This window comes from Streptomyces globisporus C-1027 (assembly GCF_000261345.2).
Taxonomy (GTDB): domain Bacteria; phylum Actinomycetota; class Actinomycetes; order Streptomycetales; family Streptomycetaceae; genus Streptomyces; species Streptomyces pakalii.
Genome location: NZ_CP013738.1, coordinates 1594579 through 1706133 on the forward strand (window position 1 = coordinate 1594579; position 111555 = coordinate 1706133).

The 111555-nt window shown below is 72.3% G+C and carries 109 protein-coding genes, 1 pseudogene and 1 riboswitch (1 of these 111 only partly in view); of the genes and pseudogenes, 48 read left to right on the plus strand and 62 right to left on the minus strand.

The window, feature by feature from the left end; translation table 11 throughout:
* Both WQO_RS06950 and WQO_RS06955 read right to left on the minus strand, forming a co-directional pair.
* Nucleotides 1-606, minus strand: the 5' portion of a protein-coding gene (locus WQO_RS06950) for a solute symporter family protein (protein WP_010061413.1). 1038 nt of this gene lie to the left of the window's left edge; only the first 606 of its 1644 coding nucleotides appear in the window; its start codon is at nucleotides 604-606; the stop codon falls past the left edge of the window.
* A complete protein-coding gene (locus WQO_RS06955; protein WP_010061412.1) occupies nucleotides 603-968 on the minus strand; it encodes a DUF485 domain-containing protein in 366 nt (121 codons plus the stop codon). The genes WQO_RS06950 and WQO_RS06955 overlap by 4 nt, the downstream gene beginning before the upstream one ends.
* A gap of 347 nt (nucleotides 969-1315) precedes the next feature.
* On the opposite strand from WQO_RS06955, the gene WQO_RS06960 reads away from it, so the two are divergent.
* Nucleotides 1316-2854, plus strand: a complete 1539-nt coding sequence (locus tag WQO_RS06960; RefSeq protein ID WP_010061411.1) for a S8 family peptidase — start codon at nucleotides 1316-1318, stop codon at nucleotides 2852-2854.
* 69 nt (nucleotides 2855-2923) lie between these two features.
* Here WQO_RS06960 and WQO_RS06965 read toward each other — a convergent pair whose 3' ends face one another.
* Entirely contained in the window at nucleotides 2924-3610 is a 687-nt protein-coding gene (locus tag WQO_RS06965) for a lysoplasmalogenase (protein ID WP_010061410.1), read from the minus strand.
* A complete protein-coding gene (locus tag WQO_RS06970) occupies nucleotides 3607-4533 on the minus strand; it encodes a sterol desaturase family protein (RefSeq protein WP_010061409.1) in 927 nt (308 codons plus the stop codon). Before WQO_RS06970 ends, WQO_RS06965 begins: the two co-directional genes overlap by 4 nt.
* 287 nt (nucleotides 4534-4820) lie before the next feature.
* Here WQO_RS06970 and WQO_RS06975 point away from each other — a divergent pair, with 287 nt between their 5' ends.
* From WQO_RS06975 to WQO_RS07000, 6 genes are all read left to right on the plus strand, one after another.
* Complete coding sequence (locus WQO_RS06975; protein ID WP_010061408.1) at nucleotides 4821-7415, plus strand: MXAN_6230/SCO0854 family RING domain-containing protein; 2595 nt, start codon at nucleotides 4821-4823, stop codon at nucleotides 7413-7415.
* 105 nt (nucleotides 7416-7520) lie between these two features.
* The gene (locus WQO_RS06980; RefSeq protein WP_058953897.1) at nucleotides 7521-8552 is read left to right on the plus strand and encodes a DEDDh family exonuclease; all 1032 of its coding nucleotides are present in this window, start codon (nucleotides 7521-7523) and stop codon (nucleotides 8550-8552) included.
* 63 nt (nucleotides 8553-8615) lie between these two features.
* Complete coding sequence (locus tag WQO_RS06985) at nucleotides 8616-8849, plus strand: hypothetical protein (protein WP_007459448.1); 234 nt, start codon at nucleotides 8616-8618, stop codon at nucleotides 8847-8849.
* Between the two features lie 78 nt (nucleotides 8850-8927).
* Nucleotides 8928-9731, plus strand: coding sequence for an SURF1 family cytochrome oxidase biogenesis protein (locus WQO_RS06990; protein ID WP_010061406.1), 804 nt, complete (start codon nucleotides 8928-8930; stop codon nucleotides 9729-9731).
* 70 nt (nucleotides 9732-9801) lie between these two features.
* Nucleotides 9802-11595, plus strand: coding sequence for a glycoside hydrolase family 15 protein (locus WQO_RS06995; RefSeq protein WP_010061405.1), 1794 nt, complete (start codon nucleotides 9802-9804; stop codon nucleotides 11593-11595).
* Between the two features lie 4 nt (nucleotides 11596-11599).
* Nucleotides 11600-12355, plus strand: coding sequence for an SDR family oxidoreductase (locus WQO_RS07000; protein WP_010061404.1), 756 nt, complete (start codon nucleotides 11600-11602; stop codon nucleotides 12353-12355).
* 36 nt (nucleotides 12356-12391) lie between these two features.
* On the opposite strand, the gene amaP is transcribed toward WQO_RS07000, so the two are convergent.
* Genes amaP through WQO_RS07025 form a run of 5 tightly spaced genes read right to left on the minus strand, consistent with a single transcriptional unit; the run spans nucleotide 12392 to nucleotide 14706 of the window.
* Nucleotides 12392-12970 carry an alkaline shock response membrane anchor protein AmaP gene (gene amaP / locus WQO_RS07005; RefSeq protein WP_058953898.1) on the minus strand — a complete coding sequence of 193 codons (579 nt, stop codon included), beginning with the start codon at nucleotides 12968-12970 and terminating at the stop codon, nucleotides 12392-12394.
* 5 nt (nucleotides 12971-12975) lie between these two features.
* Nucleotides 12976-13656 (minus strand): DUF6286 domain-containing protein, encoded by a 681-nt coding sequence (locus WQO_RS07010; RefSeq protein WP_010061402.1) that lies wholly within the window; start codon nucleotides 13654-13656, stop codon nucleotides 12976-12978.
* Nucleotides 13653-14003 carry an Asp23/Gls24 family envelope stress response protein gene (locus WQO_RS07015; RefSeq protein ID WP_010061400.1) on the minus strand — a complete coding sequence of 117 codons (351 nt, stop codon included), beginning with the start codon at nucleotides 14001-14003 and terminating at the stop codon, nucleotides 13653-13655. The genes WQO_RS07010 and WQO_RS07015 overlap by 4 nt, the downstream gene beginning before the upstream one ends.
* Nucleotides 14000-14191, minus strand: coding sequence for a hypothetical protein (locus WQO_RS07020; protein WP_006123598.1), 192 nt, complete (start codon nucleotides 14189-14191; stop codon nucleotides 14000-14002). The genes WQO_RS07015 and WQO_RS07020 overlap by 4 nt, the downstream gene beginning before the upstream one ends.
* A 44-nt stretch (nucleotides 14192-14235) precedes the next feature.
* On the minus strand, nucleotides 14236-14706 hold the full coding sequence (locus WQO_RS07025; protein ID WP_010061399.1) for an Asp23/Gls24 family envelope stress response protein: 471 nt from the start codon (nucleotides 14704-14706) through the stop codon (nucleotides 14236-14238).
* Between the two features lie 93 nt (nucleotides 14707-14799).
* On the opposite strand from WQO_RS07025, the gene WQO_RS36535 reads away from it, so the two are divergent.
* Nucleotides 14800-15615: a hypothetical protein gene (locus WQO_RS36535; protein ID WP_010061398.1), complete on the plus strand. Its 816-nt coding sequence runs from the start codon at nucleotides 14800-14802 to the stop codon at nucleotides 15613-15615.
* A 65-nt stretch (nucleotides 15616-15680) separates the two neighbouring features.
* Here the strand turns inward: WQO_RS36535 and WQO_RS07035 are convergent, their stop codons facing one another.
* The 3 genes from WQO_RS07035 to WQO_RS07045 all read right to left on the minus strand — a co-directional run bounded on the left by WQO_RS07035 (nucleotide 15681) and on the right by WQO_RS07045 (nucleotide 18779).
* Entirely contained in the window at nucleotides 15681-16472 is a 792-nt protein-coding gene (locus tag WQO_RS07035) for an enoyl-CoA hydratase/isomerase family protein (RefSeq protein WP_010061397.1), read from the minus strand.
* Between the two features lie 144 nt (nucleotides 16473-16616).
* On the minus strand, nucleotides 16617-16838 hold the full coding sequence (locus WQO_RS07040; protein ID WP_006123601.1) for a helix-turn-helix domain-containing protein: 222 nt from the start codon (nucleotides 16836-16838) through the stop codon (nucleotides 16617-16619).
* 342 nt (nucleotides 16839-17180) lie between these two features.
* Entirely contained in the window at nucleotides 17181-18779 is a 1599-nt protein-coding gene (locus WQO_RS07045; RefSeq protein ID WP_010061395.1) for an ABC-F family ATP-binding cassette domain-containing protein, read from the minus strand.
* 202 nt (nucleotides 18780-18981) lie between these two features.
* Between WQO_RS07045 and ypfJ the strand changes: the two genes are divergently transcribed.
* Both ypfJ and WQO_RS07055 read left to right on the plus strand, forming a co-directional pair.
* Nucleotides 18982-19872 carry a KPN_02809 family neutral zinc metallopeptidase gene (gene ypfJ / locus WQO_RS07050; RefSeq protein WP_010061394.1) on the plus strand — a complete coding sequence of 297 codons (891 nt, stop codon included), beginning with the start codon at nucleotides 18982-18984 and terminating at the stop codon, nucleotides 19870-19872.
* A gap of 122 nt (nucleotides 19873-19994) precedes the next feature.
* Nucleotides 19995-20408 carry a VOC family protein gene (locus WQO_RS07055; RefSeq protein WP_010061393.1) on the plus strand — a complete coding sequence of 138 codons (414 nt, stop codon included), beginning with the start codon at nucleotides 19995-19997 and terminating at the stop codon, nucleotides 20406-20408.
* A gap of 36 nt (nucleotides 20409-20444) precedes the next feature.
* Here the strand turns inward: WQO_RS07055 and WQO_RS07060 are convergent, their stop codons facing one another.
* From WQO_RS07060 to WQO_RS07070, 3 genes are all read right to left on the minus strand, one after another.
* Nucleotides 20445-21788, minus strand: a complete 1344-nt coding sequence (locus WQO_RS07060) for a hypothetical protein (RefSeq protein ID WP_010061392.1) — start codon at nucleotides 21786-21788, stop codon at nucleotides 20445-20447.
* Between the two features lie 184 nt (nucleotides 21789-21972).
* The gene (locus WQO_RS07065) at nucleotides 21973-23100 is read right to left on the minus strand and encodes an alpha/beta hydrolase (RefSeq protein ID WP_010061391.1); all 1128 of its coding nucleotides are present in this window, start codon (nucleotides 23098-23100) and stop codon (nucleotides 21973-21975) included.
* 110 nt (nucleotides 23101-23210) lie between these two features.
* Complete coding sequence (locus tag WQO_RS07070; RefSeq protein ID WP_010061390.1) at nucleotides 23211-23870, minus strand: class II aldolase/adducin family protein; 660 nt, start codon at nucleotides 23868-23870, stop codon at nucleotides 23211-23213.
* Between the two features lie 277 nt (nucleotides 23871-24147).
* Between WQO_RS07070 and WQO_RS07075 the strand changes: the two genes are divergently transcribed.
* The 7 genes from WQO_RS07075 (at nucleotide 24148) to WQO_RS07105 (ending at nucleotide 32806) form a co-directional block, all read left to right on the plus strand.
* Nucleotides 24148-25413: an inorganic phosphate transporter gene (locus WQO_RS07075; protein ID WP_010061389.1), complete on the plus strand. Its 1266-nt coding sequence runs from the start codon at nucleotides 24148-24150 to the stop codon at nucleotides 25411-25413.
* Between the two features lie 12 nt (nucleotides 25414-25425).
* Nucleotides 25426-25656 carry a hypothetical protein gene (locus WQO_RS07080; protein WP_010061387.1) on the plus strand — a complete coding sequence of 77 codons (231 nt, stop codon included), beginning with the start codon at nucleotides 25426-25428 and terminating at the stop codon, nucleotides 25654-25656.
* A 134-nt stretch (nucleotides 25657-25790) separates the two neighbouring features.
* Nucleotides 25791-25968, plus strand: a riboswitch (cobalamin riboswitch).
* A gap of 117 nt (nucleotides 25969-26085) precedes the next feature.
* Complete coding sequence (locus WQO_RS07085; protein ID WP_058953899.1) at nucleotides 26086-27066, plus strand: cobalamin biosynthesis protein; 981 nt, start codon at nucleotides 26086-26088, stop codon at nucleotides 27064-27066.
* A 43-nt stretch (nucleotides 27067-27109) separates the two neighbouring features.
* Nucleotides 27110-28807, plus strand: a complete 1698-nt coding sequence (locus WQO_RS07090) for a cobyric acid synthase (RefSeq protein ID WP_032748622.1) — start codon at nucleotides 27110-27112, stop codon at nucleotides 28805-28807.
* Entirely contained in the window at nucleotides 28804-30852 is a 2049-nt protein-coding gene (locus WQO_RS07095; RefSeq protein WP_010061384.1) for a putative cobaltochelatase, read from the plus strand. The genes WQO_RS07090 and WQO_RS07095 overlap by 4 nt, the downstream gene beginning before the upstream one ends.
* Nucleotides 30852-31451, plus strand: a complete 600-nt coding sequence (gene cobO / locus WQO_RS07100) for a cob(I)yrinic acid a,c-diamide adenosyltransferase (protein ID WP_010061383.1) — start codon at nucleotides 30852-30854, stop codon at nucleotides 31449-31451. The genes WQO_RS07095 and cobO overlap by 1 nt, the downstream gene beginning before the upstream one ends.
* A complete protein-coding gene (locus WQO_RS07105) occupies nucleotides 31445-32806 on the plus strand; it encodes a cobyrinate a,c-diamide synthase (RefSeq protein WP_058953900.1) in 1362 nt (453 codons plus the stop codon). The genes cobO and WQO_RS07105 overlap by 7 nt, the downstream gene beginning before the upstream one ends.
* Nucleotides 32807-32913: 107 nt before the next feature.
* Here the strand turns inward: WQO_RS07105 and WQO_RS07110 are convergent, their stop codons facing one another.
* On the minus strand, nucleotides 32914-33648 hold the full coding sequence (locus WQO_RS07110) for a ZIP family metal transporter (protein ID WP_006123616.1): 735 nt from the start codon (nucleotides 33646-33648) through the stop codon (nucleotides 32914-32916).
* A 167-nt stretch (nucleotides 33649-33815) separates the two neighbouring features.
* On the opposite strand from WQO_RS07110, the gene cobC reads away from it, so the two are divergent.
* The gene (cobC, locus tag WQO_RS07115; RefSeq protein ID WP_010061378.1) at nucleotides 33816-35429 is read left to right on the plus strand and encodes an Rv2231c family pyridoxal phosphate-dependent protein CobC; all 1614 of its coding nucleotides are present in this window, start codon (nucleotides 33816-33818) and stop codon (nucleotides 35427-35429) included.
* An 85-nt stretch (nucleotides 35430-35514) separates the two neighbouring features.
* On the opposite strand, the gene WQO_RS07120 is transcribed toward cobC, so the two are convergent.
* Both WQO_RS07120 and WQO_RS07125 read right to left on the minus strand, forming a co-directional pair.
* Nucleotides 35515-36468, minus strand: coding sequence for an SCO1860 family LAETG-anchored protein (locus tag WQO_RS07120; protein ID WP_010061376.1), 954 nt, complete (start codon nucleotides 36466-36468; stop codon nucleotides 35515-35517).
* 302 nt (nucleotides 36469-36770) lie between these two features.
* Nucleotides 36771-37847, minus strand: coding sequence for an amidohydrolase family protein (locus WQO_RS07125; RefSeq protein ID WP_029182350.1), 1077 nt, complete (start codon nucleotides 37845-37847; stop codon nucleotides 36771-36773).
* Between the two features lie 160 nt (nucleotides 37848-38007).
* On the opposite strand from WQO_RS07125, the gene WQO_RS07130 reads away from it, so the two are divergent.
* The 6 genes from WQO_RS07130 to WQO_RS07155 all read left to right on the plus strand — a co-directional run bounded on the left by WQO_RS07130 (nucleotide 38008) and on the right by WQO_RS07155 (nucleotide 43969).
* Nucleotides 38008-39114 (plus strand): pyridoxal-phosphate-dependent aminotransferase family protein, encoded by a 1107-nt coding sequence (locus WQO_RS07130; protein ID WP_058953901.1) that lies wholly within the window; start codon nucleotides 38008-38010, stop codon nucleotides 39112-39114.
* A gap of 310 nt (nucleotides 39115-39424) precedes the next feature.
* Nucleotides 39425-39955, plus strand: coding sequence for a diaminobutyrate acetyltransferase (gene ectA, locus WQO_RS07135; RefSeq protein ID WP_029182349.1), 531 nt, complete (start codon nucleotides 39425-39427; stop codon nucleotides 39953-39955).
* A gap of 195 nt (nucleotides 39956-40150) precedes the next feature.
* Nucleotides 40151-41413 (plus strand): diaminobutyrate--2-oxoglutarate transaminase, encoded by a 1263-nt coding sequence (gene ectB / locus WQO_RS07140; RefSeq protein ID WP_010061371.1) that lies wholly within the window; start codon nucleotides 40151-40153, stop codon nucleotides 41411-41413.
* A 90-nt stretch (nucleotides 41414-41503) separates the two neighbouring features.
* Entirely contained in the window at nucleotides 41504-41902 is a 399-nt protein-coding gene (locus tag WQO_RS07145; RefSeq protein WP_010061370.1) for an ectoine synthase, read from the plus strand.
* 3 nt (nucleotides 41903-41905) lie between these two features.
* Nucleotides 41906-42799 (plus strand): ectoine hydroxylase, encoded by an 894-nt coding sequence (gene thpD, locus WQO_RS07150; protein ID WP_010061369.1) that lies wholly within the window; start codon nucleotides 41906-41908, stop codon nucleotides 42797-42799.
* Between the two features lie 135 nt (nucleotides 42800-42934).
* Entirely contained in the window at nucleotides 42935-43969 is a 1035-nt protein-coding gene (locus WQO_RS07155; RefSeq protein WP_010061367.1) for a VOC family protein, read from the plus strand.
* On the opposite strand, the gene WQO_RS07160 is transcribed toward WQO_RS07155, so the two are convergent.
* Entirely contained in the window at nucleotides 43945-45015 is a 1071-nt protein-coding gene (locus WQO_RS07160) for an alkene reductase (RefSeq protein WP_010061365.1), read from the minus strand. The two genes, WQO_RS07155 and WQO_RS07160, sit on opposite strands and share 25 nt — an antisense overlap.
* Before the next feature lie 197 nt (nucleotides 45016-45212).
* Between WQO_RS07160 and WQO_RS07165 the strand changes: the two genes are divergently transcribed.
* Entirely contained in the window at nucleotides 45213-45728 is a 516-nt protein-coding gene (locus tag WQO_RS07165; protein WP_010061363.1) for a MarR family winged helix-turn-helix transcriptional regulator, read from the plus strand.
* Nucleotides 45729-45825: 97 nt separating this feature from the next.
* On the opposite strand, the gene WQO_RS07170 is transcribed toward WQO_RS07165, so the two are convergent.
* Together WQO_RS07170 and WQO_RS07175 are read right to left on the minus strand one after the other, a co-directional pair.
* Nucleotides 45826-46884 (minus strand): aminotransferase class V-fold PLP-dependent enzyme, encoded by a 1059-nt coding sequence (locus tag WQO_RS07170; RefSeq protein WP_010061361.1) that lies wholly within the window; start codon nucleotides 46882-46884, stop codon nucleotides 45826-45828.
* 133 nt (nucleotides 46885-47017) lie between these two features.
* On the minus strand, nucleotides 47018-47734 hold the full coding sequence (locus WQO_RS07175; RefSeq protein ID WP_010061359.1) for a DsbA family oxidoreductase: 717 nt from the start codon (nucleotides 47732-47734) through the stop codon (nucleotides 47018-47020).
* 147 nt (nucleotides 47735-47881) lie between these two features.
* On the opposite strand from WQO_RS07175, the gene WQO_RS07180 reads away from it, so the two are divergent.
* Entirely contained in the window at nucleotides 47882-48265 is a 384-nt protein-coding gene (locus WQO_RS07180; protein ID WP_010061357.1) for a VOC family protein, read from the plus strand.
* Between the two features lie 31 nt (nucleotides 48266-48296).
* Here the strand turns inward: WQO_RS07180 and WQO_RS07185 are convergent, their stop codons facing one another.
* Together WQO_RS07185 and WQO_RS07190 are read right to left on the minus strand one after the other, a co-directional pair.
* Complete coding sequence (locus WQO_RS07185; protein WP_010061356.1) at nucleotides 48297-48908, minus strand: DUF1349 domain-containing protein; 612 nt, start codon at nucleotides 48906-48908, stop codon at nucleotides 48297-48299.
* Nucleotides 48905-50428 carry an aldehyde dehydrogenase (NADP(+)) gene (locus tag WQO_RS07190; protein ID WP_073821514.1) on the minus strand — a complete coding sequence of 508 codons (1524 nt, stop codon included), beginning with the start codon at nucleotides 50426-50428 and terminating at the stop codon, nucleotides 48905-48907. The genes WQO_RS07185 and WQO_RS07190 overlap by 4 nt, the downstream gene beginning before the upstream one ends.
* Nucleotides 50429-50702: 274 nt before the next feature.
* Here WQO_RS07190 and WQO_RS07195 point away from each other — a divergent pair, with 274 nt between their 5' ends.
* The 4 genes and pseudogenes from WQO_RS07195 (at nucleotide 50703) to WQO_RS07210 (ending at nucleotide 54460) form a co-directional block, all read left to right on the plus strand.
* Nucleotides 50703-51473, plus strand: a complete 771-nt coding sequence (locus WQO_RS07195; RefSeq protein ID WP_006123634.1) for an IclR family transcriptional regulator — start codon at nucleotides 50703-50705, stop codon at nucleotides 51471-51473.
* A 17-nt stretch (nucleotides 51474-51490) separates the two neighbouring features.
* Nucleotides 51491-51826, plus strand: a pseudogene (locus WQO_RS07200) (response regulator transcription factor); the annotation flags it as partial.
* 136 nt (nucleotides 51827-51962) lie between these two features.
* Nucleotides 51963-53414, plus strand: coding sequence for a peptidoglycan D,D-transpeptidase FtsI family protein (locus tag WQO_RS07205; RefSeq protein ID WP_010061353.1), 1452 nt, complete (start codon nucleotides 51963-51965; stop codon nucleotides 53412-53414).
* 122 nt (nucleotides 53415-53536) lie between these two features.
* On the plus strand, nucleotides 53537-54460 hold the full coding sequence (locus WQO_RS07210; protein ID WP_010061352.1) for an alpha/beta fold hydrolase: 924 nt from the start codon (nucleotides 53537-53539) through the stop codon (nucleotides 54458-54460).
* A 141-nt stretch (nucleotides 54461-54601) separates the two neighbouring features.
* Here the strand turns inward: WQO_RS07210 and WQO_RS07215 are convergent, their stop codons facing one another.
* From WQO_RS07215 to WQO_RS37370, 6 genes are all read right to left on the minus strand, one after another.
* Complete coding sequence (locus WQO_RS07215; RefSeq protein ID WP_058953902.1) at nucleotides 54602-55771, minus strand: LLM class flavin-dependent oxidoreductase; 1170 nt, start codon at nucleotides 55769-55771, stop codon at nucleotides 54602-54604.
* A gap of 24 nt (nucleotides 55772-55795) precedes the next feature.
* Nucleotides 55796-56968, minus strand: a complete 1173-nt coding sequence (locus WQO_RS07220) for an SfnB family sulfur acquisition oxidoreductase (protein ID WP_010061348.1) — start codon at nucleotides 56966-56968, stop codon at nucleotides 55796-55798.
* A 74-nt stretch (nucleotides 56969-57042) separates the two neighbouring features.
* Complete coding sequence (ssuE, locus tag WQO_RS07225; protein WP_010061346.1) at nucleotides 57043-57597, minus strand: NADPH-dependent FMN reductase; 555 nt, start codon at nucleotides 57595-57597, stop codon at nucleotides 57043-57045.
* A gap of 72 nt (nucleotides 57598-57669) precedes the next feature.
* Nucleotides 57670-58887, minus strand: coding sequence for an acyl-CoA dehydrogenase family protein (locus WQO_RS07230; RefSeq protein WP_010061344.1), 1218 nt, complete (start codon nucleotides 58885-58887; stop codon nucleotides 57670-57672).
* Complete coding sequence (gene sfnG / locus WQO_RS07235) at nucleotides 58884-60008, minus strand: dimethylsulfone monooxygenase SfnG (RefSeq protein ID WP_010061342.1); 1125 nt, start codon at nucleotides 60006-60008, stop codon at nucleotides 58884-58886. The genes WQO_RS07230 and sfnG overlap by 4 nt, the downstream gene beginning before the upstream one ends.
* 225 nt (nucleotides 60009-60233) lie before the next feature.
* Nucleotides 60234-60305: a putative leader peptide gene (locus WQO_RS37370; protein WP_350310323.1), complete on the minus strand. Its 72-nt coding sequence runs from the start codon at nucleotides 60303-60305 to the stop codon at nucleotides 60234-60236.
* A 155-nt stretch (nucleotides 60306-60460) separates the two neighbouring features.
* Between WQO_RS37370 and WQO_RS07240 the strand changes: the two genes are divergently transcribed.
* Together WQO_RS07240 and WQO_RS07245 are read left to right on the plus strand one after the other, a co-directional pair.
* A complete protein-coding gene (locus WQO_RS07240) occupies nucleotides 60461-61372 on the plus strand; it encodes a LysR family transcriptional regulator (protein ID WP_010061340.1) in 912 nt (303 codons plus the stop codon).
* A gap of 101 nt (nucleotides 61373-61473) precedes the next feature.
* A complete protein-coding gene (locus WQO_RS07245) occupies nucleotides 61474-62703 on the plus strand; it encodes an MFS transporter (protein ID WP_010061338.1) in 1230 nt (409 codons plus the stop codon).
* Nucleotides 62704-62820: 117 nt separating this feature from the next.
* Here WQO_RS07245 and WQO_RS07250 read toward each other — a convergent pair whose 3' ends face one another.
* Both WQO_RS07250 and WQO_RS07255 read right to left on the minus strand, forming a co-directional pair.
* Entirely contained in the window at nucleotides 62821-63996 is a 1176-nt protein-coding gene (locus WQO_RS07250) for a hypothetical protein (RefSeq protein WP_010061335.1), read from the minus strand.
* Nucleotides 63993-64985 carry a 5-dehydro-4-deoxyglucarate dehydratase gene (locus WQO_RS07255; RefSeq protein WP_010061334.1) on the minus strand — a complete coding sequence of 331 codons (993 nt, stop codon included), beginning with the start codon at nucleotides 64983-64985 and terminating at the stop codon, nucleotides 63993-63995. The genes WQO_RS07250 and WQO_RS07255 overlap by 4 nt, the downstream gene beginning before the upstream one ends.
* Nucleotides 64986-65193: 208 nt before the next feature.
* Between WQO_RS07255 and WQO_RS07260 the strand changes: the two genes are divergently transcribed.
* The 3 genes from WQO_RS07260 (at nucleotide 65194) to WQO_RS07270 (ending at nucleotide 67682) form a co-directional block, all read left to right on the plus strand.
* A complete protein-coding gene (locus WQO_RS07260; protein ID WP_010061333.1) occupies nucleotides 65194-66003 on the plus strand; it encodes an NAD-dependent epimerase/dehydratase family protein in 810 nt (269 codons plus the stop codon).
* A gap of 117 nt (nucleotides 66004-66120) precedes the next feature.
* Entirely contained in the window at nucleotides 66121-66342 is a 222-nt protein-coding gene (locus WQO_RS07265) for a hypothetical protein (protein ID WP_010061332.1), read from the plus strand.
* Nucleotides 66343-66449: 107 nt separating this feature from the next.
* Nucleotides 66450-67682: a TerD family protein gene (locus tag WQO_RS07270; RefSeq protein ID WP_073821506.1), complete on the plus strand. Its 1233-nt coding sequence runs from the start codon at nucleotides 66450-66452 to the stop codon at nucleotides 67680-67682.
* 63 nt (nucleotides 67683-67745) lie between these two features.
* Here WQO_RS07270 and WQO_RS35950 read toward each other — a convergent pair whose 3' ends face one another.
* From WQO_RS35950 to WQO_RS07285, 3 genes are all read right to left on the minus strand, one after another.
* Entirely contained in the window at nucleotides 67746-67976 is a 231-nt protein-coding gene (locus WQO_RS35950) for a hypothetical protein (protein WP_003969918.1), read from the minus strand.
* A gap of 181 nt (nucleotides 67977-68157) precedes the next feature.
* A complete protein-coding gene (locus WQO_RS07280) occupies nucleotides 68158-69612 on the minus strand; it encodes a hypothetical protein (RefSeq protein WP_010061330.1) in 1455 nt (484 codons plus the stop codon).
* A gap of 118 nt (nucleotides 69613-69730) precedes the next feature.
* On the minus strand, nucleotides 69731-70444 hold the full coding sequence (locus WQO_RS07285) for an antibiotic biosynthesis monooxygenase (protein ID WP_029182348.1): 714 nt from the start codon (nucleotides 70442-70444) through the stop codon (nucleotides 69731-69733).
* 168 nt (nucleotides 70445-70612) lie between these two features.
* Between WQO_RS07285 and WQO_RS07290 the strand changes: the two genes are divergently transcribed.
* Entirely contained in the window at nucleotides 70613-71398 is a 786-nt protein-coding gene (locus WQO_RS07290; RefSeq protein ID WP_010061327.1) for a metallophosphoesterase, read from the plus strand.
* Here the strand turns inward: WQO_RS07290 and WQO_RS07295 are convergent.
* Nucleotides 71388-72047, minus strand: a complete 660-nt coding sequence (locus WQO_RS07295) for a DUF4232 domain-containing protein (protein ID WP_032748617.1) — start codon at nucleotides 72045-72047, stop codon at nucleotides 71388-71390. The two genes, WQO_RS07290 and WQO_RS07295, sit on opposite strands and share 11 nt — an antisense overlap.
* 149 nt (nucleotides 72048-72196) lie before the next feature.
* On the opposite strand from WQO_RS07295, the gene WQO_RS07300 reads away from it, so the two are divergent.
* Nucleotides 72197-73078, plus strand: coding sequence for a 4-hydroxy-tetrahydrodipicolinate synthase family protein (locus WQO_RS07300; protein ID WP_029182347.1), 882 nt, complete (start codon nucleotides 72197-72199; stop codon nucleotides 73076-73078).
* Nucleotides 73079-73123: 45 nt separating this feature from the next.
* On the opposite strand, the gene dapD is transcribed toward WQO_RS07300, so the two are convergent.
* Both dapD and WQO_RS07310 read right to left on the minus strand, forming a co-directional pair.
* The gene (dapD, locus tag WQO_RS07305) at nucleotides 73124-74122 is read right to left on the minus strand and encodes a 2,3,4,5-tetrahydropyridine-2,6-dicarboxylate N-succinyltransferase (RefSeq protein ID WP_010061322.1); all 999 of its coding nucleotides are present in this window, start codon (nucleotides 74120-74122) and stop codon (nucleotides 73124-73126) included.
* 10 nt (nucleotides 74123-74132) lie between these two features.
* Nucleotides 74133-75377 carry an MFS transporter gene (locus WQO_RS07310; protein ID WP_058953903.1) on the minus strand — a complete coding sequence of 415 codons (1245 nt, stop codon included), beginning with the start codon at nucleotides 75375-75377 and terminating at the stop codon, nucleotides 74133-74135.
* Between the two features lie 164 nt (nucleotides 75378-75541).
* On the opposite strand from WQO_RS07310, the gene WQO_RS07315 reads away from it, so the two are divergent.
* On the plus strand, nucleotides 75542-76420 hold the full coding sequence (locus tag WQO_RS07315) for a winged helix-turn-helix transcriptional regulator (protein ID WP_010061318.1): 879 nt from the start codon (nucleotides 75542-75544) through the stop codon (nucleotides 76418-76420).
* Nucleotides 76421-76623: 203 nt separating this feature from the next.
* Here WQO_RS07315 and WQO_RS07320 read toward each other — a convergent pair whose 3' ends face one another.
* Both WQO_RS07320 and WQO_RS07325 read right to left on the minus strand, forming a co-directional pair.
* Entirely contained in the window at nucleotides 76624-77196 is a 573-nt protein-coding gene (locus tag WQO_RS07320; protein ID WP_010061316.1) for a TetR/AcrR family transcriptional regulator, read from the minus strand.
* Nucleotides 77196-77522: a DMT family transporter gene (locus WQO_RS07325; protein WP_010061314.1), complete on the minus strand. Its 327-nt coding sequence runs from the start codon at nucleotides 77520-77522 to the stop codon at nucleotides 77196-77198. The genes WQO_RS07320 and WQO_RS07325 overlap by 1 nt, the downstream gene beginning before the upstream one ends.
* A gap of 288 nt (nucleotides 77523-77810) precedes the next feature.
* Here WQO_RS07325 and WQO_RS07330 point away from each other — a divergent pair, with 288 nt between their 5' ends.
* On the plus strand, nucleotides 77811-78800 hold the full coding sequence (locus tag WQO_RS07330; protein ID WP_010061312.1) for a DUF7847 domain-containing protein: 990 nt from the start codon (nucleotides 77811-77813) through the stop codon (nucleotides 78798-78800).
* An 80-nt stretch (nucleotides 78801-78880) separates the two neighbouring features.
* On the opposite strand, the gene WQO_RS07335 is transcribed toward WQO_RS07330, so the two are convergent.
* The 8 genes from WQO_RS07335 to WQO_RS07370 all read right to left on the minus strand — a co-directional run bounded on the left by WQO_RS07335 (nucleotide 78881) and on the right by WQO_RS07370 (nucleotide 85480).
* A complete protein-coding gene (locus tag WQO_RS07335; RefSeq protein WP_003969897.1) occupies nucleotides 78881-79219 on the minus strand; it encodes a metal-sulfur cluster assembly factor in 339 nt (112 codons plus the stop codon).
* A complete protein-coding gene (sufU, locus tag WQO_RS07340; protein WP_010061311.1) occupies nucleotides 79216-79671 on the minus strand; it encodes a Fe-S cluster assembly sulfur transfer protein SufU in 456 nt (151 codons plus the stop codon). The genes WQO_RS07335 and sufU overlap by 4 nt, the downstream gene beginning before the upstream one ends.
* A 10-nt stretch (nucleotides 79672-79681) precedes the next feature.
* Nucleotides 79682-80950: a cysteine desulfurase gene (locus tag WQO_RS07345; protein ID WP_010061310.1), complete on the minus strand. Its 1269-nt coding sequence runs from the start codon at nucleotides 80948-80950 to the stop codon at nucleotides 79682-79684.
* Complete coding sequence (gene sufC, locus WQO_RS07350; protein WP_010061309.1) at nucleotides 80947-81711, minus strand: Fe-S cluster assembly ATPase SufC; 765 nt, start codon at nucleotides 81709-81711, stop codon at nucleotides 80947-80949. The genes WQO_RS07345 and sufC overlap by 4 nt, the downstream gene beginning before the upstream one ends.
* A 7-nt stretch (nucleotides 81712-81718) precedes the next feature.
* Nucleotides 81719-82036 (minus strand): bifunctional 3-phenylpropionate/cinnamic acid dioxygenase ferredoxin subunit, encoded by a 318-nt coding sequence (locus WQO_RS07355; protein WP_010061308.1) that lies wholly within the window; start codon nucleotides 82034-82036, stop codon nucleotides 81719-81721.
* On the minus strand, nucleotides 82036-83217 hold the full coding sequence (gene sufD / locus WQO_RS07360; protein WP_029182346.1) for a Fe-S cluster assembly protein SufD: 1182 nt from the start codon (nucleotides 83215-83217) through the stop codon (nucleotides 82036-82038). The genes WQO_RS07355 and sufD overlap by 1 nt, the downstream gene beginning before the upstream one ends.
* A 101-nt stretch (nucleotides 83218-83318) precedes the next feature.
* Nucleotides 83319-84740, minus strand: coding sequence for a Fe-S cluster assembly protein SufB (gene sufB / locus WQO_RS07365; RefSeq protein ID WP_010061305.1), 1422 nt, complete (start codon nucleotides 84738-84740; stop codon nucleotides 83319-83321).
* Nucleotides 84737-85480 (minus strand): helix-turn-helix transcriptional regulator, encoded by a 744-nt coding sequence (locus WQO_RS07370; protein WP_010061303.1) that lies wholly within the window; start codon nucleotides 85478-85480, stop codon nucleotides 84737-84739. Before WQO_RS07370 ends, sufB begins: the two co-directional genes overlap by 4 nt.
* 136 nt (nucleotides 85481-85616) lie before the next feature.
* Between WQO_RS07370 and WQO_RS07375 the strand changes: the two genes are divergently transcribed.
* The 3 genes from WQO_RS07375 to WQO_RS07385 all read left to right on the plus strand — a co-directional run bounded on the left by WQO_RS07375 (nucleotide 85617) and on the right by WQO_RS07385 (nucleotide 88372).
* Nucleotides 85617-86543, plus strand: coding sequence for an ABC transporter ATP-binding protein (locus tag WQO_RS07375; RefSeq protein WP_010061301.1), 927 nt, complete (start codon nucleotides 85617-85619; stop codon nucleotides 86541-86543).
* Nucleotides 86540-87307 carry an ABC transporter permease gene (locus tag WQO_RS07380; protein WP_058953904.1) on the plus strand — a complete coding sequence of 256 codons (768 nt, stop codon included), beginning with the start codon at nucleotides 86540-86542 and terminating at the stop codon, nucleotides 87305-87307. The genes WQO_RS07375 and WQO_RS07380 overlap by 4 nt, the downstream gene beginning before the upstream one ends.
* 78 nt (nucleotides 87308-87385) lie before the next feature.
* Nucleotides 87386-88372: a COX15/CtaA family protein gene (locus WQO_RS07385; protein WP_010061297.1), complete on the plus strand. Its 987-nt coding sequence runs from the start codon at nucleotides 87386-87388 to the stop codon at nucleotides 88370-88372.
* A gap of 74 nt (nucleotides 88373-88446) precedes the next feature.
* Here the strand turns inward: WQO_RS07385 and WQO_RS07390 are convergent, their stop codons facing one another.
* From WQO_RS07390 to WQO_RS07400, 3 genes are all read right to left on the minus strand, one after another.
* A complete protein-coding gene (locus WQO_RS07390) occupies nucleotides 88447-89568 on the minus strand; it encodes an amidohydrolase family protein (protein ID WP_010061295.1) in 1122 nt (373 codons plus the stop codon).
* A gap of 81 nt (nucleotides 89569-89649) precedes the next feature.
* Nucleotides 89650-90027 carry a hypothetical protein gene (locus WQO_RS07395; protein WP_010061293.1) on the minus strand — a complete coding sequence of 126 codons (378 nt, stop codon included), beginning with the start codon at nucleotides 90025-90027 and terminating at the stop codon, nucleotides 89650-89652.
* 93 nt (nucleotides 90028-90120) lie between these two features.
* Nucleotides 90121-91074: a heme o synthase gene (locus tag WQO_RS07400; protein ID WP_029182345.1), complete on the minus strand. Its 954-nt coding sequence runs from the start codon at nucleotides 91072-91074 to the stop codon at nucleotides 90121-90123.
* A 286-nt stretch (nucleotides 91075-91360) separates the two neighbouring features.
* Between WQO_RS07400 and tkt the strand changes: the two genes are divergently transcribed.
* The 6 genes from tkt to WQO_RS07430 all read left to right on the plus strand — a co-directional run bounded on the left by tkt (nucleotide 91361) and on the right by WQO_RS07430 (nucleotide 98390).
* Entirely contained in the window at nucleotides 91361-93448 is a 2088-nt protein-coding gene (gene tkt, locus WQO_RS07405) for a transketolase (protein ID WP_010061289.1), read from the plus strand.
* Between the two features lie 34 nt (nucleotides 93449-93482).
* Nucleotides 93483-94601 carry a transaldolase gene (tal, locus tag WQO_RS07410; RefSeq protein WP_010061288.1) on the plus strand — a complete coding sequence of 373 codons (1119 nt, stop codon included), beginning with the start codon at nucleotides 93483-93485 and terminating at the stop codon, nucleotides 94599-94601.
* A 5-nt stretch (nucleotides 94602-94606) separates the two neighbouring features.
* Complete coding sequence (gene zwf / locus WQO_RS07415) at nucleotides 94607-96139, plus strand: glucose-6-phosphate dehydrogenase (RefSeq protein ID WP_010061287.1); 1533 nt, start codon at nucleotides 94607-94609, stop codon at nucleotides 96137-96139.
* Nucleotides 96136-97176: a glucose-6-phosphate dehydrogenase assembly protein OpcA gene (opcA, locus tag WQO_RS07420; protein WP_010061286.1), complete on the plus strand. Its 1041-nt coding sequence runs from the start codon at nucleotides 96136-96138 to the stop codon at nucleotides 97174-97176. The genes zwf and opcA overlap by 4 nt, the downstream gene beginning before the upstream one ends.
* Nucleotides 97173-97955: a 6-phosphogluconolactonase gene (gene pgl, locus WQO_RS07425; protein WP_010061285.1), complete on the plus strand. Its 783-nt coding sequence runs from the start codon at nucleotides 97173-97175 to the stop codon at nucleotides 97953-97955. Before opcA ends, pgl begins: the two co-directional genes overlap by 4 nt.
* A 72-nt stretch (nucleotides 97956-98027) precedes the next feature.
* Entirely contained in the window at nucleotides 98028-98390 is a 363-nt protein-coding gene (locus WQO_RS07430) for a VOC family protein (protein WP_010061283.1), read from the plus strand.
* 15 nt (nucleotides 98391-98405) lie between these two features.
* Here the strand turns inward: WQO_RS07430 and WQO_RS07435 are convergent, their stop codons facing one another.
* The 12 genes from WQO_RS07435 to uvrC all read right to left on the minus strand — a co-directional run bounded on the left by WQO_RS07435 (nucleotide 98406) and on the right by uvrC (nucleotide 111513).
* Nucleotides 98406-99923: a PH domain-containing protein gene (locus WQO_RS07435; RefSeq protein WP_010061281.1), complete on the minus strand. Its 1518-nt coding sequence runs from the start codon at nucleotides 99921-99923 to the stop codon at nucleotides 98406-98408.
* Nucleotides 99920-100426: a PH domain-containing protein gene (locus WQO_RS07440; protein ID WP_010061280.1), complete on the minus strand. Its 507-nt coding sequence runs from the start codon at nucleotides 100424-100426 to the stop codon at nucleotides 99920-99922. Before WQO_RS07440 ends, WQO_RS07435 begins: the two co-directional genes overlap by 4 nt.
* Nucleotides 100427-100430: 4 nt before the next feature.
* Nucleotides 100431-102089 carry a glucose-6-phosphate isomerase gene (gene pgi, locus WQO_RS07445; protein WP_058953905.1) on the minus strand — a complete coding sequence of 553 codons (1659 nt, stop codon included), beginning with the start codon at nucleotides 102087-102089 and terminating at the stop codon, nucleotides 100431-100433.
* A gap of 181 nt (nucleotides 102090-102270) precedes the next feature.
* Entirely contained in the window at nucleotides 102271-102606 is a 336-nt protein-coding gene (locus tag WQO_RS07450) for an RNA polymerase-binding protein RbpA (RefSeq protein WP_006123681.1), read from the minus strand.
* 111 nt (nucleotides 102607-102717) lie between these two features.
* On the minus strand, nucleotides 102718-102951 hold the full coding sequence (secG, locus tag WQO_RS07455; RefSeq protein ID WP_010061274.1) for a preprotein translocase subunit SecG: 234 nt from the start codon (nucleotides 102949-102951) through the stop codon (nucleotides 102718-102720).
* A 115-nt stretch (nucleotides 102952-103066) separates the two neighbouring features.
* Entirely contained in the window at nucleotides 103067-103843 is a 777-nt protein-coding gene (gene tpiA, locus WQO_RS07460; RefSeq protein WP_010061273.1) for a triose-phosphate isomerase, read from the minus strand.
* Nucleotides 103844-103849: 6 nt separating this feature from the next.
* Entirely contained in the window at nucleotides 103850-105061 is a 1212-nt protein-coding gene (locus WQO_RS07465; RefSeq protein WP_010061272.1) for a phosphoglycerate kinase, read from the minus strand.
* Nucleotides 105062-105174: 113 nt separating this feature from the next.
* Nucleotides 105175-106185, minus strand: coding sequence for a type I glyceraldehyde-3-phosphate dehydrogenase (gene gap, locus WQO_RS07470; protein ID WP_010061271.1), 1011 nt, complete (start codon nucleotides 106183-106185; stop codon nucleotides 105175-105177).
* 261 nt (nucleotides 106186-106446) lie between these two features.
* The gene (whiA, locus tag WQO_RS07475; RefSeq protein ID WP_006123686.1) at nucleotides 106447-107436 is read right to left on the minus strand and encodes a DNA-binding protein WhiA; all 990 of its coding nucleotides are present in this window, start codon (nucleotides 107434-107436) and stop codon (nucleotides 106447-106449) included.
* A complete protein-coding gene (locus WQO_RS07480) occupies nucleotides 107427-108461 on the minus strand; it encodes a gluconeogenesis factor YvcK family protein (protein ID WP_006123687.1) in 1035 nt (344 codons plus the stop codon). The genes whiA and WQO_RS07480 overlap by 10 nt, the downstream gene beginning before the upstream one ends.
* The gene (gene rapZ / locus WQO_RS07485; protein ID WP_073821495.1) at nucleotides 108458-109435 is read right to left on the minus strand and encodes an RNase adapter RapZ; all 978 of its coding nucleotides are present in this window, start codon (nucleotides 109433-109435) and stop codon (nucleotides 108458-108460) included. The genes WQO_RS07480 and rapZ overlap by 4 nt, the downstream gene beginning before the upstream one ends.
* Complete coding sequence (uvrC, locus tag WQO_RS07490; RefSeq protein WP_010061267.1) at nucleotides 109432-111513, minus strand: excinuclease ABC subunit UvrC; 2082 nt, start codon at nucleotides 111511-111513, stop codon at nucleotides 109432-109434. Before uvrC ends, rapZ begins: the two co-directional genes overlap by 4 nt.
* Between the last annotated feature and the right edge of the window lie 42 nt (nucleotides 111514-111555).

Below are 111555 nucleotides of genomic sequence, written 5' to 3' on the forward strand. Positions count from 1 at the left end.
CACCCAGGTGGTGCCCTTCATGCCGCCGATGGTGACGTAGAGGATCATGAGGATGCCGACCAGGGCGACGATGACGATCTTCCCGAAGTCGCTGGTGATGCCGAGCAGCAGCGAGACGAGGACGCCGGCTCCGGCCATCTGGGCCAGCAGGTAGAAGATCGAGACGACGATCGTGGACGTACCGGCGGCGGTACGGACGGGGCGCTGGCGCATCCGGTAGGCGAGGACGTCGCCCATCGTGTAGCGGCCGGAGTTGCGCAGCGGTTCGGCGACCAGGAGCAGGGCGACGAGCCAGGCGACGAGGAAGCCGATGGAGTACAGGAAGCCGTCGTACCCGAAGAGGGCGATGGCTCCGGCGATGCCGAGGAAGGACGCGGCGGACATGTAGTCGCCGGAGACCGCGAGTCCGTTCTGGAATCCGGTGAACTGGCGGCCGCCCGCGTAGAAGTCGGAGGCGCTCTTGGTCTGGCGGCCCGCCCACACGGTGATGAAGAGGGTGGCGACGACGAACGCGGCGAACAGCGTGATGATCAGCGGCCGGTGCTCGCTCGCCCCCTCGGTGGCGGCGAGCTGGACGGTGGGATAGAGGGCGTGGGCGGCGCTCATACGTCGGCCTCCATACGGGACTTGATCGCCTCGGCCTTGGGGTCGAGCTTCCCGGCGGCGTGCCGGGAGTAGAGCCAGGCGATGAGGAAGGTGGTGGCGAACTGGGCGAGTCCGAGGACGAGCGCCATGTTGATGTTGCCGACGACCTTGGTGGCCATGAATCCGCCCGCGTAGTTGCAGAGCAGGACGTAGAGCAGGTACCAGGTCACAAAGGCGATGGTCAGGGGGAAGGCGAAGGACCGGTAGGAGCGGCGCAGGTCGGCGAACTCCGGGCTCGACTGCTCCGCGACGAACGCCTCGGTGGTGGGCTGGACGGGCCCGGTGGGCGATGTGCCCTCGGGGGGCGGTGCATCGGTAGCCACGGAATCTCCTCGCGACGCGGGTGCGGTGATCTGGGGGACGTTGGGTGCCAAAGGGAGGCCTCGTTACCGGCGGGGGACGGTGATGTACCTCCTGGACAACGGCACGGAGGGCGCGACGAAGCGGTTCACCGCGTCTTTCGCCTTCTCGTTCGCCATCCCGGAGGGATTCCCGTTCGGCGTGTTGGCGGGGCGTCACCCGTTCACATTCGGCCGCATCGGTCACTCTTCGAACTCACTTGCCCGTAAACGTTGATGTGCCGGGATGATCAGCGATAGCTTCACTCGTCATGTACGCGACCGAACACGCCAGGTGTCCGGTCGTTCGGCACGGATGATGTGGAGAACCCATGGCTCATCTGGCATCGAGACGGACCCGCGCACTCGCGGTCCCCGTCGGACTCGCGCTGACCGCCTCGATCGGCTTCCTGCCGACGGCGACGGCCACGGCGGCGCCCACCGGCGAACAGGCCGCCGCGAGCGTGCGGACCGACGGGCCGAAGCTGTCCTACGTGGTCAACGTCCGGGGCGGCCACGGCACGGTGAAGGACGTCAAGAAGGCGATCGCCAAGGCCGGCGGCACCGTCGTCATCGCCTATGAGCAGATCGGCGTCATCGTCGTCCACTCGCAGAACCCGGCCTTCGGCGAAACGATCCGCCGCGCACGGGGCGTGGAGTCGGCGGGCGCCACCCGCACGAACCCGATCGTGCCGCAGGCGACGAAGGACATCGGCTCGATAGCGGAGCCGCTCACCGCCGAGCAGGCGGCGGCCGCCGCCGCGGACGCGAAGGCCGGCGAGGACCCGCTGGAGCCGCTCCAGTGGTCGCTGCCCGCGATCAAGGCGGACAAGGCGCACCAGAAGTCGCTGGGCTCGAAGAAGGTGACGGTCGCCGTCATCGACACGGGCGTCGACGACACCCACCCGGACCTGGCCCCGAACTTCGACGAGCGCGCCTCGGCGAACTGCGTGTCGGGCGCTCCGGACACCACCGCCGGCTCCTGGCGTCCGGCGGCGGGCGAGAGCGACCACGGCACGCATGTGGCGGGCACCATCGCCGCCGCGAAGAACGGCGCCGGTGTCACCGGTGTCGCCCCGGGCGTGAAGGTGTCGGGCATCAAGGTGTCGAACCCGGACGGGTTCTTCTACACCGAGGCCGTCGTCTGCGGGTTCCTCTGGGCCGCCGAGCGCGGTGTCGAGGTGACCAACAACAGCTATTACACCGACCCGTGGCTGTTCAACTGCAAGAACGACCCCGACCAGGGCGCCCTGGTCGACGCGCTCACCCGCGCCGTGAAGTACGCGGAGCGCAAGGGCACGGTCAGCGTCGCGGCGGCGGGCAACTCCCGCCACGACCTGTCCCTCGACGCGATCGAGGACACGACCAGCCCGAACGACACCGAGCCGGTCACGCGGACGATCGACCCGAGCGCCTGCCCGGACATCCCGACCATGCTGCCGGGCGTCGTGACGGTCTCCGCGACGGGTGCGAAGGGCCTGAAGTCCTCGTACTCGAACTACGGCAAGGGCATCATCGACGTGGCGGCACCGGGCGGTGACTCGACGGTCTACCAGACCCCCGAGCCGCCCGCCGTCAACGGCCTGATCCTCTCCACGCTGCCCGGCGGCAAGTTCGGCTACAAGGCCGGTACGTCGATGGCGTCCCCGCATGTCGCGGGCGTCGTGGCGCTGATCAAGTCGAAGCACCCCTACGCTTCACCGGCCGCGGTCAAGGCGCTGCTGACGGTGGAGGCGGACGCGAAGGCATGCGGCGAGCCGTACGACATCAACGGTGACGGTGTCATCGACGCGGTCTGCGAGGGCGGCAAGAGCTACAACGGCTTCTACGGGGCCGGAGTGGTGGACGCGCTGGACGCGGTGCGCTGGTAACGGCACGTCGCGGTACGGCCGAGGGCCCGGGGAGATCGTTCTCCCCGGGCCCTCGGGCCTTCCCCGGGCTCACGCCCCCGGCTTGTGCTTCGTCAGCACTCCGAGCGTCAGCAGGGTCTGCGCGGCGATGTAGGTGAGCATCACCCAGAAGTCGGGGGCGGGCGCCTGCGGCCACTTCGCGATACCGGTGGCGATGAGGGCGTCCGAGAGCAGGAAGAGCGCGCCGCCGGCCGCCGCGTACGGTCCGAACACGCCCGCCCGCCAGGCCATGGCGGTGAGCAGCAGGCTGTAGCCGGTGAGCGGGATCCGCAGGTCCGCCGGGAGGTCCGGCCAGATCAGCACGAGGAAGACGACGAGGACGACGGCGTACCCGGCCCCGGTGACCAGGGGTGCGGGAGCCCGGCCTCGCCCCTCCCCCCGACCGAACAGGGTCAGGTAGCAGACATGGCCGACGGCGAACGACCCCATGCCGACGAGGAAGGCCAGGTCGTTGTCGGCGAGCAGGAAGACATCGCCGCCCCACCCGAACAGCAGGGCGGCGACGAGCAGTCGGGGGGCCCCGCGCAGCGCCGCGTACCCGGCGAGCAACGGCGTCAGCAGCGGCTTGGCGACCAGATGGACGGTCTCGGCCCCGGCGAGGAGCCCGGCGAGGTCGGCCGCGGCGACGAGGAGGAAGGCGAGGAGCACGGGGCGGGCGAAGCGCTCGGCCCGCCCGCCGGCCCCCGTGGAGCCGGGGCGGGCGGCGGTGGCGGTCACAGGGCGCGTTCCGGGGCGGGGGCCTGGTCCGGTGCGGATACCGCGGCGGCCTGTACGGGTGCCGAACCGTGCGCAGGCGCCCCCGCCTTCGCCGCCGGCTGCCAGCCCGGCCCTCGGAAGACCCGGCCGGCCCGCTCGCTCCAGGTGTCGGCGGCCCGGACGTCCCGGGCGATGGCGGCGTACTCGTGGGTGGCGACGCGCAGCGGGTTGTAGGTGGAGATGTTCTTGGTCAGCCCGTAGACGGGCCGCTCGGCCTCCGCCGCGAAGGACCCGAACATCCGGTCCCAGATGATCAGGATGCCGCCGTAGTTGCGGTCCAGGTAGCCGCCCTGCGAGGCGTGGTGGACGCGGTGGTGGGAGGGGGTGTTGAGGACGTACTCGAAGGGGCGCGGGAGCTTGCCGACCCGCTCGGTGTGCACCCAGAACTGGTAGACGAGGTTGGCCGACTGGCAGAACGCGAGCGCCGCCGGGTGCACGCCGCAGGCGATCAGCGGCAGGTAGAAGGGCCAGACGGTCGCGGAGGTCCAGGGCTGGCGCAGCGCGGTGGTGAGGTTGAACTTCTCGCTGGAGTGGTGGACCACATGGCAGGCCCACAGGATCCGGATCACGTGGTGGCCGCGGTGGGACCAGTAGTAGAAGAAGTCCTGGGCGAGAAGCATCAGCAGGACGGTCCACCACACCACGGGCACCCGCAGCGGTGTCAGCTCGTAGACCCCCATGTAGATGGCCAGGATGGGGATCTTCCACAGCAGGTCGAAGCCCAGGCTGCCGAGCCCCATGGTGACGCTGGTGGCGGCGTCCCTGGTCTCGTATCCGGCCGCGTCCTCGTCCGGATGGAGGCGGTAGCTGACCATCTCGATCACGGTGAGCAGCACGAAGGCCGGTATTGACCACAGCACGACATCGGGCAGGTTCGGCTCCATGCGAGCACCGTAGGGCCGTCGGTCGGTGAGGGCTAGAGGTTGTTACCCACAAGTATGCGAGACCTGCTGTCAGCAGCCTTTGGCACCTTCTGCCAAGGGACCTCCGCCCGTCGGTCGGCCCGACAAATACGTGGCGCCCTTCAACACGCCTCTCTAAGCTCCTTCTTGCGCGGGGGCGGCTCCGCGGTGTGCTTCCTTCTCCACCTCTACGACACTCGTAGCGCGCCCACTCTCCGCCCCCGCTGCCTCTCTCCTTCTCCTCACCCGCCCCGGGGGCCTGTTTGTCCGTGTCGCCGTCGCTGTCGTCCGTGCTGCTCCGCCGTCTTCGGACGGTGTACGTCGGGGAGGCCGGGCACCGGCCCGGTGATCCGCCGACCACGACCGGGCTGGTGGCCCTGGAGGCCGAACTCCTGGACCGCGGGTTCGCCCTCACACCGGCTCTGCACGCGGCCCTCGCGTGGCTCGGGCCCGCCGGACTGGCCGACGCGGGGAAGCGGCTGGTGGGGCACATCGACGCCGAACTCGGCGCTGACCGTACGCACATGCCGCTCTTCCGCAGCTTCCCGGCCTCCGTGCCGGACGACACGCTCCAGCTGTACGTGGACCGGGTGTTCACCCTGCTGCTCCAGTGGCCGCACCAGCCGTGCGTGCTCTGTTCCACGGTCGGCAGCGTGCACCCGGTCGCCCCCTGCGCCCACCTCGTGTGCCGGGAGTGCTGGGACGGCGCCGACTACTCCGGCTGCCCGATCTGCCACCGCCGCACCGCCGACGACGACCCGTTCTCGAGACCCGCGCCGCCGCGCCGGCGGGTGGAGACGGCAGCCGGGCCGGTGCAGCCGCTGGCCCCCGGCACCGACGCGGCGGCGGACGCGGTCACGGCGCTGGGGCGGCTGCTCGCACGGCGCACCCCGTTGCCTCCGCAGGACCGGGACGATGTCGTGACGCTGCTGGCCCACACTCCGGCGGGGCTCGGATGGCTGCCGGTGGAGATTCCCGTACGAGAGACGAAGGCGCTGGTCCTGGGCACGCTGCTGCGGGACCGGCGGACCCGGGACGCCGTGCGGGCGGTCCTGCCCGACCGGCTGACCACCGCCACCGATGTGCTGCGGCTGCTCGCCGTGTGGTCGGGCGGCGGGGCCGACCTGCTGGACACGCCCCGGCACCGGTCCCTGCCGCGCGGGCTGCGGCGCGAACTCCTCGCCGTACTCGACGGACTGGACCCCTCCGCCCTGGTCGAGGACGTCCTGCGGCACCCCGAGCGGTGGAAGCGGGCCGCCGAGACGCTGCACCCGAACGAGCAGCACGCCCGCCACCCCCGGGCCGCCCTGGCCTTCGCCGTGCTGCGGGCGACGCATGTGTCCACGGTGTCGGAACCGCTCGCGGCGACCCTGGTGCGTACGGCGGCCGAGAACCCGCTCGCCGTACGGGCGGACGGGGCGCTGTTCAAGGCCAACACCTGGACCGGGCGGGTGGAGCAGGCGTTCGCGGCGCGCGAAAGCGGCACCGTGATCGCCCTCCTCGCCCAGCGCCCGGGCACCCTGCTGCGCCGGCTCGACCAGGTGCTGCGGCTGGAGGGGGACGGGACGCTGCCGGACGCCCTGGCCGGCGTGCTGGAGCACGGGCTCGCCGGTGCGGGGCCGGGTCCGCTGCTGGCCGCGCTGGGGCGGCTGAGGATCCGTGACGTTCCCGGCGGGCGGCGGGTCTTCTTCCCCCGCGGCCAGGTGACGCACTCGTACACCCTCGACGACACCCGTCCCCCGCTGCCCGCACCGACCGTGGAGCGGGTCTGCGCGTTGCTGGAGCGCGAGGTGCTGCGGCGCCTCTCCACCGCGTCCCGCTTCGATCTGGCGGTGCTCGACGAGGGGCTGGCCGCGCTCGCCGTGCCCTCCGCCGAGAGCGCGGCGGCCAAGGCGCTGGTCGCGGTTCCCCGGGGCAGTACGCAGCCGTTGCCCGAGGGCGAGGTGCTGCGGATGTTCCTGCACTGGATGCAGCCGCCCGCCGAGACCGTCGACCTCGACCTGTCGGTGGCCTTCTTCGACGCCGACTGGACGTACCTCGGGCTCTGCGACTACACGAACCTGGTGTACCGGAACCGGGTGGCCGTGCACTCCGGCGACCTGACCTCCGCGCCCGCGCCGAGGGGCGCCAGCGAGTACGCCGACCTGGACCTGGACGGGCTCACCCGGGCCGGGGTGCGGTTCGCGATGCCGGTGGTGTTCAGCTACAACAACGTGCCCTTCGAGCTGCTGCCCGACGCGTTCGCCGGGTTCATGGCGCTGCCGTCGGTGGACGGGCGCGTCGCGCACTTCGACCCGCGGACCGTCCGGCAGCGTTACGACCTGATCGGCCACTCCCGGGTCCATGTGCCGATGGTGGTGGACGTGGAGCGGCGCACCTTCCTCTGGACCGATCTGCATCTGCCGCCGTCGGCGGGCTACCACAGCGTGAGCCGGCACATCGACGAGCTGGGCCGGGCGGGCAGGGACCTGTACCAGTACTTCTCCGCGGGGCGTACGACGCTGTGGGACCTGGCGGTGTGGCACGCGGCGGCCCGGACCGACGAGGTGGCGGTCTCCCGCAGGCACGGACTGGTGCGCTACCGGCGCGGGGCCGGGGAGGGCACGGCCGCCTTCGCCGGCCGGATACGCACGCTCCGCACCCCGGACGCTGAGGAGCCGCACGGTACGGAGTCCGGCGACGGGGACGGGGTCGCCGCGGTGGAGCGGGCGGCGGCGGGGAAGCGGGTGCTGCTCGCGGTGGTGAACGGGGACGCGGCCCCGGAGCAGGTGAGCGGCACGGTCTACCGGTTGCTGCCCGGCCCGGTGGACGGCTGCGGTCTCGACCGGGTGGCCGCGGGCGACCTGGTGGCCTCACTCGGCTGACCCGAAGGCGGCGGAGAACGAACGGAGTTGCGAGTTCCGCCAGGCAACTCCCGACCCGGCCCACCCGGCCGAATAGGGCACTGTCAGTCGCGGCCCGTATTCTCTGTGACCATGCTCGACGACCGCCAGACAGCCGCACCGTGGCCGACCGCCTACCCCCAGGGGTATGCGGTCGTCGACGTGGAGACCACCGGCCTCGCCCGCGACGACCGGATAATCTCCGCCGCCGTCTACCGGCTGGACGCCCTGGGCAACGTCGAGGACCACTGGTACACGCTGGTCAACCCGGAGCGCGACCCCGGGCCCGTCTGGATCCATGGGCTGACGAGCGACGTGCTCGAAGGGGCTCCGCTCTTTCCCGAGGTGGCCGAGGAGTTGTCCGCGCGGCTCGCGGACCGGGTGCTCGTGGCGCACAACGCGGCGTTCGACTGGTCGATGATCGCCCGGGAGTACGCCCGGGCCTCGGCGGTCGCCCCGGTCGAGCAGCGGCTGTGCACGATCGCGCTCGCCAAGGAGCTGCGGCTGCCGCTGCCCAACCACAAGCTGGCCTCCCTCGCCGCGCACTTCGGGGTCGTCCAGCAGCAGGCCCACCACGCCCTGGACGACGCCCGGGTGCTGGCCGAGGCGTTCCGGCCGAGTCTGCACGCGGCGGCCCGGGACGGGGTGCGGCTGCCGTTGCTGGAGTGCCGGCCGCTGACCGAGTGGTCCGACTCCCCCGTCACCCCGCGCGTCGGGTATCAGACCTCGCGGCAGCCGAACAGCTGGCGGCCCTCGCGGAAGCGGCCTGCCTGCCCGTATCCCAATCCGGGGCGGTACGAGAAGGAGAAGCCGCTCCAGCAGGGGATGCGGGTGGCCTTCTCCGGGGACACCTCGATCGACCGGGAGCTGCTGGAGGACCGGGCGATCGAGGCCGGGCTCCATGTGGCGACCAGCGTGTCGCGGCTGACCAGTCTGCTGGTGACCAACGATCCGGACGCGGCCACCTCCAAGACGCAGAAGGCCAAGTCCTTCGGCACGCCGATCCTGGAGGAGAGCGCCTTCACCCATCTGCTGCGCGATGTGGTCCCCGCCGACGGGGCCGTCCTGCCGCAGCAGGCGTCCCCGCCGCCACCGGAGGCGACCCCGTCATCGGAGTGAACCGGGCACGACTCGCCCGGCAGCCGCTCGCCCGGGACCGCCGGGCGTCCCACCCTGTGGCGCATGGCACGTTGTGAGGTTTGCGGAAACGACTACGGCATGTCCTTCGAGGTGCACGCGCAGGGCGCGGTGCACGTCTTCGACTGCTTCTCCTGCGCCATCCACCGCATGGCGCCGATCTGCGAGCACTGCCGGGTCCAGGTGATCGGGCAGGGCGTCGAGGTCGACGGGCACTGGTACTGCGGCGCCCACTGCGCCCGCGCCGAGGGGAAGGCGGGCATCGTGGACAAAGTGTGACGGACCGCCTCATTGTCGGGCTTGCCCGGCGGTACCCCTGAGTGCCGCACCCCATGACCCCGGTTGTACGGTCATGGGGTGTACCGCTTCCTGTTGACCCGGCAGTGGGTGATCCTCACCCTGCTCGGCCTCGCGCTGATCCCGACGATGATCGAGCTGGGTTTCTGGCAGTTCCACAAGCACGAGCACCGGGTCGAGCAGAACGCGCTGATCTCGCGGAACCTCGAAGCCCAGCCGGTCCCGGTCACCGACCTCACCTCCGCCGGGCACACCGTCCCCCGCTCGGACTACTGGCGGACGGTCACCGCGACGGGCACGTTCGACACCGGGCACGAGGTGGTCGTCCGCCGCCGGACCTCGGACGACGACCGCATCGGCGTCCACGTCCTGACCCCGCTGGACCTCAAGGACGGCGGCACCGTGCTGGTCAACCGGGGCTGGGTCCCGGCCGCGCCGAACCAGACCGCCTTCCCCGACGTGCCGCCCGCGCCCCGGGGCGAAGTGACCGTCACCGGCCGTCTGAAGGCGGACGAGACGACCGGCAGCAGCGGCATCAAGGACCTGGCGGGGCTGCCGGACCGTCAGGTGATGCTGATCAACAGCGAGCAGCAGTCCCAGCTGCTGTCCCGGAAGGTCCTCGGCGGATACATCGAGCAGACCGAGCCCGTGCCGTCGGGTGACCTGCCCGAGCAGATCGCCCGCCCCGACGACGGCTCGATCGGCCCGCACATGGCCTACGCCGTCCAGTGGTGGCTGTTCGTCGCCGCCGTCCCGGTCGGCTGGATCATTCTCGTACGCCGGGAGAAGCGCGACCGCGAGGAGGCCGCGGCCGGGAACGCGACGGCCGACGCCCCCGAGCAGCCCGAACCGGCGAGCGCCTGAGACTCACGGCACACACCCGTCGGGTCGCACAGGCTGGTTGACAACCGCCCGGTTCGGGAAAACGCCTGGCGTGACCCCACGCATCGAGGACTACGCTCTGATCGGCGATCTCCAGACCGCCGCGCTCGTCGGCAGGAACGGTTCTGTCGACTGGCTGTGCCTTCCCCGCTTCGATTCCGGCGCCTGCTTCGCCGCCCTGCTCGGCACCGAGGAGAACGGCCACTGGCGCATCGCGCCCAAGGGCGCGGACACCTCGGACACCTGCACCCGGCGCGCCTATGTCAAGGACTCCCTGGTCCTGGAGACGTACTGGGAAACGCGGACCGGCACGGTGAAGGTCGTCGACTTCATGCCGCAGCGCGACAAGGCGCCGGACCTGATGCGGATCGTCGAGGGCGTCAGCGGCACCGTCGACATGAGTTCGGTGCTGCGGCTGCGCTTCGACTTCGGATCCGTGGTGCCCTGGGTGCGCAAGTCCCACGGCCACCGGGTCGCCGTCGCGGGTCCCGACTCCGTGTGGCTGCGCAGCGAGCCGCCGGTCAAGACGTGGGGCCAGCAGTTCAGCACCTGCTCCTCGTTCACCGTCGCCGAGGGCGAGAGCGTGGCGTTCGTGCTGACCTGGCACCCCTCGCACTCGCCGCGCCCGAAGCTGATCGACCCGCACAAGGCGCTGAAACACACGCTGCACGACTGGGCGAAGTGGACCGAGCGGTGCACGTACGAGGGGCCCTACCGCGATGCGGTGCTGCGTTCGCTGATCACGCTCAAGGCGCTGACGTACGCCCCGACCGGCGGCATCGTGGCGGCCCCGACCACCTCGTTGCCGGAGGAGATCGGCGGCGTACGGAACTGGGACTACCGCTTCTGCTGGCTGCGGGACGCCACGCTGAGCCTCGGCGCGATGGTCTCGGCCGGCTATCTGGAGGAGGCAGAGGCCTGGCGGGACTGGCTGCTGCGGGCCGTCGCCGGGGACCCGGCCGACCTCCAGATCATGTACGGGCTGGCGGGCGAGCGCCGGCTCCCCGAGATGGAGCTGCCCTGGCTCACCGGGTACGAGCACTCCCGTCCGGTGCGGATCGGGAACGCGGCCGTGCGGCAGCGTCAGCTCGATGTGTACGGCGAGGTCATCGACGCGCTCCGGCTCGCCCGCGTCGCCGGGCTCGACGACAAGCCGCACGCCTGGAACCTCCAGCTCAGCCTGCTCGGCTTCCTGGAGTCGAGCTGGCGCGAGCCGGACGAGGGGCTGTGGGAGATCCGCGGCGCGCGGCGGCACTTCGTGCACTCCAAGGTGATGGCCTGGGTCGCCGCCGACCGGGCGGTGCGCTCGCTGGAGGAGAACCCGGAGCTGCCGGGCGACGCCGACCGGTGGCGGGCGATGCGGGACGCCGTGCACGCCGAGGTCTGCGAGCAGGGGTACGACCCCGAGCGGAACACCTTCACCCAGTCCTACGGGTCACGGGAGCTGGACGCCGCGACGCTGCTCATCGTGCGGACCGGGTTCCTGCCGCCGGACGACCCCCGGGTGATCGGCACGGTCGACGCGGTCCGCGCCGAGCTGGGCAGCGACGGGCTGGTCCGCCGCTACAGCACCGAGGGCACCTCCGTGGACGGACTGCCGGGCGACGAGGGGGCGTTCCTGGCCTGCTCGTTCTGGCTGGTGGACGCGTTGGAGCGGATCGGCAGGCCGGACGAGGCGCGGGAGCTGTTCGAGCATCTGCTGGAGCTGCGCAACGACATGGGGCTGCTGGCGGAGGAGTACGACGTGGCGGCGGGACGGCAGCTCGGCAACTTCCCGCAGGCCTTCAGTCATATCGGACTGGTGAACTCCGCTATCGACCTGGCCGGGGACGACCCGGCAGGATAGGGCCATGGATCTTGGATTGAAGGACCGCGTCTACATCGTCACCGGAGCGACCCGGGGCCTCGGCAACGCCACGGCCCGGGCGCTGGCCGCCGACGGAGCGAAGGTGATCATCAGCGGCCGGGACGAGAAGTCCGTCGAGGAGGCCGCCGCCGAGCTGGGCGGGGAGGTGCTGGGGCTCGCCGCCGACAACGCCGACCCGAGCGCCGCCCAGCGCCTGGTGGACACGGCGCGGGAACGTTTCGGGCGGCTCGACGGCATCCTCGTCAGCGTCGGCGGACCCGCCCCCGGCTTCCTCGCGGACAACACGGACGACCAGTGGCAGACGGCGTTCGAGACGGTGTTCCTGGGAGCGGTACGGCTGGCCCGGACGGCGGCGGCCGCGCTCGGCGAGGGCGGCGTGATCGGCTTCGTGCTCTCCGGGTCGGTCCATGAGCCGATCGCGGGGCTGACCATCTCCAACGGGCTGCGTCCCGGTCTCGCCGGTTTCGCCAAGTCGCTCGCCGACGAGCTGGGCCCGCGCGGCATCCGGGTGGTGGGCGTGCTGCCCGCCCGGATCGACACCGACCGGGTCCGTGAACTGGACGCGCTGTCCGGCGACGCGGAGGCCGCCCGCACCGCGAACGAGGCGCGGATCCCGCTGCGGCGCTACGGGACGCCGGAGGAGTTCGGGAAGACCGCGGCCTTCCTGCTCTCCCCCGCCGCCTCGTACCTCACGGGCATCATGGTCCCGGTCGACGGCGGATACCGGCACGGTTTCTGAGCCCGGACTCAGGACCGTACGTACGCCCAGGGGCCGTCAGGACACCCGTTCCGCGCGGTGCTTGACGGCCTTGAGGCGCACCTCGGCGGGGAGCTCGTCCAGACCGGCCGAATCGCGTGCGTGCGCCAGCGCCCCGTCGGCGACCGCCTTCAGCGTCCCGAGCGGCGCGGCGTGCGGTTCCATCAGCAGCCGGAGCCGGGAGCGGGGCGCGGTGCGGCGGCCGGTCAGCATCGCCTGGGCGCGGGCCACTCCGTCCAGCTCGCCCGCCTCCGCGGCGAGCACGCCCTCCAGGGCCCGGCCCCGCAGCTGGGCCCCTTCGCCGTCGCCGCTGTCCACCAGGACCTCGGTGAGCCGGCCGCGGCGGAACTGGGCGAAGAACCACCACAGTGCGACGACCACGAGGACGGCCAGGACGGCGATCACGACCGGCCACCACCAACCCTCGTCGCGCCAGCGCTGCCGGTCGGCCGCGCTGAGCAGGACGTCGTTCTTGCCGTCCCAGGGCCACCAGGACGGTACGGAAGCGCCGAGGCCGGTGGCGAGCACGGCTCCGCCGACGGCGACCAGCACCAGCCCGGCCAGGGCCAGCAGGACCCGGTTGACGGTGGAGCGCATGCGGCTCATCCCTTCTTCGCCGGTCGGTGCACCTGGACGGAGAGGGCCGGCGGTCTGGCCAGGCCCAGTTCCCGGACGGCGTTCTCCAGCGCGGCGTCCAGGTCGGTCCGTACGTCGCCGAGTTCCCGGAAGTGCGAGAGCGCCCGTACCTTCGCCTTCCGCCGCCCCATCCTGACCCGTACGGACTGCACACCGGACACCTCGACGGCCCGGTCCCGCAGCACGAGGGCCGCGGCGGTGCGGTCCAGGCCGGCCCGGATGTCGGCGCGGTCGCGGCGCATCGGCAGCAGGTCGCGCAGCCCGGGGGTAAGGGCCAGCAGGATCAGCCAGAGGCCGATCGCCGCGGCCACCCCGGCTCCGATGAGCACGGGGGTGTCGTCCAGACGCTGTTCGGCCAGGCCGTCGGCGAGGGAGCGCCGCCACTGCATGGCCGGGTGATCGGCCCGTACGGCGGCGATGTCGTAGAGGAGCAGTCCGGCCGCGCCGAGGAGCACGAGGGCCAGCAGGGCGGCCGGGACCCGGCGGGCGGACCAGAAGCGGCCGGCCCGTCCGTCGCCCTGTTCCAGGGTGGGGACCGGTTCGCGGGCGTCGGTCGGCGTGTCCGGCGCGGGGGTGCGCCCGTCGTCGCCCGGTTCCACGGTGGGCATCCGCCGGGTGGAGCCGGTCGGTTCGCCGGGGTCGGTCATCGGATCCTCCCGTGTGCGGCGTTCGCTGCGGCGGGGTGCAGCCGTTCGACCTGGACGGCCACTTCGGGCACCTCCATGCCGGCCAGCGCTTTGACCCGCTGGGCGACCCGGCGGCGTACGGCACCGCACTGGCGGCCGATGTCGCTGGGGTAGCCGAGCTCCAGGCTGACCCGGACCCGGGCGGCGTCACGGTGCACGGTGACCGTGGCACGCGGCGACGCCCCGTCCGCGGGCGGTTCCTCGACCGCTTCCTTCGCCGCCTGGGCGGCGATCTTGGCGACGACACGGTCGGCGATCCGGGTCTCGCCCCGTTCGGCGGCGGCGACCCGGCCGGTCACCGCCGTCACCGTCGCCGGTCGCCGCGCTCGCGACTCCGGAAGAAGTCGCCGGGCTCCAGGTCACCGTCCAGGAAGCGGCCGGCGATGAAGCCGATCGCGCCCAGCGCGGCCACCAGGACGAAGGCTCCGAAGCCGCCGAAATATCCGGCGAACCCGAGCGCCATGCCGGCCAACAGACCGGCGACAGCCATGCTCATCGTGTCTCTCTCCTCAACTGCCGTGCGACGGAGGTGCGGAAGGGCTACTGGACCCGCTGCTCGTTCTCGTCCTCGTCGTCGTCCTCGTCGGGCAGCTTGACGTCGCTGACCGCGATGTTGACCTCGACGACTTCGAGACCGGTCATACGCTCGACCGCGGAGACGACGTTCTCGCGGACGTCCCGGGCCACGTCGGCGATGGACACGCCGTAGTCGACGACGATCTCCAGGTCGAGGGCCGCCTGGGACTCGCCGACCTCGGCCTTCACGCCGCGGGTGACGGATTTGCCGCCGCCGGGGACCCGGTCGCGGACCGCGCCGAACGTGCGCGACAGGCCGCTGCCCATGGCGTGGACGCCGACGACATCGCGTGCCGCCATTCCGGCGATCTTCTCGACGACGCCGTCGGCGATGGTGGTACGACCCCGGGTCCCGGGGTCACCGCCGCCGCGCTTGCCGAGGGACTTGTCGCCCGAACCGCCGGTGGGGTTGTTGCGCTGTGAGCTCTCAGTCATCGCCGCTCTTCCCTTCGGGACAGGGTTGGACTTCCTTGCCCACGTTAAGTGCGCTTTCCCCATCCCGCGCCGTGGATACGGCAGGCTGGGGCGATGACAACGGCGCGGGGCCCGCGGAGGGCCGACGGATGGACCGCTGGGGTACGGGAACGGCTGGGTCTGGGCCGGCTGCTGCCGCTGGGCGGTCCGGGGGACGGCGTGTGGATCGCGGAGACGGCTGCCGCGTCGGTGCTGCGCGGGGCGGCGGCCCGCCCGGGGGCGGTGCTCGGGGAGCTGCGGATCGGGCTGGCGGAGGAATCGGTTCCCGGGGAGGGTGATCCGGTGGCCGGCGCGGGGGCCGGGGCCGGCCCCGCTGGTGCGGGGGCCTCTGCGGACCCGGGAGGCCCGGGGGCGCCCCCGGCTCCGCCGAGCGCGCTGCCGACGGGGCCGCTGCGGATCGAGGCGGAGTTCGCGGCGGCCCCGGACCGCCCGCTGCCGGACACCGCCGCGGCCCTGCGCGCGGCGCTCCTGACGGCCGCCGCGGCCCGGCTGGGCCTGGAGATCGCCGAGGTGGACCTGACGGTGGCGGCATTGCTGGAGGACGGTGCGTCCGATCAGGTGACCGCGGCTCCGATCGCACCGCCTGCCCGGGTCGCGGAGCCGGAGGATCCGGTGGCGAAGGCGGCCGCCGGGGCGCCGGGCGTCGTCGCGCTGACCCGGGTCCTGGGCAGCCCGGTGCATACCGCGCGGGACCACGTACGGGTCGAGGTGGCGACGGCCGGGGACCGGCGGGCGCTGGATGTCGCCCGGTCGGTGCGTACGGCGGTGGCGGCGGCCACGGAGGAACGGCTGCCGGTGTCGGTGCTGGTCACGGACGTGGTGGGGGCGGGCCGGGCTCCGACGGGCGAGCCCGGCCGGAACACCGGCTGACGGCTCCCGGTTGACGGCCCCCGGCCGGGACAACGCCTGGCGGGGGCGCGCGGCCCCGCTGGGTGTCAGTCGGTGATGCCCGCCAGGTCGCGCAGGCGGCGGCCCTGGGCGGCCCGCTCCGCGACACGCTGCTGCTCGTAGTCGCGGGAGAGCGCGCCGGCGAGGAGGGCCTTCGTCTCGACGACGGCGTCGCGGGGTGCCGCCAGCAGGGCGCCGGCGAGGTCGCGGGCCGCAGCGTCGAGCTGGTCGGCGGGGACGACGAGGTTGGCGAGGCCGGTGCGCTCGGCCTCCTCCGCGTGGACGAAGCGGCCCGTGGCGCAGATTTCGAGCGCGCGGGCGTACCCCACGAGGTTCACCAGGGGGTGGGTGCCCGTGAGGTCGGGAACGAGACCGAGGCTGGTCTCGCGCATGGCGAACTGCACGTCCTCGGCGACGATGCGCAGATCACAGGCGAGGGCGAGCTGGAAGCCGGCGCCGATGGCGTGGCCCTGGACCGTCGCGATCGACACGAGGTCGTTGCGGCGCCACCAGGTGAACGCCTCCTGGTACTCGGCGATGGTCGCGTCGAGCTCGGCCTCCGGGCCGCGCGCCATGTCGAGGAACGACGGCTCGCCATCGAAGCCTTCGGGGGTGAAGGCCTGCCGGTCGAGACCCGCGGAGAAGGACTTGCCCTCACCGCGGAGCACCACGACCCGCACCGTGCCGGCCAGCGCCCGTCCGGCCTCGGTCAACGCCCGCCACAGAGCGGGAGACTGAGCGTTGCGCTTGGCCGGGTTGGTGAGCGTCACCGTGGCGACGGCATCGTCGACGGTGAGCCGTACGCCGTCCTTGTCGAGCACAGTGTCGAGCGAGGTCATGGGGCGCCTCCGGATGGGGTGCAGTCAGCACTCGGTAGTAAGTGACTGAACAGTAACCACCCGGGCGACCTTGCGGTCAGCCGGGTGGCCACCCCGAAATCCGTCGGTCCCGAATGACGCCGACGACGCCGAAATTTTGAGGCCTCAGGCCGAAGCGGCCTTCTTGCCCCGTGTCGCGCCGCCGCGTCCCCGCAGCGTCACTCCGGACTCGCTGAGCATCCGGTGGACGAACCCGTAGGAGCGGCCGGTTTCCTCGGCCAGCGCCCTGATGCTCGCACCGGAGTCGTACTTCTTCTTCAGGTCTGCCGCGAGCTTGTCACGCGCGGCGCCGGTAACCCGGCTGCCCTTCTTCAGAGTCTCGGCCACCCGTGCCTCCTCATGGGAAGTGCGCTCTGGACTTCTCATGATCACCCCTCCCGCGCTTCCTGGCCACCCATTCGGCAAGGTCGGTGCGAGCGGTTTCCCTGACGAGAGGCGCGTCGACACGAGCGGAATCCCTGATTCCCGCGGGCGCACGAGGGCGCACGGCCCTCACCGACCGCAGAACCGGCAGGTCAGGGCCGTACGGGGAGGAGCACCCGGAAAAGGGGCGTGCGACGGGTGAGCGCCGGGCGCACCACCGGAGTACGAGACGCTCTCACGCAGATGACGGATCACGCGTAGGCCGAATGATCTATCCCCGGTGGATCGGGCAGGCGCCCCGGTGGATCAGGCGAGGGCGACGAGGTCGCGGTAGTCCGCTCCCCAGAGGTCCTCGACACCGTCCGGGAGCAGGATGATCCGCTCCGGCTGGAGCGCCTCGACGGCGCCCTCGTCGTGGGTGACGAGGACGACGGCGCCCTTGTAGGTGCGCAGCGCGCCGAGGATCTCCTCGCGGCTGGCGGGGTCGAGGTTGTTCGTCGGCTCGTCGAGCAGGAGCACGTTGGCGGAGGAGACGACCAGGGTCGCGAGCGCGAGCCGGGTCTTCTCGCCGCCGGAGAGGACGCCCGCGGGCTTGTCGACGTCGTCGCCGGAGAAGAGGAAGGAGCCGAGCGTCTTGCGGACCGCGACGAGGTCGAGGTCGGGGGCGGCGGAGCGCATGTTCTCCAGGACCGTGCGCTCCGGGTCGAGGGTCTCGTGCTCCTGGGCGTAGTAGCCGAGCTTGAGGCCGTGGCCCTGGATGATCTCGCCGGTGTCGGGCTGCTCGGCCCCGCCGAGCAGGCGCAGCAGCGTGGTCTTGCCGGCACCGTTGAGGCCGAGGATGACGACGCGGGAACCCTTGTCGATGGCGAGGTCGACGTCGGTGAAGATCTCCAGCGAGCCGTACGACTTGGACAGGCCCTCCGCCATCAGCGGTGTCTTGCCGCAGGGCGAGGGGTCGGGGAAGCGCAGCTTGGCGACCTTGTCGGAGACGCGCACGGCCTCCAGGCCCGAGAGCAGCCGGTCGGCGCGCTTGGCCATGTTCTGGGCGGCGACGGTCTTGGTGGCCTTGGCGCGCATCTTGTCGGCCTGCGCGTTGAGGGTCGCGGCCTTCTTCTCGGCGTTCTGGCGCTCGCGCTTGCGGCGCTTCTCGTCGGCCTCGCGCTGCTGCTGGTAGAGCTTCCAGCCCATGTTGTAGATGTCGATCTGGGAGCGGTTGGCGTCGAGGTAGAACACCTTGTTGACGACCGTCTCGACCAGTTCGACGTCGTGGGAGATCACGACGAAGCCGCCGCGGTAGGTCTTGAGGTAGTCGCGCAGCCAGACGATGGAGTCGGCGTCGAGGTGGTTGGTCGGCTCGTCCAGGAGCAGGGTGTCGGCGTCCGAGAAGAGGATCCGGGCCAGCTCGACACGGCGGCGCTGGCCGCCGGAGAGGGTGTGCAGGGGCTGGCCGAGCACCCGGTCGGGCAGGCTGAGCGCGGCGGCGATGGTGGCGGCCTCGGCCTCGGCGGCGTACCCGCCCTTGGTGAGGAACTCCGTCTCCAGGCGCTCGTACTTCTTCATCGCCTTCTCGCGGGTGGCGCCCTGCCCGTTCGCCATCCGGTCCTCGTTCTCCCGCATCTTGCGCAGGATCGTGTCGAGACCGCGGGCGGAGAGGATGCGGTCCCGGGCGAGGATGTCGAGGTCGCCGGTGCGCGGGTCCTGCGGGAGGTAACCCACCTCGCCGGACCGGGTGATGGTGCCGCCGGCGGGGGTGCCTTCGCCCGCGAGGCACTTGGTGAGGGTGGTCTTGCCCGCTCCGTTGCGGCCGACGAGGCCGATGCGGTCGCCCTTGGCGATACGGAAGGAAGCGGATTCGATGAGGATGCGGGCGCCGGCGCGCAGCTCGATGCCGGAAGCGGTGATCACGGGAAAACTCCAGGGCAGTCAGGACGGCGGAGGGACGAGGGCGGAGGTCTCTCGACGCCGCTAATGCACAAGGAGGTAGGCCATACGGCCATTCTACTGGCGGTGCGCAACTGCTTTTCCGCGTGCCCGGTGGGACGAACCGTCCGATACTCGGCCCAGGGCGGCACGCCGTCGCCCGCCCGATCCCGAGGGTGGTGCGAGCGTGCAGTTCGACGACGACGCCGATCTGGACACCTCCGAGGTCCAGGACGTCCGCGGCAGCCGGATCCCGGGCGGGCGGGCCACCGTGGGCGGGGGCATCGCCGGGGTGATCGCCCTGATCCTGGGCCTGCTCTTCGGTGTGGGCCCCGATCAGCTGGGGCTCTCCTCCGACGGCGCGGACCCGGCGGCAACCGCCTCGTCGGCCGGGCAGGTGCAGGAGAGCTGCCTGAAGGGGCAGGACGCGAACAGCCGGGAGGACTGCCGGACGGTGGCGGTGGTCAACAGCGTGCAGGACTTCTGGCGGCTGGAGTTCCAGCGGCGGGACGCCACGTACGCGGGGGCCCGGACGGTCCTCTTCAGCCAGCAGGTGGGCACCGCCTGCGGGGCCGCCACCTCGGCGGTCGGGCCGTTCTACTGCCCCGGCGACCGGAAGGTCTATCTGGACCTCGGGTTCTTCGAGGACCTGCGCACGAAGTTCGGCTCCAGCGGCGGCCCGTTCGCGCAGGCGTACGTGGTGGCGCACGAGTACGGCCACCATGTGCAGAACCTGATGGGCACGCTGGGCCGGTCGCAGGACGGGCGGCAGGGCGAGAACAGCAACGCGGTGCGGGTCGAGCTGCAGGCCGACTGCTACGCCGGGGTCTGGGCGCACCACGCCACGACGACGCCGGACGAGTCGACCGGCCGGCCGCTGATCACCGAGCTGACCCGGGCGGACATCCGGGACGGCCTGGACGCGGCGGCCGCGGTCGGCGACGACCGGATCCAGGAGCGGTACCAGGGCCGGGTCACCCCGGAGTCGTGGACGCACGGTTCGTCCGCGCAGCGGCAGCAGTGGTTCTCCACCGGGTTCAGCACGGGCGACATGGAGCGGTGCGACACGTTCGCCTGAATCCGGCAGGCCGCCCCGGTCCGGGACGACGGGTCCGGGACGGCCCGCCGTTGTCAGTGCCTGGTGGAAGACTGAGACGCAGATCACATCGAACGGTGCGGACGGCTGGAGAGGTGAGTGTCATGGCGGGCGCGGCGAGCGGGGTTCCGACGATCTACCCCACGATCCTCTACGACGACGCGAGGGCGGCGATCAGGACGCTGACGCAGGGCCTCGGTTTCACCGAGGAGGCGGTGTACGAGGGCGAGAACGGCAGTGTGCTGCACGCCGAGCTGTCCTTGGGCAACGGCAGGGTGATGCTCGGTTCCAAGGGGCGCGAGGGCGTGTTCGCGCGGGCGATGGCGGGCGCGGGCCCGGCGGGGGTGTACGTGGTGGTCGACGAGGTGGACGAGCACTGCGCCCGGGCCAGGGAGTTCGGCGTGGAGATCCTGATGGACCCGACCGACCAGGACTACGGCTCCCGGGACTACATGGCGCGGGACGCCGAGGGCAATGTGTGGAGCTTCGGGACGTACGCCCCGGGGTCCGCCGGCTGAGCGTGGCCCGGGGCGTCAAGATCCGGGGCGGACGGATCAGGCTCCTCCGGTGTGCACCTGGAAGGCGGCCCGGCGGACCGCTTTGGCCAGGGCCGGGTCCGGATGGGCCGCGGCCAGGGCGACCAGGACCTGGACGGTGCGGGGGTGGCCGACGGCCCTCACCTCGTCGAGGAGGGCCGGGACGGTGCCCTGGACGGCGGAGTCGAGGTGGCGCACCAGCAGTCCGGTCTCGCCGTGGTCGGCGACCGCGGCGGCGGTGTCGACCCAGAGCCAGGTGGCCTCCTCGCGGCTGAGGACGTCCTGCGCGTCGTCGGGGTCGTTGCCCTCGTACTCGGCGAGCCAGAGCAGCGCGTAGGGGCGCAGCGAGGGTTCGGCGAGCACGGCGCGGACCTCGGGTTCGGCGGGGGCGCCGACGACGCGCAGCGCCTCGAAGGCCAGTCCGCGCAGCAGCGCGTCCTCGCCCCGGGCGACGGCGAGCAGTTCGGCGACGGCGCTGCCGACGGTGCGGGCGGCGAGCCAGGCACGGTATTCGTCGCGGGCCGGTCCCGGGGTGAGCCGGGCGCAGCCGAGGAGCATGTCGGCGGCGGACTGTTCGATGTTTCCGGCCGGGCTCTGGGCGGCGACGCAGATCTGTTCCAGCTTGACCCAGACCGCCCAGTTGCCGAGCGGGGTGAGGGTGGCGTGCCCTTTGCCGAGGGTCAGCGCCCCGACGGCGGCGAGACCTTCCAGGGCCCAGTCGAGCAGCAGGGCGTTGAGGTCGGCGCTGCGGGCGGGTCCGGCGCTGGCGGCGGCCTGATCGGCGGCCGTCTCCGCCGGGGAGGCGGGCGCGGTTCTGCCGGGGCCCAGGGGCACTTCGCAGCGCTCCTCCTGGAGTTCGGCGACGCGCTGGCCGAGGAGGTCCAGCAGGGCGGGGACGGTGACGGGGCCCGCGGAGAGCTGGAGGAGGGAGAGCACCTGGGGCACGGCCTCGACGGCTTCGGCGACCGCGCCCGCCTCGATGCCCTCCGGGGCGGCGTGGACGAGCGACCAGGCGTCGAAGAGCGCGACCCAGCCCCGCAGCACGGCGGAGTCGTCCCGGTCCCAGGCGCGCAGCCGCCAGCCGGGGCGGGCGGTGTCGCCGTGGAGCTCGACGAGGCCGGCCAGCCGGGCCCGGTCCCAGCCGGCGCGGACCTGCGCCGGGGAGAGCTCCAGGGCGGTGGCCGCCCGTTCGAGGGCGTGGGCCGCGAGCGGGGCGGCGGTGCCCGGCCCCGGGGTGCCGGCCGCCCAGTGGGCGATGCGCACGGCGTCGGCGAGCACCGCCCTGGCCTGGCGGGCCAGTTCCGCGCGGGGCGGGGTGCCCTCGGGGGGCCGGGGAGCCGGCCGGGTGCGCCGGGTGGTCACGGCCTTGCGGGCGGTGGCAAGGGGTCGCGGGCGGACAAGTCGCAGCCTGGAGTCGCGCGGAGTACGGGACGTCACGGGAGCAGTCTTGCCCCTGACGGCCCGAAAGCCCAAACGGAAGCCGTTTCACCGGTACGTGAAAGGTTCCCCGGGCGGGGCTGCAAGGGGGAGAGTTCACCCCATCGGCTCACATCAGGGGCGTGAGGAAGCGTCGCAGGGTCTCTTCGTAGCGGGCCGGGCCGGCGTTCCACATCGACGCATGCGGAGCCTGCGGTACGGCGTGCAGGCTGACCAGATCCGCGCGGCGGGCGGCGAGTTCGCGGGACGGGCCCCACGGGGCGATCGTGTCGTCGGGGCCGTGCAGGATCAGGGTCGGGGTGCGCAGGGAGGCCGGTACGGAGGTCTCCAGCACCGGGGTGGCGCCCATCCCGGTGCGGCCCTGGGCGGCACGGACGGCGAGTGGCAGCAGGGCGGCCGGGACGCCGCGTGCGGCGGCCAGGGCGCGCACGGTGGCCTGCCAGTCCAGCACCGGGGAGTCGAGGACGATGCCGCTGATCCGGTCGCGGAGCGGGGATTCGACGGCGGCGTACAGGGCCGTGGTGGCGCCGGTGGACCAGCCGTGGACGATCACGTTCCGGGCGCCGTACCGCAGGGCGTAGCGGAGGGCGGCGTCGAGGTCGCGCCACTCGGAGGCGCCGAAGTGGCCGAGGCCGTCGGCGGGGCGGGGGGCTCCGGGGTCGCCCCGGTAGGCGAGGTCGAGCACGGGGAAGAGCTGCTGGTGCAGGAACGGCATGAGGTTCATGGGGTGGGCCCGGGTGGCGCCGAGGCCGTGCACGGTGATGATCCAGGTGTCGCGCGCCCCGGGGACGTACCAGGCGGGGAGGGGCCCGAGCTCGCCGGGGATCTCGACCTCCTGGTGGTCGAGGCCGAGGTCGCTGCCGGGGTCGCCGCCGTACAGGGCGGGGGTGAGCCGGACCTTCACGCCCGGTTCGAGGATCCCCTGGCCGACGCTCTCCAGCCTGCGGACGACGGTGTCGGCGCCTTCGGAGGCCCCGTCGACGACGGGGCCGACCACCGCGTGGACCCCGGGTCCGGCGATGCCCCAGGTGCCGGGCCGGAGCGCCGAGAGGGACCGGGTCAGGGTGACCTGCCCGGCCGCGGTGGCGTGCACGGTGAGTCTGCGGTCGGCGGGGAGGGGACGCCCGGGCGTCGCCTTGAGGGCGACGTCGCTGGCGTACCGGCCGGCCGCGACCGCTGCCGCACCGACGCCGAGGATCGAGGTGACGGCCGCTGCCGTCGCGGTTACCGGGCGCACCGCTTCAGTGTCGTGGGGCGGGCGGCGGGCGGCCAGTGGGCGGGGGCCGTCCGGGGCGGGACCGAAGCTCCGCCTACCTCGCCCCGGTGCCGGCCTCGGGCGGGGCCCGGTCAGCCGCGCTGGCCGTACCCCTTGAGCGCCTCGGTCACCTCGGCCAGCTGGGCCGTGGTGAGCAGGGCCGGGGTGCGGCCGGGCACCGAGCTCGCGGTGAGCCAGAGGTGGCACAGCCACTCCAGTTGGGCGGTGCGGTCGTAGGCCTGGTCGAGGGTGTCGCCGTAGGTGACGGTGCCGTGGTTGGCGAGCAGGCAGCCCGTGCGGCCCCGGAGGGCTTCGAGCATGGCGTCGGCCAGCTCCGGGGTGCCGTAGCGGGCGTAGGCGGCGGTGCGGACGGGGCCGCCGAGGATGGCCGCCGCGTAGTGCACGAGCGGGACCTCGGCGACGAGGGTGGAGACGGCGGTGGCGTGCACGGCGTGGGTGTGGACCACGGCGGCGGCGTCGGTGGAGCGGTAGACCGCCAGGTGGAGGGGGAGTTCGCTGGTCGGCCCGAGGTCCCCGAGGACCTGGTGTCCTTCCAGGTCGACGCCGACCGCGTCCTCGGGTCCGAGCCGGTCGTAGGGCACCCCGCTGGGCGTCACCAGGACGAGGTCGCCGACGCGGGCGGACACATTGCCGGAGGTGCCGACGACGAGGCCGTCCGCCGCGCTCCGCCGGGCCGTGTCGACGACGTCCCGCCAGGCCTGGCGGACGGATTCCGGCTGCTGCTCGCTCATGGGGCGAGCCTAGGCGGGCAGGCGCGCAACCGGAACGTCACACAGGGCGTGACGGGGATCTCTTCCGGGTGCCGAACGGCCGTTCAAAATGTTCGTCAACGGGCGGCAAAGGGCAGCCCACGCCGCGCCCCACCGGCCTCGCACAACTTCACCCGCACACAAGCGGAAGCCGCTCACTCCGCTTGGAGTCACCGCAACGCCCTGCCCAGTTCATCTTCCGTTCACTCAGGTTGCCTACGGTCCACGAGCCACTGACGTCGAACGATTGCCTGGGTAAATGGAACACATCACGCTGCTGCTTGCGATTGTGGTCGTAACAGCTCTCGTGTTCGATTTCACGAACGGTTTCCACGACACCGCCAACGCGATGGCGACCACCATCTCGACCGGCGCGATGAAGCCCAAGACAGCGGTGGCCATGTCCGCCGTTCTCAACCTGATCGGCGCGTTCCTGTCGGTGGAGGTCGCCAAGACGATCTCCGGCGGGATCGTCAACGAAGACGGCATCAGAACAGAGGTCATCTTCGCGGCGCTCGTCGGCGCCATCCTGTGGAATCTCCTGACCTGGCTGCTGGGGCTGCCCTCCAGCTCCTCCCACGCCCTGTTCGGCGGTCTGATCGGCGCCGCGGTCATGTCGGCCGGCTGGTCCTCGATCAACGGCGGCACCGTCGTCACCAAGGTGCTGCTCCCCGCGATCGCCGCCCCGCTCGTCGCCGGTATCGCCGCGATGCTGGCCACCCGGCTGACGTACCGGATCAACCGGAACGTCACCGACCCGAACCAGCTGAAGTCGACCGCCAAGGGCTACCGGGCCGGGCAGATCGCCTCCGCCGGTCTCGTCTCGCTCGCCCACGGCACCAACGACGCCCAGAAGACGATGGGCATCATCACCCTCGCCCTGGTCACCAGCGGTGTCCTGGCCCCCGGCTCCAACCCGCCCATGTGGGTCATCGTCTCCGCCGGTGTCGCCATCGCGCTCGGCACCTACCTCGGCGGCTGGCGCATCATCCGCACCATGGGCAAGGGCCTGACCGACCTCCAGCCGCCGCAGGGCTTCGCCGCCCAGACCAGCGCGGCGACCGTCATCCTGGCCTCCTCGCACCTCGGCTTCTCGCTCTCCACCACGCAGTCCTGCTCCGGCGCCGTGATGGGCTCGGGCCTCGGCCGTAAGGGGGGCGTGGTCCGCTGGTCCACCGCCACCCGGATGTTCGTCGCCTGGGGTCTGACCCTGCCGGCCGCGGGTCTGGTCGGCGCGGGCGCCGAGTTCCTGACCAAGCAGGGCCCCTGGGGCATCGCCGTCACGGCGGTCATCCTGGTGGGCGGCTCGTTCGCCATCTGGGTGGCCTCGCGCCGCCAGCCGGTCGACCACACCAACGTCAACGACACGGACGGCGACGAGCCCCAGGGCGTCGTCACCACGGCCATCGCCGCGGTCCAGCCGCCGCCCATCGGAGTCCCGGCCTCCGAGCCCGAGCTCATCTCCAGCATCCCGGCCCCGGCTTCGGCGCCCGACGACCCGGCCCGGCCGCCGGCCAAGGTGTAAGGACAGATCCGCATGAAAATCGACTGGGCAGCTCTCGCCTCCGTCTTCGGTGTCAGCCTCGTGGTCACCGTCGCGCTGGTCGGCCTCTTCACCCTGGGCATCGTCGCTCTCTCCAAGCAGTCCGCCACGGCCGGAGGCAGCGCCTCCGGCGGGTCGGTCGCGCTGGCGCGCACCGGCGCGTACGCCTGCTTCGCGCTGTGCGTCGCGGCGGTCTCGTACGGGATCTATCTGATCGTCGCCTGACGCCGCACCCCCGCGTTCCTCGCACTCCCTTCGGGCCGGACACACCTCGTGTGTCCGGCCCGATGTGCGTCCGCCCACAGTGGAGCCTCGCAGGTCAACAGCGAGTTGACGGCTGTTCTCGGGGCGTGGTGGACTGCCGGAGCCATTTACGGCGACAGCAGAGGAAGCCGGTGCGAATCCGGCGCGGTCCCGCCACTGTCACCGGGGAGCACTCCCCCACACCGGACGTCACGGCTCGCGGTACGCGGGCTGGAAGGCCGGGGGAACTGCGGATCCGGGAGCCAGGAGACTCTCGTCGTCGGTCACGTCGAACCAGGGCGCGGACCCTGAGTGAGGACCTACGCCATGCCCGGCCGCCGTGCGCCCTTCCCTGCGCCGCTTCCTGTGCCCCTCCGTGCCGGAACGCCTCTTTCCGCGACGGGCTGAGCCGTGCGTGCCGATCGCATCTTCGCGTACGGCGCCACGGCCGGGATGGTCGCCGACGCGCTGCTCGGCGATCCCCGGCGGGGCCACCCCGTCGCCGGATTCGGCCGCGCCGCGGCGCGGGTCGAGTCCCTGTTGTGGCGTGACGACCGTGGCCGGGGCGCGCTGCACACCCTGGTGTGCGCCGGAGGCGCTGTGGGGGCAGCCGCGCTGACCGCCCGCGCCGTACGGGGACGCCCCGCGCTCGCCGTCGCGCTGACCGCCGCCACCGCCTGGTCCGTCGTCGGCGGTACGTCGCTGGGCCGCGAGGCCCGCGCGATCGGGGGCGCGCTGGCCGCCGGGGACCTGGAGGTGGCCCGGGAGCGGCTGCCGCATCTGTGCGGGCGCGATCCGCACTCCCTGGACGGGCCGGGGATCGCCCGCGCGGTCGTGGAGTCGGTCGCCGAGAACACGTCGGACGCCGTCGTCGGCGCGCTGGTGTGGGGGGCGATCGGCGGGGTGCCGGGTCTGGTCGGGTTCCGGGCGGTGAACACGCTGGACGCGATGGTCGGCCACAAGTCGCCCCGTCACCGCCGCTACGGCTGGGCCTCGGCCCGCCTGGACGACGTCGCGGGGTGGCCGGGCGCCCGGCTGACGGCCGCGCTGGCCGTGGTCGGCGGCGGGCGGCCCTCGGAGGCCGTACGCGCCTGGAAGGCGGACGCACACCGCCACCCGAGCCCGAACGCGGGGCCCGTGGAGGCCGCGTTCGCGGGGGCGCTCGGCGTACGGCTGGGCGGCACGCTCGCGTACGCGGGGCGCGTCGAGCACCGGCCGGTGCTGAACGGGGCGGCCGGGCGGGAGGTCCGGGGCGCGGACATCGAGCGCGCGGTGCGGCTGTCGCGCCGGGTCGGTGCGTTGGCCCTGGGGGTGTGTGTGGCGGGCCGGCTGGCGGCGGGCCACCTGGCCGCGCGGCGGTCGGTCGCGGGGCGGAAGCGGGGACGGGCATGAGCGGTGCGACACGGTGGAGTGCCGTACGGGAACGGGGGCGGGCATGAGGGGCGGCGGGCTGCTGGTCGCGGGAACGACCTCGGACGCGGGCAAGAGCGTGGTCACGGCGGGCATCTGCCGCTGGCTGGTGCGCCGAGGGGTGAAGGTCGCGCCGTTCAAGGCGCAGAACATGTCCCTCAACTCCTTCGTGACCCGCGAGGGCGCGGAGATCGGGCGCGCCCAGGCGATGCAGGCGCAGGCCGCCCGGGTGGAGCCGACGGCACTGATGAACCCGGTGCTGCTGAAGCCCGGCAGCGACCGGTCCAGCCAGGTCGTCCTGATGGGGAAGCCGGTCGGCGAGATGAGCGCCCGGGGGTACCACGGGGGCCGTCAGGAGGCGCTGCTCGGCACGGTGACCGACTGCCTGGAGGAGCTGCGGTCGACGTACGACGCGGTGATCTGCGAGGGGGCGGGCTCCCCCACCGAGATCAACCTCCGGCGCACCGACATCGTGAACATGGGGATCGCGCGGGCCGCCCGCTTCCCCGTGCTGGTCGTCGGGGACATCGACCGGGGCGGGGTCTTCGCCTCGTTCTTCGGGACGACGGCGCTGCTGAGCGCGGAGGACCAGTCGCTGGTCGCGGGCTACCTGGTGAACAAGTTCCGGGGCGACGTCTCGTTGCTGGAGCCGGGGCTCGACATGCTGTACGGGCTGACCGGGCGGCGGACGTACGGGGTGCTGCCGTACGCCCACGGGCTCGGCATCGACGAGGAGGACGGCCTGCGGGTCTCCCTGCGGGGTGCGGTGCGGGAGTCGGTCGTGGCGCCGCCGCACGGGGAGGACGTGCTGCGGGTCGCGGTCTGCGCGGTGCCGTTGATGTCCAACTTCACGGACGTGGACGCGCTGGCCGCCGAACCGGGCGTCGTCGTGCGGTTCGTGGACCGGGCGGAGGAGCTGGCCGACGCGGATCTGGTGATCGTGCCGGGGACGCGCGGCACGGTGAAGGCGCTGGCCTGGCTGCGTGAGCGCGGTCTCGCGGAGGCGCTGGTGCGGCGTGCGGCGGAGGGCCGGCCGGTACTGGGGATCTGCGGCGGGTTCCAGGTGCTCGGTGAGCGGATCGAGGACGAGGTGGAGTCGCGGGCGGGGGTCGTGGACGGGCTCGGGGTCCTTCCCGTACGGATTCGCTTCGACCGGGACAAGACGCTGGCGCGGCCGGTCGGTTCGGCGCTGGGCGAGCCGGTGGAGGGGTACGAGATCCACCACGGGGTGGCCGACGTACGGGGCGGGGAGCCGTTCCTGGACGGGTGCCGGGTGGGGGCGGTGTGGGGGACGCACTGGCACGGGTCGCTGGAGAGCGATGCGTTCCGGCGGCGGTTCCTGGTGGAGGTGGCGCGGGCCGCCGGGCGGCGGTTCGTGCCTGCGCCGGACACGAGTTTCGGGGTGCTGCGGGAGGAGCAGCTGGATCGGCTCGGGGATCTGGTGGAGGAGCATGCGGACACGGATGCGTTGTGGGGGTTGATCGAGGGGGGTGCGCCTGGGGGGTTGCCGTTCGTGCCGCCGGGGGCGCCGCCGGTGGGGGCGGGTGGGCCGGAGAGCCGGGGCGCTGCCCCGGACCCCGCTCCTCAATCGCCGGAGGGGCTTGAAATGGCCGGGTCCGCTGGGTCAAGGGGCCAGAGGCTTGAGGATGCCGGGTCCGCGGAAGCCACGCCCCACGGGCTCGGGCAAGAAGCTGAACAGCATGTCGACCAGGAGGCCTTGTGAGTACGCCGTATCCCTTCACCGCGATCGTCGGGCAGGACGACCTGCGGCTCGGGCTCTTGCTGAACGCCGTCAGTCCGGCCGTCGGCGGGGTGCTCGTGCGGGGTGAGAAGGGGACCGCCAAGTCCACCGCCGTGCGGGCCCTCGCCGCGTTGATGCCCGAGGTCCCCGTCGTACCCGGGTGCCGGTTCTCCTGTGATCCGGTCTCGCCCGATCCGGCGTGTCCCGACGGGCCGCACGCGGAGGCGGCCGGGGTGTCGCGTCCGGCGCGGACCGTGGAGCTGCCCGTCGGGGCGTCCGAGGACCGGCTCGTGGGGGCGCTGGACATCGAGCGGGCGCTCTCGGAGGGTGTGAAGGCGTTCGAGCCGGGGCTGCTGGCCGACGCGCACCGCGGGATCCTGTACGTCGACGAGGTCAACCTCCTCCACGACCACCTGGTGGACCTGCTGCTGGACGCGGCGGCCATGGGTGCTTCGTACGTCGAGCGCGAAGGCGTCTCCGTACGGCACGCGGCGCGGTTCCTGCTGGTCGGGACGATGAACCCGGAAGAGGGCGAGCTGCGGCCGCAGCTGTTGGACCGGTTCGGGCTGACCGTGGAGGTCTCCGCGTCCCGGGACACCGACGAGCGGGTCGAGGTCGTGCGGCGCCGGCTCGCGTACGACGACGACCCCGAGGGGTTCGCCGCGCGCTGGGCCGAGGAGGAGGGCGCCCTGCGCGAGCGGATCGCCGCCGCGCGCGTCCTGCTGCCCCGGGTCGTGCTGAGCGACGGCGTGCTGCGGCAGATCGCGGCCACCTGTGCCGCGTTCGAGGTCGACGGGATGCGGGCCGACATCGTGATGGCCCGTACCGCCACCGCGCTCGCCGCCTGGGCCGGCCGCGAGGAGGTCACCGCCGACGACGTACGGCAGGCCGCCCTGCTGGCCCTCCCCCACCGGCGGCGGCGCAACCCGTTCGACGCGCCGGGCCTCGACGAGGACAAGCTCGACCAGACCCTGGACGAGGCCGGGCCGCCGGAGAACAGCGACGGCGACGACCAGCCCGATCCCGACGGGGGCGGGGACGATGACGGCGGCGGCGGTGGTGGCGGTGGCGGTGGTGTGCCGCCGCAGGCCGACGGGGAGGACCGTACGCCGCCCCAGGGCTCGGAGGGCGACGCACCGTCCCAGGCCCCCGAGGGCACGCCCGACGCGCCCGGACGGCCCGCCGGGGGCGAGCAGCAGCCGGTGGCCGCCGCCGAGCCGTTCCGGGCGAAGATGCTCAGCGTGCCGGGGCTCGGCGAAGGTGCTGCGGGGCGGCGTTCCCGGGCCCGTACCGAGCACGGCCGTACCACCGGCGCGCGGCGGCCCGAGGGAGCGCTGACCAAGCTGCACCTGGCCGCGACCGTGCAGGCCGCCGCCCCGCACCAGCGTGCGCGCGGGCGTGCGGGGCGCGGGCTCGTGGTGCGCCGGGACGATCTGCGGCAGGCGACCCGCGAGGGGCGTGAGGGCAACCTCGTGCTGTTCGTCGTCGACGCCTCCGGGTCGATGGCGGCCCGGCAGCGGATGAGTGCGGTGAAGGGGGCCGTGCTGTCGCTGCTGCTGGACGCCTACCAGCGGCGGGACAAGGTCGGTCTGGTGACCTTCCGGGGCAAGGTGGCCGAGGTGGCCCTGCCGCCGACCTCGTCCGTGGACGCGGCCGCCGCCCGGCTGGAGTCGCTGCCGACGGGCGGGCGCACTCCGCTGGCCGCCGGGCTGCTGAAAGCCCATGACGTGCTGCGGGTGGAGCGGCTGCGCGATCCGTCGCGGCGGCCCCTGCTCGTCGTGGTCACGGACGGGCGGGCCACCGGCGGGCCGGAGCCCGTGGCGCTCGCGGGGCGGGCCGGGCGGCTGCACCGCTCGGAGGGGACCGCGTCCGTCGTCGTGGACTGCGAGTCGGGGTACGTACGCCTCGGTCTCGCCGGGGAGCTCGCCCGGGAGCTGGGAGGTACCGCCGTCACGCTCGACGAGCTGCGGGCCGACTCGATCGCCGGGCTCGTCAAGGACGTCACCGCAGCCGGGAGGGCCGCTTAATGCCGCAGGGACAGCCGACCACCGTGCCGGACGACGGGCTCACCACCCGTCAGCGGCGCAACCGCCCGCTCCTGTTCGTCCACACGGGCATAGGCAAGGGCAAGTCGACCGCCGCCTTCGGGCTCGCGCTGCGGGCCTGGAACCAGGGATGGCCGATCGGGGTGTTCCAGTTCGTGAAGTCCGCGAAGTGGAAGGTCGGCGAGGAGAACGCGCTGAAGGTGCTGGGCGCGAGCGGCGAGGGCGGCACCGTCGACTGGCACAAGATGGGCGAGGGCTGGTCCTGGGTCCAGCGCGACGGCCAGCTCGACAACGAGGAGAAGGCCCGCGAGGGCTGGGAGCAGGTCAAGCGGGACCTGGCGGCGGAGACGTACAAGCTGTACGTGCTCGACGAGTTCGCCTATCCGCTGCACTGGGGCTGGATCGACACCGACGAGGTCGTCGAGGTCATGCGGAACCGGCCCGGCACGCAGCATGTGGTGATCACCGGCCGCAACGCGCCCGACAAGCTCGTCGAGGCCGCCGACCTGGTGACCGACATGTCGAAGGTCAAGCACCCGATGGACGCGGGGCAGAAGGGCCAGAGGGGCATCGAGTGGTGAGTGTGCCCCGTCTGGTCATCGCCGCTCCGGCCTCCAACAGCGGCAAGACCACCGTCGCCACCGGTCTGATGGCCGCCTTCGCCGCGCGCGGGCTCGCCGTCTCGCCGCACAAGGTCGGCCCGGACTACATAGATCCGGGCTACCACTCCCTGGCGACGGGCCGCCCCGGCCGGAATCTCGACGCGTACATGTGCGGGACGGATCTCGTCGCCCCGCTCTTCGCGCACGGGTCGGCGGGGTGCGACCTCGCCGTGGTCGAGGGCGTGATGGGGCTGTACGACGGTGCCTCGGGGCAGGGGGAGCTGGCGTCGACCGCGCAGGTCGCCAAGCTGCTCAGGGCGCCCGTGGTGCTGGTGGTGGACGCCTCCTCGCAGTCCCGGTCGGTGGCGGCCCTGGTGCACGGGTTCGCCTCCTGGGACCCCGAGGTGCGGATCGGCGGGGTGATCCTGAACAAGGTGGCCTCCGACCGGCACGAGGCGCTGCTGCGGGACGCGCTGGACGAGTCGGGGCTGCCGGTGCTCGGGGTGATCCGGCGGGCGCCACAGGTCGCGACGCCCTCGCGGCATCTGGGTCTGGTCCCGGTGGCCGAGCGGCAGAGCGACGCGGTGGACGCCATAGGGGCCATGGGCGAGCGGGTGCGTGCCGGGTGCGACCTGGACGCGCTGATGGCGCTGGCGCGGACGGCGCCCGCCCTGGCGGACGAGCCGTGGGAGCCCGCGTACGCCCTCGGGCCCGGCGCCGAGAAGCCCGTCGTCGCGGTGGCGGGCGGGGCGGCGTTCACCTTCGCGTACGCGGAGCACGCCGAGCTGCTGACGGCGGCCGGTGCGGAGGTCGTGACCTTCGACCCGCTGCGGGACGAGAAGCTGCCGACGGGGACAGCGGGGCTCGTCATCGGCGGCGGGTTCCCGGAGATGTACGCCCCCGAGCTGTCGGCCAACGAGCCGTTGCGGCGGGCGGTCACGGAACTGGCCCTGAGCGGTGCGCCGGTGGCCGCCGAGTGCGCGGGGCTGCTGTATCTGGCCCGGGAGCTGGACGGGAAGCCGATGTGCGGGGTGCTGGACGCCGAGGCCCGGATGTCGGAGCGGCTGACCCTCGGGTACCGGCAGGCGGTGGCGGTCTCGGACAGCCCGCTCGCGGTCGCCGGGACCCGGATGCGCGGCCATGAGTTCCACCGCACGGTGCTGGAGCCTGCGGCGGGGAACACGCCGGCCTGGGGCATGCACCAGCCGGAGCGGCGGGTCGAGGGGTATGTCCAGCGGGGCGTGCACGCGAGCTATCTGCACACCCACTGGGCCGCGTCGCCCGAGGTGGCCCGGCGGTTCGTGGAGCACTGCCGGGCGCTTCCGGCGCGGTGAGCGGATCACCTCCGCCCGGTGTCGCGGACCGCGTATCGGCGGGCGGTTCCGGCCCGGTCGGCGGCGGCGCATCCGGCGCACCGGGACGTTCGGGGCGTACGCGTGGCTCACTCGGCGATGCCGACGACCAGCCAGATGAAGCCCACGCCCCCGATGGTGCAGAGAAGGGTGGAGCGGGCGGGATGGGTGTGGTGCGCCTCGGGAAGGATCTCCGCAGCGGCCAGGTAGAGCAGGGCTCCGCCGAAGAAGCCGAGATAGCCGCCGAGCAGTTCCTCCGGAAGGGTGAACAGCAGCGTCGTCGCCGCGCCCACGACCGGTGCCACGGCGGCCGCGAACAGCATCAGGAGCGCTTTGCGGCGGGCGTTCCCGTACAGACTGGTGAGGGTGTACGTGTTGAATCCGTCGGCGAAGTCATGACTGATCACCGCCAGCGCGACGGCCACGCCCATGGAGCCGCTGACCTGGAAGGCGGCGCCGAGCGCGATGCCGTCCATCAGGCTGTGGCCGACCATCGCGGCCGCCGCCGTCAGCCCCACCTGCGGCACGCGGTCGCCGTGGTGCCCACCGCCCGCCCCGTGTGCCACCTGGCGTGCGGAGAGCAGCCGCTCGACCAGATGGGCCACCAGGAAGCCGCCCACGAAGAGCAGCAGCGCCATCGGCACCCCGAACACCGGCTCGCCCGCCGCCTCGATCGCCTCCGGCAGGAGGTCGAGGCCGACGACGCCGAGCATCAGCCCGCCCGCGAGGCCGAGCACCAGATGGCGGCGGTCGGTGACGCGCTGGGCGACCCAGCCGCCGGCCAGGGTCATCAGGAACGCGCCGAGCGCGACGAACACCGCCATGGGGCCTTGCTAGCCGATCGGGCCCCCTCCGCGCATCTCAGGGTGTCCTTACCGGCGGCGTTCCCGCCGCCCTTCCCCGCGCCCGGGTCCGTGCTTCGTATACGGACCGGCCCCGCCCCCTTCCCCGTACCACCGAGACGTATGACCTGAAAGGCAGGACTCCGCCGATGACCGGAGCATCCGTCGGCCCCGGACCGGAGTCCGGTGCCCGCAGTCTGGTGGTGGGGGTCGGCGCGCGCCGGGGCGCCTCGGGTGATGCGGTGTTCGCCCTGATCGAGGCGGTGTTGAGCGGGGCGGGGCTGGACCCGGCGGATGTGGTGGAGGTGGCCACGGTCGACTCCAAGGGAGACGAGCCGGGAATTCTGGGGGCGGCGGCCCGGCTCGGGGTGCCGGTGCGGACCCATCCGGCCGGGGCGCTGGCCGCGGTCCGGGTGCCGCACCCCTCGGGGGCGGTGGGCGCGGCGGTGGGGACGCCGTCGGTCGCGGAGGCGGCAGCGCTGATCGATGCGGACGAACTGCTGGTGCCGAAGACCCGCGCCCCGGGCGGGAAGGCGGCGGTGAAGGGGGTGGCGACCTGTGCGGTGGCGCGCCGTTTTCCGGCCGGCGAGGGGACTTTCGGTGTTTCCGGCAGGAAAACTTCCACCTCACCGGTGACGGCAGGCTCCCGCCCGTTCACCATGGCTGCCATGAACCCCCCCACGCATCCCCCCATGCGGGACATCGAGAGCGCCGGGCCCGACCTGCGGCACCACGGCGACGCGGAGGTGCGCGGCGAGAATCTGACCGATCTCGCCGTGAACGTCCGTACCCACACCCCTCCCCCGTGGCTGCGCGAGCGGATAGCCGCGTCGCTCACCTCGCTGGCCGCCTATCCCGACGGGTCGTCCGCCCGGGCCGCGGTCGCCGGCCGGCACGGGCTGCCGGTGGAGCGGGTGCTGCTGACGGCGGGCGCGGCCGAGGCGTTCGTCCTGCTCGCCCGGGCTCTCCCGGCCCGCCGCCCGGTCGTGGTGCACCCGCAGTTCACGGAGCCGGAGGCGGCCCTGCGGGCGGCCGGGCACGAGGTGGGGCGGGTCCTGCTGCGGGCCGAGGACGGATTCCGGCTCGATCCGGCGGCGGTGCCCGAGGAGGCGGACCTCGTGGTGGTCGGCAATCCGACGAACCCGACGTCCGTGCTGCATCCGGCGGCCCTGCTGGAGAAGCTGGCGCGGCCGGGGCGGACGCTGGTGGTCGACGAGGCGTTCATGGACGTCGTGCCGGGCGAGCGCGAGGCGCTGTGCGACCGGACGGACATCCCGGGGCTCGTGGTGCTGCGCAGCCTCACCAAGACGTGGGGGCTGGCCGGGCTGCGAATCGGCTACGTGCTGGCCGAGCCGGAGACGGTGGCGCGGCTCGCCGAGGCGCAGCCGCTGTGGCCGGTGTCCACCCCGGCGCTGGCGGCGGCGGAGGCGTGCGTGGAGCCGCGGGCACTGGTGGAGGCGGCGGAGGCGGCGGACCGGATCACGGTGGACCGGGCCCATCTGCTCGCAGGTCTTGCGGAGTTCAGCGAGGTGGAGGTGGTGGAGGCGGCCCGGGGGCCGTTCGTGCTGGTGCGTCTGGAGCGGGCGGCGGAGGTCCGGGAGCGGCTGCGGCTGCTGGGCTTCGCGGCCCGGCGCGGCGATACGTTCCCGGGGCTCGGGCCGCGGTGGCTGCGGCTCGCGGTCCGCGACCGGGCCACGACCAATCGTTTCCTCCAGGCCCTGGACCAGGCCGTGCAGGCGCTGCCCGCGAGATCGGGGCGCTGAGCGGCCCCGCACGTGGGGGCGGCGTTCTTCGTGCGAACGCCGCCCCCGTCCCCCGTCATGCCGCCCCCGTCCCCCGTCGTACGGATCAGCTCTGGCCGCTGCTGCGCCTGCGCGCCAGCACCGTGGCGCCCGCGCCGACGGCGAGGAGGAGAGCCGCGCCGCCCGCGATGTACGGGGTGGTGGAGCTGCCGCCGGTCTCGGCGAGGTTGGCCTCGGCGGGGGCGGGGCCGGTGTCGGAGCCGGTCTGCGTCTTCACGTCGTCGCCGGTGGAGCCGCCGTCGGTCGAGCTCGGCTCCTCGGGCGTCTTCGGCTCCTCGGGGGTCTTCGGCGCCTTCGGGGTCTCGCAGGTCGCCTCGGCGAGGGTGACCTCGCCGTTGACCTCGGCGACGTTGAGCTTGAGCGGGTTGACCGCCACCTTGAGCTGGAGCGCCGTCGCGGCCGCCGTGCGCTCGGTGGTGACCGTCTTGGACAGGTCGAGGGAGACCTCGCCGACGCCCGGCACCGACACCTGGGTCGGGCCGCCCGCGCTGAGGGTCACCTTCTTGCCGAGCACCGCGACATGGCCGAGCACGTTCGATTCGGCGACGGGCTGCTTGCCCGCCTCGCAGAGCGCCTTGGAGGTGACCTTCTCGACCTCGATGAGCGGGAGCGCCGCGAGTCCGGGGACATGGATCCGGGCCTTCGCCAGGTTGGTGTAGCCCTCGGCCTTGTGTTCGTCCACGGTGGCGTTCGCGGTGGCCACGTCCGCGCGCAGGACGTTCACCGGGCGGCCCTCGACCCCGTCCAGGTTGACGGTCAGCGCGGTCTTCTCGGCGCTGGCCGGGGCCTGCACCTCGTTGAGCGTGACCTTCAGGGGCACCTGGATGGACTTGTTGAGGAGCGAGACGTCGAGTCCGGTACGGAGCACGACCGCGCTCGCCCTGCCCTCGCCGCCGGTGGTGGGCGTCGCCGGGGCTGCGTGCGCGGGGACGGCGGCAAGCAGGGCGACGGGGGCGGCGGCGACCGCCACGGCGGCGAGACGGAAGGTGTTGCTGTTCAAGATGGTGGAACCCCCACAAGAGACATGGAGCCACCGGCACAGTCCAATGGGGGACATCGCCTGCGCCGGTGGCCTCGACTCCGTGAATCTTTACGCACTGAGGGTGAACTGGCGGATACCTGACGTGAGTTCACCCCAAAGGGGGGTTTCCGCGCGCATATTCGAATCTTTCGGCACGTGCGTTCCCTCCCGCCTCTCCCCGTCACCCGTTTCACACGGCAGGGACGAGGTGCGGGAACGGGCCGGGCTGTACCAACGAGCCGACAGCCGCATCCGTCACTGCCCGTCAACACACCGCCGGGTCAGCCGACGACCCGCCCGTTCAGCACGATGTACCGGGGTGCCGCCAGCACCCGGACGTCCGCGCGCGGGTCCGCGTCGTACACGACCAGGTCCGCCGGGGCCCCCTCCTCCAGGCCGGGCCGCCCCAGCCAGCGCCTGGCCCCCCACGCGGTCGCGGAGAGGGCCTCCAGGGGCGGGATGCCCGCCTTGACCAGCTCGGCGACCTCGCCCGCGACCAGGCCGTGCGCCAGGGAGCCGCCCGCGTCGGTGCCGACGTAGACCGGGATCCCGGCGTCGTAGGCGGAGCGCACGGTGTCGTAGCGGCGGTCGTACAGCTGCCGCATATGGACCGACCAGCGGGGGAACTTGGCCTCGCCGCCCGCCGCGAGGTCGGGGAAGGTGGCGATGTTGACCAGCGTCGGGACGATCGCGACGCCGCGCTCGGCGAAGAGCGGGATGGTGTCCTCGGTGAGGCCGGTGGCGTGCTCGATGCAGTCGATGCCCGCCTCGACCAGATCGCGCAGCGACTCCTCGGCGAAGCAGTGCGCGGTGACCCGGGCGCCCAGCCGGTGCGCCTCGGCGATGGCCGCCTCGACCTCGCCGCGCGGCCAGCAGGCGGTGAGGTCCCCGGCGTCGCGGTCGATCCAGTCCCCCACGAGCTTGACCCAGCCGTCGCCGCGCCGGGCCTCCTGGGCGACGTACGCGACGAGGTCGCCCGGCTCGATCTCGTGCGCGTAGTTGCGGATGTAGCGGCGGGTCCTGGCGATGTGGCGGCCGGCCCTGATGATCTTCGGCAGGTCCTCGCGGTCGTCGATCCAGCGGGTGTCGGAGGGCGATCCGGCGTCCCGGATCAGCAGGGTGCCGGCCTCCCGGTCGGTGAGCGCCTGTTTCTCGGCGGTCGCCGCGTCGACCGGGCCGTGCCGGTCGAGCCCGACATGGCAGTGGGCGTCGACGAGGCCGGGCAGCGCCCAGCCCCTGACCGTCACCGCGTCGTCGGCGCCGGGCGGCCGCTCGTAGGTGATCCGCCCGTCCACGGCCCACAGTTCGTCCCGCACCTCGTCCGGGCCGACGAGCACCCGGCCCTTCACCCGCAGCACCGGCCGCTCCTCCCGGTCACGCACTCCGACCACCCGCCAGGCCCCTCACCCGATCACTCACCTGATCACTCATACGCGGCACTGTACGAGGCCGCCGTTGGGCCGTCGGTAGGCTGCCAGTGCCTTTCGACCGACGGACGAACCCGAAGAGAGCCCCACCGTGACGCACCCCTTCCTCGACCTTCCCCCGCTGACCGCCGGCCACTTCGCGGCGATCGAGCGGCGCGTGGCCCGGCTCCTCGCCACGGAGCAGGACGTCGTCATCACCCAGGGCGAGGCGCTGCTGCCGCTGGAGGGCTGTATCCGCGGCGGCGCGCGGCCCGGTTCGACCGCGCTGAACGTGGTCACCGGCCCGTACGGGCAGACGTTCGGCAACTGGCTGCGGGACTGCGGTGCGCAGGTCGTCGACCTCGCGGTGCCCTTCCACACGGCGGTGACCGCCGACCAGGTCGCCGAGGCGCTCGCCGAGCACCCGGAGATCGACTTCGTCTCGCTGGTGCACGCGGAGGCGGCGACCGGCAACACCAACCCGGTCGCGGAGATCGGCGAGGTGGTCCGGGCGCACGGCGCGCTGTTCATGCTGGACGCGGTGGCCTCGGTGGGCGCCGAGCCGCTGCTGCCGGACGCCTGGGGCGTCGACCTGTGCGTGATCGGCGCGCAGAAGGCCATGGGCGGGCCCGCCGGGGTCTCCGCGGTGTCGGTGAGCGCGCGGGCCTGGGAGCGGATCGCCGCCAACCCGGCCGCCCCGCGCCGCTCCTACCTCTCGCTGCTGGACTGGAAGGAGCGCTGGATCGACGGCGGCCGCACGGCTCTGCCGCACGCCCCGGCGCAGCTGGAGATGCTGGGCCTGGAGGCGTGCGTGGCCCGGATCGAGGACGAGGGGCTGGAGACGGTGATGGCCCGCCACGCCTCGGCCGCCGCGGCGACCCGGGCCGGAGCGGTGGCGCTGGGCGGCGGTCTTGAGCCGTACGTCCGCGCGGCGCGGGACGCAGCCCCGGTGGCGACGACGCTGCGCGCGCCGGCGGGTACGGACGCGGCCGCGCTGGTCGCGGCGGCACTGGCGGCGGACCCCGCGCTGCCGCTGGTCGCGGGCGGTGGGGCGCTGTCCAAGGAGATGATCCGGGTCAACCATTACGGGGCGGATGCGACGCGGGGCGCGGTGCTGTCCTCGCTCGCGGCTCTGGGGGCGGCGCTGACCGATGCGGGCCGGCAGGTCGATGTCGAGGCTGCCCGCCGGGCTGTTTCGGAAACCTGGCCGAGCCGATAAATTAACCATTCATGCGGGAAGCTGTTAATCGGAAAACAGCTTCCCGCATTCTTCTGCCCGCTTTTCCAGCACCTAAACGCACCAGCTTTCCCGCAGATCCGACTTCATGATTCGGACGCGTACCGAGAGAGTTACGACCTTGTGACCGACTCCACAAGCTCGGCGTTATGCCCGTTAAATTCAGGACAAACGCACCGAAGTCACCCCTGATTCGGCGACGGGATCGCGCACGCCTGATAACACACGGACGCCCTCCACCCAACCCCTTAGCTCGATGCAATTTCGAGATTTGCTGGGTAAATTCAATTTCATGACCGCCGCACCAGCAGATCTTGCCCGTGCCCGAAGCGAATTCCTCAGTATCGATGCGCCGCGAGTGGAGGACGGAGCCGCGATCTGGCGCATTGCCCGCGACTCCCAGGTCCTGGACCTGAACTCCTCGTACAGCTACCTGCTGTGGTGCCGTGACTTCGCCGCGACCTCCGTGGTCGCCCGTGGCGAGGACGGCGAGCCCATCGCCTTCGTGACGGGTTACATCCGGCCCGACCGCCCCCAGACCCTCGTGGTCTGGCAGGTGGCCGTCGACTCGGCCCACCGCGGCAAGGGGCTGGCCGCGACCCTGCTGGACGCGCTGACCGCCCGGGTCGCCGCCGACCAGGGCCTGTCGTCCGTGGAGACGACGATCACCCCGGACAACACCGCCTCCGACCGGCTGTTCACGTCCTACGCCCAGCGGCACGACGTGGCGCTGGAGCAGGAGGTCCTCTTCGACGGCGACCTGTTCCCGGAAGGAACCCACCTGCCCGAGGTGCTCTACCGGATCGGTCCGTTCACCACCTGAGCCCGCCAGGGCGCGCGCCTCCCGCGTACCCGACCCGTACGCCCGACGCCCGACACAGCCCGGCGCACCCGACCCGTGCGCCCGGCCCCCACGACTTTTCGCGCCGGCCGACCACCCGGCGCGGTCCCGGCCGCATCCGTGCGGCGGGGAGCACAGACCACCGCCCGTCACACCCCCTCACGCAGGAGACCCGCTGTGACCATCACCCCGCCCGCACTGAGCGTCTTCGAGACCCTGGAGTCCGAGGTCCGCAGCTACTGCCGCGGCTGGCCCGCCGTCTTCGACCGCGCGCAGGGCGCCCGGCTGACCGACGAGGACGGCCACTCCTACCTGGACTTCTTCGCCGGGGCCGGCTCGCTGAACTACGGCCACAACAACCCGGTGCTGAAACGAGCGCTGATCGACTACATCGAGCGCGACGGCATCACCCACGGCCTGGACATGGCGACCACCGCCAAGCGGGCGTTCCTGGAGACGTTCCAGAACGTGATCCTGCGCCCGCGCGACCTGCCGTACAAGGTGATGTTCCCCGGCCCGACGGGCACCAACGCCGTCGAGTCGGCGCTGAAGCTGGCCCGTAAGGTCAAGGGCCGCGAGTCCGTCGTCTCGTTCACCAACGCCTTCCACGGCATGTCGCTGGGGTCGCTGGCCGTCACCGGCAACGCCTTCAAGCGCGCCGGGGCCGGGATCCCGCTGGTGCACGGCACCCCGATGCCGTTCGACAACTACTTCGACGGCCAGGTCCCGGACTTCCTGTGGTTCGAGCGGCTCCTGGAGGACCAGGGCTCCGGGCTGAACAAGCCCGCCGCGGTGATCGTGGAGACGGTCCAGGGCGAGGGCGGCATCAACGTCGCGCGCGCCGAGTGGCTGCGGGCGCTGCAGGAGCTGTGCGAGCGCCAGGACATGCTGCTGATCGTCGACGACATCCAGATGGGCTGCGGCCGTACCGGCGGCTTCTTCTCCTTCGAGGAGGCCGGGATCACCCCGGACATCGTCACGCTGTCGAAGTCCATCAGCGGCTACGGGCTGCCGATGTCGCTCTGCCTGTTCAAGCCGGAGCTGGACATCTGGGAGCCGGGCGAGCACAACGGCACCTTCCGCGGCAACAACCCGGCCTTCGTCACGGCCGCCGCCGCGCTGCAGGCGTACTGGGCGGACGGCCAGATGGAGAAGCAGACCCTGGCCCGCGGCGAGCAGATCGAGCAGACCCTGCTGGCCATCTGCGCCGAGGAGTCGACCGCGAGCTTCCGCGGCCGGGGCCTGGTGTGGGGCATGGAGTTCGAGGACCCGGCCCGCGCCTCCGCGGTCTGCGCCCGCGCCTTCGAGCTGGGGCTCCTGCTGGAGACCTCCGGCCCGCAGAGCGAGGTCGTCAAGCTGCTGCCGCCGCTGACCATCACCCCCGAGGAACTTGACGAGGGCCTGCGCACGCTGGCCCGCTGCGTCCGCGAGACGGCCTGACCCGGCGCTGCCGGGGCAGGCGGAAGAGAAGAGGGGCCCGGGCTTCGCTGCCCGGGCCCTGTGCAGAGAAGAGAAAGGCAACCGCTCACCGTGATCGTCCGATCGTTCAGTGACATCGAGAACACCGACCGGCATGTGAAGGCAGCGTCCGGCACCTGGGAGAGCAAGCGCATCGTGCTCGCCAAGGAGAAGGTGGGCTTCTCGCTCCACGAGACCGTGCTGTACGCGGGCACGGAGACCTCCATGTGGTACGCGAACCACATCGAGGCGGTGCTGTGCACCGAGGGCGAGGCCGAGCTCACCAACGACGAGACCGGCGAGAAGCACTGGATCTCGCCCGGCACGATGTACCTGCTGGACGGGCATGAGCGGCACACCATGCGGCCCAAGACCGACTTCCGCTGCGTGTGCGTCTTCAATCCCCCCGTCACCGGACGGGAGGACCATGACGAGAACGGTGTCTACCCACTGCTGACCGAGGAGGGCTGAACCATGACCACCGAAGTACGCGCCGATCTGTACCCCTCGCGCGGCGCCGCCGAGATGACCACTCCCCGCCAGGACCCGGTCATCTGGTCCGCGCCGGGCGCACCGGGTCCGATCGCCGCCAAGGATCTCCAGAGCTTCGAGCACGACGGCTTCCTCAGCATCGGGGAGCTGATCACGCCGGACGAGGTCGCCGTCTACCAGGCGGAGCTGGACCGGCTGGTCTCCGACCCGCTGATCCGCGCCGACGAGCGCTCCATCGTGGAGAAGCAGACGCAGAACGTGCGGTCCGTCTTCGAGGTCCACAAGATCAGTGAGGTCTTCGCCGGGCTGGTACGCGACGAGCGGGTGGTGGGCCGGGCCCGCCAGATCCTCGGCTCGGACGTGTACGTCCACCAGTCCCGGATCAACGTGAAGCCGGGCTTCGGAGCCACGGGCTTCTACTGGCACTCGGACTTCGAGACCTGGCACGCCGAGGACGGCCTGCCGAACATGCGGACGGTGTCCGTGTCGATCGCGCTGACCGAGAACTTCGACACCAACGGCGGGCTGATGATCATGCCCGGTTCGCACAAGACGTTCCTCGGCTGTGCGGGCGAGACGCCGAAGGACAACTACAAGAAGTCGCTTCAGATGCAGGACGCCGGCACCCCGTCCGACGAGGCGCTGACGAAGATGGCCGACCGCCACGGCATCAAGCTCTTCACGGGCAAGGCCGGTTCGGCGACCTGGTTCGACTGCAACGCCATGCACGGCTCGGGCGACAACATCACCCCGTACGCGCGCAGCAACGTCTTCATCGTCTTCAACAGCGTGGAGAACGAGGCGCAGGAGCCCTTCGCGGCTCCGATCCGCCGCCCCGAGTTCATCGGGGCGCGGGACTTCACCCCGGTGAAGTAGCGCGACGCGCAGGCGGAAGGGCCGGGACGGTACGCCGTCCCGGCCCTTCGCGCGTGCCGTACGGGTCCGGGGCACGGGCGGCTCGACGCGTAACTCGCTGGACCGGGGACCGAGTCGGCGGAGAAGGTGTCCGCCATGACTTCCCATGTACGCCACATCACGATCGACTGCGCCGACGCCTACGCGCTGGGCAGCTTCTGGGCCCAGGTGCTCGGGGCGCCGCTCTCCGACGAGGACCAGCCCGGCGACCCGGAGGCGCTGCTGGAGACCCCCGGTGCTGCGGTCCTCTTCGTGCAGGTGGCCGAGAAGAAACAGACCAAGAACCGCGTCCATCTCGACATCCAGCCGCACGACCGCTCCCGCGACGAGGAGGTCGAGCGGCTGCTCGCGCTCGGCGCGACCCTCGTCGGCGACCACCGCAGGCCGAACGGGCGCGGCTGGGCGACGCTGGCCGACCCCGAGGGCAACGAGTTCTGCGTGGAGTGCAGTGGGGCCGAGCGGGCGGCGCTGAGCGGGACCCGGCTGCCGGTGACCGCCGATGACGTGACGACCGCCGTGCGACTCGCGGTGGACACGCTGGCGACGGCCCCGGTGGACCGCTGGGAGACCCGGGCCGGTTCGCTGGAGTGGACCTGCTGGGAGACGGCGGAGCACCTGGGCGACGATCTGTTCGCGTACGCGGTGCAGTTGGGGCCCCGTACGCCTCCGCTGGACGGCGAGGTGCCCTTCCGGTGGGCGCCCGACCGGCAGGGCGGGCCGCACAACGCGGTCTTCGCCGACCGGGAGGCCGGGCCCGGCGGGCTGCTGGCCACGCTGGAGGCGAGCGGGGCGCTGCTGGCCTCGATGGCGCGGACGACGCCGCCCGAGGTGCGCTCGTACCACGGGTACGGGATCTCCGACCCGGAGGGCTTCGCCGCGATGGGCGTGGTGGAGACCCTGGTGCACACCCATGACCTCGCGGAGGGTCTCGGCCTGGAGTGGGCGCCGCCCGCCGCGCTCTGCGACCGGGCGCTGGCCCGGCTCTTCCCGGACGCGCCGGCGGGCGGCGACCGGTGGGCCGTCCTGCTGTGGGCCACCGGCCGTGCCGAACTGCCGGGCCACCCGCGCCGCACCGCGTGGCGGTGGGACGGGCGGCCCCTGGAGGATCAGACGGCGTCGAGCGCCGGGTAGTCGGTGTAGCCCTTGGCGTCGCCGCCGAAGAAGGTCGACGGGTCGGGAGTGTTGAACGGGCCGCCCGCCTTCAGCCGGGCGGGCAGGTCCGGGTTGGCGAGGAAGAGCGCCCCGTAGGAGATCAGGTCGGCGATGCCGTCGTCGATGACCGTGTGGTCGCCGGGGCCGGTGGGGCCCTCGGAGTGCACGTTGATGACGAGGGTCCCGGAGAAGGCCTTGCGCAGGGCGAGGGTCAGCTCGCGGATCGGGGTGGCCTCCAGGATGTGCAGATAGGCGAGGCCGAGCGGCTCGATCGCGCGGACCAGCGCGGTGTACGTGGCCTCCGGCGCGGGCTCGTCGATGTCGTTGTACGGGTTGCCGGGCGAGATGCGCAGGGCGGTGCGCTCCGGGCCGATCTCGGCGGCGACGGCCTTGACGACCGCGACGGCGAAGCGGGTGCGGGCCTCGTCGGAGCCGCCCCACGCGTCGGTGCGCCGGTTGGTGTTGGGGGCGAGGAACTGGTGGATGAGGTAGCCGTTGGCGCCGTGCAGCTCGACCCCGTCGAACCCGGCCTCCACGGCGTTGCGGGAGGCGGTGACGAAGTCGGCGACGGTCGCGCTGACCTCGGCGTCGGTCAGCTCGTGCGGCTCGACGAAGTCCTTCGGCCCGACGTGGGTGTAGACCTGCCCCTCGGCCTTGACCGGGGAGGCGCTGACGGGGACGAGCCCGTCCGGCAGCAGGACCGGGTGGCCGATGCGGCCCGCGTGCATGATCTGCGCGAAGATCCTGCCGCCCCGCGCGTGCACCGCGTCGGTGACCGTACGCCAGGAGGCGACCTGCTCGGCGCTGTGCAGGCCGGGCGTGGAGGGGTATCCCTGGCCCACGACGGAGGGCTGGATGCCCTCGGTGATCACGAGTCCCGCCGAGGCGCGCTGGGCGTAGTACGTGGCGGTCAGCTCGGTGGCGGTGCCGCCCTCGCCGGCCCGGCTGCGGGTCATCGGGGCCAGTGCGATGCGGTTGGCCAGGGGGGTGCCGGACAGGTCGATCGGGTCGAAAACGGTGGTCATGAGGGCTCCCGGATAAGCATGTGGTCGGCCAAGAGAAAGTATGTGGTCGGCCAACGATCGCCGCCGGGAGCAACTGTAACCCGGTCATTGGCCGACCAAGGTAAAGTTGTCCAAAACCGTCGGGCATCATCGGAAGCCGCCACCGAGACCACGACCGAAGCCGCCGCTCACCGCCCCGAGGACCCCAGGAGCCCGCCATGACCCGCGCCACCCCCGCGGAGGACGCCTGTACGAACGCGCTGCCCACGGCGGCGCTCGGCGGGCCCGTCAGCCACGCCGTCTCCCGGGTGGCCCGGCTGCACCGGATCGCGGCGGGCAAGGTGCTCAAGGGGGTGGACCTCTACCCGGGGCAGGAATTGCTGATGATGCACCTGTGGGACCGGGGGGCGGTCCGGCAGACGGAGCTGATCAAGGCCATGGAGCTGGACCCGTCCACCGTCACGAAGATGCTCCAGCGGCTGGAGCAGACCGGGCATGTGCGCCGCCGCCCCGACCCGGCGGACCGGCGGGCCGTGCTGGTCGAGGCGACGGACGAGAGCTGCGCGCTGCACACCGCGGTGGAGGCCGCCTGGGGCAGCCTGGAGGAGCACACGCTCGCGGGTCTGGACCCGGCCGAGCGCACGGAGCTGGTGCGGCTGCTGGCGAAGGTCGAGGAGAACCTCTGCCGGGAGACCGAGGACTGCCCCGACCGGCGCCGCGCCGCGTCCGCCTGAGCCGTACCCGCACGGGCTGCGCCGTTCCCGTACAGCCTGAGCCGTTCCCGTACGCCCTGAGTCGCGGTTCGTACGCCCTGAGCCGCGTTCGTACGGCTCAGGCCAGGAAGTCCAGCAGCCGGTCCACATCGGCCTCGGTGTTGTAGAGGTGGCAGGAGATCCGCAGATTCCCGGCCGGGGCGGAGACGGCGATCCCGGCCTCCACCAGCTCGGGCTGCCGCCCGTCGAGCCCCGGCACGGCGACGATCGCCGACTCCCCGGGAACGGGCTTGTGCCCGAGGGTCGCGAGCCCCTCCCGCAGCCGGGCGGCGAGCCCGGTGGCGTGCGCGTACAGGGCGTCGGCGCCGACCTCCGCGAGCAGGGCGAGGGAGTGCTCGGCCCCGTGGTACGAGAGGAAGGCGGGCGGCTCGTCGAAGCCCCGGGCGGTGGGGGCGAGGCGCTCCAGCGGGCCGTAGTTGCTCGTCCAGGGGGCGCCCGCGGCGACCCAGCCCGCGAAGAGGGCGGGCAGGGTGTCCTGCGCCTCCTCGGTGACGGTCAGGAACGACGCACCGCGCGGGCAGAGCAGGAACTTGAAGCCGCCGGTGACGGTGTAGTCGTACACCCCGGCGTCCACCGGGAACCAGCCCGCCGCCTGGGTGGCGTCCAGCAGGGTGCGGGCCCCGTGCGCCGCGGCGGCGGCACGGACGGCGGCGAGGTCGGCGACCCGGCCGTCGGCCGACTGGACGGCGGAGAAGGCGACCAGCGCGGTCGACTCGCGGACGGCCCCGGCGAGGTCCGCGAGCGGCGCGTACCGCATGCGCAGATCGCCGCGGAGCGCGAACGGACTGACCACGGAGGAGAACTCGCCCTCGGGGCAGAGGACTTCGGCGCCGGGCGGCAGCGAGGCGGCGATCAGGCCGACATGGACGGTGACGGAGCTGCCGGTGGCGACCCGGTCCGGGTGGACCCCGACGAGCCGGGCGAAGCCGACCCGGGCGGCCTCCACGGCGTCAAAGCTGCCGGCCCCCACCCGGCGGCCCGCGGCGTTCTCGTCGGCCAGGGCCCTGACGGCGGCGATCGTCCGGCGGGGCAGCAGGCCCCAGCTGGAGGTGTTGAGGTAGGTGACCTCGGGCGCGAACTCGACGGCTGCGGCTTGGATGGGCGCGAGGATCGTCATGCGTCCACCCTGGAGCCCCCTCAACCCGAAGTCAATTACGGAGAGTTAAGGGGGACTCCAAAGCAACGCTTATGGATCGCGACCGGCAGAACCGATGGAACCGATAGGAGCGGCAGAAGCTCAGCGCTGGGGCTCAGCTCCGCGGAACCTCGCAGGCCCCGTCGGTGTCGCAGGCCGCCGCGTCCCCGCCGACGGTGGTGAGGGCGGTGGCGGGGCGGTCCTTCCAGGCCTGCTCCAGCGCCTGGACGAAGACCTCGGAGGGCTGGCCGCCGGAGATGCCGTACCGCCGGTCGAGGACGAAGAACGGCACGGCGTTGGCGCCCAGTTCGGCCGCCTCGCGCTCGTCGGTGCGGACGTCTTCCGCGTACGCCTCGGGGTCGGCGAGGACCGCGCGGGCCTCGTCGGCGTCGAGCCCGGCCTCCTCGGCGAGGGCGACCAGCACCTCGGCATCGAAGACGGAACGCTCCTCGGCGAAGTTCGCCCGGTAGGCGAGGGTCAGCAGCTCGTCCTGGCGGCCCCGGGCCTTGGCCAGGTGCAGCAGCCGGTGGATGTCGAAGGTGTTGCCGTGGTCACGGCCCTCGGTGCGGTAGCCGAGGCCCTCGGACTGCGCGTTGGCGGCGACGTTCGCCTCCATCGCTGCGGCCTCCTCGCGGCTGCGGCCGTACTTCTCGGCCAGCATGTCGATCACGAGCGCGGTGTCGCCCTTGGCCCGGGAGGGGTCGAGCTCGAAGGACCGGTGCACCACCTCGACCTCGTCCCGGTGGGCGAACTCCGCGAGGCCCTTCTCGAAGCGGGCCTTGCCGATGTAGCACCACGGGCAGGCGATGTCGCTCCAGATCTCGACGCGCATGACTCTTCTTCTCTCCCAGGCTCGCGAGGGGGCGTGCGGAGAGGCCCTCCGTACGTCACGTCTCCGTACGAACACCAAACCTGACCTGGTGATTCCCGCACCGCGACCCGCTGGCGTCCGGCGCGGAAATCGGGAAAGCTCGCGCGCATGGTCTCAGTGGTGCAGAACGTGGCGATCGACTGTGTGAACGCGTATGCGCTGGCGCGGTTCTGGAGCGAGGTGACCGGCCGCCCGATGCATCCGGAGGACGAACCGGGCATGCCGGAGACACAGGTGATGATGGCGGAGGGCCCGATGCTCTACTTCCATCAGGTCCCCGAGGCCAAGGTGGGCAAGAACCGGCTCCATCTGTGTCTGCGCCCCCAGACCTCGCGCGAGGAGGAGGTGGAGCGGCTGCTGGCCCTCGGCGCCACCCTCGTCGCCGATCTCCGGAATCCGGACGGCTCCGGCTGGGCGGTGCTCGCCGATCCCGAGGGCAACGAGTTCTGCGTGCTGCGCAGCGAGTCCGACCGGGCCGCGACGGCGTCCTGACGCTCTCCGCGCGCACCCGGCCCCTCTCGCCTCACCGCCCGTCGCGCAGGTTCGCCACTCCCCCGGGCAGGAACGCGATCCGGTCGAAGACCGCGCCGCAGCCGTCCCCGGTGGGCGACTGGACGAGGAAGCCGACGCGGGCGGCCGCCCGCTCCTCGGGCGTACCGAGGGTGAAGACGCGGACGAAGGTCCAGCTGTCGCCGTCGGCGGAGGCGTGGAAGGCGTAGGCGCTGCCGGTGCGGCTCAGGCGGAGCCAGCAGACGCCCTCCTCCACCACGAAGGCGTTGGCGTCGTCGGAGTGGCCCCGGGTGACGACGGTGCAGACGGTCGGGAGGTCGGCGGAGCGCTCCAGGCAGAGCTTGGCCCACTCCCGGTCCGCGACGTCGAGGAACAGCGCCCCCGCGTCACCGGCCGCCACCAGCCCCGGCCGGACCCGCGCCACCAGCCGGAAGTCCCCGTCGCCCACCGCGCCGAGCAGGCGCGGCGCGTCGGAGGCCGGGTCGAGGGAGTCACCGGACGGCGGGACGAAGAGGTCCTGGCCGGGGCCGGCCCGGCCGGTCAGGACGCCGTCCGCGTGGGTCCAGCGCCCGTCGGGGCCCACCGGGTCCAGGGCGAAGGGAAGGGGGTCCAGGTGCGGGCTCATGCGCGGCGCCCGTCCACCCGGCGGGGCAGGCCGAGCGGGTTGTCCTCGCGCAGCTCGGCCGGGAGGAGTGTCTCGGGGGTGGACTGGTACGTGACCGGGCGCAGCCAGCGTTCGATCGCCGTCGCGCCGACCGAGGTGGAGGTGGAGGTGGTCGCCGGGTAGGGGCCGCCGTGGTGCTGGGCGGGGGCGACGGCGACACCGGTCGGCCAGCCGTTGACGAGGATGCGCCCGGCGAGCGGGGTGAGGGCGGCGAGCAGCGGGCCCGCGTCGGGGTCCCCGGTCTCGTCGCCGGCGGTCTGGAGGGTGGCGGTGAGGTTCCCCGGCAGCCGGGCGAGGACGGCGGCGATCTCGTCGACGGAGGTGTACCGGGCGATCACGGTGACCGGGCCGAAGCACTCCTCCAGCAGCGCGTCGTGCGGGCCGTCGGCGGTGAGCCGGGCGGCGGGCACGGTGAGGAATCCGGCGGAGACGGTGTGCTCGCCGCCCGCACCGGGGGTGACCGGGGCGTCGACACCGGGCAGCGCGGCCCGCTCCCGTACGCCCGTGACGAAGGCGTCCCGCATGCGGTGGTCCAGCAGGACGCCGGAGCCGGTCGAGCTGACCGTCTCGGTGAGGGTCTTCAGGAGCTGATCGCCCGCCGCGCCCTCGGGGACGAGTACGAAGCCGGGCTTGGTGCAGAACTGGCCGACACCGAGCGTCATCGACCCGCCGAGGCCCCTACCGATCTCCCCGGCGCGCTCGGCCGCGGCGGCCGCGGTGACGACGACCGGGTTGAGGGAGCCGAGTTCACCGTGGAAGGGGATGGGGGCGGGGCGGGCGGCCGCCGCGTCGAACAGGGCGCGTCCGCCGCGTACCGAGCCGGTGAAGCCCGCGGCGCTCACCAGCGGGTGGCGGATCAGCTCGACGCCCGCGTCGAAGCCGTGCACGACGGTCAGCACGTTCTCGGGCAGCCCGGTGCGGGCGGCGGCGCGGCGCAGGACCGAGGCGCAGAGTTCGGAGGTGGCCGGGTGGTCGGGGTGTGCCTTGACGACGACCGGGCAGCCGGCCGCGAGGGCGCTGGCGGTGTCGCCGCCGGGGACGGAGAAGGCGAGCGGGAAGTTGCTGGCCGCGTAGACGGCGACGACCCCGAGCGGGATCTTGTAACGGCGCAGGTCGGGCCAGGGCGGGGTCCGGGTGGCGTCCGGGTGGTCGATGTGGACGTCGAGGTAGGCGCCTTCGTCGACGACCTCCGCGAAGGCCCTGAACTGGGCTGCGGTACGGGCGAGTTCGCCGGTGAGCCGGGCCGGCCCGAGGGCGGTCTCCGCGTCGGCGGCCTCGATGATGTGCTCGCCGGACTCCTCCAGCAGCTCCGCCGCCGCCCGCAGGAACGCGACGCGCGCCGCCCGGTCGGCGAGGGCGTCCCGCACGGCGTGGGCCGACCGGACCGCGCGGTCGACCTCCTCGGCGGTGGCCTCCACGGCAACCTGCTCGCGCGGCTTCCCCGTTCGGGGGTCGACACTCCAGACTGGTACTGCGCTCACCGTGATTCCCTTCCGTAGCGCGGCCGGTTCCCGGCCGGTTCCCGGTCGCCGCGCGACCGACGCCCCGCCGGCGTCCCGGCCGACTTCGGCCGCACATCAGCAAGTGTTCGGTATTCTGAACAGAGTTCCTGATCGTGAATGTCCTGGGACTCTATTTCCGGGCGTTCCGTGTTGGCAATCGTGTGGCGGCTTTTCGCACGGTGGCGCGGACCCCGACACGGACGGCGATACGGACGAGAAGTCGATGAGCTGGAAGAAGAAGGGGGCGTGGGCGATGTCGGTCGCCGAGTCCGGTGGGGCACAGGTCAAGTCCGCGGTACGGACCGTGGAACTCCTCGAATACTTCGCGGGGCGGCCCGGCATGCACTCGCTGGCCGCCGTCCAGGAGGCGGTCGGCTACCCGAAGTCCAGCCTCTACATGCTGCTGCGCACCCTGGTGGAGCTCGGCTGGGTCGAGACGGACGCGACGGGCACCCGGTACGGGATCGGGGTCCGCGCCCTGCTGGTCGGCACCTCGTACATCGACGGCGACGAGGTCGTGGCCGCCGCGCGGCCGACGCTGGACCGGCTGTCCGACGACACCACGGAGACGATCCACCTGGCCCGTCTCGACGGGACGAACGTGGTCTACCTCGCGACCCGGCAGTCCCAGCACTATCTGCGCCCCTTCACCCGGGTCGGCCGCCGGCTGCCCGCGCACTCCACGTCGCTGGGCAAGGCGCTGCTGGCCACCCACAGCGACGAGCAGGTCCGCAAGATGCTGCCCGAGACGCTGCCCGCGCTGACCGAACACACCATCACGGACCGCGAGAAGCTCATCGAGGAGCTGAGGCTGGTCCGGGAGCAGGGCTACGCGGTGGACCGCGAGGAGAACACCCTCGGCCTGCGCTGCTTCGGGGTCGCGATCCCCTACCGGACGCCCGCCCGGGACGCGATCAGCTGCTCGGTGCCGGTCGCCCGGCTCACCCCCGGCCACGAACAGATGGTGAAGGACGCCCTGTTCGACGCCCGGGACCGGCTCTCCCTCGCGACGCGGCGGCTCTGATGGCCCGGATAGCACTGCGGGCGGCGGCGGAGCAGCTGGTGCAGGCGGTGCGCCTGGTGGCATGCGGCGACTCGCTCCTCTACCCGGCGGCGGTGCGCACGCTGGCCGCCGAGCACGCGGCGCGGCAGCCGGCCAGGGCCCCGGCGTGGGTGGCGCGGCTGACCGACCGGGAGGCGGACGTGCTGCGGCTGATGGCGGCGGGGCTGACCAACGCGGAGATCGCGGGCCGGCTCTCGGTGGGCCCGGCGACGGCGAAGACGCATGTGGCGGCGGTCCTCGCGAAGACCGGCGCCCGGGACCGGACCCAGGCGGTCATCGCGGCGTACGAGTCCGGTTTCATCACCCCGGGCTGAGCCGCGCGGGCGTCACGCGCCGGATGAGCGGCGTCGCGCGCCGAGGAGGAGGCCGGCTCGCGCGCCAGGTGAGAAAACGGTGAGAAGCGGCACGATCGGGAACGGCCGGAGCGGGCCCGCTCGTCCCTCCAGCGGGATGAACAAGACAATCAGGCGCGCTTCGGTCTTCTGCCTGCTCATGGTGCTCGCCCTGCTGGTGCGGGCGACCTGGGTGCAGGGCTACGAGGCCAAGGCGCTCGCAGACGACGAGCACAACCGGCGGAACACCATCGCGCAGTACGCGCAGCCGCTCGGGGACATCATCGTGGCCGGTTCGCCGGTCACCGGATCGAAGGGGACCAGTGGTGGCGACCTCCGGTACAAGAGGACCTACACGCAGGGTGAGCTGTACGCGGCCGTCACCGGCTACAGCTCGCAGGCGTACGGGGCGACCCAGCTCGAAGGCATCCACAGCGACGTCCTGGACGGCACGGACGACCGGCTGAAGAACCCGAAGGACCTGATCACCGGCGGACAGGCCAAGCCGGGCAACGTCCTCACCACCATCGACCCGGGTGTCCAGAAGGCGGCGTACGAGGCGCTCGGCGACGACAAGGGCGCGGCGGTGGCGATCGACCCGAAGACCGGCCGGATCCTCGGCATGGTCTCGACCCCCTCGTACGACCCCTCGAAGATCAGCGGAACGACGGACGGGGACGCCTGGCAGAAGCTGCTGGACGATCCGGACAAGCCGCTGGTCAACCGGGCGCTGCGGCAGCCGCTGGCGCCGGGTTCCACGTTCAAGCTGGTGGTCGCGGCGGCCGCGCTGGAGAACGGGCTCTACGGCTCGGTCGACGAGCGCACCGACAGTCCCGACCCGTACACCCTGCCCGGCACCCGCACGGTCCTGCGCAACGAGAACGCGTCCGCCCCCTGTGAGAACGCGACCCTGCGCACCGCGCTCCAGTACTCCTGCAACAACGTCTTCGCGAAGGCGGCGGCCGACCTCGGCCAGGACAAGGTCAAGGAGATGGCGGACGCGTTCGGGTTCGACACCGAGAAGCTGGACGTCCCGGTCCGGGCGGCGAAGAGCGTGTATCCGACGGACATGGACAAGGCGCAGACGGCCCTGACGGGTATCGGCCAGTTCGAGGTCACCGCGACCCCGCTCCAGATGGCGATGGTCACCTCGGCGCTGGCCAACGGCGGTGAGCTGGCGGCGCCGCACATGGTCTCGTCGGTGACCGACGGGAACGGCACGGCCCTGGAGGAGACCGAGGACGGCGACACGAAGCGCGTGGTGGAGGAGAAGACCGCCGAGCAGCTCCGCAGCGCGATGGTGACCGTCGTCGAGGAGGGCACCGGCACCAACGCCAGGATCGGCGGGGCCGAGGTCGGCGGGAAGACGGGCACCGCGCAGAACGGCGTGGACAACAGCAATACCCCGTACGCCTGGTTCACCTCGTACGCGAAGGACGACAGCAGCGGCAAGGAGGTCGCGGTCGCGGTGATCGTCGAGGACTCCGGCTCGGCGCGCTCCGAGGTCAGCGGCAACGGACTGGCCGCACCGATCGCCCAGAAGATGATGAAGGCGGCACTGGAGAGGTGAACGAACCCCCGGAGCCTCTGACTTAGGTCACCCTTACCTCACTTGGCGCCCCGAACGGTCCCGGGGCGCCAACGTGCCGATGTGCCGATGTGCCGACGTGCGGACGTGTGGGAGGTACGGGGATGGCTCCGGCGGAACACGGAACGGGGCGCGACGCCGTCGCCCCCGCCCCCAGCCAGGGCGAGGCGGGCCGGGCCCGCACCCGCGACGGGCGCGAGCTGTACTACCAGTGGCTGCCGGGCCCCGCCGGTGCTGACCGGGCCCGGCCGACCGTGGTCTTCGAGGGCGGGCTCGCCGCGGGCCGCTCCTCCTGGGCGGGCGCCCAGGCCGTGCTGGCCGATGTGGCGCCGACAGTGGTGTACGACCGCAGCGGTCTCGGCCGCAGCCCGGCCGCCCCGGCCGGGGCCTCGCGCCGGCTGCACGCGCTCGCGGAGGACCTCGGGGACCTGCTCGACCACCTCGAACGTGTCGGCCCAGGCGGCCCGTTCCTCCTGGTCGGCCACAGTTGGGGCGGGCCGCTGGTGCGGCTGGCGGCCGCCGCGCAGCCCGCGCGGGTGGCGGGCCTGGTGCTCGTCGACCCGACCGACGAGTCCTGCGAGCTGCTGTTCCAGCCCGCGATGCGGCGGGCCGAGCGGATCGGGCAGGTGGTGACGGTCGCGCTGGCCCGGCTGGGACCGCTGGGCCGCGCCTACCGCTCGCTCACCGCCACGCTGCCGCCGGACGCCGCGGCCGACATGCGGGCCGAGGGCTACACCGTCGCGATGACCCGGACCCGGGGCCGGGAGCTGGAGGACGCGGCGGGCGACCTGCGGGCCCTGCTGGAGAACCCGCCGGGCCTGGCGGGGCTGCCGGTGACGGTGGTCTCGGCGGGACGCGTCTCCCCCGGCATGCCGAAGTCGGTCCGCGAGCGGGCGACCGCCTCGCACGCGTACCGGGCCCGCCAGTCGCCGCACGGCCGGCACGTGGTGCTCCCGGAGGCGGACCACATGGTGCTGACCACGTCGGCGGCGGAGCTGGCGGAGGAGATCCGGCGACAGGCGGTGTGAGCGGGGGCGGCTGGGGTCCGTTGCGGCCGGGGCACGGCTGACGCACAGCGACCGCAGCGGCCCTGGCGGACCCGGAGGCCCCGCGGCTCCGGAGGCCCCAGCGACCCCGGCGGCTCCGGAGGCCCCTGCGGCTCCGTACGCTCAGCGCGCCGCCGCCCCCGTGGCTCCCGCCGCGAACGGGATCTCCGCCCCGCCGACCGCGCGCACCGGGCCGCCCGGGTGCGCCCAGAGCCCCGCCTCGGCCAGCCGCGGCAGCACGCCCTCGCCGAACCAGTACGCCTCCTCCAGATGCGGGTAGCCGGAGAGCACGAACTCGTCGATGCCCAGGGCGTGGTACTCCCGGATGCGGTCCGCCACCTCCGTATGGCTGCCGACCAGGGCCGTACCCGCGCCGCCCCGGACCAGGCCGATGCCCGCCCACAGGTTGGGGTGGATCTCCAGGCCGTCCCGGCCGCCCCCGTGCAGCTCCAGCATCCGTCGCTGCCCCTCGGACTCGCTGCGGGCCAGTCCCTCCTGGACCGCCCGCACGGTGGCCGGGTCGAAGCCGGCGAGCAGCCGGTCCGCCTCCGTCCAGGCCGCCTCGGAGGTGTCGCGGGTGATCACGTGGAACCGGATGCCGAACCGTACGGTACGGCCCTGTTCGGCGGCGAGGGACCGGATCCGGGCGATCTTCTCCGCCACCTGGGCGGGCGGCTCGCCCCAGGTGAGGTAGACGTCGCTGTGGCGGGCCGCGACGCGGGCGGCGGCCGGGGAGGAGCCACCGAAGTAGACCTCCGGCACGGGGTCGGGGAGCTGGGTGAGCCGGGCCTGCTCGACGTGCAGGTGCTCCCCCTTGAGGTCGACGGTCTTGCCGTCCCACAACTGCCGGACGATCTCCAGGAATTCACCGGTGCGGGCGTAGCGGGCGTCCTTGTCGAGGAAGTCCCCGTACGCGCGCTGCTCATGGCTCTCGCCGCCGGTGACCACGTTCAGGAGCAGCCGTCCGCCGCTCTGCCGCTGGAAGGTGGAGGCCATCTGGGCGGCGAGGGTCGGCGAGACGAAACCGGGGCGGAAGGCGACGAGGAACTTCAGCCGCTCCGTGTGCTGGCTGACCATCGCGGTGGTCAGCCAGGCGTCCTCGCACCAGGCCCCGGTCGGGGTGAGCGCCCCGGTGAAGCCCAGGCCCTCGGCGGCGCGGGCGATCTGGGCGAGGTAGCGGACCGTCGGCGGGCGGTCCCCGCCCGCCGCCGTGACCGGGGTGCCGTGGCCGCCGCCGACGACATGGCGGCTGTCGCCGTTGGTGGGCAGGAACCAGTGGAAGGTCAGGGACATCGTTTCTCCGAAGGGGGTGGTGAGTCAGAGCAGGCCGTGGCGGGGCGGGCGGGTGCCGTTGAGGACGTACCGGCCGAGGTGCTGGATCTTCCAGCGCGCGGGGTCGTGCAGGGTGTGGGTGCGGGCGTCGCGCCAGTGCCGGTGCAGGTTGAGACCGTCGAGGGCGGCGCGCGTCCCGGACACCTCGAACAGCGCGTCGGCGATCTCCAGCGCCGCGCTCCCGGTGTACGCCTTCGCCGCCGCCACCGCGATCGACGCCTCGGCCGCGCTGTCGTCGTCGAGGTCGCCGCGTGCCGCGTCCACGGCCCGGGCGGCGGTGGCGAGCAGGGCGTCGGCGGCCCGGTGGCGCAGGGCCAGTTCGCCGAAGCGCTGGATGAGGAGGGGGTCCTCGGCGGCGGTCTCGTACCCGCTCTCGAACCAGGGCCGGCTCCGGGTCGTCACGAATTCGGCCGCCTCGGCCAGCGCGCCCGCCGCGATCCCCGCGTCGATGGCGGCGTGCAGCAACTGGGCCAGTGCACCGTGGAGTTGGGGGCCGGTGAAGGTGAGGTGGTGCGGGACGACATGGGCGGCGGGGACCACGACGTCCGCCAGTTCGACCGTGCCGCTCGCCGTGGTCCGCTGACCCATGCCGTCCCAGTCGTCGGTGACGGTGAGGCCGGGCGCGTCGGCGGGGACGTACGCGACATGGAGCAGATCGTCGTCGGCGCGTGCGAGGACGGGGATCCAGTCGGCGAAGAGGGCGCCGGTGGAGTAGTTCTTCACCCCGGTGAGGAGGTACGAGCCGTCGCCCGCGCTCACCAGTCGGGTGCGGATGTCCTGGAGGTGCTTGGTCCCGGCCTCGGACTGGGCGTTGCCGAAGCGCCGGCCCGCCAGGACCTCGGCGAAGAAGAACGCCCGCTGCTCCGGACTGCCCTGCTGCCGCAGGACGTTGACGTACGCGAAGTGGCTCTGCGGGATCTGCGCCAGGCTGGCGTCGGCGGAGGCCAGCAGCCGGAAGACCTCGGCGAGGGTGACGGCCGAGACGTCGGCCCCGCCGTGCTCGGCCGGGACGGTGACGGCGAGGAGGCCGGTGGCGGTGAGCCGGTCGAGTTCTGCGCGGGGCAGTTCGCGGCGGGCGTCCCGCCCGGAGGCGCCCGGGCGGAACTCCTCGGCGAGTTCGGCGGCGGTGCGCAGCGCCTCGGCGTCGTCGCGGATCACCCGCGCGGTGAGGGGTGGTCGTCGTCGGGTCGGCGCGGTCACGGGCCTGCCTCCAGCGTGAGTACGGGTAGGGGTCAGCGGGTGGCGGGGACGGGGGCGGTCCGGTCCAGGGCCGCGGCGAACTGGGCGACCACCTGGTCGAGCGGGGCGGCGGAGGCCGGGTCCAGGACCACTCCCCCGTCGTCGCCGGCCGTGATGTGCCGGTCGAGGACGAACCAGCCCGGGACGATGTGGGCCGCGCCCATCGAGGAGAGCACCGGGCGCAGCGCGTAGTCGAGGGCGAGGACGTGGGCGGTGGTGCCGCCGGTCGCCAGCGGGAGGACGGTCTTGCCGGTCAGGGCGTACTGGGGCAGCAGGTCCAGGAGGGTCTTCAGCAGCCCGGAGTAGGCGGCCTTGTAGACGGGGGTGCCGATGACGATGCCGTCGGCGCGGGCGAACAGCTCGGTGGCGCGGACGATCTCGGGGTGCGCGAAGTCCGCGCCGAGCAGGGCGTCGGCGGGCAGGGTGCGGACGTCGAGCGGTATCACCTCGTGGCCCTGGGCGGCCAGGTCGGCGTCGAGGTGGCGGAGCAGGCGGGCGGTGCGGGAGGTGGCGGAGGGGCTGCCGGAGACGGACAGGACGGTGGCCATGGGGGCCTCTTTCCAGGCGGGAGGTGTGCCGGGCCCGGGGCGTCGGGATGCCGCCCCGGGCCCGGCGGCGGGTCAGGAGTACCAGGTGGGCTCGGGGAGTTCGCCGGTCAGGACGTGCCGGCCGACCTCGCGCCGCTTGTAGGCGACCGGGTCGTGGAGCGTGTGGGTGCGGACGTTGCGCCAGAAGCGGTCGAGGCCCTCGGCGGAGGCGGTGGCGCGGGCCCCGGTGACCTCGAAGATGCGGCTGGTGACCTCCAGCGCGACATCGGTGGCCCGGGCCTTTGCTGCCGCGACCCGCACTTCGAACGCGGCACGGGACTGCTCGGTCACCTCGTCGGGCGCGTCGTGCAGCTGCTGCCCCTCGGCGGCTACCGCGTCGGCCAGGGCCTCCACGGCCCAGAGCTTGGCGGTGAGGTCGCCGTAGGTGTCGATGACGTACGGCTCGTCGACGGCCTGGTCGTACCCGCCGTGCAGCCAGGAGCGGGCCTTGGTGCGGGTGTAGGTGGCGGCGGTCTCCAGGGCCCCGGCGGCGATGCCCAGGTAGAAGCTGATGAACACCAGCTGGATCGTGGGCACGTTGAGGGTGTTGTAGACGCGGGGGCGGAACTCCTTGTCGACATAACCGGCGGCGGAGGCCCACGGGGTGCGGACGCCGTCGATGGTGACGCCGCCGCTCTCGGTGAGGCGCTGGCCGATGTTGTCCCAGTCGTCGTGGAAGACGAGCCCCGGGCTGTCGGAGGGCACGATGGCGAAGATGTGCCGGTCGGTGCCTTCCAGGATGCCTTCGAGGACGGTGACGTCGGAGACCTTGCTGCCGGTGGAGAAGGTCTTGGCACCGGTGAAGACGAGGTCGTCCCCGTCCTCGGTGACCACCACGTCGCTGTCGCGCGGGTTCACCGCGCCGCCGAAGAACCAGGTGTGCCGGACCGCTTCGGCCTCGACGTGCTCCCACTGCTCGCGGGTGCCGACGAGGCGGGCGGCCCAGTTCCAGAGGTAGTGGTAGCCGAGGAGCTGCCCGATCGAACCGTCGGCCTTGGCCACCTCGCGGATCACCCGGTAGGCGGTCGTCCAGTCCTGTCCCCCGCCGCCGTGCCCGGCCGGGCCGAGCAGGGTGACGAGCCCGGAGTCCTTGAGCAGCTGGATCTCGGTGTACGGGGTGGCGCCCGCCTTGTCGCGGGCGGCGGCGTCGGTGGCGAGGATCGCGGCGACCTCGGCCGCGCGCTCGATCCAGGCGTCGGGGCCGTCAGGGGCCGGGAGGGTCTTCCACTGGGTGGGCGCGACGGTGCTCATGACGAACCTTTCGACGACTGACGGGCTTGGTGGTCCTCCAGCTCCCGCACGAGTGGCAGCACCTTCTTGCCGAAGTACTCGACCTCCTCGTGGTAGTGGAGGAAGCCGAGGAGCAGCAGATCCACACCGAGGCGCTTGTAGGCGACGATGCGCTCGGCGATCTGTTCCGGGGTGCCGATCAGCCCCGTACGGAATCCGGCGTTGTACTGGACGAGGTCCTCGAAGGAGGAGTCCTGCCACATGCCCTTGCCGTCGGCGGTGGAGCTCCCCGCCTGCTTGACGGCCGAGCCGAAGCCGTGGACGGCCTCGGTGTCGGCCTTGGCGACGATCTCGCGCAGGGTGTCGCGGGCCTCCGCCTCGGTGTCGCGGGCGATGAGGAATCCGTTGAGGCCGAAGCGCGGCGGGGTGCGTCCGGCGCTCTCGGCGGCGATGCGCACGTCCTGGATCTGCTCGGTGACGCCGTCGAAGTCCTTGCCGTTGGAGAAGTACCAGTCGGAGACGCGTCCGGCCATCTGCCGGGCGGCGGTGGAGTTGCCGCCCTGGAAGATCTCCGGGTGCGGGCGCTCCGGCGAGGCGATCGGCTTGGGCTTCAGGGAGAAGTCCCGGATGCGGTAGAAGTCTCCGGCGAGTTCGGCGTGGTCCTCGGTCCAGACGGCCCGCAGGGCCCGGATGAACTCCTCGGAGCGGCGGTAGCGCTCGTCGTGTTCCAGCCAGGGTTCGCCGAGCGCGGTGAACTCGTCCTTGAACCAGCCGCTGACCACGTTGACGGCGAAGCGTCCGTTGCTCAGGTGGTCGGCGGTGGCGCCGAGTTTGGCGAGGACGCCGGGGTGCCAGAGGCCGGGGTGGACGGCGGCGATGACCTTCAGCCGCTGGGTGGCGAGCAGCAGGGCGAGGCTGAAGGAGGTGGACTCGTGCTGGAACTCGGCGCCGTAGCTGGCCATGTAGCGGACCTGGCTGAGCGCGTAGTCGAACCCGTTGTTCTCGGCGAGGACGGCGAGTTCGCGGTTGTAGTCGTAGCCCCAGTCGGTGCGTTGCTCGATCGTGCTGGTGACGAGGCCACCGCTGACGTTGGGGACCCAGTACGCGAAGCGCACCGGGTCGGCGGAGGACGGAGGGGACATGGGTTCTCCCGGAACAGGAAACAGGCCCAGGAACAGGCGCAGGAAGACGGGTCGGGCGTGGTGACGGGCACGGCGAACCGGCCCCGGTGATCGAGAAACCCGATCAGGGGCGATGGGTGCGGCAAGGGAGCCGCGAGGGCGCGCACGGACACACACGGCCGGACATGGGCGTACGTGTGGGGGTGCGGGAGCGCGAAGGAGGGGCCGGCCCCTCGGACCTCGCGGTCAGCGGGAACAACAGAAGGCGCTGGAAACGCGGCCGAGGTCGATGTGGCGGCGTCGGGTCAAGCGGCGCACATCCCTCTCCTTTCGCGTTCCGCGGCGGGCGCCCGGTGGCTCACGGGGCGCCTTCGGGTTCCAGAGTAGGGTGCGGGAACGCTCCAGGTCGAGAAGGCATCGACGAGGGAGCGATAGGGTTCCCCTTCCACCGCCTCCGGAGGTGAGGAAAGGCGATGCGGATCGAACAGCTGGAGTACATCGAGGCCGTCACCCGGCTGGGGTCCCTGCGCCGGGCGGCGGAGGAACTGCACCTGTCCCAGCCCGCGTTGAGCGAGACCGTACGGAACCTGGAGCGCGAGCTCGGGGTGACCGTGCTGGACCGCAAACGGTCGGGGGCGACGAACAGCCACGCCGGGCGCGAGCTGCTGCCGCACATCATCGGGGTGCTGGACGCGGTCGACCGGCTGCGCCGGGCGGCGGACGAGCAGCACCGCACGAGCCGTACGGTCCGGCTCGGCACGGTCTTCGCGGCGACGGTCCCCCTGCTCGTCCCGGCGATCCGGGAGTTCCACGCGCTGCACTCGGCCACGGAGGTGGAGGTGATCGCGGCCCAGCAGTCGGTGATCCACCGCTCCCTGCTGGAGGGCGGCGTCGACCTCGGCCTGGTGAACTACCTGGAGGGCGACGACCTGGCGCCCGACCTCCACACCACGGAGCTGCTCCGGGGCCGCCCGGTCGTCTGTCTGCGCCCGGACAGCCCGCTGGCGTCCCTGGAGTCGGTCGGGGTGGACGACCTGCTGAGCGAGCCGCTGATCGTGATGCGTTCCGGCTATCTGATGCACCGCTTCACGCACCGGCTGCTGAAGGGCCGGGTGCCCTCGTTCTCGTACTCCGCCGACGGCGCGGAGATGGGCAAGCTGATGGTGGCGGAGGGGCTTGGCGCCACCGTGCTGCCGGACTACAGCGTCATCGGGGATCCGTTGGAGCGCACCGGCGCGATCACCTGCCGCCCGCTGAAGGACGACACGACCACGGTGCTCCTGGTGGTGCAGCGCAGCCGCTCGGGCTCGGTCACCCGGGCCGCGCGCGATCTGCACCGCATCTTCGTGGAGCGCGCGGAGGCGCACCGCACGGAGGACGTCTGAGGACACCTAAGGCATCCACCCGATGCCGCCGGACGGCCTTACTCCCCACCATGAGCCGCACACAGCGCGGATGCGGAACGTGGAGCGGAGAGGACGGCGGCATGGGCGGCGGTTCGGCGGTGGTGAGGGTCCTGCGGGACCGGACGGCGGGGCGCTGCCTGGCGGGGGTCGTCGTCTCCGGTTTCGGTACGTCGGCGATGTGGCTCACGGCGGGAATCTGGGTCAAGTCGCTGACGGGGTCGGACAGTCTGGCGGCGCTGACGGTGTTCGCGATGTGGGCCCCGGTGCTGGCCGGGCCGGCGCTCGGCACGCTCGCGGACCGGATGGACCGGAAAGTGCTGCTGGTACGGGGCAATCTGGTGACGGCCTGCCTGCTGGTCCCGCTGGTGCTGGTGGAATCGGGCCGCACCGTCTGGCTGCTCTTCGCGGTGCTGGTGCTCCACGGGGCGAGCGGTGTCGTGCTCGACGCGGCGGAGTCGGCGCTCGTCGCGGGGACCGTGCCCGCCTCGCTGCTGGCGGATTTCAACGGGCTGCGGATGACGGCCAACGAGGGCATGAAGCTGGTCGCCCCGCTGGCGGGCGCGGGGCTGTACGTCCGGTTCGGCGGCCCCGCCGTGGCGCTGCTGGCGGCGGCGACCTGCGCGCTGGCCGCCCTGGTCTTCGCCCGGCTGCCGGTACGCAGGACGCCCGCGACCGCGGACTCGCACCCGGCGGGTTCCTGGCGCGATGAACTCGCCGCCGGGCTGCGGCGGATCCGCGCCTCGGCCGTGCTGCGCCCACTGGTGACGGCGGGGGCGGTGACGATGTTCCTGGCGGGGGTGAACGGTGCCGTGACCTTCGCGTACGTCGACGAGGTGCTCGGCCGGGCCCCGGCGTACGCGGGGGTGCTGTACGCGGTGCAGGGCGCGGGTTCGGTGACGGTGGGGCTGCTGGCGGGCCCGCTGCTGCGCCGGCTGCCCGAGCGGCTGTTCGCGGCGGGCGGGATCGCGGTGTTCACCCTGGGGGTCGGGGCGCGGACGGTGTCGCCGGACGCGGTGGCGCTGGGGGCGAGCGCCGCGATCGGGTTCGGCCTGCCGTGCGTGCTGATCGCGGCGATGACCGCGGTGCAGCGGGAGACGCCGGACGCGGTGCTGGGGCGTACGGCGGCGACGGCGGGCTCCCTGATGACGGCGCCCAACGCGGTGGCCCTGGCCCTGGGGGCGGGGCTCGTCGCGGTGGTGGACGTGCGGGTGCTGACGGCGGCGGCCGGGGTGGCGGGGGTGCTGGCCGCGATGGTCCTGGCGGCGGGCGCGCGACGCCGGCGCGACGCCACCGCCTCACCCCGGGCGTGAGGGTGCGAGACCGGTCACGCCGGGCGTGAGAGGGCGGGGCCGGGCGCGAGGCGCGGGCCCGTCACCACAGCCGCGAGAGGGCGGGTGACGGTCCCGCCGCCCTGGCGGGCGGGCCCGTCACCCCAGCCGCGCAAGCGCCACCGCGACCGCCTCCAGGTCCGGCCCGGAGGCCAGTCCCGCGTGGTACAGGCGCAGTTGGTCCGCGCCGAGCGTGGCGGCGTGGGCCGCGTCGCGCTCCAGGGTGCGGGGGCTGCCGCCCATCCCGGTGACGACCCCGAAGTTGGCGGCGCGCACACCGCCGCGCCCGGCGAACGGCCCGAGGGCGGCTTCCCGTACGGCGTCGGACCCGGTGCAGGGCAGCACCACCCCGTCGGCCACGGCGAGGATGTGATCCGGTTCGACGCCGGCGTTGGCCCCCGTGCGGTACGGGACGGGGTCGGCGTGCAGCAGCACCTGGAAGCCGGGCGGGGCCGCCGCCCGTACGGCTGCGACGGCCGCCTCCTGCACCGTACGGGCCACCCGGCCGCGCCACCGCAGGGTGGCATCCGCGTACGTCGGCCCCAGCAGCTCCGCGATGCCGTCGGGGCCGGACTCCGGGGACCCGGCGCCGGACCAGGCCGGCTCCAGGGCCCGGCGTACGGCGGCGGACAGCGCCTCCGGGTCGGCGCCCTCCTCCCCGTACCCCTCGCGGCACACCGCGCAGAAGCACAGCGACATCAGGTACTGCGCCGCATCGCCGAGGCCGACGCCCGCGACCTTGTCGTGGGCGTGGAGATGGGCGAAGCCGTACCAGCCGCAGGACTCCAGTTCGGTGCCGTGCGTGCCGGGCCGGGCGGCGGCCTCCGCCGCGAGGTCCACGAGGTAGGCGCGCACGTCGGGGCGGGCGATGCAGGGGGCCCAGGGGTAGCGGTCGCCGTAGGCGTTGACCACCGAGGTGTCCGGGTGTTCCGCGCCGAGCCGGGAGCTGTGCGCGAGGACCACCCAGCTGTGCACCTCCAGGCCCGCGGCGGCCAGCGCCTCGGCCGCCTCCCCGTACGGATCGTCGCCGGGCGTCCAGCTCTGGCGGTACGGGGCGAGGGCCCGGCCCGCCCAGCGGTCCGGGTCCGGCGGGTAGAGGACGGCGGCGTGCCCGGCGGTCACGATGCGGCGGGCGGGGTGGCGGGGGGTCAGGGCCCGGGTGGAGTGGTAGGCGGAGGCCAGGGTGACCTGCCGGACGCCGAGGTCCGCGATCCGGCCGGCGGCGTCCGGGTCCCCGACGACGTCCCAGGGGTAGAGGAAGACGCCCGCCTTCACGCCCGGCCTCCCGGAGCGGGGTGGCCCTCGACGCTGCGCCCCTCGGCGGCGTGCTCCTCCAGCAGGGTGCGGCCGCTCGCGATGATCTCGATGAGGTCCTTGACGTGCGCGGCGGACGGTTCGGTGAGCGGGGTGCGGACCTCGCCGACGTCCAGCCCCTGGAGCCGGACACCTGCCTTGACCAGGGAGACGGCGTAGCCGCGGCCCTGGGCGCGCAGTTCGACGAGCGGCCGGTAGAAGTGGTCGAGCAGCCCGTTGGCCAGGGCGTCGTCGCCGGAGTCCAGGGCCCGGTGGAAGGCGAGCGCGATGTCCGGGGCGAACGCGAAGACGGCGGAGGAGTAGAGGGTGACGCCGATGCCCCGGTAGGCGAGGCCGGTGAGTTCGGCGGTGGGCAGTCCGTTGAAGTAGAGGAAGTCGTCGTCGGGCCGGTGGGTGCGGACCGCGCTGACGATGCGCTGCATGAGGTCGAGGTCGCCGAGGCCGTCCTTGAGCCCGATGATGCCGGGCGTGCGGGCGAGGGCGACGACGGTTTCCGGGGTGAAGACGGCGTTGTCCCGCTGGTAGACGATCGTCTCCAGGCCGGTGGCCGCCGCGAGGGCCGCGTAGTGGTTCAGCAGCCCTTCCTGGTCGGCGACGACGAGGTAGGGCGGCATGGCGAGGAGCCCGTCGGCCCCGGCCTCCTCGGCGGCCCGCGCGTACTGGACGGCGAGGGCCGTGCCGTAGCCGGCCCCGGCGACGACCGGGATCCGCCCGGCCGTCTCCTCGACGGCGGCGGCGACCGCGAGGCGGAACTCCTCGATGGTCAGCGCATGGAACTCGCCCGTGCCGCAGCAGGCGAAGACCGCGGCGGCTCCGGCGTCGATCCCGGCCCGCACATGGGCGCGGAGGACGTCGGGATCGACGGTGCCGTCCGGCCCGAACGCGGTCACGGGGAAGAAGAGCGGCCCGGCGACTTCACGGAGCCGGGCGGCAAGGGGGGCTGAGGTCACGGGCGCTCCCTGAGCAGATCCAGGCGTGCACAGTTCTGATCGATGTCCATATTTCTGAACACCGTAACGCTAAGCCAGCCTCCGGCGACAGGTCAAGGCGGACGCGGCCTCTTGACGCCGCCGATCACCCATCCCTACGTTGTCCACGCATGTGAATGCCGGACAGCATGTCGCACAGCACCCGAGTGCCACACCGAGGAGACCCCGTATGACCGCTCCCCGCACCGTCCTGCTCACCGGCGCCGCAGGCGGCCTCGGCACCCTGATGCGGGGTCTGCTGCCCGCGTACGGATACGACCTGCGGCTGTTCGACCTGGTACCGGTGGAGGGGGAGCCCGAGGCGATCACCGCCGACCTGAACGACCGGGAGGCGCTGCGCGAGGCGGTGCGCGGCGTGGACGCGGTGATCCATCTGGCGGGCATCTCGCTGGAGTCCACGTTCGACAAGATCCTCCGCGCCAACATCCAGGGCACGCACCACCTCTACGAGGCGGCCCGCGAGGAGGGCGTCCGGCGCATCGTGTCCGCCTCCTCCAACCACGTCATCGGCCACACCCCGCGCCCGGCCGCCGGCGATCCGCTGATCCCGCTGGACACACCGCGCCGCCCGGACACCTTCTACGGGCTCTCGAAGTGCTTCGGCGAGGATCTGGCCCAGCTCTACTGGGACCAGCACGGCGTGGAGACGGTCTCGGTGCGGATCGGGTCCTGCTTCCCGGAGCCCACCTCGGTGCGGATGCTGTCGGTCTGGATGAGCCCGGCCGACGGTGCCCGGCTGTTCCACGCGGCCCTCACCGCCGAGGGCGTCGGCCACACCGTCGTCTACGGCTCCTCCGCCAACACGCGCCTGTGGTGGGACCTGGCCCCGGCGCGGGCACTGGGCTACCGGCCGCTGGACGACTCCGAGCCGTACGCGGCGAAACTCGTCGCCGACCAGGGCGAGCTGGACCCGGCCAACCCGGCGCACGCCTGCGTGGGCGGCCACTTCGTGACGGACCCGCCGGTCTGGCCGCACTGAGCCGCCGGGAGCGACGGCGGGGACGGCGGGCGCAAGGCCGGGAACGGCGGCGGGCGCAAGGCCGGGGCGACGGAAATCCGGGCGACGCGGGGGCATCCGGGCGGGCAGGATACGGCCATGCCGAGACCTTCCGGATTCCAGTACGAACAGCAGGGCGACCAGAGCGTCACCATCACCCACCACGGCAGGCCCGCGGGCACGCTGCGCGGCGGCCGGGCGGAGAAGTTCCTGGCAGAGGTGACATCGGGCGATGCGCAGCTGGTGATGGCGCGCTGGACCGGCGCGTACAAGCACGGCAACGAGCGCACGGCCCGCAACCATCCGCGCAACCGCCGCTGACCCCGTTCCGGGCCCTTCCGTCGGGTCGTTCCGACGGCCGAAATGCATCTGGTGGACAGAGGGAAAGGTAAGGGAACGGCAAAGCCGGGTCGTTCGTTACCCCGTGCATGACCGCAATGACCCCCGGCTCGAACATTCCCCTCTCCGCCGCCCGCGTGGCGGTGGACGTCGCCGCTCCGGTGCGGCTCGACGTCTCGGGCCTGCTGCTCACCGCCGACGGCAAGGTGCGCTCCGACGACGACTTCATCTTCTACAACCAGCCCTCGGGCCCCGGCGTGACCTACCGCGCCGGCGGGGGCTCGGCGCCCGACGCGATCGTGGTGGACACCACCGCCGTGCCGCCGGGCATCGAGAAGATCGTCGTCACCGCGAGCCCGGACGCCGCGGGCCAGACCTTCCAGGGCATCGAGCCCACCGCCACCGTGCGCAACGCGGACGACGGCGGCGCGATCGCCACCTTCACCCCGCCGCAGCTGGGCGCCGAGACGGCGCTCGTGGTCATCGAGATCTACCTGCGCAACGGCGCCTGGAAGGCCCGCGCGGTCGGCCAGGGGTACGCGAACGGGCTGGCCGGGATCGCCACGGACTTCGGCGTCTCGGTCGAGGAGCCCGCGGCCCCGGTCGCCCCTCCGGTTCCGGCGGCCCCCGCCCCGGTCGCCCCCCAGCCCCCGGCCCCGGTCGCCGCCCCCGTCGACCCGAGGATCGCGCCGCCCGCCCCGGCCGCCCCGCCCGCTCCCCCGGCGGCGCCCGCCCCGGGCTCCGGCAAGATCAACCTGGACAAGGGCCGGGTCAACCTCCAGAAGAACCAGACCGTGTCCCTCGTCAAGGGTGGCGCACCGCTGCTCTCGCGGGTCCGGATGGGCCTGGGCTGGGAGCCCGCGTTCCGCGGCAAGGACATCGACCTGGACGCGTCGGTGATCGCCTACGGCCCCAACCGCAACCACCTGGACAGTTGCTACTTCGGCAAGCTGACCATCCTGAACGGGGCGATCAAGCATTCCGGCGACAACCTCACCGGTGAGGGCGCGGGCGACGACGAGACGATCGTCGTGGACCTGGGCCGCATCCCCTCCGATGCGACGGGCCTGGTCTTCACGGTGAACTCGTTCACCGGCCAGAAGTTCAACGAGGTCGCCAAGGCCTACTGCCGGCTGATCGACGACGCCTCCGGCGAGGAGCTGGTCCGCTTCGACCTCACCGGCGCCGAGCCGCAGACCGGCGTGATGATGGCCAAGCTGATCAAGCAGTTCACCGGCGAGTGGGAGATGACCGCGATGGGCGAGTTCGTGAAGTCGCGCACCGTGCGCGGCATGGTGAAGCCCGCCGCCCAGGCGCTCTAGACGTGTCCGGGGCACCCGAACCGCTGCGGTTCGGGTGCCCCGGATCCGGAGAAGGCGAGGGCCTCAGAGCTTGGTCAGCTTCGAGTAGGGGCTCAGGATCCTTCCCTGGCGCCCCGAGAAGTCGATGAGGACCGCGTCGTTGTCGCCCTCGACAGCAAGAATCCTGCCGAGTCCGAACTGGTCGTGCGACACCCTGTCGCCCACATCGAAGCATTCGACCGGTGGGGCCTCCTGGGCCGGGCGGTTGAAGGGACTGGACGGCAGGTGACGCCGGGAACCGGCTGACTGTTTCATCAAGTCGAGTATGCGCCCTGTAAAGGCCCGACGCCATGCCCGTCTGCCGCTCGACCCCCAGACGTACCGCATTCGTGACCCGCGCCGACCGGGGCGGGTCAGCGCTTTCCCCGGCTTCCAGCAGCAGAATCAGGCGGAACGGGGCACCGGAAAAGCACCCCGAACGTGTGGCGTTTCTCGCTCAGCGCCCCGCGCGCGACCGGGCCTTGAACGCCGCCTTGCGGGCGTCCTTGGCGGCCTTCTTGTCGCTGTGCAGGCGGCCCATGGCCTCCAGCACATCGGCGGTGGCCGGGTGGTCGACGCGCCAGACCTCGTCGAAGAAGCCGCTGTGCTGGGCGGAGAGGCCCTCGATCAGGCCCTGGAGCTCGTCCAGCTCGCCGTCCGCGTCCAGGTGGGCGGCGATGGTGTCGATGGCCAGCCAGAAGATCATGTCCTCCGGCGGGGCGGGCACGTCGGCGGCGCCGTGCTCCGCGAGCCAGACGCGGGCGAGGCCGCCCAGCTCCTGGTCGCCGAGCACCGCGCGTACGGCGGGCTCCGCCTCGGGGCCGGCCAGGGCGAGGGCCTGCTGGCAGTGGAGGCGGCGCAGCGGTCCGCCCTCGTCCGCGCCGCGCGCGGCGGCCAGCAGCTCGGCCGCCGCCGACACCTCGCCGTCGGCGCACCCGGCGAGCCAGAGCTTGATCTCGGCGCGGGCGGCGGACTCGGGGTAGTGGGCGATGCCGTCGAGGAGGGCATCGGCGCCCTTGCCCGCGAGGTCGCCGACGGCGGGGGCGTCCACCCCGGCCTCCAGCATCCGGGCCCGGACGCCGTACAGGCCGAGGGGGGTGAGCTTGACCATGCCGTACCGGGTGACGTCGTCCTCGTCGCCTGCGACGGTGTCGGGCGCCTCGCCCTCCTCGACCATCAACGCCTCGTCGACCGGCCGGTACTCGACGATCCCGATGGGTTCGAGCAGCCGGAACTGGTCGTCGAGGCGCATCATCGCCTCCGACACCTGCTCCAGGACGTCGTCGGTGGGCTCGCCCATGTCGTCGGGGACGATCATCGATGCGGCGAGGGCGGGCAGCGGGACCGGTCCTTCGCCCGCGCCGTTGTCCGAGAGGGTGAGCAGGTAGAGGTTGCCGAGGACGCCGTCGAGGAATTCGGCCTCGGCCTCCGGGTCCCAGTCCAGGGCGTCGAAGTCGATCGAGCCGTCCTCGCCGACGACTTCCGCGAAGTCGTCCAGGACGGGCGCGGTGGCGTCGGCGTGCACGGCGTCCAGCCCGTCGAGCCAGATGGACAGGACGTCCTGCGGGGAGCCGCCGGTGAGCAGGCCGAGATTCTCACCCGCGGAGGCGGTCCCCTCGGCGTCCTCCTCCTCGGGATCGGTGACATCGATGAGGCCGGTGTCCACGGCGAGCCGCCAGGCCTCGCTGGCGTACGCGGCACCGTCCTCGTCGGCCGCGAGCCCGAGGTGCTCGGCGGCCGCGGGCAGGTGCGCCTCGACGAGTTCGCCGCCCGCGCCGACCCGGGTGTCGGGGCCGGCCCACCGGGCGAGCCTGACGGCCCGGACGAACAGCGGAGCGGCGAGCGCGTCCCGTGCCAGTTCGGCCTCGGAGGTGAGCCGCACCGGCGGCAGGGAGGGGCGCTCTGCGGACATCGGGGGTTCTCCTCGGTGCGTGCTCGGGAGCGTACGGAGCGCGTACGCGGTTCAGCCGCCCAAGCCTAGACGCATTTCACCGCATGCCGCCCACGGCTTCGGCAGCCTGCCCTCCCCCTCAGGCGCCTCCGCCCGGTTCCATGCTGAGCGCGGGCGTGTAGCGGTGCACGCCGCCGCCGGTCATGCCCGGGTACTTCTGGACGCGTTCCCAGAGCGGGGACGGGGATCCGACGCCTTCGCCGGGTGCGGCGAGAGCCGCGATGTGGTGCTCGGCGCTCTCCCACTCGGCGTAGTTGAGGACCCGGGTGCCGTCGGTGCCGACATGGAAGTGTGCGGCGATGCCGCCGGCGGGCAGGCTCTCCTCCTGCCCCAGCGCCTCGAACACGCTGTCCACCCAGTCGCGTTGGCGCGCCGCGTCGGGCCCGTCGAACTCGACGTCGACGATGACGACGCAGCCGGTCTCCCGGGTGTCGCCCTCGGCCCGCAGTCCGGAGCGGTACAGCTCGTACGTGTGCAGCCCGAGGCGTTCGATGCCGGGGACGGCCGCGTCGATCTCGGCGTTGCGGGTGTCACGCCCCTCCCGTACGAAGTCCTGGTAGGCCTGTTCGCCGGTCCACTGGGAGTAGTGCAGCAGGGTCGCGCCGTCCTCCCCGGCGTGGACGCTGTAGGAGAGCAGCCCGGGATGCGGCCATTCCCGGCTGCCCCACACCTTCCGGATCGCGTCGACGGCCTCCTGCTGCCGCTGCGGTGTCCCGACGTTCCAGGTGCTGGCCTTGGCGATCCCGGCATCGGTGCGGGCCGGGTCGGGGCGGTCGGTGACGTGCGTGGTCATGATGGTGTTCCCCTCTCCCGCGCACCGCTCGGTGCGCTTGACCACCCACGTTCACACCTCAAGTCCGGTTGAGGTCAAGGCCGTTCCGCCGGATGCGGCCGGACTCCGTTCGCCCAGGGCGTGAGCGGGTGCGGGTGCGGTCCTCCGGCGCCGGGGAAGGGTGCGGAAATGACCCTCTCCGTGGCCCACTTGAGCGACCCGCACATCACCATCGGCCCCGGGGCGGCGGCCCCGGCGGCGGGGTTACGGGCCGCCCTCGGCCGGGTGCTCGCCCTGGACCCGCTCCCGGACTGTGCCGTGATCACCGGTGATCTCACCGAGCGCGGGGAGCCGGGCGAGTATGCGGCGCTGCGCGCGGAGATCGACGCGTTCCCGCTGCCCCTGCATCTGGTGACGGGGAATCACGATGGGCCCGAGGCGCTCGTGGGCGGGTTCGGCGGGACGCGCTTCCTGGGCGGAGGGACGGAGACGTCGTACCTGGTCGAGCACCCGGCGTTCACGGTCGTGGTCCTGGACTCATGGGTCTCCGGTTCGCCGGGCGGACGCCTGGGTTCCGGGCAGGTGGCCTGGCTGGACCGGGCCCTCGCCCGGCGCCCCGGCGTACCGGCGCTCGTCTGCCTGCACCATCCGCCGGTTCCGGTCGGCATCCCGTTCCTGGACGCGATGGGTCTGGCGGACGGCCCCGCGCTGGCCGGGGTGGTCGCCGCGCATCCCCGGGTCGTCCGGGTGCTGGCGGGCCACGTGCACCGCCCGGTGACGGCGCCCTTCGCGGGCAGCACGGTGGCCGTCGCGCCGAGCACGTACCGGCAGAGCGGACTGGTGCTGCGGGAGGGCGTGCCCGGCTATCCGGACGAGCCCCCGGCCTTCTTTCTGCACGTGCGGCCCGGGGCTGCGGCGGGCGCGGCCTGGGTCACCCACACCGTCCCGACGACCGACCCCGCTGTCAGCCGCTGAGTTCGGTGCGCCAGGCCGTCGTGTTGAGTTCGTCCATCAGCCGGATGTCGTGCCCTTCCAGCGGGAAGACCCGCACCGGGAGACCGGGGGCGGCCGAGATCGCCAGGGCGTCGCCCTCGATGAGGTCGCCGCCCTCGGGTGTGGAGACCCAGGCGAGGATCGACTTCACGGTCAGACCGGGGTCGAGCAGGAGCTTCTTCGGGCCCGGGTCGCTGCCGAAGTACGAGCCGTCCTCGTTGACCTTCACGGGGAGCGGGTTGCCGTCCTCGCCGAGGGCCTGGACCCATGGGTAGCCGTCGACGGCGTAGGGCTTGCGGCCGCAGTTGGTGAGGGTGAGCACGACGGCCCGGTGCATCATTCCGGTCTCCACCGGGCCCATGTCGACGACGACTCCGGAGGAGGGGCACGTCCCGGGCGGGGCGGCGGTCGGGCCGGTCTGCGCCGGGGCGCCCTGGGCGGGGGCGTCCGCGCCGGGTGCGGGGGTCGGGGGCAGCGTCTCGGCACGGGGCGCGGAGGCGGACGGGGCGGGGTCCGGCCGTTCGCCCTCGCCGGCCGGGACGAGGAAGCCGGAGCAGCCGGTCAGTGCCGTCAGCGTGGCCGTCAGCAGGGCCACCCGGACCCGTCTCCGTACCCGTACGCGCTCGTTCATGTCGCCCACCCCTCGCCGCGGCCGGTCGTCCGCGCGGTCGATCTTGTCAGAGGAACAGCAGCGGTCACCGCACTCTTCAGCAGCTCTTGCCGTTCACCACAAGGAGATCTAAGTGGACCTTCATGGTTCCGGGCGTCGAGACTTCCCCGATGACCGCCACCGCACCGCGCCCCTTCGGCCGCACGCTCTGCGCCATGATCACGCCCTTCACCGCCGCCGGGTTCTTGGACCCGGACGCCGCCCGCGCGCACGCCGCGCGCCTGGTGGCCGAGGGCTGCGACGGGATCGTCCTCAGCGGCACCACCGGCGAGTCCCCCACCACGACGGACGCCGAGAAGTCCGCCCTGCTGCGGGCCGTCCGGGCCGAGATCGGCGACGGGGTGCCGCTGCTCTCCGGCGTCGGGGGCCCGGACACCGCGGCCACCCTGCGCCTGGCCCGGGAGGCCGAGGATGCGGGCGCGGACGGGCTGCTGGTGGTGAGCCCGTACTACAGCCGCCCGCCGCAGGCCGCCGTCGAGGCGTACGTCCTGCGGGTGGCCGAGTCCACCGGTCTGCCGCTGATGGTCTACGACATCCCCGGCCGCACCGGCGTCCGGATCGAGCCGGAGACCCTGCTGCGGCTGGCGGAGCACCCGCGGGTGGTGGCGGTGAAGGACTGCTCCTACGACCTGCTCGGCGCGACGAAGGTGCTGGCCCGCACCTCGCTGGCGTACTACTCGGGCTGCGAGGAGCTCAACCTTCCGCTGTACGCGGTGGGCGGCGCGGGCTGTGTCAGTACGGTCGCGAACGTGGCCCCGCGCCAGGTGCGGGCACCGCTGGACGCGTTCGACGCGGGCCGCACCGACGAGGCGGCCCGGCTCAACGGGCTCACGGCCCGGCTCGTCGAGCTGATGATGGCGAGCGGGCTGCCCGGAACCGTCACGGCCAAGGCCCTCCTGGACGCGGGCCCGGTCCGGGAACCGCTGCAGCCCGCCGGGCGCGAGGCGGCCGACGGGCTGCGGAAGGCGTACGAGGAACTCCTCGCGGCCTAGAGGACCGCCCGGCGGATCGAGTCCGGACGCCCCCTGGCGAACAGGTCAGTTGTGGGCGTGCAGGACCTCGTTCAGGCCGCCCCAGACCGCGTTGTTCGGGCGGGCCTCGACGGTGCCGGTGACCGAGTTGCGGCGGAAGAGGATGTTCGAGGCGCCGGACAGCTCGCGGGCCTTGACGACCTGGCCGTCCGGCAGCGTGACGCGCGTACCGGCGGTGACGTACAGACCGGCCTCGACGACGCACTCGTCGCCCAGCGCGATGCCGACGCCCGCCTCCGCGCCGACCAGGCAGCGCTCACCGATGATGATGCGCTCCTTGCCGCCGCCGGAGAGGGTCCCCATGGTGGACGCGCCGCCGCCGATGTCGGAGCCGTCGCCGACGACGACGCCCGCGGAGATCCGGCCCTCGACCATGGAGGTGCCGAGGGTGCCCGCGTTGAAGTTGACGAAGCCCTCGTGCATGACGGTGGTCCCGGCGGCGAGGTGCGCGCCGAGCCGGACGCGGTCGGCGTCGGCGATGCGGACGCCCTGGGGGGCGACGTAGTCCGTCATGCGCGGGAACTTGTCGACCGAGGTGACCTGGAGGTGCAGGCCCTCGGCGCGGGCGTTGAGCCGCACGCGCTCCAGGTCGTCGACGGCGACCGGGCCGAGCGAGGTCCAGGCGACGTTGGCGAGCAGCCCGAAGAGGCCGTCGAGGTTCTGGCCGTGCGGCTGGACGAGCCGGTGCGAGAGCAGGTGCAGACGCAGGTAGGCGTCGTGCGCGTCGAGCGGCTTGTCGTCGAGCGAGGAGATGACCGTGGACACGGCGACGATCTCGACGCCGCGCCGGGCGTCCACGCCGATCGCCTTGGCGGCGCCCTCGCCGAGCCGGTTGACGGCCTCGTCCGGGGTGAGCCGCTGCGTACCCGCCGGGCCGGGGTCGGAGGTCAGCTCGGGGGCGGGGAACCAGGTGTCGAGGACGGTGCCGTCACCGGCGACGGTGGCGAGGCCGGCGGCGACGGCGCCGGTGGTGCGGGCAGAGCCCTGGGAAGTCGTGTCGGTCATGAACAGCAACCTAACCGGCCGGGGCCCGCTCGGGCGAACCGGTCTCAGCGTGCGGCCCCTTTCCCGCCACCGGTACCCGCTCCCTGGGCCCGGGCAGCCGCCGCGCCGCCAGCACCGCTCCCCCGGCGGCCGCCGCGAGCAGGGCGCATACCGGCCAGAGCAGCCCCGGGGACGCCGCGTACAGAGCGGCCCCGAGCGGCGGGGCGAGCACCTGCCCGCTGATCGACGCACCCGCGTACAGGCTCTGGAAGCGGCCCTGGGCGTGGCCCGGCGCCTGGTCGGCGACGTAGGCGGTGGCGGGGGTCTTGTAGAGGATCTCGCCGAGGGTCAGGGAGAGCATCATCGTGACGGCGAAGAGCGCGCCGGCGCCGGTGATCAGGACGGCGTAGCCGAGCCCGACGAGCAGGAGTCCGGCGCCGACGAGGCCCAGCGGGGTGCGGCGGCGCAGGGCGTGGGCGGCGGGCAGTTCGAGGCAGAGGATGACGCCGCCGTTGATGGCGAGCAGCCAGCCGTAGAGCTGGGTGGTGTGCCCGTGGTCGGCGAGGAAGACCGGCAGGGTGGAGTACTGCTGCCGGTAGACGGTGTCGACGACCACGATCACGGCGAGCAGCACCAGGACGGCGGGTCTGGCCCGCAGTTCGCTCCGGAGGCCCGGGGCGTCCGGGTCGTGGGAGCGCACCGCGTGGGCGCTGCCGCGGGCGGGCAGGATCCGGGCGGCGTAGAGCGCGAAGAGCAGGGTGCCGAGGCCGTCGGCGACGAAGAGCCAGTCGTACGAGAAGCGGGTGGCGACCAGGGCGCCGAGCGGCGGGCGGATGGCGAAGCCGCCGTTGGAGGCGAACCGGAAGAGGGCGAAGCTCTGGCGGCGGCTTCCGCCCTCGGGTACGGAGACCGCGACGAGGGCGGCGTTGGCGGCGCGGACGACGCCCGCCGCGTACTGGGCGACCGGGAGCACCGCGTACAGGGCGGCGACCGGCAGGAGGGGCAGGACGACGAGCGCCGCGCCGCTCACGCAGGCGCCGGTCAGCAGGGCGCGGCGGTGTCCGAACCGGTCGCCGAACCAGCCGCCGGTGAAGTTCCCCGCGACCAGGCCGATACCGCCGACGCCGCTGATCACTCCGGCCTGGGTGACGCTCAGACCGCGCGGCCCGACGAGGTACACGAAGAGATAGACGAAGGTGAAGCTCACGACGGCGTTGAGGAACCCCCCGAGCGCCAGCAGCCGTACCGTCCTCGGCACTCCGCGCACCATGCCCATCCCCCCGCCCCCTCGTACGACTCCTGAGGACTCCTGACGCCCCCCTGCGCGTCGCAGTGAGTTCCTTATGGGAACGGACTATGGCAGCATGATTCCATCGGGGTCAACCGAAAGGCCCCGGCGGGGTGGGCGGGGCGGACAGCGGCCACAACCGGAGGACGACCATGCCCCAGCGCACCAGCCTGGCCGACGCCGACTGCTCGATCGCCCAGGCGCTCGACGTCGTGGGCGACTGGTGGACGCTGCTGATCGTGCGGGACACCGCGCGCGGAGTGCACCGGTTCGACGGACTCCAGCAGGAGCTGGGCGTCTCGCGCAAGGTGCTGACCGAGCGGCTGCGGCTCCTGGTAGACGCCGGTGTGCTGGCGCGGGAGCCGTACCACGACCGCCCGGTCCGGTACGAGTACCGCCTCACCCCGCGCGGCCGGGCCCTGCTGCCCGTGCTGATCGCGCTCCAGGACTGGGGCGACACCTGGGTACTGGGCGAAGGGGAGACGATGGCGACGACGGCGGAGGCCTCGCAGGAGGCGGCCCGGGTGCGGGCGCTCAAGGGAACGCGGCTGCCGGAGCTGCTGCTGCCGGGGAACGACGGCCGGCTCCGCGACCCGGTCGCCGACACCCCGTACACCGTCCTGTACTGCTTCCCGAGCGCCTACGCCACCCGCGCCGCCTATCCGCCGGGCTGGGCGGGGATCCCGGGGGCGAGCGGCTGCACCCTCGAATCGTGCACGTACCGCGACCAGTTGGCCGAGTTCACGGCGGCGGGCGCGACGGTGCACGGGGTGTCCGTGCAGCGCCCGGACGAGCAGCGCGCGTTCGCGGAGAAGGAGGGGCTGCGCTTCCCGCTGCTCTCGGACGCGGACCTGGCCCTGACGGCGGCGCTGCGGCTGCCGACGTTCCGGGCAGCGGGCGTGAGCAGGCTCAAACGGCTGACGCTGGTGGTGGACCGGGAGCGGACGATCCGCGAGGTGCTGTACCCGATCACGGACATCGGGGCGAGCGTGCGGGAGGCGCTGGAGGCGGTGCGCCGAGGGACGGACTGACGGGGGCGGGCCGACGGGGACGGACCAACAGGGGGGGGCGGACTGCCGGGGGGCGGACCGACGGGGCCGCGACGCGGTCAGGCGTCGCCGCCCGCAGAGCGGAACCGAGCCGGGCCGGGCCGGGGCCGGGGCAGGACCGGCTCGCGGGTCAGGCATGGCAGCGGGGGCCGGGAGGGCCCGCCCGGTCAGGACCGGCTCGCGGGTCAGGCGTCGCCGCCCGCGACGATCCGCTCCAGCATCACGCGGGTGTACGGTGCGTCGAACGTGCCCCCGGTCAGCAGGACCTGGAGGCAGACGCCGTCCATCAGCGCGACGAGGGCCCGCGCGGTCTCCGGATCGGTGCGCCGGGACAGCAGCGCGACGGCCTCCTCGGTCCACTCGGCAGCGACGGGGCGCAGCGCGGGGCGGCGCAGGGCCGCGAGGTACAGCTCGTACTCCAGCTCGATCGCTCCGCGTTCACCCGCGAACCACCGGTCGAGCAGCCGGGTCAGCTCCCCCGCGAGGTCCGCCTCCGCCGCACCCCGCTCGCCGTCCCCCTCCTCGGCGAAGAGGCCGCTGGCGCGCAGCGCCTGGACGAAGTTCTCGTTGCAGCGGCGCAGGGCGGCGACGAGGAGTTCGTCGAGCGAGGCGAAGTGGTAGGTGGTCGAGCCGAGCGGCACGTCGGCCTCGGCGGCCACGGTGCGATGGCTGAGCCCGGCTATGCCGTCGGCCGCGATCACGGTCAGCGCCGCGTCGATGATCCGCGTCCGCCGCCCGGGGTCGTACCGGCGGGCCATCAGTGGGCCCCTCCCAGGTTCAGGACGACGACCCCGGCGACGATCAGGGCGATGCCCGCGATCTTGACCAGGCTGCTGGACTCGCCGAGGAACAGGATCCCGATGAGGGCGACGGCCGCGGTGCCGACGCCGGCCCAGATGGCGTACGCGGTGCCCACGGAGAGGGTCCTGAGGGTCTGGGCGAGCAGGGTGAAGGCGATCAGGTAGCCCACCACGGTGCCGATCGAGGGCCAGAGCCGGGTGAAGCCCTCGCTGTACTTCATGGCCGTCGTCCCGGCCACCTCCGCCGCGATGGCGCCGGCGAGCAGTCCGTATGCGTATCCCATGTGTACGACTGTACCCAACGTTGCGTACGGCCGTACATATCATCGGCCCGCGTCGGGGGCGCTACGGTGTGCCGACAAAACGAACGGCCCGGCCGACCGGGCCGACGACTCGACGGAGACGCAGTGGCGCAGGATGCAGGGTGGGGCGGCGGCCCGTACGGGGGCGCACCTCACGGTGGGGGGCCCTTCCACGGGGGTGCGCAGGGACCGGGCGGCGGCTGGCACGGCGGATGGGCGGCACCGCCCAAGCCGGGGGTGATACCCCTGGCGCCGCTGAGGATCTCGGACATGCTCAGCGGCGCCTTCACGACGCTCGGGCGGTACTGGAAGCCGCTGATCGGTATGGCGCTGACGCTGTTCGGCGCGGCGACGCTCGTGATGATCGTCGCGCTGGTGGTGGCCGCCTCCGCCGTCGCGAGCCAGTGGGACGAGTTGACGTCCAACTCCCCGGGGTCCCCGGACGCTGCGCAACTGGTCCCGCTGGGCGTCGCGTTCGGTGTGCTGATGGTCCTCGGCATGATCAGCTACCTGCTGGCGTCGGCCGTGGTGCAGGCGGCGGTGCCCGTCGTCCTCCAGGAGGCCGTCCTGGGCCGGCCGATCCGCTTCGGCGAGGTCTGGAAGCGGGCCTGGGCGCGGGTCTGGTCGGTCATCGGCACGGTGTTCCTGAGCGGGCTGATCATGCTCGTCCCGATGGCACTCTTCTTCGCCGGCTTCGCCGGGCTGATGATCTACACGGTCTCGCTGGGTGACGAGGACGGCGTCATGCCGCTGATCGCCGTCGGACTCATCGGGGCGCTGCTCATCGGCCCGTTCGCGGTCTGGCTCTGGGTGCGGTTCTCCCTGGCCCCGACGGTGGTGGTCTTCGAGGGGCAGAGCCCGGTCGCGGCCCTGCGCCGCTCGGCCCAGCTGGTGCGCGGCACGTGGTGGCGGGTCTTCGGCGTCGGACTGCTCGCCTACGTGCTCGCGTCCATGATCGGCTACACGATCCAGATGCCGTTCCAGATGGTCGGCATACTCCCCGGCCTCTTCGAACCCGAGGACATGAGCGCCGACCCGAGCGGCGGAGAGCTCATCGCCCTGTTCGGCGGTCTGATGCTGCTGTCGTTCATCAGCCAGCTGATCGCCCAGCTGTTCACGGCGATCTTCCCGCCGCTGGTCACCGGCCTGCTCTACGTCGACCTCCGGATGCGTACGGAGAACCTGGGCCCGGTCCTGGCGGAGGCGGCGGGTTCGACGCTGCCCGAGCAGTACGGCCCGCCGCCGCCTGCCCACGTCTGACGCCCTGCCGCAGGGAAACGGCCGTGCCCGCCGGTCAGAACCGGCGGGCACGGCCGTTCACATGGTGCTCTAGCGCGGGATCAGACGTTGAACCCCAGCGCCCGGAGCTGCTCGCGTCCGTCGTCGGTGATCTTGTCCGGGCCCCACGGCGGCATCCAGACCCAGTTGATCCGGAGCTCGTTGACGATGCCGTCCGTGGCGGACTTCGCCTGGTCCTCGATGACGTCGGTCAGCGGGCAGGCCGCGGACGTCAGGGTCATGTCGAGGGTGGCGATGTTGGCGTCGTCGACGTGGATGCCGTAGATCAGGCCCAGGTTGACGACGTCGATGCCCAGCTCGGGGTCGACGACGTCGTACAGCGCCTCGCGGACCTCCTCCTCGGAGGCCGGCTTCATGGTCGCGGTCTCGTTGTCGCTCATGCGGTCTTCCCTTCGGACAGCGCCTTGGCCGTCGCGTCCTTCCACGCCATCCAGCTCAGCAGCGCGCACTTGACCCGGGCGGGGTACTTGGAGACACCGGCGAACGCGACGGCGTCCTCCAGCACCTCCTCCATCGCGTCGTCCGGCTCCAGCTGGCCCTTGGACTGCATCAGCTCCAGGAAGGCGTCCTGGATCTTCTGCGCCTGGGACAGCTCCTTGCCGACGAGCAGCTCGTTCAGCACGGAGGCGGAGGCCTGGCTGATGGAGCAGCCCTGGCCCTCGTAGCTCACGTCGGCGATGGTCTCGCCGTCGTACTTCACGCGGAGCGTGATCTCGTCGCCGCACGTCGGATTGACGTGGTGCACCTCGGCGTCGCCGTCCCGCAGGCCACGCCCGTGGGGGTGCTTGTAGTGGTCCAGGATCACTTCCTGGTACATGGAATCAAGCTTCACCAGTCAGCCCTCAGCCGAAGAAGTTCCGGACGTGCTCCAGGCCGTCCACCAGGGCGTCGACCTCGGCGGGCGTGGAGTACAGATAGAACGACGCTCGCGTCGTCGCGGGAATTCCGTACCGCAGGCAGACCGGGCGGGCGCAGTGGTGGCCGACCCGGACGGCGATGCCCTGCTCGTCGAGGACCTGGCCCACGTCGTGCGGGTGGATGTCGCCGAGCGTGAAGGAGATCGCCGCGCCGCGGTCCTCGGCCGTCGTCGGACCGATGATCCGCAGGTCAGGGACCTCCAGCAGACGCTTCAGCGCGTACTCGGTGATCGCCTTCTCGTGGCTGTGGATCTTCTCCATGCCGATCGAGGTCAGGTAGTCCACGGCCGCGCCGAGGCCGACGGCCTGGGCGATCGGGGGCGTACCGGCCTCGAACTTGTGCGGAGCGGGGGCGTACGTCGACGAGTGCATCGACACGGTCTCGATCATCTCGCCGCCGCCGAGGAACGGAGGCAGGTCCTCCAGGAGCTCCTGCCGTCCCCACAGCACGCCGATACCCGTCGGGCCGACCATCTTGTGGCCGGTGAAGGCCACGAAGTCCGCCTGGAGCGCCTGCACGTCCAGCACCATGTGCGGGGCCGCCTGCGAGGCGTCGATGCAGACCAGCGCGCCGACCTGCTGGGCGCGGCGGATGATCTGCTCGACCGGGTTGACCGTGCCCAGGATGTTGGAGACCAGCGTGAAGGAGACGATCTTCGTCTTCTCGGTGATGATCTCGTCGATGTTCGACAGGTCGAGCCGGCCGTCGTCGGTGATGCCGAACCACTTCAGCTTCGCGCCGGTGCGCTGCGCCAGCAGCTGCCACGGCACGATGTTGGAGTGGTGCTCCATCTCCGTGGTGACGATCTCCGTGTCGCGGTCCACCCGATAGGGCTCGTCCGCCCAGCCGAGCATGTTCGCCACGAGGTTCAGCGACTCGGAGGCGTTCTTCGTGAAGATCACCTCGTCGCGGCTGGGTGCGTTGATGAAGGCGGCGACCTTGTCGCGGGCGCCCTCGTACAGCGCGGTGGCCTCCTCGGCGATCGTGTAGACGCCGCGGTGCACGTTCGCGTTGTGGCGCTCGTAGTACGTGTTGAGCGCGTCGAGGACCTGGCGCGGCTTCTGCGAGGTCGCCGCGGAGTCCAGGTACACGACCTTCTTGCCGTCGTGGACCGTGCGGTCCAGGAGCGGGAAGTCCTTGCGGATCGCCTCGGTGTCGAGGAGGCCGGAGAGCCCCTGTCGGGCGTCAGTCACGCGGAAGCGCCACCCTTCGTGTAGGCCTCGTAGCCCTCGTTCTCCAGCTGGTCGGCCAGCTCGGCGCCGCCGGAGGCCGCGATCCGGCCGTTGGCGAAGACGTGCACGAAGTCGGGCTGGATGTACTTCAGGATGCGGGTGTAGTGGGTGATCAGCAGGGTGCCGACCTCGCCGGTCGCGCGGACCCGGTTCACGCCCTCGGAGACGGTCTTGAGCGCGTCGACGTCCAGGCCGGAGTCGGTCTCGTCCAGGACGGCGATCTTCGGCTTGAGGAGCTCCAGCTGAAGGATCTCGTGGCGCTTCTTCTCACCGCCGGAGAAGCCCTCGTTGACGTTGCGCTCGGCGAAGGCCGGGTCCATCTGGAGCTCGGCCATCGTCTCCTTGACCTCCTTGACCCACGTCCGCAGCTTGGGGGCCTCGCCGCGGATGGCGGTGGCGGAGGTGCGCAGGAAGTTGGAGACCGAGACGCCGGGGATCTCGACCGGGTACTGCATGGCGAGGAACAGGCCGGCGCGGGCCCGCTCGTCGACGGACATCTCCAGGACATCCTCGCCGTCCAGGGTGACCGTGCCCCCGGTGATCGTGTACTTGGGGTGACCCGCGAGCGAGTACGCGAGGGTGGACTTGCCGGACCCGTTGGGGCCCATGATGGCGTGGGTCTCGCCCTGCTTCACGGTCAGGTCGACGCCCTTGAGGATCTCCTTCGTGGCGTTGTCGGCCTCGACGGTGACGTGCAGGTCGCGGATTTCAAGCGTTGCCATGGGTGACTCAGGACTCCTGGGTGACGGAGACGAGCACATCGTCCCCTTCGATCTTTACGGGGTATACGGGGACGGGGCGCGTCGCGGGAAGGCCGGACGGCTTGCCGGTGCGGAGGTCGAACGCGGATCCGTGCAGCCAGCACTCGATCGCGCAGTCCTCCACCTCGCCCTCCGAGAGGGAGACGTTCGCGTGCGAGCAGATGTCGTTGATCGCGAACACCTCGCCCTCGGTGCGGACGACGGAGACGGGTGTGCCGTCGAGCTCCACCCGCTTGGGGGTGTCGTCCTCCAGCTCACTCAGCGCACAGGCTTTGACGAAGGACATCAGACGGACGCCTTCAGCTCGGCCTCGATCTTCTCGATGAGCCGCTCCTCGACGTCCGGCAGGCCGATCTGCTGGACCAGCTCGGCGAAGAAGCCGCGCACGACCAGGCGGCGGGCCTCCTCGGCCGGGATGCCGCGGGACTGGAGGTAGAAGAGCTGCTCGTCGTCGAAGCGGCCGGTCGCCGAGGCGTGGCCGGCGCCGACGATCTCGCCGGTCTCGATCTCCAGGTTGGGCACGGAGTCGACCCGGGCGCCGTCGGTGAGGACGAGGTTCCGGTTCATCTCGTAGGTGTCGGTGCCCTCGGCAGCGGCCTGGATGAGGACGTCGCCGATCCAGACGGCGTGTGCGCCGTCGCCCTGGAGGGCGCCCTTGTACACCGCGTTGGACTTGCAGTGCGGGGTGTTGTGGTCGACCAGGAGGCGGTGCTCCTGGTGCTGGCCCTTGTCGGTGAAGTACAGGCCGAAGAGCTCCGCCTCGCCGCCGGTGGCCGCGTAGGCGACCCGGGGGTGCAGGCGCACGACGTCGCCGCCGAAGGTGACGACGATCGACTTGAAGGAGGCGTCCCGGCCGACCAGCGCGTTGTGCTGGCCGACGTGGACGGCCGTGTCGTCCCAGTCCTGGACGGAGACGACGGTCAGCTTGGCGCCGTCGCCCAGCACGTAGTCGACGTTGGCGGCGAGCACCGCGTCACCGGTGTGGTCGATGACGACGACGGCCTCGGCGAAGGCGCCCAGCTCGATGAGCTGGTGGCCGAAGGCGGTGCCGCCCTCGCCGTGCACGGCGATCCGGATCGGCTCGGTGAGCACGGCTTCCTTGGCGACCGTGACGACCGAGGCCTGCTCGAAGGAGCTGTACGCCTGGGCGGCGACCCGGTCCACCGGCGTGCCGGCCTTGCCGAGCCGGGAGTCGTCCCGGCCGACGGTCTCGACGGTGACACCCTCGGGGGCCTCGATGGCGACCTTCACGCCGCTGCCGGTGGCGACGGCGGTGCCGTCGTGCAGTCCGCGCAGGCGCTCCAGCGGCGTGAAGCGCCACTCCTCCTCGCGGCCGTGCGGGACGGGGAAGTCCGCGACGTCGAAGGACGGGGGTGCGCTCATGCGGGTGGCGACGGTCGACTCGGCGGCGACCGCGATGGAGCCGGCGGTGGTGGAGCCCACCGGAGTGTTCTGAGCCTCAGCCATGGCTGTCGTAGTGCTCGCTTTCTCAGTCAAGAAGGGGGGTGGTTCGGTCGGGGGCCGGGGCGGCCGCGTGCGACCGCCCCGTGTCGTCCTCGGGTCGAGGACTAGCCGACCGAACCCTCCATCTGCAGCTCGATCAGCCGGTTGAGCTCCAGGGCGTACTCCATGGGCAGCTCCTTGGCGATCGGCTCGACGAAGCCGCGCACGATCATCGCCATGGCCTCGAACTCGGTGAGTCCGCGGCTCATGAGGTAGAAGAGCTGGTCCTCGGAGACCTTGGAGACGGTCGCCTCGTGGCCCATCGACACGTCGTCCTCGCGGACGTCGACGTAGGGGTAGGTGTCCGAGCGGGAGATCGTGTCGACGAGCAGAGCGTCGCAGAGGACGTTGGACTTCGCGCCCGGCGCGCCCTCGCCGATCTCGATCAGTCCGCGGTAGGACGTACGGCCACCGCCTCGCGCCACCGACTTCGAGACGATGTTCGAGGAGGTGTTCGGGGCCATGTGGACCATCTTGGCGCCGGCGTCCTGGTGCTGGCCCTCGCCCGCGAAGGCGATGGACAGGGTCTCGCCCTTGGCGTGCTCGCCCATCAGGTAGACGGCCGGGTACTTCATGGTGACCTTGGAGCCGATGTTGCCGTCGACCCACTCCATGGTCGCGCCCTCGTAGGCCACGGCCCGCTTGGTGACCAGGTTGTAGACGTTGTTCGACCAGTTCTGGATGGTCGTGTAGCGGCAGCGGCCGCCCTTCTTCACGATGATCTCGACCACGGCGCTGTGCAGCGAGTCCGAGGAGTAGATCGGGGCGGTGCAGCCCTCGACGTAGTGGACGTAGGCGTCCTCGTCGACGATGATCAGCGTCCGCTCGAACTGGCCCATGTTCTCCGTGTTGATACGGAAGTAGGCCTGGAGCGGGATGTCCACGTGGACGCCCTTGGGCACGTAGATGAACGAACCGCCGGACCACACGGCCGTGTTCAGCGAGGCGAACTTGTTGTCGCCGACCGGGATGACGGTGCCGAAGTACTCCTTGAAGAGCTCCGGGTGCTCCTTCAGCGCGGTGTCGGTGTCCAGGAAGATGACGCCCTGCTCCTCCAGGTCCTCGCGGATCTGGTGGTAGACGACCTCGGACTCGTACTGCGCGGCGACACCGGCGACGAGGCGCTGCTTCTCCGCCTCGGGGATGCCGAGCTTGTCGTACGTGTTCTTGATGTCCTCGGGCAGGTCCTCCCAGGAGGCGGCCTGCTTCTCCGTGGAGCGCACGAAGTACTTGATGTTGTCGAAGTCGATGCCCGACAGGTCCGAGCCCCAGCTGGGCATGGGCTTCTTGTCGAAGAGCTTGAGGCCCTTGAGCCGCAGCTTCAGCATCCACTCGGGCTCGTTCTTCTTCTCCGAGATGTCGCGGACGACAGCCTCGGAGAGACCGCGCTTCGCCGCCGCGCCTGCCGCGTCGGAGTCGGCCCAGCCGAATTCGTACGTACCCAGACCCTCGAGCTCAGGGTGGGCAGTCTCCGTGGGGAGCGTCATGCGGGGTTCCTCCCGGCCGTGCTTGCAGATGCTGAATGGGTGGTCTGTGGGGGTGCTGCGTGGCCACTTCGCGGCACGTAGGTCGTGCACACGCCGTCGCCGTGGGCGAGGGTGGCCAGCCGCTGCACATGGGTCCCGAGGAGGCTGGAGAAGAATTCCGTCTCCGCCTCGCACAGCTGTGGGAACTGCTCGGCGACATGCGCCACCGGGCAGTGGTGCTGACACAGCTGTTCGCCCTGCTGCGGGCCCGGCGCGCTTCGCGCCGTAGCAGCGTACCCGTCGGCGGACAGGGCCTTGGCCAGGGCCTCGGTGCGCCCTTCGGGCTCCGCGGCCTCGACCGCCGCGCGGTACGCCTCGCCCATCGCGGCCATCCGGGCGCGGGCGAAGGCGATGACCGCCTCGTCCCCGCCGGACTCGGCGATGAAGCGCAGGGCGTCGGCGGCCAGCTTGTCGTAGGACTGGTCGAAGGCGTCCCGGCCGCAGTCGGTCAGGGCGAACACCTTGGCGGGCCTGCCTCGGGTCCGTGCCCCGTACACCCGCTGTTCACGGGCTTCGACGACATCGTCGGAGACGAGGGCGTCCAGGTGGCGGCGGACGGCGGCCTGGGTGAGGCCGAGTCGCTTGGCGAGGTCCGCGACGGTGGAGGGACCGTGGTCCAGGATGGAGCGCGCGACCCGGTTGCGCGTCGAGCGCTCACCGGTCGCGAGTTCCTCCTGAGGAGCCCGTCCGTCGTATTTCACAACACCATTGTTGCGTAATTCATTCGACCCTGACAACCACGGTCCGAAACGATCTACGGTGTGGTTCGTCACTTAGGGTTACCTAATCTGGCCCCGCGGGAAGGCCCCCTCCGGCCGCTGCCTAGACTGGTGCGCCATGGAGAACGAGCCCGTCGTACAGGTCACCGGCCTGGTGAAGCGGTACGGCGCGAAGACCGCGGTGAACGGCCTCGATCTGGCCGTCGCGGCCGGCGCGGTGACCGCCGTCCTCGGCCCGAACGGCGCCGGGAAGACCACCACCATCGAGACCTGCGAGGGCTACCGCCGCCCCGACGCCGGCACCGTACGGGTCCTCGGCCTCGACCCGGTCGCCGACGCGGAGCGGCTGCGTCCGCGGGTCGGGGTGATGCTCCAGTCCGGCGGCGTGTACTCCGGCGCCCGCGCCGACGAGATGCTGCGGCACATGGCCCGGCTGCACGCCCACCCCCTCGACGTGGACGCCCTGATCGAGCGCCTCGGCCTCGGCGACTGCGGCCGCACCACCTACCGGCGGCTCTCCGGCGGCCAGCAGCAGCGGCTCTCCCTGGCCCTGGCGGTCGTCGGCCGGCCCGAGCTGGTCTTCCTGGACGAGCCGACCGCCGGCCTCGACCCGCAGGCCCGCCGGTCCACCTGGGACCTGGTCCGCGAGCTGCGCGCCGACGGCGTGTCCGTGGTGCTGACCACCCACTTCATGGACGAGGCCGAAACGCTCGCGGACGACGTCGCGATCATCGACGCGGGCCGGGTCATCGCCCAGGGCAGCCCGGAGGAGCTCTGCCGGGGCGGCGCGGAGAACACCCTGCGCTTCACCGGACGGCCGGGGCTCGACCTCGGCTCCCTCCTCAAGGCGCTGCCCGACGGCTGCGGGGCCGCCGAGCCGCTGCCGGGGACGTACCGGATCACCGGGAGCGTCGACCCGCAGCTGCTGGCCACCGTGACCTCCTGGTGCGCCCAGCACGGCGTGATGCCCGACGGCATCTCGGTCGAGCGGCACACCCTGGAGGACGTCTTCCTCGAACTGACCGGCAAGGAGCTGCGCGCATGAGCGCCGGTACCTACACCCCGCGCCCCGGCGCCGCTCCGCTCCCCCGGATGATCGCCGCGCAGACCGCGCTGGAGACCCGGATGCTGCTGCGCAACGGCGAGCAGCTGCTGCTGACGGTGATCATCCCGACGCTGCTGCTGGTGCTGTTCAGCGCGGTCGACATCGTGGACACCGGCGCGGGCGCGTCGGTCGACTTCCTCGCCCCGGGCATCCTGGCGCTCGCCGTGATGTCCACCGCCTTCACCGGCCAGGCCATCGCCACCGGCTTCGAACGCCGGTACGGGGTCCTCAAGCGGCTCGGGGCCTCCCCGCTGCCCCGTTGGGCGCTGATGACCGCGAAGACGCTGTCGGTGCTGGTCACCGAGGTGCTCCAGATCGTGCTGCTGACGGCGATCGCCTTCGCGCTCGGCTGGTCGCCCGAGGGCAACCCGCTCTCGGTGCTGCTGCTCCTCGTCCTCGGGACCGCCGCGTTCTCCGGGCTCGGGCTGCTGATGGCGGGGACCCTGAAGGCGGAGGCGACGCTCGCCGCCGCCAATCTGGTCTTCCTGCTCCTGCTGGTCGGCGGCGGGGTCATCGTGCCGCTGGACAAGTTCCCGGACGCGGTGCAGTCGGTGCTGGGGCTGCTGCCCGTCTCGGCGCTCTCGGAGGGGCTGCGGGACGTCCTCCAGCACGGCGCGTCGCTGCCGTGGGCCCAGGCCGGGATCCTCGCGGTGTGGGCGGTGCTGGGGCTCGGCGCGGCGGCGAAGTTCTTCCGCTGGGAGTAGGGCCCGCAACAGGGACGATCCCGGGCAAGCAGACGCGTACCCACCCCTCGTGAAAACGCGCACAAGCCCCGTCCTACGATGGTCCGCGTGGAAACCCCCATCTCCCTCATCGCCAAGCGCTGGACGCCGTCCACCAAGGTGGTGAAGCGCGCCGCGCTCTCCGCCGTCGTGATGAGCGTCTTCATCATCATCACCGGCGGGGCCGTCCGGCTCACCGGTTCGGGTCTCGGCTGCGACACCTGGCCCAAGTGCACCGACGACAGCCTGTTCGCGACGCCCGAGCAGGGGCTGCACGGCGCGATCGAGTTCGGCAACCGGATGCTGACGTATGTGCTGTCGGCCGCGGTCGGCTGGGCGATCATCGCCGTCAGTTCGATGAAGCCGCGCCGCCGCAAGCTGACGAGGCTGGCCTGGTCGCAGTTCTGGATCGTGCTGGGCAACGCCGTGCTCGGCGGGATCACGGTCTGGGCGGGACTCAACCCGTGGTCGGTGGCCGGGCACTTCCTGCTGGCCAACGTGCTCCTGGCGGTCACCGTGACCACGTGGGTGCGGATCGGCGAGGGCGACGGCTCGCCGCGTCCTCGGACCCCGCTGCCGGTGCGCCGGCTGGCGTGGGCGATCGTGGCGACCACGGTCGTCCTGATCGTGCTGGGCACCTCGGTGACCGGTTCCGGCAAGCACGCCGGCGACAGCAGCGACGTACCGCGCATGCCGTGGGACTGGTCGGCCGCCGCCCATGTCCACGCCATCGCCGCCTGGGTGGTCTGCGCGCTGGCCATCGCGATGTGGCTGGCCCTGCGGGTGGTCGACGCCCCCGCCGACACCCGGGCCCGCGCCCGTGACCTGCTGCTCGTCCTGCTCGCCCAGGGCGCGATCGGTTACGTGCAGTACTTCAGCGACGTCCCCGAGATCCTGGTCGGCATCCACATGTTCGGCTCGGCCATCCTGTTGATCGCCGTGGTCCGGCTCGTCCTGAGCATGCGCGAGCGTGGCGACGACACGCCCGCGCCGCTGCCCGGCCCGTCCGCCGAGCGGCCGGAGACGGCACCGGCGACGGCCGTCTGAAGCAGACACACGTACGGCGGGTGAGGGGCGGCGGACCGGGGGGGCCTGCCGCCCCTTCCTCATGTCCCGGCCCCTCACCCCAGGCCGTACACCCGGCGTGCGTTGCCCGACCCGATCATCGTGGCGACCCTGGCCGCGTCCTGCCGGGTCCACGCGCCGTCCTCGACCCAGGCGCCCAGCACCCGTCCCAGCGCCTCGCGGAACTGACGGGCGCCCACCAGATGCAGTTCCGGCAGGGCCTGTGCCCCGCTGGAGAAGAGCAGCTTGCCGAACGGTGCCAGCTCCATGACCTCCGCGAGCACGGCCGCCGCCCGCGCCCCCGTCCGCGCCGGTACGGCCCCGAGATCCGCGTAGACGTGGGGATGCCGGCCTGCCAGTGCGGCGGTCTGCCGGTGGTACGGGTAGCCGTGCAGGAGGACGAGGTCGCAGCCGTGCCCCTCGGTGGCGGCGGCGAAGTCGGCGAGGCGGGCCGGGTCCGCGGTGCCCAGGCGCAGTTGCAGCGGCAGCCCGCAGGCCACCGCGGACCAGCGCAGATGGTCCAGCAGCTCCGGCTCGACGGGCGCCCCGCCGCCCTCCCGGCCCGCCGCGCCCCGGCGGGCGGCCCGGCGCTCCGCCTCCCGCCGGGCCAGCCAGCGCCCGGCCGCCGCCCGCACCCGGACCGGTCCCGGCGGCTCGGGGGCGGCGTACGGGGCGGCGCCGACGGAGGTGAGGGCGACGGCCGACGCGGCGGCGGTGTGCACGGCCTCGCCGAGGTTGACGAGGAAGGTGTCGACGGTGCCCGAGGTGTCGGCGACGTGCTCGGCGAGGACCTCCAGCCGGACGATCTCCCGGGCGTCGGACCCGGCCGCCGAGGCCAGCTCGGCCGGTCCCGTGAGGTCGCCGGGGAGGCCGGTGTCGACGAGGTGGGCGGAGACCCCGGTGGCGCGCAGCAGGCGGCGGGAGGTCTCGGCGACGCCCAGTTCGCGCCGCCTGGCCAGATAGGAGGCGGGCGGGCAGTGCGCTTCGAGGCCGAGCAACGGCGGGCACCAGCGGCGTACGGCGAAACCGGTCTGGGTGTCGAAGAGGGTGGTGCCGGGGGCGGCCGGGGCGCGGGCGGCGCCGAGCCGGGCCTCGAAGGTGCCGAGGCCCAGCTCGGTGCGGAGCACTCCGTGGCAGTTCTGGTCGACCAGATCGGCCACGGGCACGGGGTCGGTCATCCGGGGGCTCCCTGGGACGGCGTGTCTACGCACGGCCTAACGGGTGAGCCCCCGGCGGGACACCGTCCGGGGGCGGAAGCCTCAGCGGTCGTTGGACGGGCCGCCGACCTGGATCCCGGCCATCCGGGACCACTCGTAGGGGCCGGTGCGGACCTTGAGCGCGAACTCGCCGTCGAACTCGTCGTGCATCGTGATGCCGGACTTCGCGGCCGCGCTCTCGGCCACCGCGTAGGTCGGGGCCACCAGGTCGCCCCAGGCGCCGTCCTGGCCGACCAGGACGATACGGGCGCCCGCCTGGCCGATGTAGGCGAGGTGTCCCTCCGCACCGCCGTGCTCCTTGGCGAAGGCGCCGATCTCGCGGGCGAGCTTCGCCGCCCTGCGCCCGTCGCGCGCCGCCTTCCGGGCGTCCGTCCGTGAGGTCTGCTCGGTGTCCGCTGCGTCTGCTGCCGTCTCTGCCATGAACAGGATGCTACCGACGGGTAGATGAACTGGCGACGGGCGGGTCGCGTGGCTTGTGCCACGCGACCCGCCCGTACGCCGGAAGCGGAGGTGTCAGCGGAGGAAGGGGTCCACCGCGACGGCGAGGAAGAGGAGCGAGACGTAGGTGATGGACCAGTGGAAGAGCCGCATCTCCTTGAGCTTGGCCCCGGTCACCCCGGCCTTGGCGCGGTTCTGCAGGCCGTGGGCCTCCCAGAGCCAGGCGCCGCCGGAGAGCAGCGCCACCGCGGTGTAGAACCAGCCGGTGTAGCCCAGCGGGGTGAGCAGCAGCGAGACCGCGACCATCACCCAGCTGTAGAGGACGATCTGCTTGGCGACCACCCGGTTGGTGGCGACGACCGGGAGCATCGGAACGCCGACCCGGGCGTAGTCGTCCTTGACCTTCATCGAGAGCGGCCAGTAATGCGGCGGCGTCCAGAAGAAGATGACGGCGAAGAGGATGACGGCGGCCCAGGAGACCGTGTTCGTCACGGCCGACCAGCCGATGAGGACCGGCATGCAGCCCGCGATACCGCCCCAGACGATGTTCTGGGAGGTGCGGCGCTTCAGCAGCATCGTGTAGACGACGACGTAGAAGAGCAGCGCGCCGAGCGCGAGGGCGGCCGAGAGCCAGTTGACCAGCAGCCCGAACCAGAGCGTGGAGAACACCGCGAGGCCGATGCCGAAGGCCAGGCATTCGCGGGGGCTGACCATGCCGGTGACCAGCGGGCGCTGGGACGTACGGTCCATCAGCGCGTCGATGTCCCGGTCGATGTACATGTTGAGCGCGTTGGCGCCGCCCGCGGAGAGGTATCCCCCGATGGTGGTCGTGAGGACGAGCCACAGATCGGGCACACCCTGGGCAGCGAGGAACATCACCGGAACGGTGGTGATGAGCAGCAGCTCGATGATCCGTGGCTTGGTAAGCGCCACGAATGCCTTGACGCGGGCCCCGAACGGGCGATGGCCCCCTGGGCTGGGAGTCAAGGCGACCCCTGCGGGTCGGGACTCGACGGCCGTCACGCACACCCCTGACAGAGAAATCCCAGCAAGCTCCGGGCATGGAGGCCCTTGTGAAGACTTGCGCGAACTCGACCACTCTAGACGTTGGGGATACACCGCCCTTCGCGGGGGTGGGGTCGTGTTGAGGGTGACTGTTCGCCGGATGTGCATTCCGCCGGGAGGCGAACTCCACGGGTCGCCCACACCCTGGAAAGTGCACGGAAAGTGCGCCCGGCAACGGGGGTAGGCTCGACAGCGCCCGGTGCGGTAACGGTCACCGGTTTACAACAGTGGAGAGGAGCCCTGACTCAGGGTGAGCATCAAGCCGACCACCACAGACCTCCAGTGGACCGATGTGGACCAGCGGGCCGTGGACACCGCCCGCGTCCTCGCTGCGGACGCCGTACAGAAAGTCGGGAACGGCCACCCGGGCACGGCGATGAGCCTGGCTCCTGCCGCGTACACCCTGTTCCAGAAGGTGATGCGGCACGACCCCGCGGACGCCGAGTGGACCGGTCGCGACCGGTTCGTCCTCTCCGCCGGCCACTCCAGCCTGACGCTCTACATCCAGCTCTACCTGGCCGGCTACGGGCTGGAGCTGGACGACCTGAAGGCCTTCCGCACCTGGGGCTCCAAGACCCCGGGCCACCCGGAGTACGGCCACACCACCGGTGTCGAGACGACGACCGGGCCGCTGGGCCAGGGTGTCGCCAACGCCGTGGGCATGGCGATGGCCGCCCGCTACGAGCGCGGCCTGTTCGACCCCGAGGCGGCCCCCGGCACCTCCCCGTTCGACCACATGGTGTGGGCCATCGCCGGTGACGGCTGCCTCCAGGAGGGCATCTCGGCCGAGGCGTCCTCGCTGGCCGGGCATCAGAAGCTGGGCAACCTGGTCCTGCTCTGGGACGACAACCACATCTCCATCGAGGGCGACACGGAGACCGCGGTCTCCGAGGACACCATCAAGCGGTACGAGGCGTACGGCTGGCACGTCCAGCGTGTCGACCAGCTGCCCAGCGGCGACCTGGACCCGGCGGGTCTGTACGCGGCGCTGCAGGCGGCCAAGGCCGAGACCGAGCGCCCCTCGTTCATCGCGGCCCGCTCGATCATCGCCTGGCCCGCCCCGAACGCGCAGAACACCGAGGCGGCGCACGGCTCGGCACTCGGCGACGACGAGGTCGCGGCGACCAAGCGGGTCCTCGGCTTCGACCCGGAGCAGACCTTCGAGGTCTCCGACGAGGTCATCGGCCACACCCGCGAGGCCCTGGACCGCGGCCGCGAGGCCCGTGCCGAGTGGGACAAGTCGTTCGCCGCGTGGCGCACGGCCAACCCGGAGCGAGCCGCCTCCTTCGACCGGATCGCCGCGGGCGAGCTGCCCGATGGCTGGGAGGAGAAGCTCCCCGTCTTCGAGCCCGGCAAGGGTCTGGCCACCCGGGCCGCCTCCGGCAAGGTCCTCCAGGCGCTCGGTGAGATCGTGCCCGAGCTGTGGGGCGGCTCCGCCGACCTCGCGGGCTCGAACAACACCACGATCGACAAGACGTCGTCGTTCCTCCCGGCGGGCAACCCGCTGCCGGAGGCCGACCCGTACGGCCGGACGATCCACTTCGGCATCCGCGAGCACGCGATGGCCGCCGCGATGAACGGCATCGCACTGCACGGCAACACCCGCATCTACGGCGGCACCTTCCTGGTGTTCTCCGACTACATGCGCAACGCGGTGCGGCTCTCCGCACTGATGCACCTGCCGGTGACGTACGTGTGGACGCACGACTCGATCGGCCTCGGCGAGGACGGCCCGACCCACCAGCCGGTCGAGCACCTGGCCTCGCTGCGCGCCATCCCGGGCCTGAACGTCGTGCGCCCGGCCGACGCCAACGAGACCGCCATCGCCTGGCGCGAGATCCTGCGCCGCTACACCAAGGTGTTCGGCAAGGGCACCCCGCACGGTCTGGCGCTGACCCGCCAGGGTGTGCCGACGTACGAGGCGAACGAGGACGCGGCCAAGGGCGGTTACGTCCTGTTCGAGGCCGAAGGTGGCGAGCCTCAGGTGCTGCTCATCGCGACCGGTTCCGAGGTGCACGTCGCCGTCGAGGCGCGCGAGCAGCTCCAGGCGGCCGGTGTGCCGACCCGGGTGGTCTCGATGCCGTCGGTCGAGTGGTTCGAGGAGCAGGACCAGGGTTACAAGGACAGCGTGCTGCCGCCGTCGGTGAAGGCGCGCGTCGCCGTCGAGGCGGGCATCGGCCTGACCTGGTACCGCTACGTGGGCGACGCCGGCCGGATCGTCTCGCTGGAGCACTTCGGGGCCTCCGCCGACGCGAAGGTGCTGTTCCGCGAGTTCGGCTTCACGCCCGAGCACGTGGCCGCCGCCGCGCGGGAATCTCTCGAAGCCGCAGCACGCTGACGCCGGTAGATACGACTAGTAGGAGATGCAACTCATGACAGACGCACTCAAGCGCCTCTCCGACGAGGGCGTGGCGATCTGGCTCGACGACCTGTCGCGCAAGCGGATCACGTCCGGCAACCTGGCCGAGCTGATCGACCAGAGCCATGTCGTCGGCGTCACCACCAACCCGTCGATCTTCCAGAAGGCGATCTCGCAGGGCGACGGCTACGAGCAGCAGCTCACCGACCTCGCCGCCCGCAAGGTCACCGTCGAGGAAGCGGTCCGCATGATCACGACGGCGGACGTCCGCGACGCCGCCGACATCCTGCGCCCGGTCTTCGACGCCACCGACGGCCAGGACGGCCGGGTCTCCATCGAGGTGGACCCGCGCCTGGCCCACAACACCCTGGCCACCACCGCCGAGGCCAAGCAGCTGGCCTGGCTGGTCGACCGGCCGAACACGCTCATCAAGATCCCGGCCACCAAGGCGGGCCTCCCGGCGATCACCGAGACGATCGGCCGTGGCATCAGCGTCAACGTGACGCTGATCTTCTCGCTGGAGCGCTACCGCGCGGTCATGGACGCCTACCTGGCGGGCCTGGAGAAGGCGAAGGCCGCGGGCCTGGACCTCTCCAAGATCCACTCGGTGGCCTCGTTCTTCGTGTCCCGCGTGGACACCGAGATCGACAAGCGTCTGGACGCGATCGGCTCCGACGAGGCGAAGGCCGCCAAGGGCAAGTCCGCCCTGGCCAACGCCCGCCTGGCCTACGAGGCGTACGAGGAGGTCTTCTCCTCCGACCGCTGGGCGGCCCTGGACAAGGCGCGGGCCAACAAGCAGCGTCCGCTGTGGGCCTCGACCGGTGTCAAGGACCCGTCGCTCAAGGACACGCTGTACGTCGACGACCTGGTGGCGCCGAACACGGTGAACACCATGCCGGAGGCGACGCTGGAAGCGGTGGCCGACCACGGCGAGATCACCGGCAACACCGTCGCCGGCGGCTACGACCAGGCGCGCGCGGACCTGGACGCCATCAAGAAGCTCGGCATCTCGTACGACGAGGTCGTACAGCTGCTGGAGGACGAGGGCGTCGAGAAGTTCGAGGCGTCCTGGAACGACCTGCTCAAGTCGACCGAGGCGGAGCTTTCGCGCCTCGCCCCCTCGGAGGGCTGACCACTTTGTCTGCTGTTCCCGGAGCCAACCCGCTCCGTGACGCACAGGACCGACGGCTCCCGCGTATCGCGGGGCCGTCGGGCCTGGTCATCTTTGGCGTCACGGGCGATTTGTCCCGTAAAAAGCTGATGCCTGCCGTCTACGACCTGGCCAATCGCGGCCTGCTGCCGCCGGGCTTCTCGCTCATCGGCTTCGCCCGCCGCGACTGGGAGGACGAGGACTTCGCCCAGGTCGTCCACGACGCCGTCAAGGAGCACGCCCGTACGCCGTTCCGCGAGGAGGTCTGGCAGCAGCTCATCCAGGGGATGCGCTTCGTCCAGGGCAACTTCGACGACGACGAGGCGTTCGAGACGCTGAAGGCGACCATCGAGGAGCTCGACAAGGCGCAGGGGACGGGCGGCAACTTCGCCTTCTACCTCTCCGTGCCGCCGAAGTTCTTCCCCAAGGTCGTCCAGCAGCTCAAGAAGCACGGCCTGGCCGACCAGAAGGAGGGCTCCTGGCGGCGTGCCGTCATCGAGAAGCCGTTCGGTCACGACCTGGCCAGCGCGCAGGAGCTCAACCAGCTCGTGCACGACGTCTTCCCGCCCAACGAGGTCTTCCGGATCGACCACTACCTGGGGAAGGAGACGGTCCAGAACATCCTGGCGCTGCGGTTCGCCAACACGATGTGGGAGCCGATCTGGAACCGGTCCTACGTCGACCACGTGCAGATCACGATGGCCGAGGACATCGGCATCGGCGGCCGCGCCGGCTACTACGACGGCATCGGTGCCGCCCGTGACGTCATCCAGAACCACCTGCTCCAGCTGCTGGCGCTGACCGCGATGGAGGAGCCCGGCTCCTTCCACCCGAAGGCCCTGGTCGCCGAGAAGCTCAAGGTGCTCACCGCCGTCGAGCTGCCCGAGGACCTCGGTCTGCACACCGTGCGCGCCCAGTACGAGCACGCCTGGCAGGGCGGCCAGGAGGTCCTCGGCTACTGCGAGGAGGACGGCATCGACCCCAAGTCGACGACCGACACCTACGCGGCCATCAAGCTGACGATCAACAACCGCCGCTGGGCGGGCGTGCCGTTCTACCTCCGCACCGGAAAGCGGCTCGGCCGCCGGGTCACGGAGATCGCGGTCGTCTTCAAGCGCGCCCCTTACCTCCCCTTCGAGTCGGGCGCGACCGAGGAGCTGGGCGGCAACGCCCTGGTCATCCGGGTCCAGCCGGACGAGGGCGTCACCGTGCGCTTCGGCTCCAAGGTGCCCGGCACCTCGATGGAGGTCCGGGACGTCACGATGGACTTCGCGTACGGCGAGTCGTTCACGGAGTCCAGCCCGGAGGCGTACGAGCGGCTCCTCCTGGACGTCCTGCTCGGCGACGCCAACCTCTTCCCCCGCCACCAGGAGGTCGAACTCTCCTGGACCATCCTCGACCCGATCGAGGAGTACTGGGACAAGCACGGCAAGCCCGCGAAGTACGCGGCCGGCACCTGGGGTCCGGCCGAGGCCGACGAGATGCTCGCACGTGACGGACGGAGCTGGAGGCGGCCATGAAGATCGATCTCACGGAAACCACGTCCAGCAAGATCAACCAGGCGCTGGTCTCGGCCCGCCGGGCCATCGGCACCCCCGCCATCGGCATGGTGCTCACGCTGGTCATCGTCACCGACGAGGAGAACGCGTACGACGCGCTCAAGTCGGCCGGTGACGCCTCCCGCGAGCACCCCTCGCGGATCATCGCGGTGATCAAGCGGCTCAGCCGCTCGCCGCGCGCCCGCCGGGACGCCCGCCTCGACGCCGAGGTCCGGGTCGGTTCCGACGCGGGCACCGGCGAGACGGTCGTCCTGCGTCTCCACGGCGAACTGGCCAACCACGCCCAGTCGGTGGTCCTGCCGCTGCTGCTGCCGGACGCCCCGGTCGTGGTGTGGTGGCCCGAGGACGCGCCCGCCGACCCGGCGAAGGACCCGCTCGGGGCGCTGGCCCAGCGCCGGATCACCGACACCTACTCGGCCGAGCGACCGCTCGACGAACTGGCGGTGCGGGCCGCGACGTACAGCCCCGGCGACACGGACCTGGCCTGGACCCGGATCACCCCGTGGCGCTCGATGCTGGCCGCCGCGCTGGACCAGCAGCCGGCCGAGGTCATCGGCGCGACCGTCGAGGGCGAGAGCGACAACCCGAGCTGCGAGCTGCTCGCCATGTGGCTCGCGGACCGGCTCGGCGTCCCGGTGGAGCGCACGCTCTCCGAGGGGCCCGGTCTCACCGCGGTCCGGATGGAGACGAAGAACGGTGTCATCGTCCTGGACCGCGCCGACGGCGGGCTGGCCACGCTCTCCATGCAGAACCAGCCGGACCGCGCGGTGGCGCTCAAGCGCCGTGACACCGCCGAGCTGCTGGCGGAGGAGCTGCGCCGGCTCGACCCGGACAACACCTACGCCTCGTCGGTGAAGTTCGGCGTCGACAAACTGCACGCGGGCGGCGAGGTCACGGCCAAGCCGGTCGACAGCGCCGCGGACAAGGCGGACAGGGCCGCCGAGGCCAAGGCTCCCGCCGCGAAGAAGGCCCCGGCCAAGAAGGCGGCGTCGAAGTGACGCCTCCCCAACTGGTCGTCCACCGCGACAAGGAGCTGATGGCCCAGGCCGCGGCGGCCCGGCTGATCACGAAGATCGTGGACGCCCAGGCCTCCCGGGGCCACGCCTCGGTGGTGCTGACCGGCGGGCGCAACGGCAACGGCCTGCTGGCCGCGCTCGCCGCCGCGCCCGCACGGGACGCGGTGGACTGGGCACGGCTGGACCTGTGGTGGGGCGACGAGCGGTTCCTGCCCGAGGGCGACCCGGAGCGCAATGTCACCCAGGCCCGCGAGGCGCTGCTCGACGCGGTGCCGCTGGACCCGGCCCGGGTGCACGCGATGCCCGCGTCCGACGGCCCGTACGGCGACGACGCGGACGCCGCCGCGGCCGGTTACGCCGCCGAACTGGCCGCCGCCGCGGGTCCCGAGGACCACGGCCCGGTGCCCACGTTCGACGTGCTGATGCTGGGCGTCGGCCCGGACACGCATGTGGCCTCGCTCTTCCCGGAGCTGCCCGCGGTACGGGAGACCGAGCGCACCGTCGTCGGTGTGCAGGGGGCGCCCAAGCCGCCGCCGGTCCGGGTCTCGCTCACGCTGCCCGCGATCCGCGCGGCGCGCGAGGTGTGGCTGCTCGCGGCGGGCGAGGACAAGGCGGAAGCGGCGGCCATCGCGCTGTCCGGGGCCGGGGAGATCCAGGCCCCGGCGGCGGGCGCGTACGGCCGCAGCCGCACCCTGTGGCTGCTGGACGCGGCGGCGGCCTCGCAACTGCCGCGCGCGCTCTACCCTCCGGCCTCCGCCTGAGTGTTGACGCCCTGAAGGCCCGGCCCGTTTTTCCCGAGCGGTCCGGGCCTTCGGCGTGAAAGGCTCGCGCTCATGGTGCATATCGGAACCGTGGTGATGGGCGCGACCGACGTGAGCAGGGCCGCCGCCTTCTGGAAGGCCGCGCTCACGTACACCGAGCGCGAGCCGGGGACGGACGACTGGGTGGTGCTGGTCCCGGTCGAGGGGCCCGGTGTCGGCGTGGCGCTGGGGCGTTCCACCTCCCCCGTGCAGGAGGTCCCCCGGGTCCACCTGGACCTCTACTCGGACGAGCAGGAGGCCGAGGTGGAGCGGCTGATGGGCCTGGGCGCCGAGCGGGTCGCGTGGGAGCTCTACCCGCCGGAACCGGACTTCGTGGTGCTCGCCGACCCCGAGGGCAACCGCTTCTGCGTCATCGACACGACGCACGGCGGCTGACCGCCCCGGGCTGCCTCAGGCGTCCTTCGGGGAACGCTCCAGGAAGGGCTCCAGCAGCCCCGGGACCGCCTCGGCGGCGAAGGTCAGGCCCTCCGACGCGTCGCTGTCGTACGCCGTGTACGCGCCGCCCCCGGCAGCCGTGGTGGCCGTGACGCTCAGCAGGCCTGCCCGGCGCTGGAACACCGACTGCTTGACCGTCCAGCCGATCACCCCGGCCCGTTCCAGGGCTGCCGTGGAGCGGCGGACCGTACCGGAGCGGGTGACCAGATAGCGGCCGGAGAGCGCGTGCCCGAGGCCCCGGTACGCGTCCAGGGCGAGCACCACCGCCACGGGGACGCCCACCACCGCGCAGCCGAGCGCGATCCACAGCAGGACGGGCGTGAGCAGCGCCCCGAGGAGGGTCACGATCACGACCGGGCCGAGGACCGCGGCGAGCGACCAGCGCAGCCGGCGGCCCCGGGCGGCGCGTGGGTGCGGGGTGAGCGCCGCGCCGGTCGGGGTGTCCGCCTCGCGCAGGACGTCGGCGGCGACGGTGTCGGCCCGGATCCGGGGCGCGACCGGGAGCAGGGTGTTGTGGTCGGCGTTCCTGGCCTCGTGGTCCTTGGCCAGGCCGGTGGTGATGGCGTCGAGGCGGGCCGCGCCGAGGAGCCGGACCCCCAGCGGCTCGACCAGGTCGACGCCGCGCAGCCGGGCCTCCTCGACGGAGATGGACCGGGAGGTGAACAGGCCGCGCCGGACCCGCAGCGTGCCGCCCGGTTCGCGCTCCAGTCGGTAGTTCCACCACATCTCGATCCAGAGGCCGAGGGCCCCGAGGACACCGGCGACCAGGGCGGCCAGCACCAGGGCGATGATCGTCCAGAGCAGCGGGGTGTCCCGGAACCGGTCGCCGACCCACTCGATGACCTGGCCCTGCGCCCCGACCCACTCGCTGACCTGCATCACGGCCCCGGCGGCGGCCCCGCCGAGCATGGGGGCGACGAAGGAGACCGGGGCGTAACGGATCCAGCGGGGGTCCAGGACGGCCAGTTCGCCCTCGTGGTGGGTGCCGCCGGCCGGTGCGGTGGCAGCGCGGTCCAGGAGGAGGCGGCGCAGCCGTTCGCCCTCGGCGCGGGTGACCGGGTCCAGTTCGAGGGTGGACTCGGAGCCCTGTTCGCCGGTGCCGATCCGGACGGTGACCAGGCCGAGGAGGCGGAGCATCGGGTTGGCGGTGAGGTCGACCGTACGGATGCGGTCGCGGGCCAGGGAGCGGCGTTTGACGAGGAGGAGGCCGGTGTGGAGGTCGACGTGCTCCTGGCCGACGCGGTAGCGGGTGCGGTGCCAGCGGACCCGGTCGGCGCCCGCCGCGACCCCGATGACCAGGACGGCTCCGGCGAGCACCTGGAGCACGGCCACGGGGAGGCTGAACCAGCGGGTGAGCCCGAGCGTGAGGGGGACGGCGGCGCCCGCGACGACCCCCGCCACGACGAGTGCGGTGACCAGGACCGTACGGGGGTCGAGGCGGCTCCAGTCGGCGGGCGGGGCGACGGTGCTCATGTGGCGTCGCCGGGGGTGTCGCGGGTGATGCGGGTGAGCCGCTCGGCCAGGTCGGCGGCGACCTCGTGGTCCAGGCCCTCGATCCGTACCGCACCCTTGGCGGAGGCGGTGGTGACCGTGACGGTGGCGAGCCGGAAGAGCTGCTCCAGCGGGCCCCTTACCGTGTCCACGGTCTGGATGCGGGACATCGGGGCGATCCGCCACTCCTGCCAGAAGAAGCCGGTGCGGACGTACACCGCGTCCTCGGTGACCTCCCAGCGGTGCGTGCGGAACCACCACAGGGGGAAGAGGACGGCGGTCGCCGTGCCCGCCGCGGCCAGGACCGCGGCGGGCAGCAGCAGCCAGAAGCGGGCCGGCTCGATCAGCGCGCCCAGCACCGCGAGCGGCACGACGGGCACGGCGGTCATCAGCAGCCACTGCGCCCGCCACCAGCCGACGGCGCGCTCGTTCAGCGTGTTGCGCGGCGGCCGCAGCCGGACCGTCTCCCCCTCCCCCTGTGGCATCGGCTCAGCGCCCGCGCAGGGTGCGGTAGGCGTCGACCAGGGCGGCGGTGGAGCTGTCGAGCTGCCCGGCGTCCGCTCCCCCGTCACCGGTCAGCAGCGGTTCGATCTTCTTGGCGAGGACCTTGCCGAGCTCGACGCCCCACTGGTCGAAGGAGTCGATGTTCCAGATGGCGCCCTGGACGAAGACCTTGTGCTCGTACAGCGCGATGAGCTGGCCCAGGACCGAGGGGGTCAGCTTGTCGGCGAGGATCGTCGTCGTGGGGTGGTTGCCCCGGAACGTCTTGTGCGGGACCAGCTCCTCGGGCACGCCTTCCGCCCGGACCTCCTCGGGCGTCTTGCCGAAGGCGAGAGCCTGCGTCTGGGCGAAGAAGTTGGCCATCAGCAGATCGTGCTGGGCGATCAGCCCGGGCAGCAGGTCGTGGACCGGGGCGGCGAAGCCGATGAAGTCCGCCGGGATGAGCTTGGTGCCCTGGTGGATCAACTGGTAGTAGGCGTGCTGCCCGTTGGTACCGGGCGTGCCCCAGACGACCGGGCCGGTCTGCCACTCCACGCGGTCGCCCTCGCGGTCGACGGACTTGCCGTTGGACTCCATGTCGAGCTGCTGGAGATACGCGGTGAACTTGGACAGGTAGTGGCTGTAGGGCAGCACCGCGTGCGACTGGGCGTCGAAGAAGTTGCCGTACCAGACGCCGAGGAGGCCCAGCAGGAGCGGGGCGTTCTGCTCGGCGGGGGCGGTGCGGAAGTGCTCGTCGACGAGGTGGAAGCCGTCCAGCATCTCGCGGAAGCGGTCCGGGCCGATGGCGACCATCAGCGAGAGGCCGATGGCGGAGTCGTAGCTGTAGCGGCCGCCGACCCAGTCCCAGAACTCGAACATGTTGGCCGTGTCGATGCCGAACTCCTCGACCTTCTCGGCATTGGTCGACAGTGCTACGAAGTGCTTCGCGACGGCGTCCTGACCGGCCCTCAGCTCGGTCAGCAGCCAGTCGCGGGCGGAGGTGGCGTTGGTGATGGTCTCGATCGTCGTGAACGTCTTGGAGGCGATGACGAACAGCGTCTCGGCCGGGTCGAGATCCCGGACGGCCTCGTGGAGGTCGGCGCCGTCGACGTTGGAGACGAAGCGGAGGGTGAGGTCGCGGTCCGTGAAGGAGCGCAGCACCTCGTAGGCCATGGCGGGGCCGAGGTCGGAGCCGCCGATGCCGATGTTGACGATGTTCTTGACGGGCTTGCCGGTGTGGCCGGTCCACTGCCCGGAGCGGACCTGGTCGGCGAAGGAGGCCATCTTGTCGAGGACGGCGTGCACGGCCGGGACGACGTTCTCGCCGTCGACCTCGACGACCGCGTCGCGCGGGGCGCGGAGCGCGGTGTGCAGGACCGCCCGGTCCTCGGTGGTGTTGATCTTCTCGCCGCGGAACATCGCGTCCCGCAGCTCCGCGACCCCGGTGGCGGCGGCCAGCTCGCGCAGCAGGCGCAGCGTCTCGTCGGTGACCAGGTGCTTGGAGTAGTCGAGGTGGAGGTCGCCGACCCGCAGGGTGTAGGCGGTGCCCCGCTCCGGCTGCCGCGCGAACAGCTCGCGCAGCCGGGGTGCGCCGAGCTCCTCACGGTGCTTGGCGAGAGCCGTCCACTCGGGCGTCTGGTTGAGCTTGGTTCGGCTTGCTGCGTTCATCCGGGATATCAGCCCACTTCTCACTCGTCATCAGCATCCCCGCTGCCCCTCCAACCTAATTGATCGAGGAGGCCGACGGCGTGGAGGAGGAGGGTGGCGCGGGAACGCGATACGGCCGGACACCTGTGGGGTGTCCGGCCGGTGAACGACTGGGGTTTCCGTGGAGCTGTGCGGGGAGATGTCAGATCTCGCCGCGGAGTTTGGCCAGTGCCTCGGCGAGGATCGCCTCGCCGTCCTCGTCGCTGCGCCGCTCGCGTACGTACGCCAGATGCGTCTTGTACGGCTCGGTGCGGGGCGGGTCGGGCGGGCTGTCCTTGTCCTGGCCGGCCGGGAAGCCGCAGCGCGGGCAGTCCCAGGTGTCCGGCACCTGCGCGTCATGGGCGAAGCTCGGCTGCGTCTCGTGCCCGTTCGAGCACCAGAAGGAGATGCGGGCGCGCGGCGCGGACTCACCGCGCTCGGCCTCCCCCATCGGCCCCGCTCCGACCCGGCTTCCCCGGATCGCGTTGCCACTTGCCACGGTCGTAACTCCCTGCGTGATGGTGCTCGAAGGATGCCTCAGTCTACGTAAGGCCCAACGTGCGTCCAGTGGAAGGAGTTACACCGTTACCGGAATCGCGGAACGGGTCGTTCAGTCGAGCTTGATGAGCAGACCGAGGACGACGATGCACGCGAACCAGACCAGACCGACCACCACGGTGATCCGGTCGAGGTTACGCTCGGCGACCGAGGAGCCACCGACGGAGGACTGCATTCCGCCACCGAACATGTCGGAGAGGCCGCCGCCCTTGCCCTTGTGCATGAGCACCAGCAGCATCAGCAGCAGGCTGAAGACGATCAGGGCGATCTGGAACGCCAGAATCACGGCTGGTCCCTACTTTCCGGATTTCTCGAATACTGCCTGTACGTACAGCGGGGGCCGGAGGGTGACCACCCCCTCGGCCCCCGCAAGGGTACGACGGATCGGCGCTACCGCATACTCACTGGTCGCGGAAGCGGACGATCTTGACGAACTCGTCGGCGTCCAGCGCGGCGCCGCCGATGAGGGCGCCGTCCACGTCGGGCTGCGCCATGATCGCGGCGACGTTGCCGGACTTGACGGAGCCGCCGTACTGGATGCGGACGGCGTCGGCCAGCTCCTGCGAGTACAGCTCGGCGAGACGGCGGCGGATCGCGCCGCAGACCTCCTGGGCGTCCTCGGGGGTGGCGACCTCGCCGGTCCCGATGGCCCAGACCGGCTCGTAGGCGATGACGATGGTCTCGGCCTGCTCGGCCGGGATGTCCTTCAGGGCGCCGTCGAGCTGCGCGAGGGTGTAGGAGACCTGGTCACCGGCCTTGCGGATGTCCAGGCCCTCGCCGACGCAGAGGATCGGGGTCAGGCCGCATCTGAAGGCCGCCTTCACCTTGGCGTTGCAGATCTCGTCGCTCTCGGCGTGGTACTGGCGGCGCTCGCTGTGGCCGACGGCCACGTAGGTGCAGCGCAGCTTGGCGAGCATGGGGCCGGAGATCTCACCGGTGTACGCGCCGGAGTCGTGCGCCGAGATGTCCTGGGCGCCGTACTTGATCTTCAGCTTGTCGCCGTCGACGAGGGTCTGCACGGAGCGCAGGTCGGTGAAGGGCGCCAGGACGGCGACCTCGACGTCCTCGTAGTCCTTGTCGGTCAGCGCGAAGGAGAGCTTCTGGACGTGGGCGATGGCCTCGAGGTGGTTGAGGTTCATCTTCCAGTTGCCCGCCATCAGCGGGGTGCGGGTGGTCATGAAAGGTCAGTCCTCCAGTGCGGCGAGCCCGGGAAGCGTCTTGCCCTCGAGGTATTCGAGGCTCGCGCCGCCACCGGTCGAAATATGTCCGAAAGCATTCTCGTCGAAGCCCAGGATGCGGACGGCCGCGGCGGAGTCGCCACCGCCGACGACGCTGAAGGCCGGGGAGTCGACGAGCGCCTGGGCGACCGCGCGGGTGCCGTCGGCGAAGTCGGGGTGCTCGAAGACGCCCATCGGGCCGTTCCAGAAGACGGTGGCCGCGTCGGCGAGCTTCGATGCGTAGAGCTTGTTGGTCTCGGGCCCGTTGTCCAGCCCCATCTGGCCGGCCGGCATGGCGTCGGCGGCGACGGTGGTGGGGTGGGCCGGGGCCTTGGTCTTCAGGTCGGGGAAGGCGGGGGCGACGACGACGTCGACGGGGAGGACGAACTCCACACCCTTCTCCTCGGCCCGGCGCAGGTACTCCTGCACGGCGGGGATCTGGTCCTCCTGGAGCAGCGAGCTGCCGACCTCGTGGCCCTGGGCCTTGAGGAAGGTGTACGCCATGCCGCCGCCGATGAGGATGCGGTCGGCCCGCTCCAGCAGGTGGTCGATCACGCCGAGCTTGTCGGAGACCTTGGCACCGCCGAGGACGACCGCGTACGGGCGCTGGACGTCGGTGGTGAGCTTCTTCAGGACGCCGACCTCGGTGGCGATGAGGTAGCCCGCGTAGTGCGGCAGCCGGGCCGGGAGGTCGAAGACCGAGGCGTGCTTGCGGTGTACGGCACCGAAGCCGTCGCCCACGTAGACGTCGGCGAGCTCGGCGAGCCGGTCGGCGAAGGCGCCGCGCTCGGCGTCGTCCTTGGAGGTCTCGCCGGGGTTGAAGCGGAGGTTCTCGATGACGGCGGCCTGGCCGTCGGCGAGGCCGGCGACCGTGGCGCGGGCGGACTCGCCGACCGTGTCGGTGGCGAAGGCGACGTCGGCGCCGAGGAGTTCACCCAGGCGGGCGGCGGCGGGCGCCAGCGAGAAGGCCGGGTCCGGGGCGCCCTTGGGGCGGCCGAGGTGCGAGGCGACGACGACACGCGCGCCGGCCTCGGCGAGCTTGGCGACCGTCGGGAGGACGGCGCGGATCCGGCCGTCGTCGGTGATCGTGGTGCCGTCCAGCGGCACATTGAGGTCGGCGCGGACGAATACCCGCTTGCCCGCGACCCCTTCGGCGAGAAGTTCGTCGATCGTCTTCATCTGTTCCGTTTACTCCTTGGAAGGACCGATGAGCATGCTAAGGGGCTCGCCCGGCGCGTCGTTGCGCCGGGCGAGCCCCTCAGTTCACATCGATGTGCCTGCCGACCCGAGGATCAGAGCTGCTCGCCGACGAAGACCGTGAGGTCGACGAGGCGGTTGGAGTAGCCCCACTCGTTGTCGTACCAGCCGAGGATCTTCACCGAGTTCCCCTCCTGGACCATGGTCAGGGAGGAGTCGAAGGTGCAGGACGACGGGTCGCCGACGATGTCCGAGGAGACGATCGGGTCCTCGGTGTACGTCAGGAAGCCCTTGAGGGCGCCGTCGTCGGAGGCCTTCTTGAACGCGGCGTTGACCTCGTCCTTGGTGACCTCGCGCTGGAGGGTGACGACCAGGTCGGTGGCGGAGCCGGTCGGGACCGGGACGCGCATCGCGATGCCGTCGAGCTTGCCCTTGAGCTGCGGGAGGACCAGGGCGGTGGCCTTCGCGGCACCGGTCGTGGTCGGGATGATGTTCTCGGCGGCGGCGCGGGCGCGGCGCAGGTCCGAGTGCGGGAAGTCCAGGATGCGCTGGTCGTTGGTGTAGGCGTGGACCGTCGTCATCAGACCCTTGACGATGCCGAAGTTCTCGTCGAGGACCTTGGCCATCGGCGCCACACAGTTGGTGGTGCAGGAGGCGTTGGAGATGACGTTGTGCTGGGCCGCGTCGTACTGGTCCTGGTTGACGCCCATCACGATGGTGATGTCCTCGTCCTTGGCCGGAGCCGAGATGAGGACCTTCTTGGCGCCGCCCGCGATGTGCTTCTCGGCGTCGGCCTTCTTGGTGAAGATGCCGGTCGACTCGATGACGATGTCGACGCCCAGCTCACCCCAGGGGATGTCGGCCGGGTTGCGCTCGGAGAGCACCTTGATGGTGTGACCGTCGACGGTGATGGTGTCGGCGGTGTGGCTGACCTCTGCCTTGAGGCGGCCCAGGATGGTGTCGTACTTCAGCAGGTGTGCAGTGGTCGCAGTGTCACCCAGGTCGTTGACAGCCACGATCTCGATGTCCGCACCCTGCTCGAGCAGCGCGCGGAAGTAGTTGCGACCGATGCGGCCGAAGCCGTTGATGCCTACGCGGATCGTCACGAACCGATCTCCTCGTTAGGTACGCCGGTTTTCGACGCCGGCGAGTTGTATAGGGATGTCCCCGACCGCTTCCGACCCTACCTCTCCGAGGGCCGGGGAGTGACATCGAGAGGGGCACTGTGCGCCACCGGAAACGACCGGAGGCCCGTACTCGCCAGTAGGAGTACGGACCTCCGTTTCGCCTGCCGGGACATGCGTCCCGGTGGCCCGGGACCGAGGTCCCGGTGGGTTCGGGACCAACGTCCCCCGCCCGCCGCCGAGTCAGCCGACCAGGCCGTCGGCGAGCTCCTCGCTGAGGGTCGCCTCGGTCCCCGGGATGCCCAGGTCCTGGGCCCGCTTGTCGGCCATCGCGAGCAGCCGGCGGATCCGGCCGGCCACCGCGTCCTTGGTCAGCGGCGGGTCGGCGAGCGCGCCCAGCTCCTCCAGGGAGGCCTGCTTGTGCTCCATGCGCAGCCTTCCCGCGGCGGCGAGGTGCTCGGGGACCTCCTCGCCGAGGATCTCCAGCGCGCGCCCCACCCGGGCCCCGGCGGCGACCGCGGCGCGGGCCGAGCGGCGCAGGTTCGCGTCGTCGAAGTTGGCGAGCCGGTTGGCCGTGGCGCGGACCTCGCGCCGCATCCGCCGCTCCTCCCAGGCGAGCACAGCGTCGTGGGCGCCGAGCCGGGTCAGCAGGGCGCCGATCGCGTCGCCGTCGCGGACGACCACGCGGTCCACGCCGCGCACCTCGCGGGCCTTGGCGGCGATGGAGAGCCGGCGGGCCGCGCCGACCAGGGCGAGGGCCGCCTCGGGGCCCGGGCAGGTGACCTCCAGGGAGGAGGAGCGGCCGGGCTCGGTGAGCGAGCCGTGGGCGAGGAAGGCACCGCGCCAGGCCGCCTCGGCGTCGCAGGTGGCCCCCGAGACCACCTGCGGGGGCAGCCCGCGGATCGGCCGGCCGCGGCCGTCGACCAGACCGGTCTGGCGGGCCAGCTGGTCGCCGCCCGCCACCACGCGGACGACGTAGCGCGAGCCGCGCCGCAGTCCGCCGGGGGCCATCACGATCAGCTCCGAGCTGTGCCCGAAGATCTCCAGGATGTCGCGCTTGAGGCGGCGGGCGGCGTTGCCGGTGTCCAGCTCCGCCTCGATCACGATCCGGCCGCTCACCAGGTGCAGCCCGCCCGCGAACCGAAGAATCGCCGAGACCTCTGCTTTCCTGCAGCAGGTCCGGGTGACGGGAAGATGAGAGATTTCGTTCTTCACCGCTGGCGTCATCGCCATGGGCCGATCCTTCCATGCATCCGAAAAATACGGTCGTACGCGGCGGCCAACAGCTCCTGATCATGGACCGGAACGCCGTCGGGCGATGCCACCGGCGCCAGCTCGACCGCGGCTCCGAGCCGCTGGGCGGCGTCGGCGAGGGACTCACGGTCGGGCACGGCGGCCTCGTCGGCCAGCACCACGTCCAAGGCGAGTTTAGGGGCGTGTCGCCCCAAAACCTCCAAATGACGCTGCGGTGAGAAGCCTTCTGTTTCACCGGGCTGGGGCGCGAGGTTCAGCGAGAGGACCTTGCGGGCCTTCGTGGTGACCAGGGCGTCGAGCAGTTCCGGCACGAGCAGGTGCGGGATCACCGAGGAGAACCAGGAGCCGGGGCCGAGGACCACCCAGTCGGCGTCCAGGACCGCCGCCACGGCCTCCGGGACGGCCGGCGGGTCGGGCGGGACCACGTGCACGGACTGCACCTCGCCGGGCGTGAGCGCCACCGTGGCCTGGCCGCGCACGGTGACGATCGCGTCGGGCAGGTCGGGGTCGTGGCCCTTGACCAGTGCCTGGAGCTCCAGCGGGACCGCCGACATCGGCAGCACCCGGCCGTGCGCGCCGAGCAGCTTGCCGACCAGGTCGAGCGCCTGGACGTGGTCGCCGAGCTGCTCCCAGAGGGCGACGATCAGCAGATTGCCGACCGCGTGCCCGTGGAGGTCGCCCTTGGACTCGAACCGGTGCTGGACCACCTGGGACCAGGTGCGGCCCCAGTCGTCGTCGCCGCACAGTGCCGCGAGCGCCTTGCGGAGGTCGCCCGGCGGCAGCACGCCCAGCTCCTCGCGCAGCCGGCCGCTGGAGCCGCCGTCGTCGGCGACGGTGACCACGGCCGTGAGATCGCCGGTGATCCGGCGCAGCGCCGTCAGGGACGCCGAGAGGCCCATGCCGCCGCCGAGCGCGACGACCTTGGGCTGAGCACCGCGCTTGCGGCCCGAGAGCGCCGATGTGGCGCGGCTCAGGCGCCGCATCCGCAGATTGCGTCCGGTCACTCTCGCCCCATGTCGCGGTGCACGAGGACGGTCTCGATGCCTTCGGCGGCGAGGCGGGCGGAGAGCTTCTCGGACATGGCGACGGAGCGGTGCTTGCCGCCGGTGCAGCCCACGGCGATGGTCACGTACCGCTTGCCCTCGCGGCGGTAGCCCGCGGCGATCAGCTGGAGCAGCTCGGTGTACTGGTTGAGGAACTCCTTGGCGCCCGGCTGGTCGAAGACGTAGTCGGACACCTCCTCGTTGACGCCGGTGAAGGGGCGCAGCTCGGGGACCCAGTGCGGGTTCGGCAGGAAGCGGCAGTCGACGACCAGGTCGGCGTCGACGGGCAGGCCGTACTTGTAGCCGAAGGACATCACCGTGGCCCGCAGCTCCGGCTCGGACTCGCCCGCGAACTGGGCGTCCATCTTGGCCCGCAGCTCGTGCACGTTGAGGCTGGAGGTGTCGATGACCAGGTCGGCGTCGCCGCGCAGCTCGCGCAGCAGGTCGCGCTCGGCCGCGATGCCGTCGACGATGCGCCCGTCGCCCTGGAGGGGGTGCGGGCGGCGGACGGACTCGAAGCGGCGCACCAAGGCGTCGTCGGAGGACTCCAGGAAGACGATCCGCCGGGTGACGTGCTTGGCCTCCAGGTCCGCGAGGGATTCGCGGAGGTTGTCGAAGAACCGCCGGCCGCGTACGTCGACGACGACGGCGATCCGGGCCACGTTGCCCTGGGACCGGGCGCCGAGCTCGACCATCGTGGGGATCAGCGCGGGCGGCAGGTTGTCGACGACGAACCAGCCGAGGTCCTCCAGACACTTGGCGGCGGTGCTGCGGCCGGCGCCCGACATCCCGGAGATGATCACCAGCTCGGGGATGGCCGCGTCACCCGTCTCGTTCGGGGTGTTCGTACTCACGTCTGCTGCTCCGTCTGCTCGGTGTGCTCGGTCTGCGGTGTGCTCTGTGTGCTGTGCGGTCTCGTGGCTGTTCTCGGTCATGAGCTGCCCCCGTCGTCCTCTTCAATGATCTCTCCTGTGGCCGTGTTCACGGCAGGTGCCGCGGGAGCGGTCGAGGCGAGGGCGGCGGCCACCGATTCCGCCGTCCTTCGCCCTATCCCGGGGACCTCGCAGATCTCGTCGATTGTCGCCTGCCGGAGCTTCTTCACCGAGCCGAAATGCTTGATCAGTGCCTGCTTCCGGGTCTCGCCGAGGCCGGACACGTCGTCGAGGGGGCTGGTGCGGATGCGCTTGGCGCGTTTGGCCCGCTGGTAGGTGATGGCGAAGCGGTGCGCCTCGTCCCGGACGCGCTGGAGGAGGTAGAGGCCCTCGCTGGAGCGGGGCAGGACCACGGGATCGTCGTCGTCGGGGAGCCAGACCTCTTCGAGGCGCTTGGCGAGGCCGCAGACGGCGATGTCGTCGATGCCCAGCTCGTCCAGGGCGCGCTTGGCGGCGGCCACCTGGGGCTGCCCGCCGTCGACGACGACGAGCTGCGGCGGGTAGGCGAACCGCTTGGGACGGCCGTCGTCCTCCCGGGGCTCGGTGTCCTTTGCGACGGCGGTGGGCTCGCCGTCTCCGACGGCCGGGCCTGCGGCGGGGACCGGGCCGGGAACGGGGCCGGAGGGGGCGGGGCCGTCGGCCGGGGTACCCGTCGGCTGCTCCTCCCACTCCCCCGTGCGCTCCTTCTCCTGGAGGTAGCGCCTGAAGCGGCGGCCGATCACCTCGTGCATCGAGCGGACGTCGTCCTGGCCCTCGAAGCCCTTGATCTGGAAGCGGCGGTACTCGCTCTTGCGGGCGAGGCCGTCCTCGAAGACCACCATGGAGGCCACCACGTCGTCGCCCTGCAGGTGGGAGATGTCGTAGCACTCGATGCGCAGCGGGGCGGTGTCCAGGCCGAGCGCCTCGGCGATCTCCTCCAGGGCGCGGGAGCGGGTGGTCAGGTCGGAGGCGCGCTTGGTCTTGTGCAGCCCGAGGGCCTGCTGGGCGTTGCGCTGGACCGTGGCCATGAGGTCCTTCTTGTCGCCGCGCTGCGGGATGCGCAGGCTCACCTGGGAGCCCCGGCGCTCGGCGAGCCACTGGGAGACCGCTTCGGTGTCCTCGGGCAGGGCGGGGACCAGGACCTCCTTGGGGACGGCGTCGCCGCGCTCCTCCCCGTACAGCTGCTGGAGGGCGTGCTCGACGAGGCCGGAGGTGTCGACCGCCTCGACCTTGTCGGTGACCCAGCCGCGCTGGCCGCGCACCCGGCCGCCGCGTACGTGGAAGATCTGGAGGGCGGCCTCCAGCTCGTCCTCGGCGACGGCGATCAAGTCGGCGTCGGTGGCGTCGGCCAGGACGACGGCGCTCTTCTCCATGGCCCGCTTGAGGGCCCCGGCGTCGTCGCGGAGGCGGGCGGCCCGCTCGTACTCCATCTCCTCGGCCGCCTGCATCATGTCCTTCTCCAGGCGGCGGATGTAGGTGCCGGTGCGCCCGGCCATGAAGTCGCAGAAGTCCTCGGCCAGATCCCGGTGTTCCTCGGGGGTGACCCGGCCGACGCAGGGGGCGGAGCACTTGCCGATATAGCCCAGCAGGCAGGGACGGCCGGTGCGCTCGGCGTTCTTGAAGACCCCGGCGGAGCAGGTGCGGACGGGGAAGACGCGGAGCATCAGGTCGACCGTCTCGCGGATCGCCCAGGCGTGGCCGTACGGACCGAAGTAGCGCACGCCCTTCTTCTTGGCGCCGCGCATCACCTGGACGCGGGGGAACTCCTCGTTGAGCGTGACCGCGAGGTAGGGATAGCTCTTGTCGTCCCGGTACTTGACGTTGAACCGGGGGTCGAACTCCTTGATCCAGGAGTACTCCAGCTGGAGCGCCTCGACCTCGGTGGAGACGACCGTCCACTCGACGGACGCGGCGGTAGTGACCATGGTGCGCGTACGCGGGTGGAGATTGGCCAGGTCCTGGAAGTAGTTGGCCACGCGCTGGCGCAGGTTCTTGGCCTTCCCGACGTAGATCACCCGGCGGTGCTCGTCGCGGAACTTGTAGACCCCCGGGGAGTCGGGGATCTGTCCCGGCTTGGGGCGGTAGCTGGAGGGGTCTGCCATGTCTCACACCCTACTTGCGGGCAGTGACAGTGCGTCGTCCTC

Excerpts from the sequence above, each read along its gene's own strand:
- WQO_RS07320 (WP_010061316.1), bottom strand. The coding sequence starts at position 77,196 with ATGGCCCGCCGGTACGACCCCGGGCGGCGGACGCGGATCATCGACGCG.
- WQO_RS07025 (WP_010061399.1), bottom strand. The coding sequence starts at position 14,706 with ATGACTGAGAGCTCACAGCGCAACAACCCCACCGGCGGTTCGGGCGAC.
- WQO_RS07295 (WP_032748617.1), bottom strand. The coding sequence starts at position 72,047 with ATGAACGAGCGCGTACGGGTACGGAGACGGGTCCGGGTGGCCCTGCTG.
- WQO_RS07165 (WP_010061363.1), top strand. The coding sequence starts at position 45,213 with ATGACCCGCGCCACCCCCGCGGAGGACGCCTGTACGAACGCGCTGCCC.
- WQO_RS07205 (WP_010061353.1), top strand. The coding sequence starts at position 51,963 with ATGAACAAGACAATCAGGCGCGCTTCGGTCTTCTGCCTGCTCATGGTG.
- WQO_RS07055 (WP_010061393.1), top strand. The coding sequence starts at position 19,995 with ATGGCGGGCGCGGCGAGCGGGGTTCCGACGATCTACCCCACGATCCTC.
- thpD (WP_010061369.1), top strand. The coding sequence starts at position 41,906 with ATGACCACCGAAGTACGCGCCGATCTGTACCCCTCGCGCGGCGCCGCC.
- WQO_RS07465 (WP_010061272.1), bottom strand. The coding sequence starts at position 105,061 with ATGAAGACGATCGACGAACTTCTCGCCGAAGGGGTCGCGGGCAAGCGG.
- sfnG (WP_010061342.1), bottom strand. The coding sequence starts at position 60,008 with ATGTCCCCTCCGTCCTCCGCCGACCCGGTGCGCTTCGCGTACTGGGTC.
- sufB (WP_010061305.1), bottom strand. The coding sequence starts at position 84,740 with ATGACGCTCCCCACGGAGACTGCCCACCCTGAGCTCGAGGGTCTGGGT.
- WQO_RS07310 (WP_058953903.1), bottom strand. The coding sequence starts at position 75,377 with ATGGGCATGGTGCGCGGAGTGCCGAGGACGGTACGGCTGCTGGCGCTC.
- WQO_RS07285 (WP_029182348.1), bottom strand. The coding sequence starts at position 70,444 with ATGACCACGCACGTCACCGACCGCCCCGACCCGGCCCGCACCGATGCC.
- cobO (WP_010061383.1), top strand. The coding sequence starts at position 30,852 with ATGCCGCAGGGACAGCCGACCACCGTGCCGGACGACGGGCTCACCACC.
- WQO_RS07430 (WP_010061283.1), top strand. The coding sequence starts at position 98,028 with ATGGTGCATATCGGAACCGTGGTGATGGGCGCGACCGACGTGAGCAGG.
- WQO_RS36535 (WP_010061398.1), top strand. The coding sequence starts at position 14,800 with ATGACAACGGCGCGGGGCCCGCGGAGGGCCGACGGATGGACCGCTGGG.
- WQO_RS07070 (WP_010061390.1), bottom strand. The coding sequence starts at position 23,870 with ATGAGCGAGCAGCAGCCGGAATCCGTCCGCCAGGCCTGGCGGGACGTC.
- WQO_RS06985 (WP_007459448.1), top strand. The coding sequence starts at position 8,616 with ATGGCACGTTGTGAGGTTTGCGGAAACGACTACGGCATGTCCTTCGAG.
- WQO_RS07265 (WP_010061332.1), top strand. The coding sequence starts at position 66,121 with ATGCCGAGACCTTCCGGATTCCAGTACGAACAGCAGGGCGACCAGAGC.
- dapD (WP_010061322.1), bottom strand. The coding sequence starts at position 74,122 with ATGACCGACACGACTTCCCAGGGCTCTGCCCGCACCACCGGCGCCGTC.
- WQO_RS07335 (WP_003969897.1), bottom strand. The coding sequence starts at position 79,219 with ATGAGCGACAACGAGACCGCGACCATGAAGCCGGCCTCCGAGGAGGAG.
- WQO_RS07210 (WP_010061352.1), top strand. The coding sequence starts at position 53,537 with ATGGCTCCGGCGGAACACGGAACGGGGCGCGACGCCGTCGCCCCCGCC.
- opcA (WP_010061286.1), top strand. The coding sequence starts at position 96,136 with ATGAAGATCGATCTCACGGAAACCACGTCCAGCAAGATCAACCAGGCG.
- WQO_RS07280 (WP_010061330.1), bottom strand. The coding sequence starts at position 69,612 with ATGTCCGCAGAGCGCCCCTCCCTGCCGCCGGTGCGGCTCACCTCCGAG.
- sufC (WP_010061309.1), bottom strand. The coding sequence starts at position 81,711 with ATGGCAACGCTTGAAATCCGCGACCTGCACGTCACCGTCGAGGCCGAC.
- ssuE (WP_010061346.1), bottom strand. The coding sequence starts at position 57,597 with ATGGCCACCGTCCTGTCCGTCTCCGGCAGCCCCTCCGCCACCTCCCGC.
- WQO_RS07215 (WP_058953902.1), bottom strand. The coding sequence starts at position 55,771 with ATGTCCCTGACCTTCCACTGGTTCCTGCCCACCAACGGCGACAGCCGC.
- WQO_RS06970 (WP_010061409.1), bottom strand. The coding sequence starts at position 4,533 with ATGGAGCCGAACCTGCCCGATGTCGTGCTGTGGTCAATACCGGCCTTC.
- WQO_RS07375 (WP_010061301.1), top strand. The coding sequence starts at position 85,617 with ATGGAGAACGAGCCCGTCGTACAGGTCACCGGCCTGGTGAAGCGGTAC.
- tal (WP_010061288.1), top strand. The coding sequence starts at position 93,483 with ATGACAGACGCACTCAAGCGCCTCTCCGACGAGGGCGTGGCGATCTGG.
- WQO_RS07325 (WP_010061314.1), bottom strand. The coding sequence starts at position 77,522 with ATGGGATACGCATACGGACTGCTCGCCGGCGCCATCGCGGCGGAGGTG.
- WQO_RS07260 (WP_010061333.1), top strand. The coding sequence starts at position 65,194 with ATGACCGCTCCCCGCACCGTCCTGCTCACCGGCGCCGCAGGCGGCCTC.
- WQO_RS07185 (WP_010061356.1), bottom strand. The coding sequence starts at position 48,908 with ATGAGCCCGCACCTGGACCCCCTTCCCTTCGCCCTGGACCCGGTGGGC.
- pgi (WP_058953905.1), bottom strand. The coding sequence starts at position 102,089 with ATGAACGCAGCAAGCCGAACCAAGCTCAACCAGACGCCCGAGTGGACG.
- WQO_RS07270 (WP_073821506.1), top strand. The coding sequence starts at position 66,450 with ATGACCGCAATGACCCCCGGCTCGAACATTCCCCTCTCCGCCGCCCGC.
- WQO_RS06960 (WP_010061411.1), top strand. The coding sequence starts at position 1,316 with ATGGCTCATCTGGCATCGAGACGGACCCGCGCACTCGCGGTCCCCGTC.
- WQO_RS07290 (WP_010061327.1), top strand. The coding sequence starts at position 70,613 with ATGACCCTCTCCGTGGCCCACTTGAGCGACCCGCACATCACCATCGGC.
- uvrC (WP_010061267.1), bottom strand. The coding sequence starts at position 111,513 with ATGGCAGACCCCTCCAGCTACCGCCCCAAGCCGGGACAGATCCCCGAC.
- WQO_RS07110 (WP_006123616.1), bottom strand. The coding sequence starts at position 33,648 with ATGGCGGTGTTCGTCGCGCTCGGCGCGTTCCTGATGACCCTGGCCGGC.
- WQO_RS07380 (WP_058953904.1), top strand. The coding sequence starts at position 86,540 with ATGAGCGCCGGTACCTACACCCCGCGCCCCGGCGCCGCTCCGCTCCCC.
- WQO_RS07315 (WP_010061318.1), top strand. The coding sequence starts at position 75,542 with ATGCCCCAGCGCACCAGCCTGGCCGACGCCGACTGCTCGATCGCCCAG.
- WQO_RS07090 (WP_032748622.1), top strand. The coding sequence starts at position 27,110 with ATGAGGGGCGGCGGGCTGCTGGTCGCGGGAACGACCTCGGACGCGGGC.
- WQO_RS07230 (WP_010061344.1), bottom strand. The coding sequence starts at position 58,887 with ATGAGCACCGTCGCGCCCACCCAGTGGAAGACCCTCCCGGCCCCTGAC.
- sufD (WP_029182346.1), bottom strand. The coding sequence starts at position 83,217 with ATGGCTGAGGCTCAGAACACTCCGGTGGGCTCCACCACCGCCGGCTCC.
- WQO_RS07440 (WP_010061280.1), bottom strand. The coding sequence starts at position 100,426 with ATGCCACAGGGGGAGGGGGAGACGGTCCGGCTGCGGCCGCCGCGCAAC.
- WQO_RS07035 (WP_010061397.1), bottom strand. The coding sequence starts at position 16,472 with ATGACCTCGCTCGACACTGTGCTCGACAAGGACGGCGTACGGCTCACC.
- WQO_RS07390 (WP_010061295.1), bottom strand. The coding sequence starts at position 89,568 with ATGACCGACCCCGTGCCCGTGGCCGATCTGGTCGACCAGAACTGCCAC.
- rapZ (WP_073821495.1), bottom strand. The coding sequence starts at position 109,435 with ATGACCGAGAACAGCCACGAGACCGCACAGCACACAGAGCACACCGCA.
- WQO_RS07160 (WP_010061365.1), bottom strand. The coding sequence starts at position 45,015 with ATGACCACCGTTTTCGACCCGATCGACCTGTCCGGCACCCCCCTGGCC.
- WQO_RS07000 (WP_010061404.1), top strand. The coding sequence starts at position 11,600 with ATGGATCTTGGATTGAAGGACCGCGTCTACATCGTCACCGGAGCGACC.
- WQO_RS07300 (WP_029182347.1), top strand. The coding sequence starts at position 72,197 with ATGACCGCCACCGCACCGCGCCCCTTCGGCCGCACGCTCTGCGCCATG.
- WQO_RS07180 (WP_010061357.1), top strand. The coding sequence starts at position 47,882 with ATGGTCTCAGTGGTGCAGAACGTGGCGATCGACTGTGTGAACGCGTAT.
- WQO_RS07245 (WP_010061338.1), top strand. The coding sequence starts at position 61,474 with ATGGGCGGCGGTTCGGCGGTGGTGAGGGTCCTGCGGGACCGGACGGCG.
- WQO_RS07195 (WP_006123634.1), top strand. The coding sequence starts at position 50,703 with ATGTCGGTCGCCGAGTCCGGTGGGGCACAGGTCAAGTCCGCGGTACGG.
- WQO_RS07080 (WP_010061387.1), top strand. The coding sequence starts at position 25,426 with ATGAAAATCGACTGGGCAGCTCTCGCCTCCGTCTTCGGTGTCAGCCTC.
- WQO_RS07435 (WP_010061281.1), bottom strand. The coding sequence starts at position 99,923 with ATGAGCACCGTCGCCCCGCCCGCCGACTGGAGCCGCCTCGACCCCCGT.
- amaP (WP_058953898.1), bottom strand. The coding sequence starts at position 12,970 with ATGCGCTCCACCGTCAACCGGGTCCTGCTGGCCCTGGCCGGGCTGGTG.
- ectA (WP_029182349.1), top strand. The coding sequence starts at position 39,425 with ATGACCGCCGCACCAGCAGATCTTGCCCGTGCCCGAAGCGAATTCCTC.
- WQO_RS07075 (WP_010061389.1), top strand. The coding sequence starts at position 24,148 with ATGGAACACATCACGCTGCTGCTTGCGATTGTGGTCGTAACAGCTCTC.
- WQO_RS07175 (WP_010061359.1), bottom strand. The coding sequence starts at position 47,734 with ATGCGCGTCGAGATCTGGAGCGACATCGCCTGCCCGTGGTGCTACATC.
- WQO_RS07355 (WP_010061308.1), bottom strand. The coding sequence starts at position 82,036 with ATGTCCTTCGTCAAAGCCTGTGCGCTGAGTGAGCTGGAGGACGACACC.
- WQO_RS07385 (WP_010061297.1), top strand. The coding sequence starts at position 87,386 with ATGGTCCGCGTGGAAACCCCCATCTCCCTCATCGCCAAGCGCTGGACG.
- whiA (WP_006123686.1), bottom strand. The coding sequence starts at position 107,436 with ATGGCGATGACGCCAGCGGTGAAGAACGAAATCTCTCATCTTCCCGTC.
- WQO_RS07330 (WP_010061312.1), top strand. The coding sequence starts at position 77,811 with ATGCTCAGCGGCGCCTTCACGACGCTCGGGCGGTACTGGAAGCCGCTG.
- WQO_RS07020 (WP_006123598.1), bottom strand. The coding sequence starts at position 14,191 with ATGAGCATGGCTGTCGCCGGTCTGTTGGCCGGCATGGCGCTCGGGTTC.
- WQO_RS07170 (WP_010061361.1), bottom strand. The coding sequence starts at position 46,884 with ATGACGATCCTCGCGCCCATCCAAGCCGCAGCCGTCGAGTTCGCGCCC.
- WQO_RS07240 (WP_010061340.1), top strand. The coding sequence starts at position 60,461 with ATGCGGATCGAACAGCTGGAGTACATCGAGGCCGTCACCCGGCTGGGG.
- WQO_RS35950 (WP_003969918.1), bottom strand. The coding sequence starts at position 67,976 with ATGAAACAGTCAGCCGGTTCCCGGCGTCACCTGCCGTCCAGTCCCTTC.
- tpiA (WP_010061273.1), bottom strand. The coding sequence starts at position 103,843 with ATGACCACCCGCACCCCGCTGATGGCGGGCAACTGGAAGATGAACCTC.
- WQO_RS07395 (WP_010061293.1), bottom strand. The coding sequence starts at position 90,027 with ATGGCAGAGACGGCAGCAGACGCAGCGGACACCGAGCAGACCTCACGG.
- WQO_RS07155 (WP_010061367.1), top strand. The coding sequence starts at position 42,935 with ATGACTTCCCATGTACGCCACATCACGATCGACTGCGCCGACGCCTAC.
- cobC (WP_010061378.1), top strand. The coding sequence starts at position 33,816 with ATGACCGGAGCATCCGTCGGCCCCGGACCGGAGTCCGGTGCCCGCAGT.
- WQO_RS07010 (WP_010061402.1), bottom strand. The coding sequence starts at position 13,656 with ATGACCGACCCCGGCGAACCGACCGGCTCCACCCGGCGGATGCCCACC.